The sequence below is a fragment of the Enterococcus sp. DIV1375a genome (assembly GCF_051712205.1).
In the GTDB taxonomy this organism is placed as follows: domain Bacteria; phylum Bacillota; class Bacilli; order Lactobacillales; family Enterococcaceae; genus Enterococcus; species Enterococcus faecalis.
Genome location: NZ_JBIOOM010000001.1, coordinates 498,358 through 613,700, shown reverse-complemented (window position 1 = coordinate 613,700; position 115,343 = coordinate 498,358). Strand labels below are relative to the sequence as shown.

102 protein-coding genes, 1 tRNA gene, 3 pseudogenes, 1 riboswitch and 3 other annotated features (2 of these 110 only partly in view) are annotated in these 115,343 nt (G+C 37.3%); of the genes and pseudogenes, 29 read left to right on the top strand and 77 right to left on the bottom strand.

The features are described 5' to 3' along the window. From polA to IGJ63_RS02975, 4 genes are all read right to left on the bottom strand, one after another. On the bottom strand, nt 1-420 hold the beginning of the coding sequence (gene polA, locus IGJ63_RS02990; protein ID WP_002361339.1) for a DNA polymerase I. 2,229 nt of this gene lie to the left of the window's left edge; only the first 420 of its 2,649 coding nucleotides appear in the window; it begins with the start codon at nt 418-420; the stop codon falls past the left edge of the window. A 187-nt stretch (nt 421-607) separates the two neighbouring features. Beyond that, complete coding sequence (locus IGJ63_RS02985; protein ID WP_002355754.1) at nt 608-1,519, bottom strand: aldo/keto reductase; 912 nt, start codon at nt 1,517-1,519, stop codon at nt 608-610. Nucleotides 1,520-1,587: 68 nt separating this feature from the next. Further along, nucleotides 1,588-3,012: a helix-turn-helix domain-containing protein gene (locus IGJ63_RS02980; protein ID WP_284955314.1), complete on the bottom strand. Its 1,425-nt coding sequence runs from the start codon at nt 3,010-3,012 to the stop codon at nt 1,588-1,590. A gap of 123 nt (nt 3,013-3,135) precedes the next feature. Continuing rightward, the gene (locus tag IGJ63_RS02975) at nt 3,136-5,280 is read right to left on the bottom strand and encodes a heavy metal translocating P-type ATPase (RefSeq protein WP_016618008.1); all 2,145 of its coding nucleotides are present in this window, start codon (nt 5,278-5,280) and stop codon (nt 3,136-3,138) included. Nucleotides 5,281-5,404: 124 nt separating this feature from the next. Between IGJ63_RS02975 and IGJ63_RS02970 the strand changes: the two genes are divergently transcribed. After that, entirely contained in the window at nt 5,405-6,103 is a 699-nt protein-coding gene (locus IGJ63_RS02970; RefSeq protein ID WP_131639275.1) for a helix-turn-helix domain-containing protein, read from the top strand. A gap of 69 nt (nt 6,104-6,172) precedes the next feature. Here IGJ63_RS02970 and IGJ63_RS02965 read toward each other — a convergent pair whose 3' ends face one another. Both IGJ63_RS02965 and IGJ63_RS02960 read right to left on the bottom strand, forming a co-directional pair. Next, a complete protein-coding gene (locus tag IGJ63_RS02965; RefSeq protein ID WP_002381294.1) occupies nt 6,173-8,179 on the bottom strand; it encodes a KUP/HAK/KT family potassium transporter in 2,007 nt (668 codons plus the stop codon). A gap of 333 nt (nt 8,180-8,512) precedes the next feature. Further along, entirely contained in the window at nt 8,513-11,158 is a 2,646-nt protein-coding gene (locus tag IGJ63_RS02960; RefSeq protein WP_438745918.1) for a calcium-translocating P-type ATPase, PMCA-type, read from the bottom strand. An 821-nt stretch (nt 11,159-11,979) separates the two neighbouring features. Here IGJ63_RS02960 and IGJ63_RS02955 point away from each other — a divergent pair. Continuing rightward, complete coding sequence (locus tag IGJ63_RS02955) at nt 11,980-12,285, top strand: helix-turn-helix transcriptional regulator (protein WP_002355748.1); 306 nt, start codon at nt 11,980-11,982, stop codon at nt 12,283-12,285. Between the two features lie 344 nt (nt 12,286-12,629). Here IGJ63_RS02955 and queA read toward each other — a convergent pair whose 3' ends face one another. Further along, nucleotides 12,630-13,661 (bottom strand): tRNA preQ1(34) S-adenosylmethionine ribosyltransferase-isomerase QueA, encoded by a 1,032-nt coding sequence (queA, locus tag IGJ63_RS02950; protein ID WP_002355747.1) that lies wholly within the window; start codon nt 13,659-13,661, stop codon nt 12,630-12,632. 165 nt (nt 13,662-13,826) lie between these two features. Here queA and IGJ63_RS02945 point away from each other — a divergent pair, with 165 nt between their 5' ends. The 6 genes from IGJ63_RS02945 to IGJ63_RS02920 all read left to right on the top strand — a co-directional run bounded on the left by IGJ63_RS02945 (nt 13,827) and on the right by IGJ63_RS02920 (nt 19,301). Continuing rightward, complete coding sequence (locus IGJ63_RS02945; protein WP_002355746.1) at nt 13,827-14,717, top strand: ring-cleaving dioxygenase; 891 nt, start codon at nt 13,827-13,829, stop codon at nt 14,715-14,717. 626 nt (nt 14,718-15,343) lie between these two features. Continuing rightward, nucleotides 15,344-16,537, top strand: coding sequence for a betaine/proline/choline family ABC transporter ATP-binding protein (locus tag IGJ63_RS02940; protein ID WP_002355745.1), 1,194 nt, complete (start codon nt 15,344-15,346; stop codon nt 16,535-16,537). Between the two features lie 3 nt (nt 16,538-16,540). After that, nucleotides 16,541-17,176: an ABC transporter permease gene (locus IGJ63_RS02935; protein ID WP_002355744.1), complete on the top strand. Its 636-nt coding sequence runs from the start codon at nt 16,541-16,543 to the stop codon at nt 17,174-17,176. 2 nt (nt 17,177-17,178) lie between these two features. Beyond that, entirely contained in the window at nt 17,179-18,099 is a 921-nt protein-coding gene (locus IGJ63_RS02930) for an osmoprotectant ABC transporter substrate-binding protein (protein ID WP_002355743.1), read from the top strand. 3 nt (nt 18,100-18,102) lie between these two features. Then, nucleotides 18,103-18,765, top strand: a complete 663-nt coding sequence (locus IGJ63_RS02925) for an ABC transporter permease (RefSeq protein ID WP_002363261.1) — start codon at nt 18,103-18,105, stop codon at nt 18,763-18,765. A gap of 71 nt (nt 18,766-18,836) precedes the next feature. Continuing rightward, complete coding sequence (locus IGJ63_RS02920; RefSeq protein ID WP_002361333.1) at nt 18,837-19,301, top strand: GNAT family N-acetyltransferase; 465 nt, start codon at nt 18,837-18,839, stop codon at nt 19,299-19,301. Nucleotides 19,302-19,337: 36 nt separating this feature from the next. On the opposite strand, the gene IGJ63_RS02915 is transcribed toward IGJ63_RS02920, so the two are convergent. The 5 genes from IGJ63_RS02915 to IGJ63_RS02895 all read right to left on the bottom strand — a co-directional run bounded on the left by IGJ63_RS02915 (nt 19,338) and on the right by IGJ63_RS02895 (nt 26,730). Further along, complete coding sequence (locus IGJ63_RS02915) at nt 19,338-21,161, bottom strand: APC family permease (protein WP_010822601.1); 1,824 nt, start codon at nt 21,159-21,161, stop codon at nt 19,338-19,340. Between the two features lie 297 nt (nt 21,162-21,458). Continuing rightward, on the bottom strand, nt 21,459-22,628 hold the full coding sequence (locus IGJ63_RS02910) for a cation diffusion facilitator family transporter (protein ID WP_284955315.1): 1,170 nt from the start codon (nt 22,626-22,628) through the stop codon (nt 21,459-21,461). A 220-nt stretch (nt 22,629-22,848) separates the two neighbouring features. After that, complete coding sequence (locus tag IGJ63_RS02905) at nt 22,849-25,548, bottom strand: YhgE/Pip family protein (protein WP_438745915.1); 2,700 nt, start codon at nt 25,546-25,548, stop codon at nt 22,849-22,851. 120 nt (nt 25,549-25,668) lie between these two features. Next, nucleotides 25,669-25,899, bottom strand: a complete 231-nt coding sequence (locus IGJ63_RS02900) for a hypothetical protein (RefSeq protein ID WP_002355737.1) — start codon at nt 25,897-25,899, stop codon at nt 25,669-25,671. Nucleotides 25,900-25,977: 78 nt separating this feature from the next. Then, nucleotides 25,978-26,730 (bottom strand): tyrosine-protein phosphatase, encoded by a 753-nt coding sequence (locus IGJ63_RS02895; protein ID WP_010822598.1) that lies wholly within the window; start codon nt 26,728-26,730, stop codon nt 25,978-25,980. Between the two features lie 173 nt (nt 26,731-26,903). Here IGJ63_RS02895 and IGJ63_RS02890 point away from each other — a divergent pair, with 173 nt between their 5' ends. After that, nucleotides 26,904-28,382, top strand: a complete 1,479-nt coding sequence (locus IGJ63_RS02890; protein WP_002396534.1) for a helix-turn-helix domain-containing protein — start codon at nt 26,904-26,906, stop codon at nt 28,380-28,382. 54 nt (nt 28,383-28,436) lie between these two features. Here IGJ63_RS02890 and lepB read toward each other — a convergent pair whose 3' ends face one another. The 3 genes and pseudogenes from lepB to IGJ63_RS02875 all read right to left on the bottom strand — a co-directional run. After that, nucleotides 28,437-29,186 carry a signal peptidase I gene (lepB, locus tag IGJ63_RS02885; RefSeq protein WP_033595102.1) on the bottom strand — a complete coding sequence of 250 codons (750 nt, stop codon included), beginning with the start codon at nt 29,184-29,186 and terminating at the stop codon, nt 28,437-28,439. A 57-nt stretch (nt 29,187-29,243) separates the two neighbouring features. Next, entirely contained in the window at nt 29,244-29,570 is a 327-nt protein-coding gene (locus tag IGJ63_RS02880; protein ID WP_002396532.1) for a hypothetical protein, read from the bottom strand. Beyond that, nucleotides 29,551-30,204: pseudogene (locus IGJ63_RS02875) on the bottom strand (hypothetical protein); the annotation flags it as partial. The gene IGJ63_RS02880 and the pseudogene IGJ63_RS02875, both read right to left, overlap by 20 nt. 80 nt (nt 30,205-30,284) lie before the next feature. Here IGJ63_RS02875 and IGJ63_RS02870 point away from each other — a divergent pair. Further along, nucleotides 30,285-31,441 (top strand): IS3 family transposase gene (locus tag IGJ63_RS02870; protein ID WP_438745912.1). Its coding sequence is split into 2 segments (ribosomal slippage): nt 30,285-30,543 and nt 30,543-31,441, totalling 1,158 coding nucleotides; the frame shifts between segments, so codons are not numbered across the junction. A gap of 39 nt (nt 31,442-31,480) precedes the next feature. Here the strand turns inward: IGJ63_RS02870 and IGJ63_RS02865 are convergent. The 5 genes and pseudogenes from IGJ63_RS02865 to acpS all read right to left on the bottom strand — a co-directional run. Then, a pseudogene (locus IGJ63_RS02865) lies at nt 31,481-32,128 on the bottom strand (hypothetical protein); the annotation flags it as partial. A 24-nt stretch (nt 32,129-32,152) separates the two neighbouring features. After that, the gene (locus IGJ63_RS02860; RefSeq protein ID WP_284955322.1) at nt 32,153-32,848 is read right to left on the bottom strand and encodes a hypothetical protein; all 696 of its coding nucleotides are present in this window, start codon (nt 32,846-32,848) and stop codon (nt 32,153-32,155) included. Nucleotides 32,849-33,166: 318 nt separating this feature from the next. Continuing rightward, nucleotides 33,167-33,544 (bottom strand): type II toxin-antitoxin system PemK/MazF family toxin, encoded by a 378-nt coding sequence (locus IGJ63_RS02855; RefSeq protein ID WP_002355729.1) that lies wholly within the window; start codon nt 33,542-33,544, stop codon nt 33,167-33,169. Nucleotides 33,545-33,559: 15 nt separating this feature from the next. Beyond that, nucleotides 33,560-34,675 (bottom strand): alanine racemase, encoded by a 1,116-nt coding sequence (gene alr, locus IGJ63_RS02850; protein WP_173951231.1) that lies wholly within the window; start codon nt 34,673-34,675, stop codon nt 33,560-33,562. 29 nt (nt 34,676-34,704) lie between these two features. Then, a complete protein-coding gene (gene acpS / locus IGJ63_RS02845; protein WP_002355727.1) occupies nt 34,705-35,058 on the bottom strand; it encodes a holo-ACP synthase in 354 nt (117 codons plus the stop codon). Nucleotides 35,059-35,361: 303 nt separating this feature from the next. Here acpS and IGJ63_RS02840 point away from each other — a divergent pair, with 303 nt between their 5' ends. Further along, nucleotides 35,362-35,628, top strand: coding sequence for a hypothetical protein (locus IGJ63_RS02840; RefSeq protein WP_002407697.1), 267 nt, complete (start codon nt 35,362-35,364; stop codon nt 35,626-35,628). A 60-nt stretch (nt 35,629-35,688) separates the two neighbouring features. On the opposite strand, the gene cshA is transcribed toward IGJ63_RS02840, so the two are convergent. The 21 genes and pseudogenes from cshA to udk all read right to left on the bottom strand — a co-directional run bounded on the left by cshA (nt 35,689) and on the right by udk (nt 55,674). Next, a complete protein-coding gene (gene cshA, locus IGJ63_RS02835; RefSeq protein WP_002355724.1) occupies nt 35,689-37,236 on the bottom strand; it encodes a degradosome RNA helicase CshA in 1,548 nt (515 codons plus the stop codon). Nucleotides 37,237-37,538: 302 nt separating this feature from the next. After that, nucleotides 37,539-38,912 carry a UDP-N-acetylmuramoyl-tripeptide--D-alanyl-D-alanine ligase gene (locus IGJ63_RS02830; protein WP_010777442.1) on the bottom strand — a complete coding sequence of 458 codons (1,374 nt, stop codon included), beginning with the start codon at nt 38,910-38,912 and terminating at the stop codon, nt 37,539-37,541. A gap of 78 nt (nt 38,913-38,990) precedes the next feature. Further along, nucleotides 38,991-40,061: a D-alanine--D-alanine ligase gene (locus IGJ63_RS02825; protein ID WP_002355721.1), complete on the bottom strand. Its 1,071-nt coding sequence runs from the start codon at nt 40,059-40,061 to the stop codon at nt 38,991-38,993. A 140-nt stretch (nt 40,062-40,201) separates the two neighbouring features. Continuing rightward, the gene (locus tag IGJ63_RS02820; RefSeq protein WP_002379156.1) at nt 40,202-40,648 is read right to left on the bottom strand and encodes a YaiI/YqxD family protein; all 447 of its coding nucleotides are present in this window, start codon (nt 40,646-40,648) and stop codon (nt 40,202-40,204) included. Next, nucleotides 40,645-41,673, bottom strand: coding sequence for a hypothetical protein (locus IGJ63_RS02815; RefSeq protein ID WP_002355719.1), 1,029 nt, complete (start codon nt 41,671-41,673; stop codon nt 40,645-40,647). The genes IGJ63_RS02820 and IGJ63_RS02815 overlap by 4 nt, the downstream gene beginning before the upstream one ends. 93 nt (nt 41,674-41,766) lie before the next feature. After that, nucleotides 41,767-42,777 (bottom strand): sugar kinase, encoded by a 1,011-nt coding sequence (locus tag IGJ63_RS02810; protein WP_101732039.1) that lies wholly within the window; start codon nt 42,775-42,777, stop codon nt 41,767-41,769. Between the two features lie 9 nt (nt 42,778-42,786). Beyond that, nucleotides 42,787-43,530, bottom strand: coding sequence for a 2-dehydro-3-deoxy-phosphogluconate aldolase (gene dagF / locus IGJ63_RS02805; protein WP_002361094.1), 744 nt, complete (start codon nt 43,528-43,530; stop codon nt 42,787-42,789). 3 nt (nt 43,531-43,533) lie between these two features. Then, nucleotides 43,534-44,640, bottom strand: coding sequence for a DgaE family pyridoxal phosphate-dependent ammonia lyase (locus IGJ63_RS02800; protein WP_438745909.1), 1,107 nt, complete (start codon nt 44,638-44,640; stop codon nt 43,534-43,536). After that, nucleotides 44,630-45,739: an amidohydrolase/deacetylase family metallohydrolase gene (locus IGJ63_RS02795; RefSeq protein WP_010819788.1), complete on the bottom strand. Its 1,110-nt coding sequence runs from the start codon at nt 45,737-45,739 to the stop codon at nt 44,630-44,632. The genes IGJ63_RS02800 and IGJ63_RS02795 overlap by 11 nt, the downstream gene beginning before the upstream one ends. 8 nt (nt 45,740-45,747) lie before the next feature. Beyond that, nucleotides 45,748-46,844, bottom strand: a pseudogene (locus tag IGJ63_RS02790) (DUF871 domain-containing protein). 8 nt (nt 46,845-46,852) lie between these two features. Beyond that, on the bottom strand, nt 46,853-47,152 hold the full coding sequence (locus IGJ63_RS02785) for a hypothetical protein (protein WP_002363233.1): 300 nt from the start codon (nt 47,150-47,152) through the stop codon (nt 46,853-46,855). A 25-nt stretch (nt 47,153-47,177) separates the two neighbouring features. Then, the gene (locus IGJ63_RS02780; RefSeq protein ID WP_002358780.1) at nt 47,178-48,491 is read right to left on the bottom strand and encodes a PTS sugar transporter subunit IIC; all 1,314 of its coding nucleotides are present in this window, start codon (nt 48,489-48,491) and stop codon (nt 47,178-47,180) included. Between the two features lie 130 nt (nt 48,492-48,621). Continuing rightward, the gene (locus IGJ63_RS02775; protein WP_002355710.1) at nt 48,622-49,317 is read right to left on the bottom strand and encodes a DUF4310 family protein; all 696 of its coding nucleotides are present in this window, start codon (nt 49,315-49,317) and stop codon (nt 48,622-48,624) included. Nucleotides 49,318-49,336: 19 nt separating this feature from the next. Beyond that, the gene (locus IGJ63_RS02770; protein WP_002355709.1) at nt 49,337-50,116 is read right to left on the bottom strand and encodes a DUF4311 domain-containing protein; all 780 of its coding nucleotides are present in this window, start codon (nt 50,114-50,116) and stop codon (nt 49,337-49,339) included. A gap of 15 nt (nt 50,117-50,131) precedes the next feature. Continuing rightward, on the bottom strand, nt 50,132-50,488 hold the full coding sequence (locus IGJ63_RS02765) for a DUF4312 family protein (RefSeq protein ID WP_002355708.1): 357 nt from the start codon (nt 50,486-50,488) through the stop codon (nt 50,132-50,134). A 30-nt stretch (nt 50,489-50,518) separates the two neighbouring features. Next, nucleotides 50,519-50,875 carry a glycine-rich SFCGS family protein gene (locus tag IGJ63_RS02760; RefSeq protein WP_002355707.1) on the bottom strand — a complete coding sequence of 119 codons (357 nt, stop codon included), beginning with the start codon at nt 50,873-50,875 and terminating at the stop codon, nt 50,519-50,521. 14 nt (nt 50,876-50,889) lie between these two features. Continuing rightward, nucleotides 50,890-51,213 (bottom strand): PRD domain-containing protein, encoded by a 324-nt coding sequence (locus tag IGJ63_RS02755; RefSeq protein WP_002386165.1) that lies wholly within the window; start codon nt 51,211-51,213, stop codon nt 50,890-50,892. After that, on the bottom strand, nt 51,179-53,098 hold the full coding sequence (locus tag IGJ63_RS02750) for a BglG family transcription antiterminator (protein WP_002388793.1): 1,920 nt from the start codon (nt 53,096-53,098) through the stop codon (nt 51,179-51,181). Before IGJ63_RS02750 ends, IGJ63_RS02755 begins: the two co-directional genes overlap by 35 nt. Nucleotides 53,099-53,467: 369 nt before the next feature. Beyond that, a complete protein-coding gene (locus IGJ63_RS02745; RefSeq protein WP_002379151.1) occupies nt 53,468-54,433 on the bottom strand; it encodes a Gfo/Idh/MocA family protein in 966 nt (321 codons plus the stop codon). Nucleotides 54,434-54,534: 101 nt separating this feature from the next. Then, on the bottom strand, nt 54,535-54,876 hold the full coding sequence (locus IGJ63_RS02740; RefSeq protein WP_002355703.1) for a type II toxin-antitoxin system PemK/MazF family toxin: 342 nt from the start codon (nt 54,874-54,876) through the stop codon (nt 54,535-54,537). Nucleotides 54,877-55,044: 168 nt separating this feature from the next. Further along, entirely contained in the window at nt 55,045-55,674 is a 630-nt protein-coding gene (gene udk / locus IGJ63_RS02735; RefSeq protein ID WP_002355702.1) for a uridine kinase, read from the bottom strand. 174 nt (nt 55,675-55,848) lie between these two features. Here udk and IGJ63_RS02730 point away from each other — a divergent pair, with 174 nt between their 5' ends. Continuing rightward, nucleotides 55,849-56,304: a GNAT family N-acetyltransferase gene (locus IGJ63_RS02730; RefSeq protein ID WP_002355701.1), complete on the top strand. Its 456-nt coding sequence runs from the start codon at nt 55,849-55,851 to the stop codon at nt 56,302-56,304. Nucleotides 56,305-56,338: 34 nt separating this feature from the next. On the opposite strand, the gene IGJ63_RS02725 is transcribed toward IGJ63_RS02730, so the two are convergent. Together IGJ63_RS02725 and IGJ63_RS02720 are read right to left on the bottom strand one after the other, a co-directional pair. Next, nucleotides 56,339-57,019 carry a YjjG family noncanonical pyrimidine nucleotidase gene (locus IGJ63_RS02725; protein WP_438745906.1) on the bottom strand — a complete coding sequence of 227 codons (681 nt, stop codon included), beginning with the start codon at nt 57,017-57,019 and terminating at the stop codon, nt 56,339-56,341. Next, nucleotides 57,016-57,798, bottom strand: a complete 783-nt coding sequence (locus IGJ63_RS02720; protein WP_002361308.1) for a pseudouridine synthase — start codon at nt 57,796-57,798, stop codon at nt 57,016-57,018. The genes IGJ63_RS02725 and IGJ63_RS02720 overlap by 4 nt, the downstream gene beginning before the upstream one ends. A 330-nt stretch (nt 57,799-58,128) precedes the next feature. On the opposite strand from IGJ63_RS02720, the gene IGJ63_RS02715 reads away from it, so the two are divergent. Then, nucleotides 58,129-58,737: a 50S ribosomal protein L25/general stress protein Ctc gene (locus tag IGJ63_RS02715; protein ID WP_002358773.1), complete on the top strand. Its 609-nt coding sequence runs from the start codon at nt 58,129-58,131 to the stop codon at nt 58,735-58,737. 251 nt (nt 58,738-58,988) lie between these two features. Further along, entirely contained in the window at nt 58,989-59,312 is a 324-nt protein-coding gene (locus IGJ63_RS02710) for a DUF960 domain-containing protein (protein WP_002355697.1), read from the top strand. 68 nt (nt 59,313-59,380) lie between these two features. Here the strand turns inward: IGJ63_RS02710 and IGJ63_RS02705 are convergent, their stop codons facing one another. The 4 genes from IGJ63_RS02705 to IGJ63_RS02690 form a co-directional block, all read right to left on the bottom strand. Next, nucleotides 59,381-62,395: a polysaccharide lyase 8 family protein gene (locus IGJ63_RS02705; RefSeq protein ID WP_101732259.1), complete on the bottom strand. Its 3,015-nt coding sequence runs from the start codon at nt 62,393-62,395 to the stop codon at nt 59,381-59,383. A 114-nt stretch (nt 62,396-62,509) separates the two neighbouring features. Further along, entirely contained in the window at nt 62,510-63,310 is an 801-nt protein-coding gene (locus IGJ63_RS02700) for a PTS system mannose/fructose/sorbose family transporter subunit IID (RefSeq protein ID WP_002383066.1), read from the bottom strand. Continuing rightward, nucleotides 63,303-64,094 carry a PTS mannose/fructose/sorbose/N-acetylgalactosamine transporter subunit IIC gene (locus tag IGJ63_RS02695; protein WP_002358771.1) on the bottom strand — a complete coding sequence of 264 codons (792 nt, stop codon included), beginning with the start codon at nt 64,092-64,094 and terminating at the stop codon, nt 63,303-63,305. Before IGJ63_RS02695 ends, IGJ63_RS02700 begins: the two co-directional genes overlap by 8 nt. 48 nt (nt 64,095-64,142) lie before the next feature. After that, entirely contained in the window at nt 64,143-65,036 is an 894-nt protein-coding gene (locus IGJ63_RS02690; RefSeq protein ID WP_257878014.1) for a PTS mannose/fructose/sorbose transporter subunit IIAB, read from the bottom strand. 260 nt (nt 65,037-65,296) lie between these two features. On the opposite strand from IGJ63_RS02690, the gene IGJ63_RS02685 reads away from it, so the two are divergent. Further along, on the top strand, nt 65,297-66,004 hold the full coding sequence (locus IGJ63_RS02685) for a GntR family transcriptional regulator (protein ID WP_002355690.1): 708 nt from the start codon (nt 65,297-65,299) through the stop codon (nt 66,002-66,004). A gap of 24 nt (nt 66,005-66,028) precedes the next feature. On the opposite strand, the gene IGJ63_RS02680 is transcribed toward IGJ63_RS02685, so the two are convergent. The 6 genes from IGJ63_RS02680 to IGJ63_RS02655 all read right to left on the bottom strand — a co-directional run bounded on the left by IGJ63_RS02680 (nt 66,029) and on the right by IGJ63_RS02655 (nt 74,191). Continuing rightward, nucleotides 66,029-67,807 carry a glycoside hydrolase family 35 protein gene (locus IGJ63_RS02680; protein WP_011109466.1) on the bottom strand — a complete coding sequence of 593 codons (1,779 nt, stop codon included), beginning with the start codon at nt 67,805-67,807 and terminating at the stop codon, nt 66,029-66,031. 12 nt (nt 67,808-67,819) lie between these two features. After that, the gene (locus IGJ63_RS02675) at nt 67,820-68,983 is read right to left on the bottom strand and encodes a glycoside hydrolase family 88 protein (protein WP_002391237.1); all 1,164 of its coding nucleotides are present in this window, start codon (nt 68,981-68,983) and stop codon (nt 67,820-67,822) included. Nucleotides 68,984-69,254: 271 nt separating this feature from the next. Then, nucleotides 69,255-70,082, bottom strand: coding sequence for a hypothetical protein (locus IGJ63_RS02670; protein WP_002426016.1), 828 nt, complete (start codon nt 70,080-70,082; stop codon nt 69,255-69,257). Between the two features lie 3 nt (nt 70,083-70,085). Further along, nucleotides 70,086-71,825, bottom strand: coding sequence for a DUF2264 domain-containing protein (locus IGJ63_RS02665; RefSeq protein ID WP_438745904.1), 1,740 nt, complete (start codon nt 71,823-71,825; stop codon nt 70,086-70,088). Nucleotides 71,826-72,204: 379 nt separating this feature from the next. Continuing rightward, nucleotides 72,205-72,453 (bottom strand): GlsB/YeaQ/YmgE family stress response membrane protein, encoded by a 249-nt coding sequence (locus IGJ63_RS02660; protein WP_002355684.1) that lies wholly within the window; start codon nt 72,451-72,453, stop codon nt 72,205-72,207. Nucleotides 72,454-72,559: 106 nt separating this feature from the next. Beyond that, nucleotides 72,560-74,191 (bottom strand): peptide ABC transporter substrate-binding protein, encoded by a 1,632-nt coding sequence (locus IGJ63_RS02655; protein ID WP_002383058.1) that lies wholly within the window; start codon nt 74,189-74,191, stop codon nt 72,560-72,562. Nucleotides 74,192-74,338: 147 nt separating this feature from the next. Next, nucleotides 74,339-74,571, top strand: a binding site (T-box leader). A gap of 155 nt (nt 74,572-74,726) precedes the next feature. After that, nucleotides 74,727-74,969, top strand: a binding site (T-box leader). Nucleotides 74,970-75,023: 54 nt separating this feature from the next. Here IGJ63_RS02655 and IGJ63_RS02650 point away from each other — a divergent pair. The 5 genes from IGJ63_RS02650 to IGJ63_RS02630 all read left to right on the top strand — a co-directional run bounded on the left by IGJ63_RS02650 (nt 75,024) and on the right by IGJ63_RS02630 (nt 78,100). Beyond that, on the top strand, nt 75,024-75,668 hold the full coding sequence (locus IGJ63_RS02650; protein ID WP_002383057.1) for an amino acid ABC transporter permease: 645 nt from the start codon (nt 75,024-75,026) through the stop codon (nt 75,666-75,668). 12 nt (nt 75,669-75,680) lie between these two features. Then, nucleotides 75,681-76,316 carry an amino acid ABC transporter ATP-binding protein gene (locus IGJ63_RS02645; protein WP_002358764.1) on the top strand — a complete coding sequence of 212 codons (636 nt, stop codon included), beginning with the start codon at nt 75,681-75,683 and terminating at the stop codon, nt 76,314-76,316. 10 nt (nt 76,317-76,326) lie between these two features. After that, the gene (locus tag IGJ63_RS02640; protein ID WP_438745902.1) at nt 76,327-77,160 is read left to right on the top strand and encodes an amino acid ABC transporter substrate-binding protein; all 834 of its coding nucleotides are present in this window, start codon (nt 76,327-76,329) and stop codon (nt 77,158-77,160) included. 175 nt (nt 77,161-77,335) lie between these two features. Next, complete coding sequence (locus tag IGJ63_RS02635) at nt 77,336-77,779, top strand: hypothetical protein (RefSeq protein ID WP_002355676.1); 444 nt, start codon at nt 77,336-77,338, stop codon at nt 77,777-77,779. Nucleotides 77,780-77,875: 96 nt separating this feature from the next. After that, nucleotides 77,876-78,100, top strand: coding sequence for a DUF3955 domain-containing protein (locus IGJ63_RS02630; protein WP_002383054.1), 225 nt, complete (start codon nt 77,876-77,878; stop codon nt 78,098-78,100). Nucleotides 78,101-78,154: 54 nt separating this feature from the next. Here the strand turns inward: IGJ63_RS02630 and leuS are convergent, their stop codons facing one another. Beyond that, nucleotides 78,155-80,569, bottom strand: a complete 2,415-nt coding sequence (gene leuS / locus IGJ63_RS02625) for a leucine--tRNA ligase (RefSeq protein WP_010710149.1) — start codon at nt 80,567-80,569, stop codon at nt 78,155-78,157. A 120-nt stretch (nt 80,570-80,689) separates the two neighbouring features. Then, nucleotides 80,690-80,922, bottom strand: a binding site (T-box leader). Between the two features lie 50 nt (nt 80,923-80,972). Continuing rightward, nucleotides 80,973-83,186: an autolysin gene (locus tag IGJ63_RS02620; protein ID WP_023894729.1), complete on the bottom strand. Its 2,214-nt coding sequence runs from the start codon at nt 83,184-83,186 to the stop codon at nt 80,973-80,975. A 315-nt stretch (nt 83,187-83,501) separates the two neighbouring features. Between IGJ63_RS02620 and IGJ63_RS02615 the strand changes: the two genes are divergently transcribed. From IGJ63_RS02615 to IGJ63_RS02595, 5 genes are all read left to right on the top strand, one after another. Beyond that, on the top strand, nt 83,502-84,161 hold the full coding sequence (locus IGJ63_RS02615) for a DUF1700 domain-containing protein (protein ID WP_002381265.1): 660 nt from the start codon (nt 83,502-83,504) through the stop codon (nt 84,159-84,161). Beyond that, entirely contained in the window at nt 84,161-85,186 is a 1,026-nt protein-coding gene (locus tag IGJ63_RS02610; RefSeq protein WP_101732282.1) for a DUF4097 family beta strand repeat-containing protein, read from the top strand. The genes IGJ63_RS02615 and IGJ63_RS02610 overlap by 1 nt, the downstream gene beginning before the upstream one ends. Before the next feature lie 168 nt (nt 85,187-85,354). After that, nucleotides 85,355-86,005: a phosphatase PAP2 family protein gene (locus IGJ63_RS02605; RefSeq protein WP_002355669.1), complete on the top strand. Its 651-nt coding sequence runs from the start codon at nt 85,355-85,357 to the stop codon at nt 86,003-86,005. Nucleotides 86,006-86,020: 15 nt separating this feature from the next. After that, on the top strand, nt 86,021-86,989 hold the full coding sequence (locus tag IGJ63_RS02600) for a TIGR01212 family radical SAM protein (protein ID WP_002379138.1): 969 nt from the start codon (nt 86,021-86,023) through the stop codon (nt 86,987-86,989). After that, entirely contained in the window at nt 86,989-87,552 is a 564-nt protein-coding gene (locus tag IGJ63_RS02595; RefSeq protein ID WP_002379137.1) for a class I SAM-dependent methyltransferase, read from the top strand. Before IGJ63_RS02600 ends, IGJ63_RS02595 begins: the two co-directional genes overlap by 1 nt. 57 nt (nt 87,553-87,609) lie before the next feature. On the opposite strand, the gene IGJ63_RS02590 is transcribed toward IGJ63_RS02595, so the two are convergent. From IGJ63_RS02590 to erfC, 5 genes are all read right to left on the bottom strand, one after another. Further along, on the bottom strand, nt 87,610-88,278 hold the full coding sequence (locus IGJ63_RS02590) for an ABC transporter ATP-binding protein (RefSeq protein WP_002363221.1): 669 nt from the start codon (nt 88,276-88,278) through the stop codon (nt 87,610-87,612). 4 nt (nt 88,279-88,282) lie between these two features. Further along, entirely contained in the window at nt 88,283-89,362 is a 1,080-nt protein-coding gene (locus IGJ63_RS02585; protein ID WP_002355665.1) for an ABC transporter permease, read from the bottom strand. Between the two features lie 138 nt (nt 89,363-89,500). Then, nucleotides 89,501-90,106, bottom strand: a complete 606-nt coding sequence (locus IGJ63_RS02580) for a TetR/AcrR family transcriptional regulator (protein WP_002355664.1) — start codon at nt 90,104-90,106, stop codon at nt 89,501-89,503. A gap of 409 nt (nt 90,107-90,515) precedes the next feature. After that, nucleotides 90,516-92,285, bottom strand: coding sequence for a multidrug ABC transporter ATP-binding protein/permease ErfD (gene erfD, locus IGJ63_RS02575; RefSeq protein WP_002355663.1), 1,770 nt, complete (start codon nt 92,283-92,285; stop codon nt 90,516-90,518). Further along, the gene (gene erfC, locus IGJ63_RS02570; protein ID WP_002355662.1) at nt 92,285-94,000 is read right to left on the bottom strand and encodes a multidrug ABC transporter ATP-binding protein/permease ErfC; all 1,716 of its coding nucleotides are present in this window, start codon (nt 93,998-94,000) and stop codon (nt 92,285-92,287) included. The genes erfD and erfC overlap by 1 nt, the downstream gene beginning before the upstream one ends. A 253-nt stretch (nt 94,001-94,253) precedes the next feature. On the opposite strand from erfC, the gene IGJ63_RS02565 reads away from it, so the two are divergent. Continuing rightward, entirely contained in the window at nt 94,254-94,916 is a 663-nt protein-coding gene (locus IGJ63_RS02565; RefSeq protein ID WP_002358755.1) for a TetR/AcrR family transcriptional regulator, read from the top strand. Nucleotides 94,917-94,996: 80 nt separating this feature from the next. On the opposite strand, the gene IGJ63_RS02560 is transcribed toward IGJ63_RS02565, so the two are convergent. The 5 genes from IGJ63_RS02560 to rpoN form a co-directional block, all read right to left on the bottom strand. Next, entirely contained in the window at nt 94,997-95,788 is a 792-nt protein-coding gene (locus IGJ63_RS02560; RefSeq protein WP_127341835.1) for an alpha/beta hydrolase, read from the bottom strand. A 50-nt stretch (nt 95,789-95,838) separates the two neighbouring features. Continuing rightward, nucleotides 95,839-97,293: an MDR family MFS transporter gene (locus IGJ63_RS02555; RefSeq protein ID WP_101732284.1), complete on the bottom strand. Its 1,455-nt coding sequence runs from the start codon at nt 97,291-97,293 to the stop codon at nt 95,839-95,841. Between the two features lie 170 nt (nt 97,294-97,463). Further along, on the bottom strand, nt 97,464-98,648 hold the full coding sequence (metK, locus tag IGJ63_RS02550) for a methionine adenosyltransferase (RefSeq protein ID WP_002355656.1): 1,185 nt from the start codon (nt 98,646-98,648) through the stop codon (nt 97,464-97,466). Then, nucleotides 98,646-98,741: riboswitch (SMK box riboswitch) on the bottom strand. (Overlaps the previous gene by 3 nt.) 122 nt (nt 98,742-98,863) lie before the next feature. Beyond that, nucleotides 98,864-100,741 (bottom strand): acyltransferase family protein, encoded by a 1,878-nt coding sequence (locus tag IGJ63_RS02545; RefSeq protein WP_002378047.1) that lies wholly within the window; start codon nt 100,739-100,741, stop codon nt 98,864-98,866. A 200-nt stretch (nt 100,742-100,941) separates the two neighbouring features. Beyond that, on the bottom strand, nt 100,942-102,273 hold the full coding sequence (rpoN, locus tag IGJ63_RS02540) for an RNA polymerase factor sigma-54 (RefSeq protein ID WP_002361288.1): 1,332 nt from the start codon (nt 102,271-102,273) through the stop codon (nt 100,942-100,944). Between the two features lie 58 nt (nt 102,274-102,331). On the opposite strand from rpoN, the gene IGJ63_RS02535 reads away from it, so the two are divergent. Beyond that, a tRNA-Arg gene (locus tag IGJ63_RS02535) sits at nt 102,332-102,403 on the top strand. 656 nt (nt 102,404-103,059) lie between these two features. Here IGJ63_RS02535 and IGJ63_RS02530 read toward each other — a convergent pair. The 6 genes from IGJ63_RS02530 to IGJ63_RS02505 all read right to left on the bottom strand — a co-directional run bounded on the left by IGJ63_RS02530 (nt 103,060) and on the right by IGJ63_RS02505 (nt 109,270). Beyond that, nucleotides 103,060-103,260: a cold-shock protein gene (locus IGJ63_RS02530; RefSeq protein WP_002355647.1), complete on the bottom strand. Its 201-nt coding sequence runs from the start codon at nt 103,258-103,260 to the stop codon at nt 103,060-103,062. A 233-nt stretch (nt 103,261-103,493) separates the two neighbouring features. Further along, complete coding sequence (locus tag IGJ63_RS02525) at nt 103,494-103,901, bottom strand: NUDIX hydrolase (RefSeq protein ID WP_002361287.1); 408 nt, start codon at nt 103,899-103,901, stop codon at nt 103,494-103,496. Between the two features lie 25 nt (nt 103,902-103,926). Next, nucleotides 103,927-105,714 (bottom strand): glycerophosphoryl diester phosphodiesterase membrane domain-containing protein, encoded by a 1,788-nt coding sequence (locus tag IGJ63_RS02520; RefSeq protein WP_002363211.1) that lies wholly within the window; start codon nt 105,712-105,714, stop codon nt 103,927-103,929. A gap of 29 nt (nt 105,715-105,743) precedes the next feature. Continuing rightward, complete coding sequence (locus tag IGJ63_RS02515) at nt 105,744-106,253, bottom strand: SA1002 family membrane protein (protein ID WP_002358746.1); 510 nt, start codon at nt 106,251-106,253, stop codon at nt 105,744-105,746. Between the two features lie 173 nt (nt 106,254-106,426). After that, the gene (locus tag IGJ63_RS02510; protein WP_002358745.1) at nt 106,427-106,810 is read right to left on the bottom strand and encodes a bacteriocin; all 384 of its coding nucleotides are present in this window, start codon (nt 106,808-106,810) and stop codon (nt 106,427-106,429) included. A gap of 24 nt (nt 106,811-106,834) precedes the next feature. Continuing rightward, entirely contained in the window at nt 106,835-109,270 is a 2,436-nt protein-coding gene (locus IGJ63_RS02505; protein WP_438745897.1) for an isopeptide-forming domain-containing fimbrial protein, read from the bottom strand. 463 nt (nt 109,271-109,733) lie between these two features. On the opposite strand from IGJ63_RS02505, the gene IGJ63_RS02500 reads away from it, so the two are divergent. Further along, nucleotides 109,734-110,138, top strand: a complete 405-nt coding sequence (locus tag IGJ63_RS02500; RefSeq protein WP_002386155.1) for a DUF1622 domain-containing protein — start codon at nt 109,734-109,736, stop codon at nt 110,136-110,138. 20 nt (nt 110,139-110,158) lie between these two features. Here IGJ63_RS02500 and IGJ63_RS02495 read toward each other — a convergent pair whose 3' ends face one another. Further along, on the bottom strand, nt 110,159-110,677 hold the full coding sequence (locus IGJ63_RS02495) for a hypothetical protein (protein ID WP_002355635.1): 519 nt from the start codon (nt 110,675-110,677) through the stop codon (nt 110,159-110,161). Nucleotides 110,678-110,872: 195 nt separating this feature from the next. Between IGJ63_RS02495 and clpP the strand changes: the two genes are divergently transcribed. After that, complete coding sequence (clpP, locus tag IGJ63_RS02490; RefSeq protein WP_002355633.1) at nt 110,873-111,466, top strand: ATP-dependent Clp endopeptidase proteolytic subunit ClpP; 594 nt, start codon at nt 110,873-110,875, stop codon at nt 111,464-111,466. A 45-nt stretch (nt 111,467-111,511) separates the two neighbouring features. On the opposite strand, the gene IGJ63_RS02485 is transcribed toward clpP, so the two are convergent. The 5 genes from IGJ63_RS02485 to rapZ form a co-directional block, all read right to left on the bottom strand. Continuing rightward, nucleotides 111,512-112,030, bottom strand: coding sequence for a DsbA family protein (locus IGJ63_RS02485; protein ID WP_002361283.1), 519 nt, complete (start codon nt 112,028-112,030; stop codon nt 111,512-111,514). Nucleotides 112,031-112,143: 113 nt separating this feature from the next. Continuing rightward, entirely contained in the window at nt 112,144-113,067 is a 924-nt protein-coding gene (locus IGJ63_RS02480; RefSeq protein WP_438745895.1) for a DUF7916 family protein, read from the bottom strand. Between the two features lie 233 nt (nt 113,068-113,300). Next, nucleotides 113,301-114,236, bottom strand: a complete 936-nt coding sequence (gene whiA, locus IGJ63_RS02475) for a DNA-binding protein WhiA (protein ID WP_002358736.1) — start codon at nt 114,234-114,236, stop codon at nt 113,301-113,303. Between the two features lie 33 nt (nt 114,237-114,269). Beyond that, nucleotides 114,270-115,265, bottom strand: coding sequence for a gluconeogenesis factor YvcK family protein (locus IGJ63_RS02470; RefSeq protein WP_002355627.1), 996 nt, complete (start codon nt 115,263-115,265; stop codon nt 114,270-114,272). Beyond that, on the bottom strand, nt 115,265-115,343 hold the final stretch of the coding sequence (rapZ, locus tag IGJ63_RS02465) for an RNase adapter RapZ (protein ID WP_002355625.1). It continues 809 nt past the right edge of the window; the window shows 79 of its 888 coding nt (coding positions 810-888); the start codon falls outside the window, past its right edge; the stop codon is at nt 115,265-115,267. The genes IGJ63_RS02470 and rapZ overlap by 1 nt, the downstream gene beginning before the upstream one ends.

Sequence of the window (115,343 nt, the reverse complement as noted above, 5' to 3'; positions counted from 1 at the left end):
TCGGTCCCCTGATAACACGACAACATCAAATTCATCTTTATCAACTTTGTTGGCTAATGTACCAATAATATCATCTGCTTCATAGTTAGGTAGTTCATAATATTTTACGCCTAAACCTTCTAAAAGTTCACGAATATACGGCATTTGTTCTTTAAATTCCCCCGGTGTTTTTGAACGTCCGGCTTTATATTCTGAATAAAATTCTGTTCTGAATGTGGTTTTCCCTGCATCAAAAGCGACTAAAACATGAGTAGGCATTTCTTTTTGCATTACATTTTCAAACATATTGTTAAACGCATAAATAGCATTTGTATGCAAGCCGTTCTTATTTTTGAATCGTTCTAATGAGTTATGTAGCGCAAAAAATGCACGAAAGGCTACACTGTTTCCATCAACGAGTAATAATTTTTTTTTGGTCATTTTTTTCCCCTCATCTTTAGCAAACTAGTTTCCTTTCTATTTTAACAAAAAACTACAGAATTTGCAGTAGACGGCGATTGCAGAATGAAAGAAAAAGGTATTTGACATAGTTCCTTAGTGACAACTATATCAAATACCAAAATCAATCAGCAATACACGTTGAATCTTCACAAGTATGAGAATCTTTTTACGGCAAAACATTTCCCGCTGCACGATAAATATCGTACCAATCTTCGCGACTAATCACAATGTCTGCTGCTTTAGCAATTTCTTCAATTCTACCAAGATTCATACTTCCTGCGATGACTTGCATATTAGCAGGGTGGCGCAGAATCCAGCTGCTGGCTAAGCCAGTTGGCGTTGTTTGATATTTTTCAGCCAATTCGCTTAATTTTTGATTTAACTCAGGGAATTTTTCATTTCCAATAAAGACACCTTCAAAATAACCATATTGGTACGGTGACCATGCTTGAATAGTCATTTGTTTCAAACGTGAATAATCTAAAATACCATGATCATAATCAATGCTTCCTGATATTTCCATATTTGTTTGTAAGCCTTGATCCACCATGCCAGTATGCTTGATGCCAAATTGTAATTGATTGGCTAATAACGGTTGTTTAACAGCTGTTTTTAAAAGTTCAATTTGTCCTGGCGTTTGGTTACTTACACCAAAATAGCGAACTTTCCCTTGTTTTTCTAATAAATGAAAAGCTTCAGCTACTTCTTCTGGTTCCACTAAAGTATCTGGACGATGCAACAATAATGCATCGACTGAATCTACACCTAAACGCTGTAAACTCCCTTCGACCGCTTCTAAAATATGTGCTTTTGAAAAGTCAAAAAAGCCCTGACGAATCCCACATTTCGTTTGTATAAAAATATCTTCACGACGAATGGTACTTTCTTTTAAGGCCTTACCAAAAATGGTTTCGCAGTCGCCGCCACCATAAATGTCGGCGTGATCAAAAAATGTAATGCCATGATCATAAGCAGTTTCAATTACCTGTTGAGGATTTTCAGCACCATTTAAGCGCATACATCCTAAGATAACCGAAGAAACTGTTTCGTCACTTGTACCAAATTGCAGTTGTTTCATTTTAATATCCTCCTCATCCATTCCTCTTACTTCTTCATTTTAACACTATTTAGACAAAATTGGACTTCTTACGATAGATTCGCTTCGACTTTTTCAAAAAAAGCAGGAGATAATTCCTCTGGCAAATAAACAACTGTCTCAGAAGAAAGCGCTACGTTCATCTGAAACAAATGATTGACAATTAAGAGGTGTGCTTGGTGAAGTTGATACGCTGGTTTTCCATGAATAATTGTAATATTCTTTTTTTCACTGAAATAGCTTTTTATAGATTGCCCCAACGCTTGTTCCTTTTCTGGAGGAAAGTCCGTCAATAGGCAAATAATATATTTTTTTTCATATAAAATCGGGTCAAATAAATCTAGGATGTGATAAAAATAGCAACTCGTCAATTCCCTTTCTTTTACTGAAGTAAAGACTGGATACAGGCGTTTTAAAAGCCTAATTAGTTTCTGTAATCTGTGCCAAGTTTGATGATAACGTACAGCGAGTGTTTGTTCCTGTTTATGAGCTGGCAACCATGCTTGTCCGTCTAATAAACTATTCATATGCGTACTTAAAAATCGACATAAATGAATTTCTTGATAATTAAAATGATGTTGTGTAAAATTTCTCCTAATTTCTTTCATAATAAAAATAGCTGTTTTTAAGCATAAACTTTCTATTTTCATTTGCTCATGAATAAAATACTTTCGCGCTCTCTTGCCAAAACAACCACCAAAATGTGCTTCAAGAATCACAAATAACGCTTTTTGTTCTTTAAGAGACATAAAAGAAGTGCTCAACACTTCCACACGAAATAAATAAAAAAAAGCACTTGTTTGTTGAAATAAATTAGCATTTGGCACTGAAATTTCATGCCCGCCTCTATATCGTTTCTCCCAAATATAAATTAGCCAACTAAGATGATTCTGTTGTGCTACATTTAAATCCAACTCAAAAAAGGTAATGATTTTCCGAGTCATTTCTCTGTTTTCTTCTAGACAGCTTTCTTGAAAAAACAAATAAAAACAAAGGATTAACTGTCGAATTTGCCATTCATTGCCAGTTAAATCGTAATGTTTTTGACGTACAATAATATCAAAATTAACTAGCCAACGTCGAATATTAGAAAGTTTCTTCCGAAGAGTTGATTCCTGTAATCCCAATACCTGGGTCAATTGCGCATAATTGATTCGCTCTTCAATTAGACAACGTAAAATATAAAATTCGGGAATAAAATAACAAAATTTTTGTCTAAACCGAGCCAAGCCACAAACGCATAATTCACGATATTTTACAATTCCTTTGGTCGTTGTATAAATCTTACAAAGCCCTTCTATCTTAAACGTTTCCTGCTTTTTTTCAAAACGTTGAATGTAACAATGGATGGTTTTGTCGCTCACCTTTAGTTTTTCTGCAGCCATCAAAACAGAAAATGTCTGCTCTTGTTGCAGTAAATCCAACAATTCCAACATATTTTTATGTTCAAAAGACAATAATTCCTTGAAATCCATATATCGTCCCCTTTCACTCCCTTGTTATAAGAATACGTCAAATAAGGCAAAATTTTTTTTAAGAAGAAAAAAATAGAGAACAAAAAGTATTGATTACTTTCCGCTCTCTACAATTATATCGAATTATTTTTTTGAAATATGCAGTGTCATAGCATTTGCTGCTACAATAATTGTACTTAATGACATCAAGACAGCACCTACAGCTGGATTTAAAACAATCCCAATTGGTGCAAGAACCCCAGCCGCTAAAGGAATGGCGACAATATTGTACCCAGCTCCCCACCAAAGATTTTGGATCATTTTACGTCGTGTTTGTTTGGCTAAATCTAAGAACCTTAAAATATCTTTAGGATCACTATCCGTCAGTACAACATCTGCCGAATCAATTGCTACATCTGTACCAGCGCCTATCGCAATACCGATTGAAGCACGGGCTAAACTTGGTGCATCGTTAATACCGTCTCCTACCATCATGACCTGATGTCCCTCAGTAAGATATTGTTGCACAATTTTTTCTTTATCTTCTGGTAAGAGCTCTGCGTAGTATTCCTTCATTCCTAAATAATTAGCAACTGCACTGGCGGCTGTTTGATTATCCCCTGTTAACATGACTGGCGTAATTCCTTGCGCTTGTAACTCTGCAATAAATGTTTTAGCTTCTGGTTTGACTTTATCTCCTAAAGCAAGCAGTGCGACTAATTGACCAGCGATGATTAAATAGCTCAAGGTATTTCCTTGCTCTTGATAGTTTGTTTTAATTGTTTCATCGAAGGTTAACTGTAACCGTGCAACTTCTTTTTCATTGACTATTTTGACTTCTTGGTTTTGAACAGTAGCAACCAGTCCTACGCCTGATAAAGCTTGCAGATTATGGGCTTCATAAGGTTGAACGGCTTGTTTATTTAAATAGTTCATGATCCCAATTGCCAACGGATGATTTGCATTTTTTTCCAATGCCCCAATATATTTAAGTGCTTCTTCTCTAGTAAACTGCTTACTCATTAATTCTAAGCCAGTAACTGTAAATTGTCCTTCTGTTAAAGTACCAGTTTTATCCAGCAACACATATTCAACCTTATTGGCTTGTTCTAATGCATTCCGATTTTTTAAAAGTAAGCCATTTTTAGCAGCAATGGAGGTACTTCTAGCAATCACTAAAGGAATTGCTAAGCCTAACGCATGGGGACAGGCAATAATAAAAACTGTAACCATTCGTTCAAATGCTAGAGACAAATCTTTCGTTACGAGTAACCAACCGATAAATGCTAACACACCTACGAATAAGGCAATATAGAATAACCACTTGGCTACACGGTCTGAAATGGATTCTAGTTTTGATTTTTCCGATTGCGCTTGTTTAACCATCTCCATAACTTTTGACAGGTAACTATTTTCACCCGTGCCAGTTACTGAAATTTCAATCATTCCGTTGCCATTGACAGCTCCACCAATCACGGAGTCGCCAATGTTTTTTTCTACTGTTTTTGATTCCCCTGTAACCATCGATTCGTCGACTGTTGTGCTTCCTTTCAAAATTTTACCATCTGTCGGAATTTTATCTCCCGAACGAACAATCAAGCGATCGCCTTCTTGGACATCTTGCAAAGGAATTTCTTCTTCCCCATGTTCAGTCATTCGCTTGACTGTGTCAGGCAACAGTTCAGCCATTTTTTTCAAGGCATCACCAGCATTAGAAATAGCATTCATTTCAATCCAATGGCCTAAAAGCATAATAACAATCAGAGTGGCTAATTCCCAGAAAAAGTCCATCACGTGGGCCTGATTCGTAAAATGATTCATGTAAAACGCATATAAGCTGTAAAAATATGATACCGAAATCCCCATCGCAATTAACGTCATCATTGCTGGACTCTTTTGCTGTAATTCCATTTTAGCGCCACTTAAAAATGGTTGTCCACCATAAAAAAATAGCACAGTTGCTAAAATTAAGACCAACCAATCAGAACCTGGAAAAGTAAATTGAAAAGGTAATTGAAAACCCATCATTGGTGAAAGAACAATAATCGGAATAGCTAAAATCAATGACAGCCAGAATTTTTGTTTAAAATTCCCCATGTGCATTGAATGGTCCATTCCCTTCATTCCTTCATGTTGGTGTGACATAGCCATTTGTTCATGCGCCATGTCATGATTCATGTGATTCATTTTATCGTGGGACACTGTTGGCTGTTTTTCCTGATGTTGTTCATGATTATGTTTTGCTGACATATGATCCCTTCTCTTCTTAAGTATTTTCATCTTAAGCATAGCACAAGATGAAAATTGTTAGAAATAATTACTTTTTTTAGTTTAGAAAAAAAAGAGCCGAATTTTGCGTATGTATATTTTAAGAACACCTTATCCTCATATTTATTACAAAAGGAGTGTTTCAATGAAAATTACTACAAAGCAAGTCGGGGCACGCATGCGTGACGCTCGAAAAAAGAAGAAGTACACTTTACGTTATTTAGCCAATAAAATTGGTTTATCTAGTGGAAGTACAATTAGTAACTGGGAACTAGGTTTGAATTTACCCAATAAACGATACTTAAAAAAAATCGCTAAAGCCTGCGATACAACAGTAGATTGGCTACTTTATGGTGATTTCGATCGATTTGTGCGCCAGCTATTAAAAGAAAATTTTCAAAATAAACAACTGCTAAAACCACCTTTTTTTACTCAGTTGATGGGACGTTTATCTGAAGAACAGCTATCCTATCACGATTCCTTAAAAATTATGATTCAAGCGCAAAAGTTACAGCAGTCCTTTTATGCTTTTCCGTTAACAGTAGAAGCCCCCTCTCATTCCCAAGAGAGTATTTCTATTTATGAACCAACAACTGCAGAAGAACAGTCTGACCAATCTTATTATCAACCGTTTATTTTGTCAGAACTCCATGAATTATTTACACATTCTCAAAATCCAGAATTGGATTATTCTCTGATTATCGCTTTTCTTCCTTTGTTAAAAGTAGATCAATTAACTGAACCACAAAAAGAAGTCTTACTGGCCATCTTTAAGCGGATGAATTCCTTTAAAGACCAAACGCTTTTAAATGAATTCTTTGTGGAATTACAGTATTTACTCTGATTCTACAAAAAAGATTGAGCCATGTATCTCAAGGACTTAGGCTCAATCTTTTAGTTAAATTTCTTCTATTTATGAACGATTCTTTCGTTCGACTAAGTGCGTTTTCCGTTGTGGGCCAATGATTAAAGGAACGGATTCATATTTGACTTCACTGTATTCCAAGCCAAACCAACTTTCAGGAGAGGTAGTTAAGTTTTTGATAGCTAATTTTGCCTGCATAATTTGTCGATCCCATTTTTTCAGTTCAGAAACGTTAGATAATTCTTCTTGAATTAATACAAATTGGAAATCGCCAACTTCTCTCCCTGGCGTTAATGAATAACGTTGTGGCTGTTTTGGCAAGCGCCCTGTTTTCATCAAGTCATGAACAATTTGTCTTAAATATACATTCACTTCTTGAGAAATATGGAAGCCTAAATATAGCTGAACTTGCACAATAAAATCAGTTCCTAGCATGTCAACAGAATACTCTTGAGTAAAGGGTTCATCTGTTACCTGAACATTAACAAACCAATAAACATTCGCTCGTTTTGGTTGTTTGTCTAAAATCGAATAAATAATATTACGATTAATTTCGCCGTCCACTCGATCAGAGGTTAAAAAGACCACGTTGGTTTGATACATAGGTACAGATGTATCTTCTTTCAAAGCTTTAAGTTGTGGTACATATTTTTCCAACGACACTTGTTCCGCCGTTGCTTCTTTAATCTCGTTGCCGCGTTCCCAAATAATCATGATGCATAACAAGAAGACTGCCATTCCCACAGCAACATATCCACCATGGAAAAACTTCGCAGCACTTGAAAAGAAAAAGACAACTTCAATGGCAGCAAAGAACAAGGAAATTAGATACGCAGACCAAGCTGGAATTTTATCCAAAAGATAAAACAACAATAAAATGGTTGTCATTAACATCGTAATCGTAATCGATAGACCATACGCAGCTTCCATGTGTGTCGATGTTCTAAAAGCCAGCACGATTGCTGAACAAGCTAACCACAAAATTAAATTTACTGCTGGAATATACATTTGACCGATATTGCTCCCAGGATAAATAATTTTAAGTCTTGGTAATAACTTCAATTTAATCGCTTCAGAAACTAAAGTATACGAACCTGATATTAACGCTTGCGAAGCAATCACTGCGGCGATTGTTGCAAAAACAACGCCAAATACGAGAATACCTCGTGGAATCATTTGGAAAAATGGGTTAATTTCAGCTAATGCCTGCATTTCAGGGTTTTCTTTGACCGTTAACAACCACGCAGCTTGCCCTAAATAATTAAGAATCAAACAAATCTTAATATACGGCCAGCTAATGCGGATATTCATTTTTCCTACATGCCCTAAATCAGAATATAAAGCTTCAGCACCAGTTGTAGCCAAGAAAATATTCCCTAAAATAAATAGACCTAATTTATTTTCTGGACTGACTAGTAATTGCAAAGCATAATATGGATTTAATGCACGAATAACCGTCCAATCTTGGCTAAAATTCATTAAACCAATGATGCCTAAAAAAGTAAACCACAAGAACATAATCGGCCCAAAAGCTTTCCCGACCAATTCTGTTCCAAATCGTTGAACAGAAAAAAGAATTAAAATAATCGTCAACGTAATAACCACTATAATCGTTTGGTCATTGCCAAAACGTTCAAAAAATGCCGGAATTCCCCGTAAGCCTTCAATCGCTGTCGTCACTGTCACAGCTGGGGTCAAAACGCCATCAGCCAGTAAAGCGGCGCCGCCAATCATTGCGGGAATAATCAAATACTTACTTTTTTTTCGAACCAATGTATAAAGAGAGAAAATCCCACCTTCTCCATGGTTATCAGCATTTAAAGCAATAACAACATATTTAATCGTGGTTAAGATAGTCAATGTCCAAAAAATTAATGAGACCGAACCTAAAATAAACGATTCAGAAACCCGTGCCAAGCCACCATTATCTCCTACAATGGCTTTCATTACATATAAAGGGCTCGTTCCAATATCTCCATAGACAACGCCCATGGCAACTAAGATCCCTGCCATCGTAAATTTCCGACGATCAAACCCCTCTGCTTTGTGTAACACAATACTTTCCTCCTACAAAAGAAATGACTTCGTTTAGTTTAACCAACAGCTCCATAAAAACTTTTAAAACTCTTTATTATATAACGTTTTATATATCTTTTTCATTAGTCAAAAAGCGCTTTTTGACTAACGATGCTACTCACTATAATACGTTTTAAATCGTTTAGCAAGTCTTTTTATTAGAGAATGTTCATCTTAGATAAGAAACCCACCTATTTTGAAAAAAGGAAAATCAAAAATAAGTGGGGCAGCAGTCGAAACGACTGCTGCCCCACTTGCTAACTATTAAGATAATTCCCTGAACAAAAGTAGCTCCTTTTATTCCTGTTAAATTTAAATCACTTCTTCTTCCTCTTCGACTTCAGAGAAATGGAACTTAATCATTTCATTGACGAAAATTGGCACAAAAGATAGGAAAATTGCTAACATCCAATGATTTAAACTAATATGCACTAATCCAAATAGTTCTTGTGTGAATGGTAATAAAGCAATGGTTGTGGTAATTAGTAATGCTAAAACGACCATTTCAAAGAGGGACTTGTTGCTTGATAATTTTACACGGAAAACAGAGTTCGCACTACGAACATTAAAGACATGTAAGATAGAGGAATAAGCTAAGATTAAAAATGCCACTGTTTGTCCAACTTCATAGCTGTTTGAAACATAGGCTGAAACACCTGGTACAAAGGCACCTAGGTAAAAACCAAACAAAGTAATGACTGTGAACACTGCTGCATTAATCCCAATCTTTTGCCATAAGCCTCGTGCAAAAATCCCTTCGTTTTTAGGGATTGGTGCCTCATCCATAATTCCTTTTTCCGCTGGTTCTTTCCCTAATGCAAAACCAGGTAACCCATCTGCGACCACGTTAACAAACAACAGTTGAACTGCAGTAAATGGCGCACCCCAACCAAGTAACATGGCAATTAAAACAATAAAAATCTCAGAAATATTACAGCTTAATAAGAAGTTAATGGCTTTACGAATATTTCGGTACACGGCACGTCCTTGCGCCACTGCATCAACAATAGTTGCAAAGTTATCGTCCGTCAAAATCATATCTGAAGCGCCTTGGGCCACATCTGTTCCAGTAATCCCCATTGCGCAACCGACATCACTAGCTTTCAAGGCTGGCGCATCATTCACTCCATCTCCGGTCATTGCTACAACAGCGCCAGAACGTTGCCATGATTGAACAATTCGAATTTTATCTTCAGGGGTTACACGTGCATAAACGGATAAATCTTTAACCCGTTTATCTAATTCTTCATCACTCATTTTTTTCAGTTCTGAACCAGATAAGGCTTCACTTTTATCTTTTAAAATTCCTAATTCTTTAGCAATTGCACTGGCTGTTACCACGTGATCACCAGTAATCATCACTGTTTTAATTCCAGCTTTTTTCGCACGAGCAATGGCGCCCTTACTTTCTGGACGTGGTGGATCAATCATGCCAATTAAGCCTAACAAGCGAAGATTTTTTTCTAAAGCCTCTGATGTAATTTCCTTGGGTGGTTCATCATATACGGCATAACCGACAGCAATAACTCGTAACGCTCGTTTTCCGAAACGATCATTAACAATAGCCGCTTGATCGACATCTCCGAAACCAAAACGTGGTAGTAACACATCAAAGGCTCCTTTAGTAATTGAGATGTACTTTTTCCCCCATTGATGGACCGTAGTCATCATTTTTCGTTCTGAATCAAAGGGAATTTCACCAATACGAGGATATTTTTCTTCAAGTTCTTCTTTCGTATGATAATTTTCTTCGACAGCACGAACAATTGCCGCTTCTGTCGGATTCCCTGTAACAGTTAGTTCATCGCCTTCTTTTTCCACAATGACATCTGTACATAAAGCAGCCATTTTCAGTACTTCCATGGCTTCATCGGTCATGGCATCTTCCGTGTCCGTTACTTCATCACCACGATGCCATACTCGGCGGACGCGCATTTTATTTTGTGTCAGTGTTCCTGTCTTATCAGAACAGATAACATTCGCAGTTCCTAGCGTTTCTACTGCTGGCAATCGACGAATAATCGCATGTTTCTTAGCCATTTTTTGAACACCATATGCTAAGGTTAACGTTACAATCACGGTTAGTGTTTCTGGTACAGCTGCCACCGCTAAGGAAACGGCTGTCATAAACATTTCAAGAAGCGGTTCTCCTTGCAGTTCACCAATAATGAAAACAATTGCTGCAGCCCCTAAGGCTAACAAACTAATACGTTTGCCTAATTGATTCAAGCGTTTTTGTAATGGTGTTTTTTGCTGATCGCTGTTATTCAGTAACCCAGCAATTTTACCCATTTCTGTATTCATTCCTGTTGCAGTTACTACTGCTCGTCCGCGGCCATTCACAACGGTACTGCCTTTGAAAATCATATTTATTTGATCTCCTAAGCCATCATCGTCATGCCCCACGTATGTAGGATCTTTTTCAACAGGTTCACTTTCACCTGTTAGTGCTGACTCTTCTACGCGCATTTGAGAAGCTTGAATAAGTCGTGCATCGGCTGTAATCATTGAACCAGCTTCAAGAACTAGAACATCTCCTACTACTAGTTCTTCAGCATCGACTTCGATTACCTTGCCATCTCGTAAGACTGCACTACTTTGCTTGTTCATGTCTTGTAAAGCCGCCAGAGATTTTTCAGCATTTCCTTCTTGAACAATGGCTAAAACAGCATTGATAATCACAATTGCAATAATTAAGATTCCTTCAAAATATTCGCCATGTTCTGTTACGATTGCTGTATAAAACGAAATTGCCGCAGCAACTAATAAAATAATCGTTGTAAAATCAGATAAACTGTGAATAAATTTCTTTAACACAGAATCCTTCTTAGCCTCTTCAAATTGATTGCGGCCATTTTCTTTCAGCCGTTGTTGGGCCTCTTGTTGTGTTAAACCAGTTTCAGTATTGACTGCAACTTCTTTTGTGACAGTATCGACAGTTTGCTTGTAAGCTTCCATCCTATTCCCCCTCTAATTTTTTCTTCCTATATAATAGTGTCTCTATTAAATATAACATGATTTTTTTTGAACACGCAACTTTTTTCATCTTTGGCTTAGCGTTCTCTCATATGTCCAGAAAAAACTGGTATTTTCGTTGTTGCTACAGCAATGTTTCTATTTGATTATGGGAATTTTATGAAAAAAGAAACGAATTCAGCCAAAAAGCAATGGACATTTTTTTCATTTTGTCTGATAAAAAATAGTTTATTTCTATATATTCAACACAAAAACAACAAAAAATACAATGTTATTTAGTTCGCACAATTATTTATTTTACATGTTATAAAATAACCAGAAAAATATTATATTTAATCTTATTAATAAGTGTTATAACTTGCAAACGCTTCCAAAAAGTGCTATTCTTTAAGTGTAAGGAGGACATGCAAATCAATTGGTTGAAGATTTTCTCAGTAGATAAAAATCGGTAAACTCAAAGTTGTTAGAATTGCAAGATTCACCTGTAAACAATACGTGTAGAGTAATTGTTAGTGATAACTCGTATCGGAAAATAGGGAAAGGTTATAGAAGGATGGAGTTTCTATAAAGCATTTACCCTATCTGTTATCACCTAACGCAAGTTATCCACCATCCAAGCGTCGAAACTGTATGAAAACAAGGTTTTAGTTTCACCACATCACGTTCACCTTTTGCTTTACATGTATCGCGAAATGTAAACACTTATTCAACCAATTGATGTCTTCCCGTTAACAAGGCCGAGCTTAAATTTAAGCTCGGTTTTTTCTTTTAGACAATAAAATATATTTGTATCAAATAATCATATGTGTTATATTCAAGGTGCACATTCTATTTTATCTTCTTTTAAAGGAGGGAATGCTATGCGAAAAAAGAAAAAATCTTCGTTTGAAAGTTCAATTCATGTTTATCGTGCTATGGCTCGTATGACCCAGCAAGATTTGGCCAATCGAGTCGGTGTCTCTCGACAAACAATTATTCAACTGGAACGAAACAAGTACAATCCTTCATTACTTCTTGCGCATGACATCGCGAACGTCTTTGGCGTAACCATTGATGATGTGTTCACCTTCAAAGAAACACTGAATGACGATGTAGAACAAGAAGCCTAAACAGTATAAGCTGTACTTAACAAGACAATTTTTCTGATTGTACTTGGAGTTGCCGAGGTACAACTTAGTACCGGCAATACGAAGAAAGCACTTCTTCGTATTGTTGTTTCAATAATTAATCTTTTCTTACATAAAAAAAGAACGGCGCAACCGTGGTTGCGCCGTTCTTTTTATTCTAAGATTGTCTACTAAGCACTTTTGTCCTAGTAGCGTTTTGGTTTCTAACTTTATTATTTACAGGGGAAGAAAAAATAAAGCACACCTTTACTGTGATTCCAAAAATCACGTGTTTATCATAATATATTTTTGTTTCAATCCCAAGTATTCTGCTCACAAAGTGTCGTTTATTTAATAAACATTGCATCGCCAAAACTAAAGAAACGATATTTTTCCTCAATAGCATGTTGGTAAGCAGCCAATGTTAAGTCTTTTCCTGCAAAGGCACTCACAAGCATCACTAACGTAGATTTTGGTAAATGGAAGTTCGTTGAAAAAGCCTCTACGACTTTAAATTGATACCCTGGTGTGATAAAAATATCGGTCCAGCCACTGTCAGCCTGAATTTCACCATTAAATTTTGTGCCAATTGTTTCCAACGTACGAATAGAAGTTGTTCCAACCGCAACAATCCGACCGCCTGCTTGGCGTACTTCATTTAATTGCTTAGCCGCTTCTTCAGTTAAACGATAGAATTCGCTATGCATATGATGTTCTTCTATATTATCAACGCTCACGGGACGGAATGTTCCTAAACCGACATGTAAAGTTAAATAAACGAGATGAACACCTTTTGCTTTGATCTCTTCTAATAGTTCTTTTGTAAAATGCAAACCCGCTGTTGGTGCTGCAGCTGAACCATTTTCTTCAGCATAAACCGTTTGATAACGATCTGGGTCATCTAGACGTTCTTTGATATATGGCGGCAATGGCATTTCTCCTAACGATTCTAAAATTTCTAAGAAAATACCATCATATTTAAATTCAATGATTCGACCACCATGTTCCAACTCTTCTTTAACCACCGCTTTTAGGCGACCATCGCCAAATTGAATTTCCGTGCCGACTTTTGCACGTTTCGCGGGTTTAATCAAGGTTTCCCATGTATCGCCTTCTGTATTTGTTAAAAGTAAAACTTCCAAATGACCGCCTGTTTCAGGTTTTTCTCCATATAAACGGGCCGGCAGTACCCGTGTATTATTCATGACTAATGCATCCCCAGGCTGTAATTCATCAAGAATATCATGGAAATGTTTATCCTCCATGTCCCCTGTTTCTTTATTTACAACTAATAATCGTGAACTAGCGCGATCTTTTAGTGGGGTTTGAGCAATTAATTCTTCTGGTAAATCAAAATCAAAATCTTCTGTACTTAGCATTTCCGTCACTCTTTCTACTAGTTTTTATCTTGGTTATTCTAACACTTTTTCTTGTTTCTGGCTATGTCAGCCTTCTGAATCAAACTAAATAGTTGTCAAAAAATGTCAGAAGCACTATACTTACTTTAAGTAAGTATACATAGTTATTTAGAGGAGGAACTCAAAATGCATGCTCAATTTCATCATGTTTCACTATTAGCGCGTCATGGTCAAGAAAACCAATCATTCTATACAAAATTGTTAGGCTTACGTTTTGTCAAAAATACCGTAAATCAAGACAACAATCGCATGCCTCATTATTTTTATGGCGATTATCAAGGCACACCGGGAAGCTTAGTAACTTTTTTTATCGTGCCCTTATTAGGCAACCGCTATGAAGAAAAAAATTATTTAGCCACGATTGGCTTAAAAATTCCCCAAAACAGCCTTTCCTTTTGGGAACAACGTTTAACAGAAAACAAAATTCCATTTAACAAAAAAGAAAAGAGCCTCCATTTCAGTGATCCAGATGATACGCATATTATCCTGACAGAAGTTCCTGAAAATCCATTAAAAGAAACACTCGTTGTTTCTAACGACATTCCAGCAGCGGTTCAAATTATCGGTTTGGCCTCTACTGAATTTCATGTGCCAGATTCTGAAAAAACCTTGGCCTTTTTTGAAACATTTCTTGGTTGGCAAGCAGTTGGCAATACGATTATTTTAAGTGAGACGGAAAGCTTTTCTGTTCATCAAACAACGTCGGATAAAACAAGCCGAATGGGGCGTGGCAGTATGGATCATATTGCTTTTTCTGTGGCTGATGATGAAGCATTACAAGAACTACACACGCGCGCTTTAGCACAAGGTTGGGAAATTGAAATGTATGTAAGTCGTGGATATTTTAAAAGTTTATACATTCGTGAACCAGGCGGGAATCGGGTTGAATTTGCTACTTTAACTCCTGGTTTTACATTGGATGAGCCTCTGGAACATTTAGGGGAAACATTGGCTTTACCGCCTTTTTTAGAACCAAAACGGACTGCAATTGAAGCCAACCTCTACAAAGACATGTAACCAACGCTTTAGAAAACAACGGAAGACGGACGTAATAATCGGTGACAAAATTACGTCCGTCTCTCTTCCCCTATGTTTGAATGTTTGAACAAGAGAATAAAAAATGACCTTCAGATTTTTCTGAACGTCATTGCACATTCCATAAAAAGCATCCTTCGTTCTTCCACTTCTTACTTCTTAAAAAAACTGGTAATTTTTTCAAAAATTCAGTAAAATAAAAGTGATCAATGGTTTCCATTGATTGAACGGGCAACTTGATGGTCCACTTGCACAGGTGACTATTCAAGGCTTCGTGATTTAGTTGCCGCTAAATCATGAAGCGCCTTTTTTTATTTTATTCCCTTGTTCTCTTTCCATTCTAATGAAAAACTCAGCTCCCGTCAACTTGCTACAAAGGACACTTTTCTTTGTTATAGCGGCTTTTCTTCCTTCTCAGAATACTCTTTTTAACATCTTGTTTCGTTCAGATAACTTTTACTAAACAATAGTTATCTTTTCTTTTTTTTAGAACGAATTAAAAAAATTTTACCGCCTTCTTTTTCCCATTAAAAATAGATTACATTTGTCGAAATCGCATTTTTATAGCATACTAGTAATAAGATACATTTTCAAAATATTTAGTTGAGGTGAGTAAGTTGATAGAATTTCAGCATGTATCAAAATTTTATAAAGGCGGAAAAGTCGCCGTTGATGACATTAATTTGTCTTTCGATAAAGGTGAATTTATCTGCTTCATCGGAACAAGTGGTAGTGGAAAAACAACATCAATGCGGATGCTTAACCGCATGACCGACCCTTCAAAAGGAAAAATTTTAATTGATGGCCAAGATATTCAAAAAATCAATCCTGTAGAGCTACGTCGCCAAATTGGCTATGTCATTCAAAATATCGGCTTGATGCCTCACATGACCATTCGTGAAAATATCGTTTTAGTGCCTAAATTATTAAAAGTACCTGTAGAAGAACGCAATAAGATAGCCGAAAAAATGATTGATTTGGTTGAGTTACCACGAGAAATGTTAGACCGCTATCCCAATGAACTTTCTGGGGGACAACAACAAAGAATCGGCGTTGTGCGGGCTTTAGCTGCCAATCAAGATATTATTCTAATGGATGAACCTTTTGGTGCTTTAGATCCTATCACCCGTGATTCATTACAAGATTTAGTGAAAGATTTGCAAGAACGTTTAGGAAAAACTATTGTCTTTGTTACTCATGATATGGATGAAGCGTTGAAATTAGCAAATAAAATTGCCATTATGAGCGAAGGCAAAGTAATTCAATTTGACACACCAGATAATATCTTACGTCATCCAGCCAATGAATTTGTAGAAGAACTCATCGGAGAAGATCGCTTATTACAAGCCAAACCTGATTTCACCACTGTTGATGAAGTCATGTTAAATTCAGCTATTACTATCACGCCGGAAAAATCTTTACAAGAAGCGATTAAATTGATGCGTGAAAAACGGGTTGATACCTTATTAGTTGTTGATAATTCCCATGTGCTTAAAGGCTTTATCGATGTTGAAACATTAGATCAGCAACGGGGCAAAGCTTCTAGTGTTGGTGATATCTTGAATAAAGATGTCTTCTTTGTTCAAAAAACCGCTCTTTTACGTGATGCTTTACAAAGAATCTTAAAACGCGGCTTAAAATATGTGCCAGTCGTTGATGAACAAAAACGAGTGGTGGGCATCTTAACACGTGCTTCCCTTGTTGACATTGTTTATGATGTTATCTGGGGCGATGAAACAACGATTAGTGAAGCTGTAGAAGCAAAACAAAGCGAGTCCGAAACTGATAAAGAGGAGGCGTAAGCAATGAGTAGCTTCTTTCAAGAATATGGATCAGAAATGATTTCAAAAAGTATTGAACATATTTATATTTCATTCTTTGCACTTTTATTAGGGGTCGCTATCGCTGTGCCCGTTGGCGTTTGGTTAACACGTTTGCCCAAAGTAGCCAATATTGTCATTGGTTTAACAAGTGCCTTACAAACGGTTCCTTCGTTGGCTTTATTAGCTTTGATGATTCCAATTTTTGGTGTCGGCAAAACACCCGCTATTATCGCGCTATTCATCTATTCCCTTCTACCTATTTTAAGAAACACGTATATCGGAATGAAAAATGTCGATGAAAATTACCGAGATGTTGCTAAAGGCATGGGCATGACCAATTTACAGTCTATTTTTAGTGTTGAATTACCCATTGCCATGCCAACAATTATGGCCGGCATTCGTTTAGCTGCTGTCTATGTCATTGCTTGGGCTACACTGGCTTCTTATATTGGTGCAGGTGGTCTTGGTGATATGATTTTCAGTGGATTAAATAACTATCAGCCAGAATTAATCTTTGGCGGGACTATTCCGGTAACTATTTTAGCGCTTTTAGCAGATGTTCTTCTTGGATTATTAGAAAATCGTTTAACGCCAAAAGCTTTAAGGGAGGGCGAATAATGATGAAAAAGAAACTCAAGTTAAGCTTACTCTTCTTAAGCAGTTTACTTTTATTGGCAGGTTGTTCTTTACCTGGTCTCGCTTCAACTTCTGATGATAACACTGTCGCCATTACAGGTGGGATTACTTCAGAAGCGCAGATTTTAGGGAGCATTGTAGCGGATATGGTTGAGCATTACACAGATAAAAAAACAAATGTGATTAACAACTTAGCCACTACTACCATCAATCACCAAGCAATGTTAAACGGAGATGCCTCAATTTCTGCAGCTCGTTATACTGGTACTGACGTGACCACTACGCTTGGCTTACCAGCGGAAAAAGATCCTAAAAAAGCGTTCAATCTAGTTCAATCAGAATTTGAAAAACGTTATCAACAAACTTGGTTCCCTTCATATGGATTTGAAAATACTTATGTATTCTTAGTTACAAAAGAAACGGCTGAGAAATACAATTTAAAAACAGTCAGTGATTTAGGGAAAGTCGCAGACAAATTAGTTGCTGGTGTCGATACTGCGTGGATCACACGTGAAGGCGACGGTTATGAAGGCTTTAAAAAGGAATACAACTTCCAATTTAAATCTATTTTACCAATGCAAATTGGCTTGGTGTACGATGCAGTCAACGCTGGAAAAATGGACGTTATCTTAGGTTACTCAACAGATGGCCGGATTGGTAGTTACGATTTAGTCATGTTAAAAGATGACAAGCGCTTCTTCCCGCCTTATGATGCCGCTCCTGTGGTTAGTGACAAATTATTAAAAGAAACGCCGGAAATCAAAGATGTCTTAAATCGCTTAGATGGTAAAATTTCTACCAAAAAAATGCAAGAATTGAACTATCAAGCAGATAATGATTTAATTGAACCTGCGGTCGTAGCCGAACGTTTCTTAAAAGAAAATAACTATTTTGAGGGGGAGTAACAGATGAATAATATGAATTTATTCCAACAATTTATCTACTATTTCCAACAAAATGGCGGCTACGTCTTTCAACAATTTTTACGTCACTTTTTAATTTCGATTTATGGCGTAATCTTTGCTGCAATTGTCGGGATTCCTATCGGGATTATGATTTCACGTAAACGTAGCTTAGCCAACTGGATTATCCGTTTAGCGAACATTATCCAAACAGTACCAGCTTTGGCAATGCTTTCGATTTTAATGTTGGGAATGGGCTTAGGCGTCAACACGGTGGTTGTAACGGTCTTCCTTTATTCTCTCCTGCCAATTATCAAGAATACGTACACTGGCATGATTCAAGTGGATCGCAATATTTTAGATGTTGGTAAAGGAATGGGTATGACAAAAGTACAACTTCTTTATATGGTCGAGTTACCTTTATCTGTTTCAGTAATCATGGCAGGTATTCGAAATGCGTTAGTCGTCGCAATCGGGATTACTGCGATTGGCGCTTTCGTTGGTGCTGGTGGTTTAGGGGATATTATTATTCGTGGAACCAATGCCACAGATGGTGCTTCTATCATTTTAGTCGGTGCCTTACCAACGGCCTTTATGGCGATTATCACAGATTGGGTTCTAGGGATTATTGAACGGCGTTTAGACCCAGCTAGCAAACATTCCAATTAATAAAAAATGCAGAGCAGATCCAACATTGTTTCTTTTCAATGGGATCTGTTCTTTTATCTAGGAGATTAATAATGTCTAACTATACTATTATCGATTTAAACCAACAACCACACTTAATTCCGTCAGCTGCTCAATGGTTTAGCCAAAAGTGGCAAATCCCCGCTGAAGCGTATCAAGCAAGTATGCAGGAAATGCTAACTAGCGAAAACCACGTACCACATTGGTGGGTCTGCTTGAATAAACAGCAGGACATCGTTGCAGGCGTGGGCGTAATTGATAATGACTTCCACAATCGTGCAGACCTTACGCCAAACCTTTGTGCATTGTATGTCGAACCAACATTTCGTCACCAAGGCTTAGCAGGAATTCTTTTAACAACAGTTGGTGATTTTCTTGCTAATTCTGGATTTAAAAAGCTTTATTTGCTCACAGACCATACTACTTTTTATGAAAGATATGACTGGGAATTTTTGACAATGGTAACCACTGAAGAGCAGTCTTGCGCTAGAATTTATCAAAAACAATTACGTCAATAAAAAAATCTGCCATCAAAAGATGGCAGACTTTTTTATTTATTTTTTCAAGTGATAACTATAGGTAGCCACAATAATATTTTCCCGCCACGCTAAACGAATCCGCAAGCGTAAACTTGTTTGGTTATGCAAAATATTTTGCCAACGTTTATTTGGTACAAATTGTGGTACTAAAACTGTTGTACTGTAGTTATGCTTCGTGGCATTTTTACTAACCAAATCAACATAACGTAAGATAGGGTTTTGCAGTGAACGATACGAAGAGTGGACAATTGATAGACGAACGTCTGGGAAGTGTTTTTTAAACTCTTCCTGAATTTCTTTTTCCTTCTCAACGTTTTCATCCATTGAGACATGCATGGCAACAACATAATCACCAATGGAACGCGCATAGTTCAAGGCGCCGACATTTGCCTTGGTTACGTTCCCTACTAAAACAATAACTGTATTCCCGTCAAACTCATGCAACTGTGCCCCATCTTCTAAACGTAGCTGTTCCGCCACATTTTTATAGTGAGTATTGACCCGATAAAATGCATAAATCAACACCGGCATAATAATAAAGAACGGCCAGATGTCCCCTAATCGATAAATAAACAAAATGGCGATAATCGTGAAAGAGATAAAGGCGCCGACAATGTTAGCAATTGATTTTGGCAACCAATTTTTAGTTTCTTTTCGCCATTTTACAACCATCCCCGATTGAGACAAAGCAAACGGAATAAACACACCAATTGAATACAATGGGATTAAACGTTCTGTGGAACCTTGGAAAATCAATAATAAAACAATGGAACCAGCAGCTAAAGTTAAAATACCATTTGAATAGCCTAAACGGTCGCCACGATCCATATACATATGCGGCATAAACTTATCTTTGGCTAAGTTATAAGCCAAAACTGGAAAGGCTGAGAATCCTGTGTTAGCGGCAACCGCTAAAATTAAGGCTGTCGCAAACTGTAATAAATAATATAAAATATTTTGACCAAAGACCGCTTTCCCAATTTGTGAAAGAACTGTCACTTCTTCTTTGGGCACAATCCCATACCAATAGTTAATAAACGTAATCCCCACGAAGAAGAACCCTAAAATCGTTGCCATTAACGCTAACGTCCCAGCAGCATTTTTTGCTCGTGGTTTCTTAAAGAATGGCACTGCATTACTGATTGCTTCAACCCCTGTTAAGGAAGAAGAACCAGATGAAAAAGCCCGTAAAACCAAGGCAATAGAAATTCCTGGAACCACGGCTCCTGGTAAAGCTGTCGCATTCAATGGCTGTGCGCCAGTCACAATTTTAAATAGCCCAACAACAATCAGTAAGGTAATAATTGCGATAAAACTATACACTGGCAACATTAAGAACGAAGCAGATTCTCGCAGGCCTCTCAAGTTCATTAAGGTAATCAATATCACAATCCCAATAGAAATTGCTACTTGATGGCCATATAACGCTGGAATCGCCGATATAATCGCCTCTGCGCCCGCTGAAACTGAAACGGCTACTGTTAGCATATAATCGACTAACAACGAACCACCAGCCAATAAACCGGCATTTCTGCCAAGGTTTTCACTACTAACAACGTATGCGCCGCCGCCATGCGGATACGCATGAATAATTTGTCGGTACGACAATGTTAAAGAAATAAGTAAAATAATAACAAATGCAGCAATTGGCAATGAATACCAAATCGCAGCCGCCGACAAAGTAACCAGAACCACCACTATTTGTTCTGTACCATACGCAATGGATGAAAGTGCATCAGAAGATAACAACGCAAGCGCTGCAAATCTGCTTAATTTATGTTCATCATTTTCGGCTGATTTCAATGGTTTCCCAATGAACAGTCGTTTTAAATCCGCCATTTTTTTCTACTCCTTTTCTCTAGAGTGACCCGCTCACTTTTTTCATTATTTTTTATCAAACAAATCCATATGCTACGCTTCTCACAATGAAAAGTCAATTGATTTTTGTTACTGAAAAAGATAAAAAAATCACCATCTTTTTTTAATCAGACACTCATTTACAGTCCCCCGCTTCCTTTATCTTATCAAGAGAATCCAGATAACAAAAGGATTTGCATTCTCTAAACAAAAAAGCGAGAGCTAAAAGTCTATTTGACCTTTTGGCTCTCACTTAAAAACTTAGTTAATTATTCCCTTTTATTGTAACAAGTACGTATGATCGAAGGTAATTTCCACTTTATAACGACCAATTTTTTCATAAACTTGCCGTTGAATTTCCACACCCAGTTCAAATTCAGATAATTTTGATTCTGTAGGCAAAACCAAGTCGAACAAAATCTTCGGTTCTTCACCATGGGTAACTAAGCGGATATCATGGACTTTTAAAGACGCATCAAAAGAACGAATAATCTTTTTGATTGTTTGATGAACAAATTGTTGTGTTGGGTCATACAAATTCACTGGATCAATATGACAAACAAGGTTAACAGCCAATTCTTCTTTAAACTTCGCTTCAATCGCATCGATTGTCTGATGGGCTTTATTTAAATCCCAGCGATCATCAATTTCAATGTGAACAGACGCAAACGTTTGGCTGGGACCATAATTATGAATCAGTAAATCGTGATATCCTACAATTGTTTCCATTTTTGATAAGACATTTTTCATTTCATCAATTTCTGTTTGGCTCGGACGCATGCCCATCAACTCATTAATAAATTCGCGAATTAACTGCAAGCCACTATAAATAATATATGCAGCAATTAAAAAACCAATATATCCATCAATTCGCAAACCAGTGACGCCTTCAATAAATGCAGAAACCAAAACAGCTAATGTAGTATAAACATCATTGAAGCTGTCCTTAGCAGAAGCAACTAATGCTTGAGAATCAATTTTTGCTGATACTTTTTTGTAAAACAGCCCTTGCCAAATTTTAATCCCAATTGATAAAGCTAAAACAGCAAATAAAATGGGTGTCACCTTGATTGATTCTGGATGCAGGATGCGATCCACGGAGGTCGTTAGAAACTCAAACCCAATAAACGTAATCACTAATGATACAAGCATTCCACTAATATATTCAAAACGTTCATGGCCATAGGGATGTTCTTTATCCGCTGGCTTACCAGCAATATAAAAACCGACTAATGTTAAAACTGAAGAAATAGTATCGGACAAGCTATTAATGGCATCTGCCATGATTGAAACACTACCTGAAAGCAAGCCAATCATAAATTTACTAACGAATAAAAATAAATTAGAAACAAGCCCAATCCGCCCGGCAAAAGCACCGAATGCTGTTCGTTTTTCCAATTTACGACGTTCAATTTTTTTCTCATATCGTTGAAGCAATGCTTGAATCATTTTACAACCCCTACCCACTTTTTATTTCTTAAAAAAATACTATAAAACCTTTTTATGTATTTGTACACAAAAAACCTCACTTTCTGAGGGAGATTTTATTATTTAGCATTGCCAAAAAGTCAAAAGCAAGAGCCCCCAAAACTTCTTTGTTAGGGTTACCTTGAAAATAAAGAAAAACAAAAAGCCGAAAACGCTAGAGACGTTTTCAGCTTTTTGTTTTTTAATGGAATAAATGGCTCTTTTGTGCTAAAGCCGCAAATTTTTTCGATCTGTGTTCCAGATGTGGATAAAGAATTGCGCCGCCAATACTAAAGACGACTGAAATCCCCACCATAATCCAAATTGCAAACCAAGCATTTGGCCAGTAAATGCCTCCTGCTGATTCCCTTAGCAAGTTCACGGCATGCGTAAACGGCAAGAACGGATTAATCATTTGGAAGAATTTACCTGAGACTTGAATTGGGTAGTTCCCACCCCCACCAGAGATGGATAGTACCAAGATTATTATCGCAATTCCTTTCCCTACATTGCCAAAGAGAGCAACAAGCACATAAACCATTATCATAAACGTAATGGCAATCAATACGGCAAACCAGACACTATACGCTGGATTACGGACATCTACGCCTAACGCAAAGTAATTACCTAGCGTTACAATCAGCGCTTGACCAATCCCCATGACAATGAAGGTAAACATCCGTGCTGAAAATTGTTCCCGTTTAGAGAAGCGTTTTTTATCTTTTCCTTCAAGATAAACATCTGTTGTCGCAACACTTGAGAATAATACAGCACCAACCCATAAACACAAAGCTGTATAGAATGGCGTACTTGCCGAACCATTATTAGCAATCGGATAAACAGCATGTTCTTTGACTTCAACTGGTTGTGTAAAGAAGTCACTTTCTTTATTGGCATCTAATTTTAGTAATTTAAGAATTTCACCTAAATCAACTTCTTTTTCACCTTTACGGATTGCATTCGCTGCTTTGTGTAATCCTGTTTTGATATTTGGCCAATCATTAATAATCAGCTCGTTGGCTTTGTCTAAGGCCGCTTCAACATCTGGCATTTTCTCATTGACTGTTTTCAAGGTATTCGTTAAATCTTTTCGGATACCTGGATAGTCATTTTGCATAAAGGCTGCCGCTTTGCTGACTTTGTCTTGAATGACTAGTAAATCGTTTTTATACAAATCAGCACCACGATTAATGCCATTGACAATGGTTTCCATATTGCCATTCAACATCGTATTTGCATCATGAATTTCTTGTTTAATTGCCGGCATTTCGGCTTGATATTTTTCTAATAAAGAAATCGCATTAGTGACCGTTTGACTTGTTGAGCTCAATAACCCTTCAAAGTCAATTTGTTGTGCTTTGTTTAGTTGGCCTTGAGCGTTTTGGATGGTAGCAATTAATTTACTTGTGACTGTATTAACAGTGTTACTAATTTCATCTGGATGAATATCCAGCAATATATCTGATATAGTAGATGAGAAATCTTGAATATCTTTCAAAGTTTCACGTAATTGGTCAACACTTATTGCATTAAAATCAATACCATCCACTCGTTTTTTAAGTTCTGTTAAAACCTTAACCAAATGTTCCAGTCTTGAAATGGGACCTGCTAAACTATCATTACCCGCCGCTTCCTGTAATTTAGTTAATGTTTCAATTAACTGATTAGCTGCTGCAATTTGTTTTTCCAAGCTTTCAGAAAAACGAGTAACAATTTCACCAAGTTGTTGTCTCTCTTCTGGGGTTAGCTCATTATCAGCAATTAGTTGATCAATTTGGCCAGCTATCGAATTGATATTAGAACTAATCGTTTTTAAAGACTGAATTGAAACTTCAACGCTATTCGTAATGCTTGGTAACGCCTCTTGCAATTTATTGGCGCCATCTAATGTGACATTCCCTAAATCATTGGCTTGATCACCTAGTTTACGAATATCTGGTAACGCCGTTTGAACTTGTTGAATGATTTCTAATCCTTGTTTTGCTTCTTGGATTCCTTCGCTCATTGTTTGTTCCACAGAGGCAAAGTCTTCATCAATCATAGCAATTTGTCGGCCAGCGTTTTGAATTTCTGGAATTTTTTCTTGTAACGTCAAAATAACACTAGCTTGTTCTTTGATGCTTGGCATTTTACCATTTAGCTCAACAATCTTCTCTCCTAAAGCATCAACTTCAGGTAAATATTTCATCGCATCGTTGGCTTTCGCTAATTTTTCTTTTAGCTCAGGCATCTTACCATGTAAGTCAGTGACTTGTTTCGCGTACGTGTCAATGGTTCCAATGTTGGCATCTGTATCTAAAATCATGCTCTTAACTTTTTGAATGCTGACCATGTTTTTATCAATATCATAGCCAATATCATTGAATGTTTTGATTAACGTACTACTTGCCGTTTTAATGAATTCTTCCGAAATTTGTGACTGAATGGAAGAAGCGCCTTTTGACGTAATTTTCGGCGCAATTGCATTAATTTTTTCGTTAATTGAGTATTCAATTTTAGGTTTATTGATATCACCAGAAGTAAAACTTAGCAAATCCTTGGAAAAATCTTTAGGTAAATAAATCCCGGCAAAATATTTTCCTGATTGGACTCCTTTGTCTAATTCCTTTTTCGAATCAACAAAACGCCAACCTAATTGCTTGTTTTTCTTCAAGTTTTTCAAGACTTCATCACCAATATTGACCGATTTATCTTGAAAAGTTGCTGTTTGGTCATCACTATAGACCGCTATTGGTAACTCTCCTGTATTTGAATACGGATCCCATAGTGCTTTAATGTTAAACCATGCATATAATGATGGAATAATCATTAAGGCAACAATCAAAAATGTTGCTACTGGGTTTTTAAAAATTCTTTTCCAATCTAAAATAAATAGTTCCCATGTATTTTTTATATGTTTCATAAAATCACCTGCTTTTTTTTGTGCCTGAATAACTTTAGCATAAAATACAAGAGAATAACAAACAAAAGCTTGAATGTTACGACACATTTTTAAAATGTCGTAAGTTCAAGCTAAGTTTGTTTATTTCATATTTTTAGAAAATTCCGAAACGACTTGTTTAACTTCATCAATGGCTTCTGGTTTTAAATAAGCCAAAAGTTTTGGTGCTTTTGTCATCAAGTACATTTTATCTAATTTGCCTGTTTGTTGGCGTTCAAACATTTCTGCAAGTAGCGCTTGCATTTTTTCTTTTTTATCTTCTTTTGTTCGATCTAGTATGAACGTTAAGAATTGTTCTTGTCCTTCTTTCATTCCCTATCCCTCCTTACAAACAGATTCTTTTCTATTATAAAACTTCTTTTTTAGAAAGGATAGTCCTTTTTTTAGGATCTATGATTTTGTGTACAGACTTAGCATGTCTTTTTTGGCGGATAAAGGTAAGCCGAGTCCCTCTTTTAAATACCCCTCTACCGAACCAAATTCTTTTTCAATCGCCTGTAAAGCGGTCGCTAAGTACTCTTTTTTCACATAAAGCAGCGTTTCTAATTGTTGAATTTCTGCTGGAGGCGTTCCATTTGCTTGATATTGCGCAATAATCTGCTCGTTAGCGGCTTTTCTTTGCTCATTCGTCTTTAAATAATCTTCTAAAATATAAGAATGTTCCACACCTAAAGCACTTAATATCAAGGCTGCACCGATTCCTGTTCGATCTTTTCCTGCGAAACAATGAAATAAAATAGCTTCCTGTGGATAACTTAAAAAGTTTTCAAAAAATGTTTGGTAACCTTTGCGGCCCGAATTGGAAAGAACCATCTCTTTATAAGCCATGTCCATTGCTGCATCGGGTGAACCAACCGTTTTAAGCATTCCTTCTAATGAAGCAGTCTGCGCCTGAATATCGGCCAAAATATCTATATGTAAATAGTTGGTTCCTTGAATTGAATCATCTGGTCGTTCTTGCGTTTCTGCTGCACTTCTAAAATCATAGATTCGTTTAATTTGATAGCCCTCTACCAGTTTCTGTTGATCCTCTTGTGCAACATTAACGAGTTCCCCACTCCGAAAAAAATGCCCTGTCTTGACGGATGTGCCTTGTTTCGTTGGAAATCCTCCAATATCTCTAAAGTTCACTACGCTGTTCATGTTCTGTCGCTCCTTCATTTTAATTATTTTGTTGTCATTTAAATACTTTGTTTTTTCTTATTATTTCTTTTTCTTAATGATAATAAAAAACACCTCAAAAAACAATCTTTTTATCAGTTGTTTATTGCCATTTTATCATAGATACAGTATTCTTAAAAGAGAGGTGAGTAACGATGCTAAAACGAGATTTTTTAGAAAAGCCTTATGATTATATGAATGATATTTTATTGTTCCTATATAATAATAAAGGCCGAGCGACACGAAATGAATTAGTAGATTTTTTCAATATTAGTTTACCAACATTGAATGAATATCTTTCTTTTTTAGAGCAATTTTTGAAAGAAGAGCAACTTCAAGAAAACCTCACCTTAACTGTATTAGGTGACACTCTATATCTAAATAAAGCGCCTACCTTTTCCATGAAAGCAATGATCATGTTGTTCTTAGATAAATCTATTAAGTTTCACATGGTCCAGCAACTCTTCCATAAAAATGAAATAAATGGCGGGTATTTCCAACAGAATTATGCCATTAGCTCTGCTACCTATTATCGAAAAATTGTTGAATTAAATGACTTACTCAATGAGTTTAATTTACGTATCAAACGAGGAAAACTTGTCGGCGAAGAAAAACAAATTCGCTTTTTCTTTTTTAATTTTTTCTGGTTTATCTTTGAAGAAAAAACAGATTTAGAAAAAGAACTGGCCAATCAATACCTAGGATTAATCGAGATATTACAAGAAATCCCCAGAATTACCTTTGACCATACAGAAATTCTCCAAATTAAACTTTGGATGAAAATTTCTTTTCGTCGCATGGTTTTAGAACCCCTGCCAACGATTAGTCCACATGATGTCCAACTCGATCGACCTTTATTTGAAGAAATTAATTTATCTATACATACATATATGAAAAGAATCGACCGTCCATATACAATCAACGAAGCCTATATGTTTTATGACTTTTTTTGTTCCATGCATAATTATTCTGCGAATGCTGCTTTCGCCTTTCGTTTAGCAAAACAACAACGAATTGAAAAAACGTATCTTAACGAAATGAACCGGGTCATTTTAACGTACCTTAAAGCACGTGGTTATTTATCCCATTACGTGCTGCCTATTCGGCTACTTTATATTGAAAATTTACTTTTCCAATTACATGCGCAACTCTATTATTTTTCAGGATTTATTTTACCCTTTGATTATTGGACAATTCAGTCACTTTTGAAAGTCTTACGTCATCCTTTTAGCGAAAGTGAAGTTTACGAATTAGTGGAGATCGCTACAACGAACTTTGCCACAAAAGCCACTGCTTCTAAGTACCAAAATCAATTTACTGAAATTAATTATACACTTATTTTGAATCACATTGCTGAATTAAATGAAAAAAAAATAACGATTGGTGTTTATCACTCACTGAGCAGTGCTTATAGCGAGTTGGTAGCACAAAAAATACAACAGAGTATCGCTGGAAAATATCCGCTGAAAATTGAGCCTTACAACGCAGAAAACCATTATGATTTGCTTTTAATGAATACCAATAATGAACAGCTCGTTGCCCAGTATGACCATTACTATATTTTTTCGGATATTAGTAATCGTTACGACCTACAATCAATTGAAAAAATCATTCAATTGTTATTGGGCAAATAATCTCTAATAAAAAAAGCTTAAGTGCCCTACTCTCAGATGGCTGACTTAAGCTTTTTATTTTACTTTCCCTATTTCTTTAAACGGCGCCATTTTAAATACCACGATTCCTTCAATCGCTTGTATCTCGACAAAGCCGAACGTACGACTATCACTTGAATGCGTACGATTGTCCCCTAAGACAAAGTAATGACCAGCTGGAATCTTCTGAAACAGGCGAAGTTGGGCTGCCGCTTCTTCTGATAAGTCAAAACGACTGGCATTCTCAGGCAGTGCCTCATTATCGCTTGCTATAGGTTCTTCTGAAAGATAAAGTTTTCCCTCGTTTACCCAAATTCGATCACCAGGAACCCCGATGATTCGCTTGACGTACGTACCTTTGCTAGCTAGCGGTGCTTTAAATGCAATCACATCGTACCTTGCTACTTGCTTCGTCCGTTGTACTAAGACTCGTTCCCCTGCGTTAAGTGTCGGCTTCATGGATTGCCCAGCAATTGGGTAGCTAGATGTCTTTAACACAAAAAAGAACACAAAAATGGCGAAAAGAATAGCTGGCATAAAAAATTTAACGACTTGGACGCGTTGTTTCTTTTGGTAGGCTTGCCGTTTTTTTTTAATCTCTTCAGCGGTCATTTTTCTTTTCGGTCCTCTTATTGATTGATGGTTATCTGTTTGCTCAAGCAAATATTCCATTGCTGTGTTAGCCTTTTGCTTTTTTAGCTGATATGTCGCAGGCAACTTTTGCTTCAAGAAGGCGCGCTTAATGTGGCGAATTGTTCGCATAACGGGCTTTATCCATTCTTTCATCGTTTTCTTAAAAGGAAAAGCTTCTTAAATAAACTTTTCCTTTCTTGCTCCTTTTTTCTATTTAACTAATTGCGTTCCTTTTTTTATATAACTACTACGTAACTGGTTTTCCTTCATAAACTGATTCAATGGTTTCTGCGCATCTTGTGCCAGCTCCCAAATACTTTGATTTGCTTCTACAAGATATTCGCTCTTCTCTGTTACGATGTTTTTCCTGATAAGCGGTTGCCTTAGCGACTGCTCTTCCTTTGAGACAGCAGCAGCCTGTAATCTTTCTGCGGAGCTACTTAATGTAACAGCTAAAAAAAGGACCCCAAGACAATGTAGTTTCCTTGCTCCCATTAACTTTTTACTGACCATTTTATTAATAGTTATCTTGTTCAAGACGTGTCAGTTTAGTTAAGCGTTCCTCTAATTCGCGATAAATCTCAAGTACTTCTACTTTTGACGCTTCGACTTCATTCGAAATACTTTTCGCTCGATTACCAATATTTAACATTTCTAATTCTGCAGAATTGATTAGGTGTTTTGCTTCTACTTTCGCTTCATTAACAATCCGATTGGCTTCTTTTTTGGCAGAAACCATCACTTCGCCAATTTCTTGTTGCGATTTTAAAGCCTCTTCTTGTAATTGCTGATTTTTCATTAATAAATCGTTAATTTGCTGTTTTGCGCGTAGCAGTTCTGTTAACTGGTCACTACTCGGTTCAATATTTTTTGAAACGGCTTGTAGTGTCTTCAATTCTTTTTGAACTTGTTCTAAACTGTCTTCTTTGGCCTCTACTTCTTTTCTTAGAGCAGCTAATTCTCCTTCGTAAACTTGCTTTTCAGCAAGATGTTTGTCATTGACACCTTGTAGTCGACCTAGTTTTACTTCTGCTTCATTTTTTTGCTGTAAACTATTTTGAAGCTCATTCTTTAACTCCTCCATGCGCTGTTTCACAATCACTTCTTGTTGGACAGCCTCTTGTAAGGCTTGTTTTTCGGCTTCTACTTTTTGTAATTGTACAGTTAGTTTGCATGTATCCTAATAAAGTGGACACATTTTTTGGTATACTATTAAATAAATAGACAGAAATTTTGAAAGGAATTTTTAATATGGTAAATAACAGAAAATCACCACGTAAATTTGACGAAGAGTTTAAAAAATCCATTGTAAAACTTCACGAAAGTGGTAAAACTCAAAATGCTTTAGCTAAGGAGTACGGCATTGCTCTTTCTTCAATTGCTCGTTGGGTCAAACAATATTCCGAAGTAAAAATTGACGATGACACGATCCTTACGGCCCGTCAAATCAAACAGCTACAAAAACGAAATGCGCAACTCGAGGAGGAAAATTTAATCCTAAAAAAAGCGATTGCCATATTCACGCCTCGCTTGACGAACGATTAAAAGCCATACACATTCTTCGATATGAACACAGTATTGTTACACTCTGTCGTGTACTCAAAGTCAATCGTTCCACTTATTACAAACGCTTTTCTGGAAAAGTAGCCCCAAGAACAAAAGAAAATCAACACCTAAGAAAAGTGATTTTAGAAATTTATACTTCTTCTCAAAAACGTCTTGGCGCTGCAAAAATCCGCCAGATTCTTTTGCGTGATTATGGCATTTCGATTAGTATTGGTCGTGTTTATCGCTTGATGAAAACAATGGACCTCCCAAAAATGTCTACAGTAAAGCCTGTTTTCAAAAAAAGGAAAAACAAGGTTTCTTTGACACGGCCAAATCATCTAAACCAAGCGTTCAATCCACCTGCACCAAATCAAGTTTGGACAAGTGATTTTTCTTATATCCCCATCGGGAAGAAAACATTTGCGTATTTGTGTGTCGTTTTAGATTTGTTTTCTAGAAAAGTAATTGCTTGGACCGTAGGATCAACGATTGATACAAAACTAGCCATTCAAACATTAGAAAAAGCACTTCATTCTCGAAAATTAATGAATCCTGTTCTTTTTCATACAGATCAAGGGTCTCAATATACCTCTTTTGAATTTAGAAAGTTTATAGAGCATCATCCGATTGTCCATTCTCTTTCAAAACCAGGTTATCCGTGGGATAACGCCGTTACCGAAGCTTTTTTTAAATATATGAAAAAAGAAGAATTAAATCGCCGTTCATTCCATTCAATCGAAGAAGTACGTTTGGCTTGTTTCGCTTACATTGAAGGATTCTATAACACCAAACGTCCTCACGGAACATTAGATATGCTTACACCAAATGAAAAGGAGGCTCTTTACTTTGAATGTCTTTAAGTATCTTCTCTTTTTGTGTCTACTTTATTGACATCTATCCAGTTTTTCAATTTGTTCCTGCAATGCTTGTTGAGTCGTTGTGCTTTCTTCTAATTCTGTCGTTAACGTTTCTACTTGCTTTTCCATTCCTGTAATATCTCCTTTTTTCTCCAACTTTCCTTTTTCTTCTGCTAACTGGTTGTGTAATGTCTGGATATGTTGTTGCTGTTCAGCCGATTCTTTTTCTAATTCTGCCACTTGCTGCGTTAATTCACTTTCTAAACGTTCCATTTGATTATGTACAGTGGTTAATTGTTTTTCTGCATTTTGCAGATTTGTTTGAAGAGTGGTAGCCTCTGTCGTGGTTTCACTGTTCGTTTCCAGTTGCTCTTCCAATTCAAAAATTTCATGTTCCTTTTGATTTAGTATTTCAAGTAATGCCTGATTTTTTTCTTCTAACGCTTGTTTTTCCGTTTCTTGTTGGTTCTTTAATTGCTCATTTTCTTCTTGAAGTTTTTTAAAGGCTGTTTCTTTTTTCTGATAGTAGGCGAGCCTTTCTCTTAACGTCGCCATTTCTTTTTCCTGTTGTTCCGGTTTGATTCCGCTAATTATTTTTTCTGGTTCGAATCCTGGCTGAAAAAAGACTTCTTTTTCAAGCGTATCATCCGAAATATCTTTAATTTTTTTGATTAAACGTCTTTTTGTCATCTATATGTCCTTTCTCTCGTCCTTTTAACTAATCACGACAGGCTCCAAATTTGTTTCAAGCGTCTCACGAGCATACGTATCAATGGATTTGACAAGGGTTTGCTCTTGATCTCGATAAGTAAAATTAAAATCAATCATGGTAATTTCTTTAACTGAATTCAACGCTGCAATAAGTGCTACAATATTGTCTTGGCCTGTTTGAAATTCATGATAACTTAAGCCAACTGAAAAAACAGACAGTGTCAAGGTTTGTGTTTTTTCACTTCTAATTATTGTGATACTCGTCTCTCCGAAGTAAGGACGCCATTCACGCGCTAATTGTAATTCATAATTAGTCAAGACAGCGGCCGATTCTGCCGAAACAGCTTGCTTCCAGGGAAACTGATTTAAGGCTGTTTTTTTAATCGCTTGTTTTTTTATTTTGTCACCTTGAGTAGCTTGGCCCTGTGCCAAACGCTCGATCCGCTGTTCCATGCGGATATTTCGTTGATTTAATTGATAATATGTATAAACAATTCCTAACAATAATACGCTAAGTAGACAAATACTAAACAATAAATAAATCATTAAACGACTATTTTTCTGATACTTATAGAAATTTATTTTCCTCTTTAATGTCCGGTCCTCTGAATCCAGTTTTTCGACAAGTAATCGCAAATACAATTGATAGCTTACAAATAAAAATAAGCAACTATTCATTAAAAGTACAACAATCATCATACAAATATAATCTCCTTTATGTCATCGCTCGACAATCAAAACTTGTAAAATCACCTGTTACGCTCTTTAAAAACTCTATATAGTATTGATTGTAACATTCCGTTTGAGCCTTGCCAACAACTTTATTTAAAATACAATGATAAAACTTTATATTTTATATTTATATTTTAATTTTTAAAATATAAAACAAAAAAAGAGAGATGCCACTTGGCCATCTCTCTCGCTTTTACTCAAACTATGTTTAGCGAACCGAACTAGATCAGTCGCTTTTAAAAAAATCCAATTAGTCTTTGTTGATTTCATAGTAGCTATCGTTCTTTATGTAGCTGAATTTGCTTTTGCTGGGGCTGAATCGCTACTAAGTCCAACACTGATGCCTAAGGCACGATCAACTTCTTCCATAATATCAAGTCTCAAATGACAAACTTTTTCTTTCAAGCGGCCCTTATCGATTGTTCGAATCTGCTCTAAAAGAATCACTGAATCTTTTTCAATGCCTGTTTCATCAGAATTAATCCCGATATGTGTTGGCAATTTTGGCTTTGCCATTTTGGCTGTGATCGCCGCAACGATAATCGTTGGGCTAAAATGATTACCTAAGTTATTTTGGACAACAAGGACAGGTCTGACGCCACCTTGTTCCGAGCCCACTACTGGGGAAAGGTCTGCAAAATAAATATCTCCGCGTTTGACCATAGTGGAACCTCCTATCTAGTTATATTCTCTGGGGATTCTTTGTGAGAAAGTACATGCAACTTCATAATGAATGGTTTCTAATTTTTCGGCTACCATTTGTAACGTATTTTCTTCATTACCATCTTTTCCAACTAATGTAACGACTGAGCCGACAGGAACTTCTTCTGCTAAACGAATCATACATTGATCCATACACACTCGTCCGACGATTTCGCAACGCTTACCATTCACGAGCACTGTAAATCCTTGGAGATGACGCAACCAGCCATCTGCATAGCCGATTGGCACTGTCCCAATCCATTCTTCAGCTTCAGTTACGTAGGTTTCGCCATAGCCAATCCCTTCACCAGCCGCTAAGCGTTTTACATGGATAAGTTCACTGGTCAACCGTAAGGCCGGCTTTAACGCATAGCTTGGGGCCAGCTTATTACCTGAAGGGTTCAATCCATACATGGCTACTCCATAGCGAATCATGTTTCCTGGCACATCAGGATGCCATAACGCTGTCGCACTATTGCTAACATGGACATACCGTGGTAACTCTTCTAAAACTGCTAGAACAGCCTTAAAACGCCCTGCTTGTTTTTCAAAATAGCTTGTATCGATTTCATCAGCTGTTGAAAAATGAGTAAAAATCCCTTCCCATAAAAATTCTTTGTGGGATTGAACAAACCGCACTGCTTGCTTAGTCTCTTCTGGGGTTAAAAAGCCAATCCGTCCCATGCCAGTATCGACTTTTAAGTGAACACGTAATGGCGTGTTACTCTCAGGCGTTAGTTGTTGAAGAGCAGCTTCTAACCATTCTTGTGTAGCTACCGTTACAGATAAATCATATTGAATCAACAAAGGCACATAAGCTAAGTCTACCACACTCAAAATTAAAATGGGGTCCTGAACACCTGCTTCTCTCAATTCAATTGCTTCATCCAATAAGGCGACACAAAAACCTGTCGCGCCACCTTTTTTCGCCGCTTTAGCGGATTCTACGGCGCCATGCCCATAGCCGTTCGCTTTTACAACCGCAAATAAAGCGATTCCTTCTGGCAAACGTTGACATTCCTTTTGGACATTTTCAGTAATTGCTTGCGTATCGATATGTAACCGTGTAGGACGATGCCATCCAACGACCATTGTACATCCTTCTTTCTTCGTTGCTTCTATTATTCGCTTTCTAAAACAATTTGTGCAATCGCCATAGTATCTGTGTGCGTAATCGAGACAAACACTTTACCATTATGGGGCGAGTTTGCTACGTATGGTGCACCTGTCTTTTCAGTCAGCACCTCAATATCTTGTAAACCAACTTTACCAATCCCTGTGCCCCATGCTTTAGAAAACGCTTCTTTACAAGCAAAACGACCAGCTAAAAATTCTATTTGACGTTTTGTAGATAACTTTTCAAAAAGGGTCAATTCGTTAGGTGTTAAAACCCGTTGAATAAACGATCCTTGTTTTTCAACAATCGGTTTTATCCGACTTAATTCTACTGCGTCAATACCAATTCCCTTTATCATTTTCCGCCTTACTTCCTATTTAATATAGTTACTCCGAATTACCTTTCATTTTAACAAAATTTCAAAATTTTTCCACTGATTCGCTAAAAAAATAAAGAATGTTTTACAAGATCTCACACAAATTGAAGTACCATACGTTTTCTTCCTATTTACATTTTTATAAAATTTTTCTGAATTTTTATAAAAGTAAGATAACAACTAAGAAGCATCGGAAAAAAATCAGAAAACTAAGTGGATGTTCTGATATTTTATAGAAAATTTTGGCTACTTATGGGAGAATAAAAAGAAAAAGGAGAAAAACGTATGACTTTAACTTCTCGGCAAAAAAAGTTACTTCGTTGCGCCCTATTTATTTTTACTTTGTTGCTCTACATATTTCCAATCTTCTTTAAAAATCCCAGCCTATTTTTTCTCTTGCAACTGGTTTGGATTATAACCATTCATTTGCTACAACAAAAACTGAAACTCTTCAATGTAACTTCCCCGTTGAAAACTTGGATAATTTTGGCGTTTTTCTTTTTCTATATCATTTTGATGCCTTTTTTACTTTTTTTAAGTTTTTCTATTTAACGATTATCTACCAAAAAAGAGCGAGTGTTCCGTTCATAGACGGAACACTCGCTCTTTTGATTATTTGGCGTTTTCGCGAATGACGAAACCACGTTTTTTATCGTTATGACGTTTGCCGCCACGTTGATCTTTATTTTTGCGGTCGCTATTTTTGTAATTACGGTCGCCATCTTTATGGTTTTTGTTGCCACGATAGCTGCCACCTTTACCATTGCCACCACGGTTGCGATTACGGTTGTTCCCACCGCCACCACCACGGCCATTTTTGTTAAAGCCTTTTTTATTTGAAGGCAATGGTCGTTCTGGGGTAATTTTTACAGGAACCGCATCTGCTGGATCTTTCGCTACTGTTTTTAATAATAACGCAGCTAAGTCTGTCGCTGAATATTTTTCTAATAACGCTTCAGCAGATTCTAGATATTTGTCTAAACCATTTTCTTCTAGATCACTTTCGATGGTTTCAACAGCTGCACTTAATTGTCCTTTAAATGCTTCCTTTTCGGTTGGTGGACGTAATGGTGTCATCCGTTTTTTCGTTAGGTTTTCGATGACATGTAAGTAACCCATTTCGTTTGGTGTTACAAACGTCACAGACATACCGCCTTTACCAGCACGACCTGTCCGACCAATACGGTGAACATAACTTTCTGGATCTTGTGGAATATCGTAGTTATAGACATGGGTGACACCTGAAATATCTAACCCACGTGCTGCTACATCTGTTGCCACTAAGATATCTAAGTTACCATTTTTGAATGAACGTAAAACGCTCATCCGTTTTTGTTGTGATAGGTCGCCATGGATGCCTTCTGCTTTGTAACCACGCGCTTCTAATCCGCGGGCAAGTTCATCAACACGGCGTTTTGTCCGACCAAAGACAATGGTCAATTCTGGGGTTTGCACGTCTAGTAAACGTGTCATAATGTCAAATTTTTCAAAGTCTTTTGAACGTACATAATATTGATCAATTAAATCAGCCGTCATTTCTTTGGCTTTAATCTTCACATGTTCTGGTTGTTTCATGAATTTCACGCCAATATTCTTGATTGCTGGCGGCATAGTTGCTGAAAATAGAAGTGTTTGACGTTGTTCTGGCACTTGTGAGATGATTTTTTCAATGTCTTCCAAGAAGCCCATGTTTAACATTTCATCTGCTTCGTCTAAAACTAATGTTTCAACAGTTTCTAATTTCAAGGTACGACGGTTAATATGGTCTAGTAAACGTCCTGGTGTACCTACAACGATATGTGGACGATCTTTTAGTCCACGGATTTGGCGACCGATATCAGCCCCACCGTAAACGGCTTGGACGCGAATCTTTTTATCGCGGCCTAAACGGAATAACTCTTCTTGTGTTTGGATAGCCAACTCACGGGTTGGTGCAATGACTAATCCTTGAATAACGCGGTTGTCTGCGTCAATTTTGTTAAGCATTGGTAAGCCAAAAGCAGCGGTTTTCCCTGTTCCTGTTTGTGCTTGTCCGATTACGTCTTTTCCTGCTAACGCTAACGGAATTGTTTCTGATTGAATAGGGGTTGCTTCCTCGAAGCCTGCGCGTTCTACCGCTGATAATAATTCTGGCGCTAAACCAAGTTCTTTAAATTTCAAATGATATCCTCCTAGATTTTGTTTCGGAAAGAACGATTTCTTCCTAGTTTCAGGTGTCTTCACTTTCAGTTGTTAAAAAGAAATCCATTATAGTGTGCCAACTATTTCTTCTTTCCTGATTTCACCGAAAAATTCACCTTATGGCATTAGAAAAGCCAAACGTGGTCGTTCAGCTTCACATTTATTATTAAACATAGAAATAGATCTATTTTATTTACTACGATTCAATTTTTCTCGTCATCTTCCGGCAATAGGTCATTCTATCATAGAATCCTATTTTCAGCAAGTTTTATGAAACTTATTTACTTTTCCAAAAGTGCATCGATGACTTCACGAAGTCCCATCCCGTTACTTCCCTTTAAAACCACCATGTCTTCTGGCTGTAAGACTTTTTTGACAGCTTCAATCAACTCATTTTTTTCTTCTTTTTTAAAAGAATGAATGTTAGTTGGTGCATAGGTTTCTTGCAATTTATCAGCTAAATAAGCCATTTCAGAACCATATAAAAAGACTTCTTCAATCGCATCTGGGGCTAAATGCTGCGCCATTTCTTGATGCATGGCAGCAGAATCAGGGCCTAATTCCAGCATGTCTCCTAAAACAGCAATTCGTTTTCCTACTTTGGACATTTTGCTAAAACTGTCCAGAACAAGACCCATAGCTGTCGGATTGGCATTGTACACATCACTTAAAATTTCGGCACCATTCGCTGCTTTCAGCCATTCTGTCCGATTCTTTGTTAGTTCCGCTGTAGCCAACCCTTTTTGAATCTCACTATCCGTTAATTGGAAATAACGACCAATGCCAATTGCGATTAATGCATTGGTGACATTATAGGTTCCTGGCACTGGAATCGTAAACGTCATTTGTGTATCACTGATTTTGAATGAGGTTTGCTCTTTGGCTTCATTTGTGACGATTCCTTGAAGTTGACTTTCCTGGCTAAAACCAAAAGTAATCACTTGTTGCGTGACTTTTTCCACCAATGGTTCTAGCAAAGGTTCATCGCTTGGCACAAATAAACTACCGTCTTTGGCTAAACCATCTACGATTTCCATTTTTGCTTGTGCAATGCCTGCTCGTGAGCCTAAATTTTCCACATGGGCTTCGCCAATCATTGTGATGGCAGCAACTTCTGGCTGAGCCAGATTGGAAAGGAAAGAAATTTCCTGAGCATGATCCATGCCCATTTCTAAAATCAGTTTTTCTGTTTCATCAGGCATGTGTAAAATAGTATAGGGTAAGCCAATTTGATTATTGTAATTGCCTTGCGTTTTGTAAGTCACAAACTTTTCAGATAACACAGCAGCAATCAAATCTTTAGTGGTGGTTTTTCCATTACTGCCAGTCACAGCGATGACATTCGGTTGCATTTTATTTAAATAATAGGTAGCTAATTTTTGCATAGCAACCAGTGGATCAGTAACATGCAAAACAGGCAATTGTTGCGGCGCATCGACTAAATCCTGTCCCCAAAAAGCGGCCTGACAGCCATTAGCCATGGCACTCTCAATAAAACGATGACCATCATTTTCACCTTGTAAAGGAACAAAAAGGTTCCCTTTCACAATTTTACGACTATCAAATTCAATGCCTGTTAAAGGAAAATCAGGCCATTGTTGCCAATCATTACTGGCTTCAACCGCTTGCGCTACTTCCCAGAAGGTTAATTTCATTATGTTTTGCTCCTCTGACACAGGGACTGGGACATGCCAAAGTCTTGTCATGTCCCAGTCTTGTGTGATTTTTTCTTCTTAGTTATTATAAAATTCTTGGCGTTGTTTAAAACGATTCAAAGCTAACTGAATCAGTTCCTCAATTAAATCACTGTATTTCAAGCCCATATTTTCCCACAGTAAAGGATACATACTAAAGTCAGTAAAACCAGGCATGGTGTTCAATTCATTAAGGAATAATTCGTTTTTGCTTGTTAAGAAGAAATCACAGCGACTTAAGCCACTTCCATCTAACATAATATACGCTTTTTTAGCGTATTCTTGCGCTTGATGAGCTACTTCTTCTGGAACATGCGCTGGGATTTGCATTTCAATCGTGTTATTGATGTATTTTGCATCATAATCATAGAAAGCGACATCTTTCACCACTTCACCAGGTAAAGTCGTACGGACATCTTCATTTCCTAAAATGGCTACTTCAATTTCACGTGCTTCAATCCCTTGTTCAACAATTGCTCGAGCATCATAACGGAAAGCTTCTTCCAATGCTTCTTGCAATTCTTCACGATTTTCCGCTTTGCTAATTCCGACACTAGAACCCATATTGGCAGGTTTAACAAAGACCGGATAGATTAAAGAACCTTCACATTTTTCAAAGACTTCTTTTGGATTTCCTTTCCAGTCACTTCTTAAAACTGGCACGAATGGTACTTGTGGAATGCCAACAGTTTGTAAAAGATATTTCGTCATGATTTTGTCCATTGCGTTAGCACTAGCTAAGACACCTGCGCCTACATAAGGCATATTAATGGTTTCCATGAATCCTTGAATTGTTCCATCTTCACCATTTGGCCCATGTAAAACAGGGAAAACAATTGCTTCTTCTTCATAAATTTCCGAAGGACTGATTCGTTTTCCTGAAAATTCGCCTGTTTCTTCAGGTGTTTGTGCCCAAGTTAAATGTAAAACTTCTTTATTTTGTGGTCGTTCAGATAAGAGAGGGCCTTTTACCCATTGACCATCTTTACTAATAAAGACTAACTGTACTTGATAATATTTATAATAGATTGCATTTAAAACGGAATATGCAGACAAAACAGACACATCGTGCTCTTCACTTCTGCCGCCATACAACAAAATAATCTTCAAATGCTTGTCCTCCTAGTTTCTTTCCTGTCTTTTAGAAAAAATTATTTTTCAAATTATCCTTACTTATTTTAGCATAAAACCCAGTTTCATAATAGAAGCAAATTTAGTGAAGGAAAAATTCTTTGCTTGCCTTTTCCTTGCTAAAGACTCCGTTTCACCAGCTCAATAAGGGCTTGTTTAAACGTTGTTCTATCTTGGTCTGTAAAAGGTTTAGGTCCTTTCGTTCGGCCACCTTTTCGCCGAATTTGGCCACTAAAATAGCGTTGTTCTAACAAGCCATCAATATTTTCTTTCGTATATTGATAACCCAGTTGATGTAAAACCAACACTCCTTTTGGCAAAACCAAGGAAGCTAAGCCATAATCTTGTGTAATTAAAAGATCCCCTTTTTTTATTAACTGCACAATTTTAAAATCAGCAGCATCCGCTCCTTTATCAACATACACAAAAGAGACATTTTCTGGATAATCTTTTAAGGAATAATGATCTACACTAGTAACAATCACCACATCCAAAGCTTTCTCTACAGCGACTTCAATAACCGTCTCTTTCACAGGTGAACCATCGCCATCGACAAAAATTTTCATTCATTTCCCTCGCTTCTTCCTTGCTCTAACCATTTGGGATGACGTTGAAAGTAGTGTTGTAATTCGTCAAAAACGACTTCTTTAACCACTTCATATAACTCTGTATTTCTTAAAATGGTTTTCGTTGCATCAGTGTAGCGGGGCTTTGGTATCGTAATGGCTAAAACAAAATCAAATTCTGCTAAAAAACTATCTGCTGTCACAGATAATGAGTAATGTTGCTCCTCTAAAAATTGATTAAAGGCGGCCACTACGCCATCAAGAAAGCCCTCATAGTGGGTTCCGCCAAGACTGGGATAATGCCCATTAACAAATGTTTTTTGCACTTGCGGCGCATGATTTTTACTCAAAATAAATTGAACAAGGGCCAATTCTGTTTGCTTGGCTTGAATAATCGGTGCAGCTTTTCTAGTTAATGGGTTATCTTTTTCAAATAAATAATTACTTAAACCTTTAGGGTAATAACAAAGATTTTTTTGTTCCTCTTCTTGTGTTAAGAGAATCTTTAAGCCTGGATTCAACATGGCAATCTGTTGACATTGTTGTAAAACACGCATATAAGAAAGTGATTCTGTACCAAAAATTTGCGTATCTGGCCAAAATAAGACTTCAATTCGTTCCTGGGTTTCTTCAATAGGTAATAATAATCGTTTTTTCAATTGCCCTTGATGGTAAATAAAAATAGTCCGCTGTTTTTCTTGATCGATACTGATTCCTACTTGTTTTGAGAAGGCTTGTAAAACAGATAAATACAGAAAAGGTGGTTCTAAATCGACTTGCTTTTGTTCAAAAACAAGCGGTCGTGTGGAAGATACCTGAAAAGAGATTTGTTGACGTGATAACTGTATAGCAATTTTCCCTTGATTCTTTTCAATGAAAAACTCTAATAAACCGTTAATTGTCTGAACAAGTAAATTCTCTAAGCCGACTAAGCCAGTCGTTCCTATGAACGCTTCTGGTCGTTTTTGAATCCGTTCAATAAATTCATCATTTTCTAAAACTGTTAAAAGATGTGCAACACTCATCCTGCTGCCTCCTTTGCAATCTGTTTCTTTTAATTATAATGAAAAAAAGACCAGAAGAAAAGCCACACACGACTTTTCTTCTGGTTTTCTTCTTTAACGAATTAAATCAATATTCGGATGCTCAAGAACGTGATTCACTTGTTTGACCGTTGTCAAAGGAATATCTCCTTGAATCGTATGTGCAAGGACCCCATTGACTGTGGCAAAGGTAACTGCCTTTTCTAACGACCAATTTTGGCTATAGCCATATAAAATCCCCGCCGCATAAGCATCACCAGCACCAATTCGATCAAGATTAAGAAGCGGTCTTTTTTCACTCGGTTGGTACTCATTTTGGGTATATAAATACCCACTTAAGTAGTTTTGATTTTGGGAATGACTTCTCGTTGTCCCAGCAAACCATTCCAAATTGTATTGAGACATGAAGCGCTGAATCAGTTCAGTTTCTTGTGCCTCACCTTCTAAATCTTCTCGCGGAATGAAACCTAATAGCTCGACCAAATCACGTCGACTGCCAAAAACAATATCACAATAAGGTAAAATGCGTTCGTACTGTTGACGCATAAAGAGTGCGCTATTTGCTGTATTCAAACTAGGTCGATAATTAAAGTCAAAACAAACTTTCTTTTGACAGGCATGCGCCTTTTGAGCAAGTATCAAAGCAGCATCACGAGTTTTTTCAGTTAAACTTAACGAAATACCACAAATATGCACCATATCTACTTCCGCTAAAAAAGCCTCAAAATCGTAGTCCTTCGCCTCGCTGATGCCAAAAGCACTCTGATGGCGATTTTGATAAGTTACTTGTGTGGGTCGGATTCCATAACCCATTTCTGCAAAAAAACTACCAATATGATCGCCCTTTTCTCCTACCCATTGATCTGAAATTCCTAACTTCCTTAGCGCTGCTTTGCCAGCTTCACCAAGACGATTGGCAGGTAATTTCGTAATCAATGCTGTTTCTAGTTGAAAATGAGCCAAATTTGCTAAGAGATTTACGCCAGTACCTACAAAGTTCATTCTTAACTGCTCTGTTTGTTCTAACATTAGATACTCTGGCGGAGTGAAACGAAGCATGACTTCACCAAACGCAGCAATTTTCATCTTTGCCACCTACTTATTCAATGTGTTTTTCATCATGGTTAGTAACGTTTTCACGTCTTCTGTTCTAGTGTCCCCTGTTTCTTGATCGATAATTGAGCTGTAAACATGAGGAATGATTTTTTTAACGCCAGCATCCACCGCAATTTGAACAATTTCTTCAAAGTTTTCTAAATCAATGCCCCCTGTTGGTTCTAAATAAAAGTCATACTTGGCACAAGCTGCTGCTACTGCTTGGTATTCTTCTTTGTGAGCCAAGCCTTTCATTGGGAAATATTTAATAGAACTGCCTCCCATGTCTTTCAACAATTTGATGGCAGTTTCGATAGGTACTTCTGCCGCTGGCGCACCCGAGCTTAACGGACCTGTCGCAATGTTAACATAGCCAACTTTGCCTGTGGGTGAAACCAAGCCATTAATCACTGTTTCGTCTTGACGAAGTAAGGCCCGCGAAGCGCCGACACCTGTGAAGACTTGATTCACGTGTTGCGGTTGTAGAACTTCTGATAAGCGAGCCACCATTTGACTTTGATTTGGATCACCAGCTCCTAAGCCGACAGATAAAGCGTTGTTGGTTGCTGCTTGGTATTTTTTCATATCGTCAATGGCTGCTTCATCGGTTTCATAGTTTTTTGAAAGGACGCCTAACACAACATGCCCTTCTGCTGCTTCATAACAGGCTTGGGCATTTTCTACTGAATTGGCTAAGACGTTTAAACAAATGCGTTCTTCTAAATAATTAGGTTTTAATGACATGACTTATTTCTCCTTTGTGTCCATAATTTCTTGTAATCGTTGCACGATTTTGTTCATTTCTTCTTGATTGACAGAACGAATGTCAAATTCAATGATGCCATTGTTGGCTTGATATTCTCGCGTATAAATGGCTGGACTTTCTGCTTTTAACGCTTGGATGACTTCCTTGGCGGTTTTTCTGCCGTCCACTTTGACACTGGCGCGATAAATGTCTCGTCCGGCGCCATCTTGGATGATTTTGGCGGTTAAATCTGACAAGTTGTTGATGGCTTCAACAAACGGTTTTAAGCGTTCTTGCATCGAAGCCCCTGATTCACTGCCATGTGCCAAGTATTCTTCCACTGCTTGCGTAAAGCCTAGGATATTGTCTTTGCCAATTTTCATTGCTCGACCAATGCCTTTTCCTTGTAGGCGCACCCAGTCAATGTATTCTTTTTTCCCGACCACTAAACCGGCACTTGGCCCTTCAATGGCTTTGGCGCCGCTGTAAATCACCAAATCAGCGCCTGCTTCAGTGTATTTGAAAAGATCTTCTTCTGCTGCCGCGTCAACAATTAGCGGCACCTTGTGGCGTTGCGCCACTTTGGCCGCTTCGGCCACCGTCAGCATACTTTTTTGCACGGTATGGTGGCTTTTGATGTATAGAATGGCCGCTGTTTTTTCAGAAATCATCATTTCCACGTGTTCTGGACTGCACATGTTGGCGTAGCCAGCTTCCACCACTTGGCCGCCGCCTTGCGCTACCATAACTTCTACAGGCGTGCCGTAGTCCACGTTGTGCCCTTTCGGTAAAACAATCTCTCGCTGTTCAATTTTTTCTGTATAAGGATGATACGCGTGGTACAAGCTGCCTTTTCCAATCAAGGCAGCCACCGATTGGGCAATCCCCGCCGAAGCCGAGGAAACGATTTGGGCATCTTCTGCCTTCAACAAGTTGGCTAAAAAGGCCCCTGTTTGCACACTAAGTTCACTCATTTCAAAGAAATGTTCGCCGCCGAATCGTTGAGCCGCGAGGACTGCCTCCGAAACTTTGGAGACACCTAGAATGGTCATTTTGCCAGAAGCATTAATGACTTCTTTTAAGTGGAATTTTTCGTAACTAATTGTCATAGATTTGTCCTCCAATAATTGTTTTGATTGGGCGAATTTGCTCTTTGGCTACTCGTGTCAATCCATTAGAATCAGTCAATGTTTTTTCTTCTGCTTGAATCGTGAAAATCGTTAAATCAGCATCTTTACCTATTTCCAACGTGCCTTTTTGCGTTAAATGGAAATTCTCAGCAGGAGCCTTGGTTACCTTTTCAATAATTTCTGGCCAATCATAGCCGACCACACGGAGTTTTTCCATCGTTGTGGCTAAATCATAAACAGGACCATTTTCTCGGTTACGGATGTAGATATCTGTGCTAATTGATGCAGCTTTCATTCCCTCGCGCAACGCTGTTTCAGCTACGTGAAAATTGAAACTATCCGTACCATGCCCGATATCAAATACGACTCCTTTGTTGTACGCTTGCCAAGCGAAATCTTTTATTTTATCCGTTGATTGGTCTAAGATGCCATTTTCTTTCCCATTAAAACAATGGGTTAGGACATCCCCTTTTTCCATCAGGGCTAAAATTTCATCTAGATGAGGTGGTGCTGATCCAATGTGAACCATTAAGGGAATTTCTTGGTTCTCTTGCTGAATCTGTTTGGCCAATTCTAAAGGCGTAATGCCGTTATCGCCAATAACGGTCCTACTCATACGGGCTTTAATCCCTACAACAAAATCTGGTAATTCTTGAATCGCTTTTTTGACCAAACTCGCTTGTACTTTACTTAAATCTGCGAGTTCGTCCTGAGCAACGATGCCCCATTTAGAAATATTGACTAATCCAAAAACATTTGTTTTTGCTTGCTGCGCTAAGTCATAAAATTCATGAATGTTTTCAGCACCTGTTGTCCCAGCATCAATCACTGTCGTAACACCCTTTTTGACCCCAATTTCATCTGGATAATCATAATAAAGAGCCATTTTTTCAAAACAATGAACGTGATCATCTATCCAGCCTGCGGATACATAAGTACCTGGTTCTAAGTGGATAGTTTCTTTTGCAGAACCTGAAATAGTTGCTGCAACAGCAGCTATTTTTTCCTCTTTAATTGCAATTTCAACAGGCATACCATCTACTGTCTGTCCATTTTTTATAAGTAAATCGTAGTCCATATTCTTCCCTACTTTTCTATAAATCTAAATTTTGTCCAAGGCTTAATGAATTCTAATAATACAAGTTCTTCTTCTATAATACGCCAATACGCCCTACTCGATTTTTGCGTGAGTCTTGATGTGGTTCTAAAACGACTTGTAATTCATTTTTGTATTTTCCAAATGCATCATTTCCCACAACAACATCTCCAGGTTGTAGCATTGCTTGATTATCATGTGGGGGATTAGCTTCATTTTTATATTTTTTACGCACTTCTGTGGAACGAATCATCTGCTGAGTGATATCTCCACGGCGAAAATGTTGATTTTTTGTTACGATTTCTTTTTCAATTTCAGAAGTCGCTTCTTCAAAAACAATGGTCAATTCTGTTTGATAACGATTCAACTGACCCAATGCTTCTAATTCTTCGTTGGAAGCATAAGCATTTCCAATAACAACATCATCAATTAAATTTGTTGCAAATAAATGTTTAGCTTGAACAGTGACTGGCAACTGTCTATGCATTTCTAAAGTAGGTAGCCCATCATTCACATCCCAAGGACCAATTTCACCTACCTGTGATGAAATAAAAGCAGCTGTCCGAATACCTTCCTTTTTAAAACGGATGCTACATTTTTCAAAGAAATCATACGGCAATGCAGTTCCCGCTTGTGGATAAAAGTTATGACAACCATATAAGAAAGGTCGATTCGCTTCATACGTCAAAATGTTATCAAGATAAGCGACATCATTACTCATATTCAACTCAATAGCCACGCCGAATGGATTAAACGTCAACATGGCTTCTTTATTTCCATCAAACCCTGTATCCAACCGAATCCCATCAGCTCCTAATTCGCTGAAAAAAGTCAAATCATCATATGAAATTTCCAATTCATCAAAGATACTTGGAACGACATCTAAAATTGTTTCAAATCCTAAATTTTTCGCATAACTAATTAATTCTTTAAATTTTTTCTGAACCGCTTCTTTGCCATCGGTCACTTCTAACATACTCATAAAAATTCGAGTAAACCCACATTCGCTGGCTTTTTTTAAATACGCTTTATCTTGATTGATATCACTATGATCTGGATAAACTGATACACCTAATGCTCTTTTCATCTTCGTTCTCACACTCCGCTATTTTCAAATTTATTTCGAAATTTCCAAGCAATCACCGAGCTACACAAGATTGTTGTAGAGCCAACGAGCAATACTGGTTGATTTAGAAATCCGCCAATTATCATGGAAAGAGTAATACAAACTGCCGTAAAAACCAACGTCTTTACCAAACCAAATTGATAAACAACAGTAGGCAACTGCCCTTTTTCTATAATAATTTGACTAACGATAAAAAAGAAAATGAACCAAATAATCATCTTATACGCTCCTGACTTTCTTCTCTGACTTAGAAGGGGCAGGATATTCATATCAGAACACCCGCCCTAACATTTTTTAATTTTTTGCTGCTTGTTCAGCTGCTAATTCTTCTGCTTCTTTATCCAATTGTTGTTTTTCATAAACTTTGAAAAATGGATAGTAGATAGCCATTGTAATTAAGAAGTTAACAATCACTAATACTGCGGCCGAGAAACTCCAATTGGTACTCATCCAAGCAGCAATTGGTGCTGGAATTGCAAACGCTAAGCGTGCAGCCATCATCGGAATTATATTAGCGACTGTTAAGAAATAAGATAACGTTGTTGTAATTAACGGTGCCACGATAAACGGAATACCTAAAATAGGATTCATTACGATCGGCGTTCCGAAAATAACTGGTTCATTAATATTAAACAAGCCTGGTAAGAACGATAAACGGCCAAGACTTTTCAGATACGTTGATTTAGAAAACATCATTAAAACAACTAAAGAAAGCGTAGTTCCAGCGCCACCAATCCAGATAAACCATTGTAAAAACTGTTCTGTAAAAATATTAGGTAACTGATGAACGTTTGCACCATTGGTAAAAGCTTCAAGGTTTTCTGCAATCGACATATCCCAGAAAGGACGAATAACTGGGCCCATAATCGCTGGACCATGAATCCCTAAAACCCAGAAGAAACAGATTAAGAAGACTGTTAGTAAGCCGCCAAATAAACTGTTACCAGCAAGGATACCTTTAAGTGGCATTAATAACGTACTCAAGAAACCATTCAAATCAAAACCAATTACGTGGCGAATAACCCAGAATAATAAAAGAATAACTGCTCCTGGAATTAACGCAATAAATGAATTTGACACTTCAGGCGGTACGCCATCTGGCATCTTAATCATAATATCTTTTTCAATAAAGAAGCGATAAATTTCAACAGATAACAGCGCTGTTACAATCGCACCAAATAAAGAAGCTGAACCTAAATTTGCTAAATTAATATAGCGCCCTGCTGTAATGACGTTGTCAACATCTTCAAAGACACGTGTTGGTGGTGCCGCTGTTACTAAAAAGGCCATTAATGCTAAAATTCCACACGTCAAAGAGTCAAGCTTATAACTTTTGGCCAATGATGAAGCAATCCCAAATGTTGCATAAAGTGCAAGTAACCCCATCGTATAGCGGGAAGGAATATCTAAAATTGCTTGATAAGGTTCAATCAATTTTGTGTATGCCTCAATTGGAATATTTTGAAAAATTGTAAAGAATGAGCCCACAATTGTTAAAGGCATCGTTGCAATTAATCCTTTTCTAATCGCTGTCATATGGCGTTGCGAACCAAATTTATTCGCAATCGGCATTAACTTAACTTCCATCCACTGTACAAAACCATTCATTTGTTAATTCCTCCGTTCAACTAATAAAAATAATAATTATTTCGCATTTATAATAACATAGTAACATTATAATGTAAACGCTTATTCTTATTCATGACAGAGAAAGTGCAAAACAAAAGGCTTTTTCTTATTATAAAGAAACCGGGAATATTGCACCAAAAATCATTGCGCCTAAAATTGCGCCCCCAGCAATTGGTTTTTTCCAAATGTAAAAACCTAAAGCTCCTAATGTGGCACCAATCCCAATAGGAATCGAAGCACCCGCCGCACTCAAAATAATTAACGGGCCTAAGAAACGTCCTGAGGCATTACCAGCACCCATCATCACATCCGCACCAAAAGTGGAATTTCCTTGATTGATAGTAAATTTCCGAATCAACACAATTACGCCGCCAACTGCTAACCCTAGTATCGCACCCGTTAAAAGGGCTAAGCCAAAGTTTTCTACAGGCGCTTTAATTCCCATGCTGAGGAAAATTGCAGGTACGCCAATTCCAATCCCCGTTAAAATTGAGCCACCTAAATCTAAAATCCCGACTAAAGAACCTTCTAAAATTCGTGCAAACAGGAAACTTGCACCAAATGCTGCGGCAGCGCCATAAGAACCACCATCTAAACCAGCTTTTAGCATCGCAACAATTGAAACTTCATTAAAGGCGCCCACACCATAAACTACATACATATGTGTTCCTGCAAAAATTGCCGCTGACATAATCCCGACTAAAATCGGAAAGCCCCAATCAGCATACCAAAAACTTTTGCCTTTTAAACCTTCTTGAATTTCTTGTTCTTGTTGTGCCCATTCATTTTTTTCTTGCTGTTCCATCTATGAGACCTCCTTTTTTCTATTTAACGGTGAAGACATTGTGTAAATTATTTAACCATTGAGGAATAGACAAGCGGAAACTTTCGATCATTTCTAAGTCGAACCCTCGGAAGAAGCCACTTAAAATAAATAATAAGATAATGGCACCAAGCATGCCGCGTGTCATTCGGGTCCACCCTAAATCATCGACACCTTTACCGATTAAGATCCCTAATACAACTCCTGGGACAGCATTGCCCATGACTAATTGAGATAATCCGCCAAATAACGTTCCCCAGAAACCCGTCCGTTTTCCTGCATCTAAAGCCGCTAGCCAGAATAAAACGGGCATCACAGTATTGATTAAAATCGTTGCTGCAGGTACCAACACCGCAACTGCTGTTACTTGTAGCGATTCTGGAATTGCTGCAGCTGTACTATTTAAGAAAGCCACAGTCGCCATTCCTACAAAGGCCCCGACAATCCCCATTTTTTTGGGATTATGCATCGTTTTAGTGACATCTTTATCCTTTACCAATAAAATTGCTGCAGCCCAGTTAGGCACAATCCGGTGGGTCACATCTTGTGTAAAGGCCCCTGCTCCCACGGCCGAAGCCCAAGCATTAAAGAAAAAACCTAAACCAAAAGAAAAGTGTGATGCTGGATCTCCTTGTGCCGCGTTCATTTCTCCTAATGTTCTAAATGCCCCTAACCCTTGCGTTTGTGGTGCATGAAACATCCGAGCAGCGCCTGCGCCAGCTGCAAAACCTAGTAAACCACCAATAAGCAATGACTTCAGCAAAATGATTACAAATTCCATTCCTTCTTCCTCCCTTTATACGCCTCTTTTTGAAAGAAACGGAACTACTACTGCGTTCGGTTCTTTAATTGTTTCCGTTAAAAAATCAACTTCTTCGACTGCAATGGCTTGGATTTCCACTTCTACAGCTAGTTCGACATGATAAATCACTCTCTTTCTAGGAAAGAAGAAGAACAGAAATTTTTCTGTATAAACTTGTTCTTTTGCCTGACGAATAGTTACTTCTTTCGGTTCAATCCGGATGAGGACCTCTGTTGTTTCTTTTAATACTTTTTTTGAAACATCATTCAATGCACTTGCAAAAGCTTCATTCTTCTTATTACCTTTTCCAGAAACAATCACGGTTTGTGTTGACCGTTTTGTGGCATCCATAATTACCGCTCCTTTCTAAGTTACTACTTTCTATGCTCCGTGTTTCTTAATAAATGCTTCAGTTACTCGTTTACCAAGTTCTTCCTGATCCATAAAACCAAATCCAAGAACAGTTTTCCCATCGTTAATTGCTGTTACCCCTTCTTCGATTGATCGCATGCCATGTCTTTCGGGATACCCGTATTTAGTAGCAGCCGTTAACGCCCCTGCACCACCACTGCCACAGAAAGAAATGCCTAAATCAGCCTTTTCTTGTTGCATCACATCTCCTAAACGCATATCAGCGCCCATTCCTGGAACAACAACCGCGCGACCACCGGCTTGCTCCACTCCTTTTGCAACATTTTGTCCTTTTCCTAAACGATCTGCGATAACTACTGTAATCATAACTTTTCCTCCTATTAATTGTTTTGTTTAGCAACTTCAAAATGAACAGCTAAAACATACCATTCATCTTCTGATAACTGACCAATTGCTTCTGTTGTTTCTTGTGCAATTTTCAACGTTTCTGGTGTTAGTTCCGTAAATAACGTCCGATCAACACCAGCTAATGTCGTTCCTTCTCTTGAACGATTCAGCATCTCATTGAGATGGTTAATCAAAATCGTCCACTGTAATTCCGTTGGTTCAATTTGTGCTTCTGCTAATCGCGCACTGGTTTGTTTGATAATCGATTGTAGCTTTTCTGGTTCAGCACTTTGTCGAATGATCTCCTGTGCTTCCATTGCTAGTTCCATCCTCTTCCTCCTTTGGTTGTTCTAAATAATTAAGTAATGCTGAAATTTCAGCATGATTGACAGGTAACTCATTTTTAGCAAATAAACATTCAATTTGCCGAATTTCTTCTTGCCGTTCATGAGATACTTCTCTATTACAAGGAATCTCTTCGTATTGTTTATTAAACGTAATTCGATGTGTCATTAATAAAACGTGAAGTAAAAAGGCTTCTTGATATTCGCTCAGTAACTTTGTTTGAAACATTCGTTTTAACTCTTCATAAATAATATACGCTTTTACTAATAAATCTTGGCTTTGTATCCGTTCATTTTTTTCAATTACATCAGATTTCGTGGAGCGAGCGGTACCTTTTCCTTGACGTTTCCCTAATAAAATTTTATCGACCTCTTCCCGAATCAAACTTAAGTCTGTGTCCGTCAACAATGGACTAACTTTAATAAATGGGTATGTCATTTCTTCAATTGGGAAAATACTCAATACCAAATCGGGCTTTTCTGCTTGAATCACTTCAGTTGCATTTAAAACAGAAGCAAACCCCGCGAGTTCAACGTTTGGTACTTCCTCTAAAATTTTTTGTTCAATTAAACTGGTCACACCTAAGCCCGTCGAGCAAACATACACAATCCTAACAACTTTAGCTTCCTGCTGTTGTCGTTCCTGAGCTGCCAAAAAATGCAACGCAATATATGCGCAGAAAGAATCGTTGACTAACAAAACAGAACGTTGAATTAATTGTTTACAGGCACTTTGAATAGCTAAAAATAACGCTGGGTGTTTTCCTTTGATTTCTTCAGAAAACGGATTGTATTCATTAATAAATAAATGTTTCTTTGTAAAACGTAAGGACAGGTGTGCAAACAAGTTCGTAAATAATTGGCGATCATTTACAAAAGGATAATTCAGCTCTTTTGAAACGCTTTCAATCACTTGCTTTGTTAATTGAACCATATCTTGCCGTTGATGGGTTCCGAATAAATCACTATAAATATAAAAATATTCATCCGCTAATAAAGGCAAGTCATACCGTTCAAACACCTCTTGTAAAAGTAAAAGTGGTACTTCGTTCCGTTGTTCAAAGCGTGTTTTTTGCGATAACACTCGGTAAGTCCCAATTGTATGTGCCATCTGCATACGTGCTGCGGCAATTGCCACTCTCAACGTAATAGATAATATTTCGGCATAATCAAATTGATTTTGATCGAGTGGATTAATTAAATTTCGCATTTTTTTCAATGCACTACGATAACAACCTTGAAACAATGTCCCTGACCCAAATTTAATTTTAGGGATTTTTTCAGCCCCTTTTGTCTTTGTCACATAGTTCATAATTTGGTAAATATCGTATTCTGTAAGTTCTTTTTGAGTGATAAATTCCATCAGTAAGCGTACATTGCTTTCTTCACCACTGATTGTAAACCCTTGCCGCGCTTGGCGAATTAAGGTTAAATCATATGCTTGCAGCAACCGTTCGACCTGTTCCAAATCACTGACAATTGTGTTTCGACTCACTAATAATTCATCTGCTAGCTGCTGTGCCGTTAAGTACCCTTTGACTGACAATAACTGAAAAATCAATACATTGACTCGTCTTTTTTGATCAGGATAGGTTTCAAATCGATCGACATCGATAATTTCATTTTTTAACAGTAAGCGTTTAGAGTCAGGTAAATCTAGCCAGATTCCCTTATTTCGTTTTGAATAAAGTGTCTCATCGTGCTGTTCAAACCAAGCACGAATATCTTCTAAATCATACTTAATTGTTCGAACGCTGACAGTAAAGTTCTCAGCTAATTCTTGCGTGGTAATACTCCCTTCCAAATCCAAAAGCATCAATAAAATATTTATCGCTCTTTTGGACAACAACACGGTCATGCCTTGTCACCTCTTTTCTTTTCCCTTTACACTTAAAACTATAGCGTTATTTTATCTGTTCCACAACACAAAAAAGTTGCACTTATAAAAGTGCAACACTTCTCTTTTCATACAAAAAAATCCCTTAACAGTTACTACTGTTAAGGGATACCACACTATTTATTTGCATAAATAGACAGAAACCTTCTCCACAAAAGTATTCTGTCCGACACGTTACAAATCCGGTAACTGATAGCCGTACTATCTGGTGTCGTTGTGTTTGACAATCACTAGCCGTCAAAACGGAATAGCCGAAGCTATCTGATTGAGTCAACTCGTCGCATAAAACACACTTTAACACAGAATAGTTTGGATAGCAAGTGATGGTAATTATTCGTTATCGAACCATTCTTGATAAAAACTTTCAACAATTTTAACGGTTGCTATCGTTAATTCCTTCGTCATTACGGGGCTAGTTAACTTTTTGTCTTGTAAACATTGATTCACATGATTGATTTCATACGTAAATTCACTAGTGAATTGTTCAGACCATTTGACAGTGTTGCCTTGAGTATCTGTATAATAAGCACAATCTGTTTTCCAGAAATTAGGAATAACGATTTGCCCTTTTGTCCCACAGATGGTCATTTCACTAGGTATCTTTAAACCAACATTAATAAAAATATTGCCCAGCGTCCCTTCAGCAAATTTCAAAGCTAAATTACATTGACTATCCGTCGCCCCTTGCTGATACGTTGCGGTTCCCGTAACCACTTGAATCTCTTTCCCTAATACGTATTGTAAGTATTGTAATGGATAACTTCCTGAGCCATGAAGCGCTCCACCACCCGCTTCTCTCGAGTAAAACCAGGGAATATGATCCACATTGGGATAGGCAGTAACTGACTGAACCCATAAAATCTCTCCCAATCTCCCTTCTTGAATTGTCGCCTTTACTTTTTGGGTAATTGGTAAAAAGACAGACTTCTGAGCTTCCATTAGAAAAACCCCTTGCTCCTGTGCGATTGCGAAGAGTTCTTCTGCTTCAGCAGCATTTAATGTAAATGGTTTTTCCAGTAGGACGGGTTTTCCTTGTGATAACGCAAGCTTAGCTGCTGAGTAATGTCCTTGATTGTAGGTGGGAATATAAATAATATCAATTGTTTCATCCTTACATAACTCTTCATAACTGCCATAAGCCACCGGAATCGCTAATTCTTTAGACATTTTTTGAGCATTCTCTAAACGCCTTGATGCAATCCCGCGCACTTCAGCTTGCGCGCTTTCTCGAAGCCCTGATACAAATCTTGGGACAATTTGGGCAGTACTCATAATTCCATAACGAATTTTATCCATGTGATCGCCTCCTCTTTCACTATACGAGAAAAACGAATATTTGGAAACCATTTCAACAAAAAAAGAAACCGTTTCCCCAAAACGATTTCTTTATATGTAAATTAACGGATACCAACGCTAACTTTTAAAGCTTGATTGACCTGTTCCATCTCTTCACGAGAAAGTTGACAAACCTTGTGTAGCATTCGTTCTTTATCCAATGTTCGAATTTGTTCTAACAAAATAAGTGATGGCGTCCTGCACTCGTTATGGGGAATTTCGATGAGGACTTGCGTTGGTTGCAGCCGCTTGCTTACGTTACGGGTAATCGGTGCAACAATCAACGTTGGACTAAATAAGTTACCTTTGTTATTTTGAATAATCAGGACAGGTCGAATCCCACCTTGTTCAGAACCAACAACTGGTGAGAGATTCGCATAAAAAACCTCACCTCTTTTTATCATTCAGATTCCATTCCCTCCTTTTCCTTTAAAAAATTATAGCATATTGTTTCTTGCAATATTTTCAACTTTTTAGCTATCCCTTAAAATATTTGATAAAACCACCCTTTAAAAGTCAAAAAAAGCTTAAACAGTCGACTCTGATATAGAGACGGCTATTTAAGCTGACTATTACATTTTTGTTAAAATACTATCCACTTTTGTATTAATTAAATCAATAGCGACGTGGTTTTCGCCACCTTCTGGCACAATGATATCTGCATAACGTTTCGTAGGTTCAATAAATTGGTGATACATGGGCTTGACGACTGTCAAATATTGTTCAATCACAGAATCCAACGTACGGCCACGTTCTTCCATATCACGCTTGATTCGACGAATAATACGGATGTCATCATCTGTATCCACATACACTTTAATATCCATTAAATCCCTTAAGCGGCGATCTTCTAAAATTAAAATCCCTTCAAGAATAATTACTTCTTTCGGTTCTTGTATCACCGTTTCTGTACTTCTTGTATGCGCAACGTAGTCATAAACTGGCTTTTCAATGGCTTGATAATTTAACAGTTGTTCAACATGTTGAATCAATAAATCTGTATCAAACGCAAAAGGATGATCATAATTGGTATTTAAACGTTCTTCAAAACTCAAATGGCTCTGATCTTTATAATAAGAATCCTGTTCTAACATCATAATTGAATGATCGGGAAAATTATTAAAAATCGCACGGCTAACACTGGTTTTTCCGCTTCCTGATCCGCCAGTAACACCAATGATAATTGGCTGACTATCTTTCATGTATAAACCTCTTTCTTTTCAAAAACTTCATTGTCTTTTACTATTATAATGAAAACTCTGAAGAATGCCAGACCTTTTCCAAGACTTTTCATGTGATTTTTATCTTCTTATGAAAAATCTGCCCACACTTCTTTCAATTACAGTATACTTATCAATAAAAGGAGAATCCTACCTATGATTAAAAAAGTCAAAAAAGAAGCACTTACAACTGCGCATTACGCTCTTCTTTATGAGGCAGATCCCTCAAAAAAAATGGTGGAAGATTACATTACCCGCGGCATTTGCTTTGACTATCAGACTGAAGAACTTCAAGGAATTTTAGTCCTGTTGCCGACTCACCCACGGACATTGGAAATCGTAAACATCGCTGTCTCAGAAGAAAGCCGAGGGCGGGGCATCGGACAAGAGTTATTACATTTTGCCATTGATTTTGCCAAAAAAGAAAAGTATGATTACTTGGAGATTGGGACTGGGAGCACAGGCTTTCAACAGCTATATCTCTACCAAAAAGTCGGTTTTCGAATGACACATATTGAACCAGATTTTTTTATCCATCATTATGATGAGCCCATTATGGAAAACGGCTTGCCTTTAAAAGATATGGTTCGCTTACGGTTACATTTAAGTTAAAAAACAACATTTCCTGTACAGGAAATGTTGTTTTTTAATGCCCAAGAATTGGTAACAACTCATCTAGCTGTTGAATCGTATAATTGGGTTGAATTGTTGGTGTTGCTGGAGCGGAGGTCGGATTGAGCCAAACAGTTTGAATTTTCGCTTGTTGGCCTCCTTGAATATCTGAATGCAAAGAATCGCCAATAATCATTGTTTTTTCTCTACTAAAATTAGGAATCCGTTCAAAAACAAAATCAAAACACTCTTTCATCGGTTTTTGATAACCCACTTCTTCTGAAACAAAAATATCTTTGAAATAAGGCATTAATTTCGAATCTTCCAACCGACGATACTGTGTTTTTGCCACTCCGTTTGTCACAATATATAAATCATAATGGGGTGCTAATTTTTCCAAGATACGTTGACTATTGCCAAGCAAGTCATGTCCTTGACTTAAATATTCTCGGTAGTTTTCTCCCATTTTAACGCTATCAACTTCTCGATTAAACGCGTCAAACAATAAACCAAACCGTGTATCAAGGAGAACATCTTTTGTTATTTTTCCTTCTTCAAATGAACGCCATAATCCTTGATTAATTCGGTGGTACGTTGACTCGACTTCAGATGTAAATGGTACATTTTCTTCTTCAAATAAGGCATGGAGCGCCTTCTTTTCAGCCAATTTAAAATCTAACAATGTATCATCAACATCAAAAAGCAATGTTTTCATTTCCGTTCCTCTTCTCTTTTCAAATTACTCGGTAACGCTTTGCTTGTTTGTTGTTTTTCAATAAAAAAATAAGGCAATAGCAATTGTAACTCTTCTCTTGTTAATGAACGATAAGCACCTAAAGGTAATTGCGGATCTAGCCGCAACGGCCCCATAGTTTGGCGTTTTAAAGCAGTCACTTTTTTCCCCACGGATAAAAACATTTTTTTCACTTGGTGAAATTTTCCTTCTTGAATAGTCAGGAAAACATGACTCTCCGTTTCAGTCGCTGCAAGAACAGTTATTTTTGCTGGCTTACATTGAATGCCTCCTTGCAAAACAATCCCATCTTTAAATTTAGCACAATCTTCTGCAGAGACCAAACCATTGACTTTCACTTCATAACATTTCGCTACTTCTTTATTTGGCCGAATTAATTGATACCCTAATTGTCCATTATCTGTTAATAGAAGTAACCCTTCCGTATCGCCATCGAGTCTGCCCACTGGATAAAGACCAGGGCGTCTGTCTTGTGGCGCAATCAAATCAATAACTGTTTTTTTAGATGCATCTGAGACAGCGCTAACCACACCTTTTGGCTTATTCAACATATAGTACACATGGGTCTTATGCGAAATTAATTGTCCTTTTACTTTAATCATTTGTAATTGCGCATCGACATTTTGGCTTTCATTTAAAGTCACGATGCCATCCACAGTGACCTGCTTGCCTTTGATTAATCGTTTCACCGTTTTGCGTGATCCAAACTGAAGTTCTTCTAGTAATTTATCTAATCGCATTGTTCAGCTCCATTCTGGTATAAGTATAGTGGAATCCGTTAAAGATGAAAAGTGGAAAAAGGTAATTCCTTGACGTATAAAAATATAAGTGTTACGGTTAATAAGTAAAGTAAATAAAGGTTTCTCAAAAACAGCGTAATGACCTGGGAGAGAACAACGATAACAATGAACCATTCCCATGAGTGTTGCCTGGCAATATTTGTGGGGATTTTTTGATTATTGTTAGCATTTTTCTAGACAAGAACAACTGAAAAAAGAGTTTCTTTTTTCCATTATGTTTTGTTTCTGAGTTTAACCAAATCACTCATTATTTCAAGGAGGAATTAGGTTATGTCAGTACAATTAGAAGTTAAAGAAAGAGCTATCCGTCCACGTTCACTAAGAAATCAGCTACGTCACGAAGGGAAAGTACCTGCCATTGTTTACGGTTACCAAATTGAAAGTACACCAATCTATTTTGAAGAAAAAGACTTATCAAAAATTTTACGCGAACATGGTGCTAACACCGTTATTAAAATGACAGTTGATGGCAAAAACATCAACACATTAATGTCGAAAGCACAGTTAGATACCTTTACTGGTCAAATGCTTCATGTTGAATTCTTATCTGTAAATATGAAAGAAACAACAGAAGTCGAAGCAGAAGTTCAATTAATTGGTGAATCTGCAGGTGTGAAAGCTGGGGGTACCTTAGCTCAAAACTTGTACACTGTTTTAGTGGCAGCCACACCAGACAAATTGCCAGAATCAATTGAAGTAGATATTACAAACTTAGAAATTGGTGATGCTCTTACAATCGCTGATTTACCTGAACACAAAGACTATGAAATTTTAACTGATCCAGAAGAACAACTAGTTGCTATTGTTGAAGCACAAACTGCTCCTGAAGAAGAAGAAGGAACAGCTGCTGAAACGACTGAACCAGAATTAGCCGAATAAAGAGTACACTTTTGTTCAGCTGATTCTCTTAAGTTTTAGAAATGGGATGTACGTTGAAACAACGTATGTCCCATTTTCTTTTTACTGCATGTCGTGATTTCTTCACATAAATGATGACACCTGCAAAGCTAGGAAGCTACAGAGGAATATTAAATTTTTGCTAATCTACGCAATATTTTCAAACGAAACAATTTCTTTTTTTTAAATTTGCAGTATACTAAAAGTAAGTAAACAAAAAGGAGGTCATCCATATGTTTGAACGTTTTGATAGTGACCGTAGCCGCTATGCTTCATTAGGTGTTGTTTCTAGCTTACCTAGTGGCTTAATTGATAGTATTTGGTTGATTATTGACTTAAATCTAAAAGGGGTTATCCCTTTAAACGACTTACTTCACTTTGATTTGTTGAACAATAATGGCAAAGTGACTGTCCATTTTTCTCAAGAAAATAGTTCAGTAGAAATGGCCATCGACTTACCATTTAGTTATTCTACGGCATATCCGTCGCGAATTTTTGCTTTTGATGATGGCCATCGTGAAACGATTTTATTACCTGCAGAAATGTTAGAATCTTAAATAATTTCAACAAAGTAGCCTCAAATTCCGATTAAACTGGAATTTGAGGCTACTTTAATTTCTTTTAGTTATTCTACAATAATTTGTTTACTACTTCCTGCAGCATTTTCAAAATTAATAGTAAAGGTTTCTGTTGCATCATCATAAGTGATTCCGTCACTTTGACTAATTACTGTGCTGTAATCTTTTGGTATTTTTAAAGTCAGTGTCTTAGTTGTTTGTGTGGGATCAGAGAAAGTATACGTTTTTTGGTGTTGTTGTGTCTTTCTCATTAAAGAAATAGCTTTATTTGAGGTAATCCCTGCTATTGTACCGCCAGTTTCTGACCAAATGTTAACCCCAAGATAGCCTTCTTCTTCTTGCTTAACTGCTTGAATTTCTTCTGTATTTGAGAGAACTTCTACTATTTTTTTGGCAGCATATGTTTTTAAATCAGTTTCATCGATTCCTGGTAAAACTACATAAGCATAATGCTCGTTCGTTGGGTGTTGACCATGTTGAATCGTAAATGTTCGATAATCACCTACATATTCTTTATCACTTGGAAATGCTTCATTAATTGCTTTATAGGTTCCTTTTCTAGTTTCACTTTTAACATTTACCGTTGTTTCTTCTGGAAAATAATAACCCATATTAGCATTGGAATGATCCGACTTTAGTAATAACCATTGTTTTTTACTCGTTTCATTTTTCTCATGAATCTCCCCAATATTTGATAGCACTTGATACTGATACGCATCATTTAACAAACGATTATCAACAACTGTCTCAATCGAAGCTTCTGTATCCCCTTTAATTCCTGCGCCTAATGCGATAATTTGCCCATTTAATACAAACCAAGATTTTTTAGCTTGTAGGTTCATAGGTAAAAGTTTCCCATTATTTTTGGTCCCGTCTTTATTAAGAGCCATCCCTACTACTGCCTGATTGTCTGACGTTACTCCACCAACCCATTGCTCTTTCGATGTGATTGTTGTAAATGCTGAAACTTCATCTGCCAAAGAAATGGTATCTACCGTTGTTCCTGGTAGTCGATAGGGATCTACAGTTGGCCAATAGCTGGAATTAAATTGAACCTCGTCATCATTATATACGTACATCATTCCGTCACCAGTGTGCCAGCCACGTTTATTTTCTTTATTCCCTGCTTCAAAAGATGCAGTGCGCTTTGAATACAAGCCTAGCCCAAACATATAACTAGGTGTGCGTTGGACAAATCGATCCATCGAAGCATAAAGTTTCGTGCCTGTAAAAGGAAGTTGCCCTCCCGTAATTTCTGGATTAGTTAAAAGTTGCATAGTCATCTGTAAATCATTAAAATCACGAGCATTTGTCAAATAATAATCTGGGTTCTCCTTCATCCAATATTTAACGGCTTCTTGAAATTTCTTTTGATAATTATTAGGGGCAAATTTAGCCACAATTAATAAATTATACATGGTAGTTGAGCCGTAGCCTGTTTTTCCAACTGCTGGGGCTCTTGAGATGGAACGGCCATTCACGGTTGGTAGCATTTCACCTTTATAAATCAAAGGAAGAAAGGCACGATCAACATTTTCAACAAATTCTGTCACAAGAGTTGCATCCATTTGAAAAGATGAATCTGCTGTAATGGCCAAAATTTGTCCAACCCCTTTCACCAAAACATTGCCATACGAACCTGTATAAGGAATGTTATTGTGCTGGATAAAAGAACCATCTTGGTAAAAACCATCACCTTTTGTGACTAATTTAAATACATCGACGATACTACTGGATGCTTGGTTAATTTTCCCGCTATCCTTTTGTAAAATTCCTAACCCCAAAACAGTTAAAGCTAAGTCCGTTCGGTTCGCTCCTGATGTCACAAAATTTGGGATAAAAGCTAAATCCACAAACGTTCCTTGTGGTTTTGTATACAACTGTTTAAACGGATCTGGGACATAACTGCTCAGCGCATTTGTATAGATTTGTTGCTTTTCTGGAGAAACTTTATCCTCTAAAATCATTAGAATATTAAGAAACTTCTGTGGCACACCAATTTGCCAGTCCCACCAATTTCCATGGTACTTTTTCCCATCATATCCTTTTTGCGTTACCATAAAATCTAAGCCATCAATAATGGTTGCTGCCAATTTGTCATCTTGGTAAAGCGTACTCCCCTTCGTTCCATAGGCTAACGCTAATTTTTGCAATTTGGTAAATTGAGTCGTTAAATCAGCCGATGGCGTATTGCCAGGCTCTAGTGGCCATAAATAGCTGCGGTTCGGCTCTTTATTCATCGTTTGATCGAGTTCTGTTGCTTCATTGGAGATTTTTTGGACGTAGTCTACAAGCGCTTGGTTAGTTGAATCATATTCTTTTGAAACAAGCTGATTTCGCCATTTTTCTTTTAATTCTCGGTATTCTGCAGATGAATCGATAACAGGAATGCTACCAACGGGGCCACTTTTCATAGAAATGATATTCAGCTTTGATAGATTACCAAATAGTCTAATTCCTACAGCACCCATCCAGTCATCATTAATGGACGTACCATCAAGATAATGAACCTCTTCATTTTCATAAAATAATTGATCATTCAGGAATGTTTGAATTTTTTTCCCATCATAGCGAACTAGCAGTTTATATTGTTGACCACTTAGTAATGTTGGTCCCGGAATATTAGTTAGCCATTTACCGCCTGGTTGTCCTAACTGCCAGCGACCGTCACGATTATAAGCAAAAGATTGCCATTGACTCGTCTTTTGTTTATCTCCGCGAAAAACCAATCCGAAGTTACTTTGCCCTTCATATAAAAAGGTTAGTTCAAGATCTCCTGAAGATTGTTCGCGTGCATCAAGATTGATAGAGACAGATTCGAGGTTTGTCCCTTGCTTCGTGTTTGCGATCCATAAACCAGCAGAATCATTCTTTTTTTCTGCTGTTCCTACCAAATCTTGCCAATGCCCAACTTGATTGGGGAAATCTGAAATGTAAGAGGGTTGCTCAATCGTTTGGCTCGCTTCGTTTTCTTCTGCAAAAGTAAGGGTGGTTCCCATAAATCCACTCGTCAAAGCAGTAAACAGTCCGACCAGCATTACCCATATTTTCCTGTTTTTCATTCTTTCTCCTCCTAAAAAATTATCGTAAAACGCTTACATCCGAATTAGAGAAAAAGAGTGAAGAAAAATACTTTCTACACTCTCCGACTCTCTGAAAATCACTTAATATACTTTTTACGCCAAAATACCAAAGGCACTCAAAACAATCGATAAAATTAAAATAATCCAAATCACTCGTGTGGAATTTAGTTTCTTTTGACCTAACATCCAATAAGTCAAAAGAACAAGTAAGATTGGAACTAAGGAAGGCAAAATCGCATCTAACGTATCTTGAATAACTAATTCGACCCCGTTCTTTTTATAAACAAAAGGAACTGTCGCCTTGATAACTGAAGGAATTAAGGCACCAATCACAGTCACACCAAGAACAGTTGCTGCATTCGTAAAGGCAGATAACTTGTCTTTTAAGGTCGTCACTAGTTTGACCCCTTGCTTATAACCAAGTGGTAAGAGCGCGGCCCGACCAAACAATAGTGCAATATTTGCAATAATCCAAATAACACAGCCAACCACCGAACCATTTTGAGCCAGTGTCCCTGCAACAGAGCCGAAAATCGTCCCCCAAATAACGTGGAATAAAGAGTCCCCAACGCCTGCCAAAGAACCCATCAGAGCTGTTTTTAGCGCAATAATTGTTTCTTTCGCTTTATAGCCATCTTGCTCTTCAATCGCAACATCAATCCCCATAATTAAATTCCCAAAAATAGCATTGGTGTTAAAAAATTGATTGTGTGTGCGCATCATATCTTGAAATTGTGCTTCATCATGACCATAGAATTTTTTTAAAACAGGTAAGATGCCGTATAAATATCCTGAACTCATCATACGTTCATAGTTCCAGTTTAATTGGCTTCCTAAAATATAACGCCAGCTAATTGCATTTAATTCTTTTTTTGTCAGTTTATGCTTACTCATCGCCGTCATATCCTCCTTCAAAATCACCATTTCCTGTTGTTGCTTGTGTCGTGCTTTTTGCCCCATCACGTTTAAATACAAGCATCGCTGCTACCATCCCAACTATCGAAACACCTAACATTGGAACTTTTAAATAAGCCGCTAAGAAAAAGCCTAATAGTAAATAGGGGATATATTGCTTCGTTGGCAAGTAACGTAATAAAATCCCTACACCGACAACAGGTAATACTCCTCCAGCTGTTTTTAAGCCCGTCATTAGCCATTCTGGCATGTTATCGGTAATCGTTGTTACTACAGCATCCCCCGCTAATAACATTAATAAAATCGGAATGGCACGAGACAGTCCCCATAGAACAGAACCAGATAAAACTAAACGTGGAATCCGTTTTACTTGCATCTTATCAATCGCTTTATCGACACTATGAAGTAAAAAGACATTACAAAAACGGGCGACTACATCTAGTTGCAACATCAACAGAGAAACAGGAACAGCTAAACCAATGCCATACTCCGCTCCTTTTCCAGAGATTACAGCGAAAGCGGTTCCTAAAACAGCCCCTGTGAAATAATCAGGTACCGATGCTCCACCAAAAGCAGCAATTCCTAAACGCATTAATTGAAGAGTGCCGCCAACCATTAAACCAGTTTTTAAATCTCCCATAATCATTCCAGAAATCATTCCAGCAATAGCTGGTTGCGTCAACGTATTTGAAATAAGTGAGTCATTAATAGCAATAAACGCATAAATAGTAATTAAAATAATTTGATACGCTGCTAAATGCATTGAAATTTCCTCCTAAATTTAAAAATATTCTTTCTTAGTCTGACAGTTTTAGCCGCGTAATTTTTTCATAAAATCAACGACTGGATCGTTTGGAACTAATTGGGCTGTCACAGTGACGCCTTTTGAAGCGATTGTTTCAAAAATTTGTTCTTCTTCTGGTAAAACTTGAATACTTTTTGTTACTTCGCGTGCTCCTTCTTTGTAACTCATATTCCCAACATTTACAGTTTTGATAGGTCCTTGCGCTTCGATAAAGCGGAGCACATCTTTCGGATTTTTAAATAATAAAAATAAACGCTGTTTACCATATTTTCCTGATTGAATATTTTTAGCGGCAGCCTCTACTCCAAGAACAGATAAACGCATCGAAGAAAGCGCTGCCATTCTCAAAGATGATTTTTGTAAAGGATCTGTAGCCGCCTCATCATTGGCTACAATTATTCGCTGTGTACTAAGACTTGTCGACCAAATTCCCGCTACTTGTCCATGAATTAACCGTTCATCAATCCGTGTGTTTACAATATTTTCTTTTCCAGCATATTGACTATAGTTACTTAACTCTTTTTCTTTGCTGGCTTCTGAAATCTCTTGTTCCGCTTGATTCATTCCAGCCTTTACATCAACAATATTTTCTTGTGCTAAACAAACTAATTCTTTAATCGAAGCCTGTTGATTAACCACTGCTTCAATCACAACAGAGAGCGTCATCCCTGCAATAATTTCCACTCCGTCAACGTTCAAATAATTCTTAGTTGCCACGTTACATGGCGTTCCTCCTAGTAAATCAGCAATAATCAGTGTCGTACCGTTAAGGGCTTTCATTTTTTCATTTAGCTCTTTCTCAAATTGAAGATTGTCGCTATCTGGTCGTAATGAGACTGTATGCACGTGTTCTTGCCGACCAACGATCATTTCTAAGCTAACTTTGACGCCTTCAGCCATGCTACCATGACTAATTAGTACAATGTTTTCCACGAATTTCCCTCCCTAGATGTAGGTGACCCTACTTAACATGTTATGTTCTCTACGAACTTACTATAACACATACTAAGTTATCCGTAAACCTAATATCTTAATATATTGAATTTATTTTTTTGAATTCTTTAAATAAAAATTGTCTTTCCTCTTTTTCAAAGTGTTTGCTAAAGGCTAGTTAACATGTTATGCTTAATTCATTCGATTACTAGAATGGAGGCAATCGCATGTTACCTAAATATGAACAAATTAAACAAGACCTTTTACGTGAAATAAAAAATCATACCTTTATTCCTGGTGATAAATTTTATTCTGAAGCCGATATTAAACGAAAATATGCTGTTAGTTCTATCACAGCTGTCAAAGCACTGAATGAGCTGACCAGTGCAGGTTACTTGTATCGTATCCAAGGAAAAGGGACCTTTGTTTCGAAATCAAAAGTTTCTCAAAATGTAAAATTTTCTGATATCGAGTTGCATTCTTTAGACTCTGAAAAAGTTAAAGTCCTTTCAATTGAAGAAGATAATCAAGCCGAAATTTTAAAGGAATTAGGCTTACCAGCTAACGCTTCTTATTATAGAATCAAGCGTGTACGCTATTCTGAAGATACACCCTTTCTCGTACATATCACACATCTTCCCAAAAAGCTTGTTAAAGAGCCGCTCTCAAAGGACCTCACAGCTTATGCAAGTGTGTATGAACGAGTCCGTAAAGATTTTTCAGTAGACCTCTTCTCGTTGGCTTCTGTAGAAACAAATGAAATTGTCTTTCCCGAAGATGCTGAGTTATTGAATTTACTTCAATTAAGTTTTCGTGAACCCGCTGTTAAACAAGTTAAACATTCCTATCTCGCAGATGGTAGTGTTGCTGAATATATTATTAGTTATAAACATTGGAAATATTTCAAAACCAAAATAGAAGTAGAAGCCGAATAAATTTCAGCTTCTACTTCTATTTTTTTAATCTATGATTACTTGATTCGTAAATTTCAAGTACTCAATTTCAATTCCCTCTGTTTCAAAAATTACTACTTCATTTTGTCCTTGCTGTAAAAATTCTTTGGGACAATACAGCGAATGAATGGGTCCTATTTCCCAATAACGACCTAGATGATGGCCATTGACCACAACGAATCCTTTGCCGTAGCCTCGACAGTCAATATACGTGTCTGCTAGCTGTTCTAATTCAAATGTTACTTGATAAAACGAAGGCTGCAATGGATTTTTTCCAGCTGTGTAATCAATCTTGGCTAATTGCTCTTGTGAAAAAGTTAAGGGATAGTGTTGATAGCCTTGGTGAAAATGAATGTCTTGCATCACTCCACCTCGAATTCCTTTACTTTGTGTGGGATTATTTAATTTAAAGCCATAATTAACGCGACCTAAGTTTTCCACTAGGATATCTAACGCAAGTGTGTCTTTTTCAGTTTGCCCTGAAATGAGTAGCTCTTCTCCCACTGTCTCTTGATATTGGGTAGCAGCTAAATCTCCATCTACATAAATGTGTAAACGATCACTGGCCTCGACCACTTTTAGTTTATTTTCATGATGATAATTTTTTAAATCAAACGAATAAAGCAAGTAGCCATAGCCTGAGCCAGCTTCTTCCATACTTAATGGATACGTGGTGGTCTTCGGTGTCATCATTTGATCTTTTACTGCGAATAAGGATACGCTAGCAGTTACTGGAAAGCTTCCTAAATTCCCCAGTTTTTTCGTGCGTGGTTGTGCTTGCCAAACTTCTGGACATACTTCTTTAATTGCTTTTTGAACGGCATAATATTTTTCTGTTGGTTCTCCTGCTTCTGTTAATAAAGCATCATAATCATAGCTAGTGACTTGAGGTAAATCTTTTGCACCTCGCGCCGAACACCCGTTATAAAAGCCGAAATTTGTTCCTCCATGAAACATATAGAGATTTAAAGAACCCACTGCCAGCATATCTTTTACTTCTTTCGCCAAGTCGGTACCTTCCCGCTGAATCACTGGTTCGCCCCAACGATTGAACCACCCATCCCAGTATTCCATGCACATCAACGGCCATTTTTTACCATGACGAGTCATAAATTTTTTCAAAACGGCAGCATTTTCTTTCGAATGACTACCAAAATTTCCTGTCACAAAAACATCCTCTTCAATTAACGTACCCGCATCCAAAACCTCTTCCCAAGCGCCATCAGATGTAAAAAGAGGAACCTCAATCCCCAGTTCTTCCATTATCTGCTTGGTTTGTCGCAAGTACGCTTTCTCCATGCCATAGGACCCATATTCATTTTCAACCTGCATCATGATCACTGGTCCACCTTGTGTTATCTGCAGCGGTGCTAGTTTAGGCAATAATACTTGAAAATAGTTACGAACTTTAGTCATAAAAATAGGATCTGTCGAACGTAATCGCACACCTTTTTCTTTCAAAAGCCATGCTGGTAAGCCACCAAACTCCCATTCTGCACAAATATAAGCCGAAGGACGCAGAATAACTAGTAAATTCAGTTTTTCTGCCAAGCGGACAAATGCTTCAATGTTTTTCATTCCTTCAAAATCGTATACGCCTTCTTCTGGTTCATGAATATTCCAAGGAATGTAGGTTTCTACTGTATTAGCTCCTAAAGCTTTCAGATTATAGAGGCTATCTTCCCATTGGCTAGGTGTCATTCGAAAGTAATGAATCGCCCCGCTAATAATTTTTATTGGTTGTCCATTTAATAAAAAGTCTTCTTTAATCTCAAACGTTTGCATCATTTTTCCCCTTTACCAGTATCTTTGCCATGATGGTTTTGCTAAACGCATTAAGGCTTCCATGTAAAAATAATCGCCCCATAAATTGGGTTCATCAATCCCTTTTCCTTCTGCATGTGCGTAAACACCATGGAGTAGCAGTCCTTCATTTTCGGAATCATTTTGCGTACGATAATATTCTCCTAATTGATAAATCATTCCTTTGGCAAGCTCTTTCGCTTGAGGAAAAGCCTGTAGTTTGTCTGCTTCCAATAAACCACATGCCGCAATTGCCAGTGCCGAGCTATCTTTGTCAGATGGCATTTGGTCATTAAAATCAAAATCCCAATAGGGAATTAAATCTGCTGACAAATGAGCTAGAAAAACCTCCACTATTTGTGGATAAATTTCTGGAAATGGTTGGGAATGGAGAAATGTTTCGTTTAGGGGAATCCCTAAAATTGCCCAACTTTGGCCTCGTGCCCAAATGGAAGTATCACTATGTCCTTGATGCGTAGCTCCATGTTTTGGTTTGCCTGTTTCTGGATCAAAATAATAGGTATGATAAGTTGTCGCATCGGATTTAATCACCGTTTTCATTAACGTATGATAGTGACGTGAGGCAATTTCCTCATAAACCCTATTTCCAGATAATTTAGTTGCTTCAAATAAAAGCGGTAAATTCATTAATGAGTCGATAATTAATCGATATTCTTTGGGATCACCATAATGGCCCCACGCTTGAATGAAGGAGCCATTTTCTTGGAATCGTGCTGACAATACTTCAGCGGCAGCTAGCACTTCTTGTTTACAGCGCTCATCACCGGTAATTTTATACCCAGCACCCGCCGATAGACTATATAAAAAACCAATGTCATGGTGGTCCAAAACAAAATGCTCCTCTAACCGTTGTTGAAAGCTGTCAATATTTTCCATTGCCAGTAAACGAAATTTTTCTTGGTGAGACCACTCATATGCCAGCCAAAGCATGCCTGTCCAAAAGCCATTGGTCCAATCATCGTTAGCTTTGAGACGATATCGACCATTCGTAGCACAAGCTGAAGGAAACTGTGTTCCGAAACGCTGCATATTTTTAGCAATTTTTGAAACGCATTCATTTAATTGCGTTTGAATCCATTCATCTGTGACATTTTCTCCTAGAGAGATCAGTCTTTGTTTATTTTCTTGACTACACATCTCCATCACTCCTTAACTTGTTAACATATTAACTTATTGTATTATAACGTAAAAGAAAATAAAAAGCGACCTTTCTTGATTATTTCTCTTAAAAACAAGAGCGGGGGACAAAAATCACTTTGGATTTTTGCTCCACGCTCAAAAACTGATAAACGGCGGGAACAGAACCAACTCCTTCGGAAATAAGCCGAAATTCTCCAAAAATCAAAGATCAATTTTCGGAAATTTCTTCTTATTTCTCGGAGCTAAACGGTTCTGTCCCGACCTCTTGTTATTTATTCCGACCAAATACTTCAATTTGGGTCAACGCTGGAAATGGAGAATAGTCCAGCGCTTTTCGTAAGCATTTTAATGTCAAAGTTTGTGTTGTTTTCATTGGGAACTTTATTTCTTGAAAACAGGCGGTATTCGTTGTGGCAACTACTCGTTCCTCTCCATCTGAAAAGGCTAAAGTGACTTCCTCCCAATAGCTATCATGTGGGTAATCCGCCCGAAATAGCAAGCGGATCCAGTCCGTTTCTACAGGTCTGCCAAAGTCAATCGTTAACTGTGCCTCCTTTTGTTGGTTAATTCCCCAAGAAGCAAATGGATACGAGCCATGAGAAAGGTTACCAAACTTAGAATCAATAGCATTTTTCGCAAAGAAAACAGCATCGTCTCTCGTTTCAACGTTTGCATACGCATGAGGATAGGCTCCTGAATATTCTTTTTGGTCATGTGTATTCATAGAAAGATTTTGATAATTGTCTTTTTCAAACGTGTGCGCTTGTCGAACTATTATTTGGTGCCTTGCCGAATGAAAGGCCGTATCAACAAAAGCTTTTCGAGCAGATTCTTCTAATGGAATTTGATATTCCCAAACTTTTTCTTTTAGATAAATCAATGAAGGAGCCAAAGTTTCATCTAATTGAACCATCAAATAAGGGGTAGCCCCTGTATAAGTCACTACAATTTTATCGCCAACTTGATAAAGGTACTGTTTAATTGCTAATACCGCTAACGTGTCTCCCTCCGCCACGAATGGCGCTTCTGGCTTCTCGTGATCGATTCGGCCAGTAATAATCTGATTGTCTTTATTTTTCAATTCGATTTTTATCATTTTTTATTCCTCCCTTGTCACACCACCTACCAAACAAATCAGGCGATGCGTTCCTATTGGTAGCTCTTTTTGCAAATAAGGTAAACTTGTTCTTGGGAAAAACAACGATGTATTGGGTTCAGGTTGAAGAATACCTGCGTGGTCATACCCTTCAATTGCAACTATTTGCGAACACAATTCTCCTGAATCGACTCTAGCCCACTCTTTACCAAGTTCTTTTTCTGAAAATTTTCCAAGTAACGGTAGACTGAATCCTCCTTCGCGCACTTTTAATGGAACCGATGTCACTATTTCATGTACTCTAACATGCCATTCTCCAAAAGGATAAATGGTTGTTTCAATTTCTACTTCTTGAAAAGGTAGCCATTTATAATAAACTTGCTCCTCTGTTAAATAAAAATCATGAACTTTCCCTTTAACACGAAAATATTCACCATCACGAGAAACAGCCAATACGTTATCAAAAGCCCCCTCCTCATAACGCGCACCAGCTTTGGGAACGCTAAAACCAAAGCGGCTAGAATAGACAAATTTACTATATTTAGCCGCAGCATGTGCTTGATTTTCAAGCCATAGTCCTGCAGGATAGCCGAGGACATGCGTTTTCATTTTAGGATGGATTAATAACATGTTTCCCTTTTCTATCAAACGCTTTTCTTCTCGTTTTATCGCCAGCGGTTCAGCACGCCAAAACTGATGGTCTTGATCCACTGCGAGCAACAAAAATGTTTTAAAAGCCCAATACGGAGAGCCTGGTGCGTTATAACCTTCTGCCATTACTAAATTTTCGTAATGATAGCCAATGGACAACCGACCATCATAAGTGAAAATAGTCTGTTGCATCCAACAGTGTAAATGTTTTGCTAACAGCGTTTTTATTTGTCCCCAAGGTAACGCCTCTACTTCTGCAAATATCAAAGCTGCGAAAAACGCTCCTTGAGCAAACCGATACGTTTGACTACGTCCGTAAGGTAACGCTTCGCCCTCCTCATCAAAATAGTACAGATAGTCCTGCGCGAACATAACGGCTCGTTCTGTAAAACGTTTCGCACGAATAGGATCTCTTTCTCGCATAAATTTGACATAAATCAAACTATAATAATGAAAAGCAAACGAAATATAATAATCTCTTTGCGTAGTTTTACCATCCATATACCAACCATCACCTAAATACATGCGTTCAATCAACGCCAATTCTTCCTCTAGTTCCGTTTGGTTAATCACTTGTCCACATCCCTCGAGTGCTAAACGAATGAGCACTTTGAAAAACGTCCAATTATTTTTAGGAATTTTACAACCAAGTGCCTTATTTAACCAAACCATGATATTTTCTTGCTGTTTCTCAGAAAAACAGGACCAAAAATATGTCTTATGAAGCAATAAAGTTAAAGATAATGCTGCTGCTTCCACAATATATTGATCATAATCAACAATATCGCCCCAATAGTCTGGGGATGACGGATCAGTTCCTGCGATTAATTTTTCCACATAAGCATCTCTTAAAACATCATCTTTACAAGTAACCCAATACGGTCCAATTCCCCATAATGGTCGAATGAGCGCTTCCATTTCAGCATGTTGCTGATCATAGACAGCACCACTGGACCCAAAATTTACGCCAGGTTTTTCTGATGTTAAAATAGCCGTTTTTAAAGGTGTCATGATTGTTTCAAAAGCTTCCAAATATGCTTCTCTGGTCAAAAAAAGATTACTTTTTAACGATTCCATGCTTTTCGCCCCCATTAGTTTAATTCAAAGAATAACAAGGGCACTTATTTTTTTCAACTATCGTTTAATGAATAAAACGGCGTATTATGAGAGCAGCATTTCACCTTCCCCAAACTTAACATATTAATTTTTTCTTTATTTTTGTTGAACCTTGAGCTATTCACTTTATCCAACAAAACTTCCATTATCAAAAATGAATAATAAATGAAAAATAAGCAGTCTAACGCAGGAAATTCTCATAATAAATATTTTAAAAAAAAAAGAGTCTATGACAAAAATCCAAAGAGATTTTTGTCATAGACTTAAAATATGAGAGAAAAGACATCAAAAGTAATGGTTTGATCAACCTTCACAAGTTTTATGATGCTTTTCAAGATATCATTTTGATACAATTTTACGCCTTGCGGTTTACAATAAAAGAGTAAATAGCGATACAGATAATCGCTCCTAGCAACGCTGAGATAATCGGAAAACCGCCGATGACTGGTCCTAAAGAAGGCAACAAGAGTGATGCTACCCAACTCCCTAAAAAGCCCACGATAATATTTCCAATAATGCCACCTGGCACGTCTTTTCCTAAAATTGCGCCAGCAATTGCGCCAATAATTCCTCCGACAATTAATGCCCATAGAAAGCTAAACATTTGAAAAACCTACCTTTCATAGTTGATTTTTTTAGTTAATTTTCCTACTTTAAGGATAAAACAGAAAGCAGACTTTTTCAAAAGATAGGACTTTTCAGAAGTCAATTTATTCTTCTACATAAGCTAAACGATAGGATACTGTGCGACCAAAAGAAAATACTTGCAAACCTTGTAAGCGATCTGATTTCAAGTAACCAATGGCTCCTTGGAATAGTGGTAAAACACCAGCATCTTTTTCAATTAATGTTTTTTCTAGACTTAGTAATTCATTCCAGCGTTTTTCAGGTTCATTGGCGTAATCTTTTCTAACTTTTTGGAGACCCGCATCATACGCTGAATCGTTATAACCAGAAGTATTTAAGCCACTTTTTGAGTCATAAAATTCTAAAAAATTAATGGGATCAGCATAGTCAGGTGTCCATGTTCCAAAGGCTAAATCGTAATTACCTGCTGTTTGTAAATCCAAACGATTTTGCAAAGGCAGTGATTTTAATTTGATTGTTAAACCTGGTAAATTTTGTTGCAATTGCCCTTGAACAAATTCAATGGTTTTCTTGGCAATCGCTGAGTCCGCTGAGATTAGTTCCAATTCAATTTTATCTTTGCCCAACTCTTCTTTCGCTTTGGTCCAGTTAGCTTGGGCTTCTTTAATATTATATGGCAACAAATCACCATTTTCTTTGCGGAAATCTTCACCTGTGTCTGGATTTTTTGCAAAATTAGCTGGTACAAAACCATTTAAAGCTGTCGAGCCATCTCCTAAAATTTCTTTTGCAAAAGTTTCTTTGTCAATCGCTTGTAAAAAAGCTTTTCGAACATGTTCGTTGCCGGTAATTTCACGGCGATGATTGGGGCTTAAATAACCCACCATGGCTTTAGGTACAAAATGCGCTTGTTTTGACTCTTTATACTGAAGTGCATAAGTATCTGCTAAAACAGTGTAATCTAAGTCGCCATTATCAAAAAGATTGGCTCCTGTGCCAATTTCTTTCACTACTTGAACATCAATTTCATTCAATTTTACGTGTTCTTTATCCCAATAATGATCATTCTTCTTCAATTTCCAAGTTTCGGAATTGCCATCCCAACCTGAAATTACAAACGGCCCATTGCCAACAAAATTATCTGCAGAAGTCCCATAGGCAGTACCTTTTTCTTTGGCAAAGGCTTCATTTTTAGGCATAAAAGGTGTCCCAACCAAGACTTGGGCTAAATAAGGAATTGGATTTTCCAATGTTAGTTCTAGTGTCTGGTCATCGATTGCTTTGACACCAAATTCTTCCATCGTGGCTTGTCCTTCCCGCACCGCACGCCCATTTTTAAAAATATCCATTTGATTACTGCTACTTGAACCGTATGCTGGATCGACCACGTTTCTAAACGCAACTACAAAATCCCCTGCTTTAACTGGATCCCCGTTTGTCCATTTTGCTTCTCGTAACTTGAATGTATAGACTAACCCGTCTTCACTAACTTGTGGCTCTGCTTTCGCCATAGCTAGCTCAGGATCTCCGTTTTTATCTTGTCGATACAAGCCTTCAACTACTTGACCAATCATATCGGAACTATAGACATCTGTATAATGAGCGCTGTCTAATGTCGAGAGTTCACCACCAGATGCGACGTTAATTTTCTGTGTAGCTGGTTCGTTTGAGGTCGTTTTCGAACCGCCACTTCCACATGCTGCTAAAACCAAGCCCAGTGCAACAAGTCCGATTAACCACTTTTTCTGTTTCATACCAAAACTCCTCCTTCTGTTCAAACAACTTACCTACATTTTACATGATTTTCCATACATTTGTCCTTTTTCAGCACTTACTTTTTGAAAGAAAAATATTTTTTTAAGAATAAGAGTTGACAGATATTTTTTCTGGTGGTACAGTATTGAAAAACAGAGAACAGAAGAGTAACTGTTTCCTTTAGTGAAGAGAGTCTTTGGTTGGTGGAAAAAGACGTAAAGAAACAGCGAACCACATCTGGGAGTTGACTTTTTGAACCCTTAGTAGGAAAGTCCGGGACCACTCGTTAACAGGCGAAGTTATGAACTTCATAAGGTTCGTGTTGCGAAACACGAATAAACTAAGGTGGAACCACGATAATTGATTATTCGTCCTTTGGCTATTCAGCCAAAGGACTTTTTTGTTTTTTTAGATGCGCTTTTCAACCTGAGAGAGTGCCTCAACTGCTCAAGTCTGTTGTCCTCTTTTCTATATGCTTAATGGGATAAGCTAGAAAAGCAACAGGTTTTCTGTTCCGTTCGAACAATTTCATACTTACAATCAAGGCTTAGGACATAGTAATTTAGCTCTTCCTTTACAGAGACTTTTTCATTGGCTGAAAGAAAAAGATGGATTCTTCTTTACTCACACCTAAAAGATGTTTTTCTGAATCCTTTAGTAAGAAAAACCGGTGACTCTATCGTTAACAGAGAGTAGTTGTCAACGCAACTACATAAGGCTTATCTTGTGAAAGATAAGTAAATTGAGGTGGCACCACGAATGCGATTCGTCCTCTTGGCTCACAGCCAAGAGGCTTTTTTGTTTTTTTAATAAAAATTGTTGGAGGAAAAAATGATGGATTATATTTTAGAAATTTTACCTGCTTTAGTTAGCGGAGCTGGCATGACACTGAAAGTCTTTTTCTTTACGCTCCTTGGCTCGATTCCACTGGGGATCATCATTGCCTTTATTTTACAAAGTTCGTTTAAACCTTTACGTTACTTAATTAACCTCTACATTTGGTTAATGCGCGGCACTCCGCTATTGTTACAATTAATTTTTGTTTTTTACGGCTTACCATTAATTGGTATTGTCTTTGAACGTTACGATGCGGCCTTATTCGCATTTATTTTAAATTATGCTGCGTACTTTGCTGAAATTTTCCGCGGGGGGATTCAAGCAATTCCCCAAGGTCAATATGAAGCTGCTAAGGTTTTACGTTTAACACGTTTTCAAACAGTCACGCGGATTATTTTGCCACAAGTTGTTAAAATCGTGCTGCCTTCCGTAGGAAATGAAATTATCAATTTGGTCAAGGATACTTCTCTTATTTATGTTCTTGGCTTAGGCGATCTTTTACGTGCTGGTAAAATTGCGATGAGCCGCGATGTTACATTAGTGCCATTAGCTTTAGTGGGAGTGATTTATTTACTCTTTACGGCAATTTTGACTGTTGCTTCTAAGAAAATTGAAAAATTCTATCAATATTATAAATAGGAGGACTCTACCATGTTAACTATTAAAAATTTAACCAAACATTTTGACAACCGGACCATTATTGATCACTTAAATTTAGAAATTCCAGATGGTAAAATTTTAACGATTGTTGGTCCTTCAGGCGGCGGAAAAACCACTTTACTTCGTTGTTTGGCTGGTTTAGAAACCATTGATTCTGGTGAGCTTTTGTTGGATGGTGTTCCTTTCAATCCTGCTGAAATGGACAATGCCGATCAAGTGGTTGGGGTCGTTTTCCAGGATTTCCAACTTTTCCCTCACTTATCAGTTTTAGAAAACATTACCTTAGCACCTACATTAGTACTAAAAGAAGAAAAAGCAAAAAGTCAGCAAGAAGCTTTAGAATTACTGGAAAAATTGGGCTTGGCTGGTAAAGAAAAACTCTATCCGTACCAACTTTCCGGTGGACAAAAACAACGAGTTGCACTTGCTCGTGCCTTAGCAATGAAGCCAAAAGTTCTTGGGTACGATGAACCAACGAGCGCGCTAGATCCAGCTTTACGCCAACAAGTGGAAGAAGTTATTTTAGATTTACGGAAACAAGGCATGACACAGATTGTCGTGACCCACGATATGGCTTTCGCTGAAAAAATTGCAGACAATCTTTTGACGGTTGCCCCCGTCCAATAGAAAGGAGTTTATGATGAAAAAGAAATATTCTTTAGCCTTGCTGGTTATCTATTGTAGTTTACTCCTATTTGCAGGTTGTGGTAAAAGAAAAAGCAACGAAGATCAATGGACACGGATTAACGAAGAAAAACGGATTATTATTGGCTTAGATGACTCCTTTGTGCCCATGGGTTTTCAAGATAAATCAGGCAAAATTGTCGGCTTTGATGTCGACTTAGCCAAAGCGGTTTTTAAACTTTATGGCATTTCCGTTGACTTCCAACCGATTGATTGGTCTATGAAAGAAACAGAATTACAAAATCAAACCATTGATCTTATTTGGAACGGCTACACTAAAACGAGCGAGCGGGCCGAAAAAGTTCAATTCACACAACCTTACATGACGAACGACCAAGTACTTGTTTCTTTAAAAGAAAAAAACATTGCAACAGCGAGCGACATGCAAGGCAAAATTTTAGGGGTTCAAAACGGCTCTTCTGGCTATGATGGCTTCGAAAGTCAGCCTGACGTTTTGAAAAAATTTGTTAAAGACCAAACACCTATTTTATATGACGGCTTTAATGAAGCTTTCTTAGATTTAAAATCTGGTCGAATTGACGGACTCCTAATCGATCGCGTTTACGCCAACTACTATCTTTCCCACGAAGATAATTTAAAAAACTATACTATTTCTCATGTAGGCTATGACAATGAAGATTTTGCTGTGGGCGTCCGCAAATCAGACAATCAATTAGTCCAAAAAATCAATACTGCCTTTGAAACGTTACGAAAAGATGGCACCCTTAGTAAAATTTCTCAAAAATGGTTTGGAGAGGACGTTACAAATAACACAAAAATAAACTAAATAACGAATAAAAAGGTGTACTGCTGACTTAGTACACCTTTTTATTTGAATCAAATTCTTAGCAAATTCTAACTTATGAAGAACTTTTATTTTTGCTACACTAGTAAAAGTCGAGAGAATTTGTCCTTTTCTGCCTAGAACAATCATTACTCTCAATAAATGAAAGGAGAAAAAAATGCCTACTAATAAAAAAGAAGGAATGCTTTTTACTACGTTAATGTGCTTTCTGATGGTTTTCGGAATGAGCACCTATAATTTATTATTGCATGGAGAATTTTCATTGTACGCCTTATCAAAAGGTTTGCTTCCTGGATTTATCGTTGCTTTTATTTTAGACGTTTTCATCGTTGGTGTCTTAGCTAAGAAAATCGCTTTTTCTTTACCCTTTAATAAAGAAAAACGGCTATTACTTATTCTGACCATTTCGAGTCTCATGATTATCGGCATGGTGACTTGTATGTCTTTATTTGGCTTATTAATGGAAGGCCAGACGTTGTCACTAAGTGCGTATTTCCAAGCTTGGGGCCTGAACTTTATTGTTGCCCTTCCTTATCAATTGCTGATTGTCGGTCCCTTTTCACGTATGATCTTAACCAATTACCAACAACGACAAACTTAGAAAATAGATTTCTTATCTAAGTTTTAACAGTTGCCTAAAAAAAAGTTAACCTTTTTGATTTATCTTAGTGATAGTTCATTAAAGGAGGAACTGAAGTTGAAAAAATATCGTATTAGCTTATTTCTTGGCTTGATTAGTCTTTTATTATTTATGATCTCTATTTTAGTTGGATCAACATTATCTAGCGATGGACTTTTAAAAGAACCCGCCTTTTTCTGTACGCCGCTCGGTTACTTTTTTCTCTTCATCGCCTTGCTTTCGGTTATAACAATCACATGTAAAGAACATATGAATCAAAAAGGTAAAACAAAACAACCTTAAAAAGAGCCTGACGTTTTGATACGTCCGGCTCTTTTTTTAATAAAAACATATAACTTAACTTGCAACAATATTTACTAATTTATCTGGAACAGCAATCACTTTGCGCACTGTTTTTCCTTCAATAAATTCTTTAACAGCTTCATGGTTCATTGCAATTTGTTCTAATTCTTCTTTGCTTAACCCACGAGCGACATTTTGTTTGCCACGTAATTTTCCGTTCACTTGGAAAACTACTTCCACTTCATCTTCTACTAAGGCTGCTTCATCATAGGTTGGCCAAGGGACATAAGTTAAACTTTCCTCGTTACCTAAAATTTGCCATAGTTCTTCACCAATATGTGGCGCGATTGGCGCAAGTAATTGGACAAATCCTTCCACATATTCATAAGGTAAGGCATCCACTTTATTGGCTTCATTCACAAAAACCATTAATTGAGAAATCGCTGTATTAAAGTGCAAGTTTGCCATATCTTCTGTCACTTTTTTAACCGTTTGGTGATAAACTTTCGTTAAACGGCCATCATTAATTGTGGTAATTCGGTCACGCATTTTGCCTTCTTCATCAACAATCAGACGCCAAACGCGATCTAAGAATTTACGACTTCCTTCTAAGCCATTTTCATTCCAAGCAATGGAAGCATCTAATGGGCCCATGAACATTTCATAAAGACGTAATGTATCCGCACCATATTTAGCCACCACATCATCGGGATTTACAACATTGCCACGTGATTTAGACATTTTTTCATTGTTTTCTCCTAAAATCATACCTTGGTTGTATAATTTTTGGAAAGGTTCTTTGGTAGGAACCACGCCAATATCATATAAGAATTTATGCCAAAAACGAGCATAAAGTAAATGCAGCACCGCATGTTCGGCACCACCAATATAGATATCAACTGGTAACCAACGTTTTAATTTTTCAAAATCAGCAATTTCATTTTTATTATGAGGATCAATGAATCGTAAGTAATACCAAGAGCTTCCAGCCCATTGTGGCATAGTATTCGTTTCACGTTTTCCCTTCATGCCAGTTTCAGGGTCGACGACATTGACCCATTCATCAATGTTTGCTAATGGCGATTCCCCAGTTCCACTTGGGCGAATATCCGATGTTACTGGTAAACGTAGAGGTAACTCAGATTCAGGAACCGTTGTGGTTGTTCCATCTTCCCAATGGATCACAGGAATTGGTTCACCCCAGTAGCGTTGACGAGAGAATAACCAGTCACGTAAACGATAAGATACTTCTTTTTTCCCTACGTGATTTTCTTCTAGCCACTCATTCATTTTAGCGATGGCTTCTGCTTTGTTTAATCCATTTAAGAAATCAGAATTGATATGCGGTCCATCCCCTGTATAGGCTTCTGTTGTAATGTCGCCACCTGCGATTACTGGTAGGATATCAATGCCAAATGTTTTCGCAAATTCGTAATCCCGTTCATCATGCGCTGGGACCGCCATGATTGCGCCTGTGCCATAGCTTGCTAAAACATAATCGCCAATCCAAATTGGAATTTCTTGGCCATTGACTGGATTTATAGCATACGCACCTGTGAAAACACCTGTTTTTTCTTTTGCTAAATCCGTTCTATTTAAATCAGATTTTTTTGAGGTTTCTTCAATATATGCTTCTACAGCTGCTGTTTGTTCAGGTGTCGTAATTTTTTTCACTAGTTCTAGTTCAGGAGCTAGAACAGTATAGGTTGCACCAAACAAGGTATCAGGACGGGTTGTAAACACCGTGAAACTTTCTTCTGTGCCAGCGACTTTAAAGGTCACATTGGCTCCTTCAGAACGTCCAATCCAATTTCGTTGCATATCTTTAATACTTTCTGGCCAATCAACAAGCTCTAAATCTTCTAATAAGCGATCTGCATAAGCAGTAATTTTCAGCATCCATTGACGCATTGGTCGGCGAACCACATCATAACCGCCACGTTCACTTTTTCCATCAATGACTTCTTCATTTGAAATAACAGTTCCTAGTTCAGGTACCCAGTTAACCGCAACTTCTGCTTCATAAGCTAACCCTTTTTCATATAATTTTGTAAATATCCATTGTGTCCATTTATAATATTCGGGATCAGTGGTATTAATTTCGCGATTCCAATCATAGCTGAATCCTAATGAATTAATTTGGCGACGGAATGTTTCGATATTTTTCTTAGTAAATTCAGCTGGGTCATTTCCTGTATCTAACGCATATTGCTCTGCTGGCAAACCAAACGCATCCCAGCCCATTGGATGCAACACATTATAGCCTTGCGCACGTTTCATACGTGAAAGAATATCGGTTGCTGTATAGCCTTCCGGGTGACCTACGTGTAAGCCTTGTCCAGATGGATAGGGAAACATATCTAGTGCATAAAATTTTTCTTTATTTGGATCGTCCAATGTATTGAAACAATTGTTCTTAGCCCAATATTTTTGCCATTTTTTCTCAATCTCTTTGTGATTGTAGCTCATGTTATTCCTCCTAGTAATATAAAATTTTTCATTCTTAAAATTTGCCACCTGCAGCCATTGTCACTATTCTGACTTAAACTAGCCACTTAGTGATAAAAAAAAGTCCTATAGGAAAAATTCCTATAGGACGTGAACATACAAATGCAACGTGGTACCACCTAAATTCGTCAAAGAAACGGTCAGTCACCGTCACCTTAACCTCAAACGTCTTAACGATCGTCACCGACTTTTCCTACTTGGTTTGTTCAAAAAAGTAACTTAAAGGCGAGTTCAAAAGCTTCTGTACGTATTTCCACCAGCCATACGCTCTCTATCACATGGTTCTTTCTACTATTCCTTCTCATTGTTTTTTTCTATTATAAGACTCATGTTACCAAAGATAGCTATTTTTTTCAATCTTAAATTAACCAACTTTTAAAGTTTGACCAATATAAATTGTATCCCCGCTTAAGCCATTTAATTGTTTGATTTTTTGGATGCTGATTCCGTATTGCATTGATAAGCCCCAAAGTGAATCACCGCTTTTAACTGTATGGCGTTTGCCTGATGCACTATTTGTTGAAGAAGCATTGCCACCTGCAGAAGCGCCTTTTTTCACGATGATTGTTTGACCAGCAAAAATTAAATCGCCTTTGATCCCGTTCCATGAACGTAGATTAGCAACACTCACGCCAAACTGTGCAGAAATTTTATTCAACGTGTCGCCTGATTTAATCGTGTAAGATGTTGTCGCACCGCCACCATTATTCGTAGGCTTGTTCGTATTCGTTGAACCTGAGTTGGCGCCTTTTTTCACGATAATCTTTTGACCAGCAAAAATCAAACTACCGCTGATGTTATTCCAGGCTTGTAAGTTAGCCACACTAACACCGAATTGTGCAGAAATTTTGTTCAAGGTATCGCCTGATTTAATCGTGTAGTACGTATTCGTTCCTGATTGATTATTGTTAGAACCACCATTGCTTGAGCCACCGGTGTTACCTGAAGTACCTTTTTTCACAATAATTTTTTGACCAGCGAAGATTAAATCGCCAGAGATGCCGTTCCATGAGCGTAAATTAGCAACGCTCACACCATATTGGGCGGCAATTTTGTTCAAGGTATCGCCTGATTTAATTGTGTAGTACGTATTCGTTCCTGATTGATTATTGTTAGAGCCACCGTTGTTTGAGCCACCAGTGTTACCTGAAGCACCTTTTTTCACGATGAGTTTTTGACCAACGAAAATTAAATCGCCAGAGATGCCATTCCATGAGCGTAAATTAGCAACGCTCACGCCATATTGCGCGGCAATTTTATTCAAGGTATCCCCTGATTTTACAGTATAGTACGTGTTCGTTCCTGATTGATTATTGTTAGAACCACCGCTGCCTGAGCCACCAGTATTACCTGAAGCTCCTTTTTTCACGATAAGTTTTTGACCAACGAAAATTAAATCACCCGAGATGCCGTTCCATGAGCGTAAATTAGCAACGCTCACACCATATTGCGCGGCAATTTTATTCAAGGTATCCCCTGATTTTACAGTATAATAGGTGTTCGTTCCTGATTGATTGTTCGAGCCGCCTGTTCCTGGATTAACTATTCCGCCCCCAGTATTTCCACCAGAAGATGGTGTATCATATTGAGTTAAGTTATATGCGGTAATGACATTATTTAATTTAGCATTGTAGCTAGGATCTGTCGCATAACGACCTGTTAACCAAGCAGTTGCATCGCGGTACGAGCTTGTATTGCTTTTCCAAGCCCCAGCATAATAGTAAACGCCCGCTTGGAAAGAAGTTGTTTTTAGCACGTGCGCATTATCTTGGAATGATTCCATGTAAGAAGGATATTTACGGAAAGGTTCTTTTTTCACTAACCATTTGCCGTTTAAATATTCCCATGTATCCATATAGACAGATTGTCCATTGTAGCTGCCTTTAATCCCAAATAAGTTATAGTTTGGTGCCTTAGATAGCGTACTTGCTCCCCAACCACTTTCAACGATTGCTTGAGCCATCATCACTGATGCATATAAATCATTGGCTTGCGCAATAGGTTGTGCACAACGAGCTAACTCGGCAATAAATTCTGAAGGACTTTGCGTCGGTGATAACGCTGAAAAAGTTTGCGCAGAAGCTACTCTAGCTTCGGGTACTTTTACTTCATCATCTGGTGTAACCGCAGGCGCTGCTTCGGACTCGGTTGTTGAAGGAGCTACTGGCGCGATTTCTGCTACTGAAGAATCAGTCGTTCCTGATTCCACAGGTGTAGTTGAATCAACTGTTGGTTGCTCGGTACTTGGTGTTGTTGGTGTTTCTTTTGATGATTCAGTTGTCGATTCAGTCGTTGTTGACGAATCCGTTGTCGGTTGTTCCGTAGTTCCTGGCGTAGTTTCTGTTGTTGGTGTCTCTACTAAGCCAGTTTCCGTAGTAGGTGCTTGGGCAACTTCCGCATTTGTTGGCTGCTCTTCTGTTGCCTCAGCAGTCACTGGTAGTAACGCAACGGGTGTTCCTACAGATGAAACAATTAACGCCGAGCTGAATAAAGTAGTGCTCTTCTTCCATTGTACTGGCGTTTTCTTTCTTTGTTGTGCTTTCCTTCTTTCGATACGTGACATTGATTCTTTCTTCATTGATACGTCCCCAACTTTCCTTTTTTAACTTATATGTAAATGTAATTTTTTAGTTTTGTTATTATAACAAGTATACCTTTTTTTCTGGCGAATTAAAAACACTTCAACAAAATTTCATATTACTGTAACTAGATTGTAAAGAAGTAATGTTTTTTAACACGGATATACTCTCTTGTTACTACTCGGAAAAAACTGCGACTTTAGTTGTAGATGCTTCTTTACCTTAGTCTGATTTTTTTAATTTCTCTTGTTATTCGCCCAAAAAGAAATTATAGTTTAAGATGAGAAATGAATCGTGTAGAAAGAGGGAGCGGAATGAATAAAGAACATTTTATTATTGAGCTGAAAATTTATTTAAAAGCATTAAATCCAAAAGATCAAGCTATTATTCTTGCGAAATACAAGGCGTTATTTGATGCTCGTGTTGCGGAAGGCGAAACAGAAGAACAAGTGGCAAAATCATTGGGGAAACCACGGGTTATCGCAGAAGAAATTTTAAAAGAACAAGGCATTGAATTGACGGAACGAAAAATTGAAAATAATGGCTGGCAAGAAATTCCAGCGGCTACACCTGCTTATGATCATCCCTATGAAGAAGAATCTGAATTTTACTATGATAATGATTCTCCATACTATCAACGACCACAGCATCGGCCACTAACCCGATTTTTCCAAGTGCTTGGTATTTTCTGTTTAAATTTTTTCTTCATGTTTTGGGTTATTTTAGGGATTGCCTTAATGTACGTCGGTTGTGGCATTGCCGGAGCTGCAACTTTATTTTCACCAATTTATGGTATTTATAGTGTTATTACCCAAGCAAATGCCGCTTCCTTTTTCCAATTATCTATGAGTCTCTTTTTATTTGGTGCATCAATCATTGGTTGGTTACTGTTTCTACCAATTTTAAAATTTTCAGCACATGTCTTTAAGCGTTATTTCCAATGGAACATTGCTGTTTTACGAGGTGATATCTAATGAAAAAAACAACAGGGATTCTCTTATCCATTGCTGTCTTAGCGATGCTAATTGGTGGATCTGGCGCCGTCTATTATTACAAGCAAGCGGAAAAATCAGTCACACCGCTAAAAGAAAGTTATACACTAAAAAATAAACAAGCAGGCGAAGAACTTCACTTATCCTTAAAAGGCAAAGGCCCTTATACCATTTATAAAACTGATAGTAACAAAATGGGGTTACGATCACCGAATAATGCCTTTTATTCAAAAGCTGAAGGCACCTTAAATGTCAAAGAAGAAAAAAATAAAATAACAGCAACCATCAATACCACTCGCACACAAAACCAACCCGAATTGTCATTCTTTAATATTGGTATTTTTAGTGACTTCACACCGAACGTGAGTGTCCAGATTCCTAATAATGTGAAAAAGTTAGTAATTGATGGCTCAACCAATTCACAAGTTTCATTGAATGCTTTTAACGTAGACGAATTAACAACTAATCTACCAAATTCTTATGTTAGTCTATCGGGTGTTAAAGCAAAAAAAATGACGCTTAACTCTTCAGATGGTATCTACCTTTCAGCGGATACTTCCGCTAAAAAAGCAACAGTTGAAACCACTGACGGCGATATAACGTTGGATTCAGCCTATTTCGATGAAATCAAAAATACTACTATTTCTGGTGATATTCGAGTGCAAAATGCTCGCGGAAACATCCAAGCAACAACGACAGATGGCGATATTAGCGTCTATGATTTCAAAGGAGAAGCTAACTTTTCAAGTGAAAATGGTGATTTTTCTTTAGACATGCCTGCTGTGCCTAAAAAATTAACTGTTGCTCTTGTCCATGGAGATATTTATGTAAATTCTGGAGAAATTTTGCGTAACATTTCAATCAAAGGTGAATCAAAATTAGGCGATGTTCAACTTTTAAACAAAGAGCGAACATCTTATAAGAATGGTCGTGCGGATACAGAGTTTAACCTTTCTAGCGAATTCGGCGATATTACCGTTGATACTCCTGATGATGATAATCAATAACCATGCACCATTTAAAAAAGTTCTGGCACCACAATGAGAGATTGTGGTGCCAGAACTTTCTTAATATCTGTATCCCCTCCAAATCAGGCAATGAAATTATCTTTTAATTTTTTACTCTTTTGATGGTATAATACGGATTGTTGCGATTAAATTTTGAAAGGATTTTTTATGAAAAACAAACTTTATTATCAATTTGCAGGTAGTTGTTTTCTTTTAGTATTTATGTTTTTAGGCTATGTTGTTCGTTTTTATCCAACCTGGCTCAAAGGCTTTGATCAAACGATTACTTCTTTTGTTCGTCGTCCTTTTCCACAGCTAAATAACTTTTTTATTTGGTACACCAAATTTGCCAATTCATTGACGATTATCATCTTAGCAATCGTTGTCATTGCTCTGTTTATTGTTTGGAAATATTATGCTGAAGCATTATGGCTCTTTATTAATACTGCCTTAATTGCTGGCGTAGGTAATTCTTTATTAAAATTATTCTTTATGCGCCAACGTCCTACTTTGGAGCATTTAGTAACTGAACATACGTATAGTTTTCCTAGCGGACATGCTGTAGGAAGCACCTTGTTCTACGGCACTATTTTATTGATTCTGCCAATTTTCATTAAAAATAAAACGGTCCGCCTTTGTGTGCAAATTTTACTAGGTATTGGGATTTTCATGATTGGGGTTAGTCGAATCTATTTAGGTGTCCATTTCCCTAGCGATATCTTAGGTGGTTTTTGTCTTGGTTTAGCTTGGTTGTTATTAAGTTACCCTATTTATTTAGAAAAACGCTTTGTTTGGCGATTTCAAAGCAAACAACGCTAGAAAGAAGTCTTGATTATGCAAATTTTTCCTTATTCAGATGATCCAAATAAACGCTATCACACTTGGAACTATGCACTTCGTCAACAGTTTGGTGAAAAGATTTTTAAAGTGCCAATTGATGGTGGCTTTGATTGCCCCAATCGTGATGGGACGGTTGCCAAAGGTGGTTGTACGTTCTGTAGTGTTTCTGGCTCAGGCGACGTGATTGTTGCACCTAGCGATCCCCTGCCGCTTCAATTTCAAAAAGAAATCCAATTGATGCATCAAAAATGGCCAACTGTCGATCAATACATTGTTTACTTCCAAAATTTCACCAATACACATGCGCCCGTTGACGTTATTCGTCATCGGTTTGAACAAGTAGTCAATGAAAAAGGCGTCGTTGGTTTATCCATTGGTACCCGTCCTGATTGTTTGCCTGATGAGGTAGTGAACTATTTAGCTGAATTAAATGAACGCTTTTATTTATGGGTAGAGTTGGGTTTGCAAACCACGTTTGAGGAAACTAGCGCTGCCATTAATCGCGCCCATGATTATCAAACATATCTAGATGGTGTGGCTAAATTACGGAAACACGGGATTCGGGTCTGTACACATTTAATTAACGGGCTACCTGGTGAAACCCCCGCTATGATGCGCGAAAATGTGCGGCGAACTATTCAGGATTCAGATATCCAAGGGATTAAACTGCACTTACTTCATTTAATGACAAATACCAAAATGATGCGGGATTATAATGAAGGACGCTTACAATTGATGAGCAAAGAAGCCTATGTTTCAGTGATTTGTGATCAGTTAGAAATGATTCCACCCGAAATTATTATTCATCGCTTGACAGGCGATGCTCCCTTTGAAACAATTATCGGACCGATGTGGAGCTTGAAAAAATGGGAAGTTCTCAATGCGATTGATACGGAAATGAAACGCCGCAACAGTTATCAAGGAAAATATACTGTCATTTCAGGAAAGGAAGTTTTCAATTAATGCTACAAACAGCCCTACATTTTAGTCACCAACTTTTAAAAGAAGTGGTGGAACCTGGCGACTTCGTCATTGATGCAACAATGGGAAATGGTCATGATACAGCATTCTTAGCAGAGCTGGTTGGCCCTTCTGGTGAAGTTTTCGCCTTTGATATCCAAAAAGAAGCGTTGATCAATACAGAACAAAAGTTAACAGAACTTAATTTACTCTCACAAACTACGTTATTTCCATTAGGACATGAACATCTTCATGCTGTCCTAGATGAAGAAACAGAAATCACTGCCGCTATTTTTAACTTAGGCTATTTACCTAAAAGTAATAAGGAAATTATTACAAAACCCGCTACGACTAAACAGGCGTTAGATGGGTTACTGCCTCATTTGGTAAAAGGAAGTCGCATTATTTTAGTCGTTTATTATGGCCACGAAGGTGGTTCAGAGGAACTTGATTTGGTCACGAATTACACGCAAGCCTTACCACAAGATGTTTACAGTGTCTTACGTTATGAGTTTATCAATCAAAAAAATCAGCCACCTGTTCTTTTCTGTATTGAAAAGAAATAAGAGAACATGGTCGGATTGTCTCCAGCAATCCGATCATGTTCTCTTTTATTTGTTTTGTTACTCTGTCAATTCACCATCACGAATACGAACCACTCGATCACAGTATTTCAACAAACGCTCATCATGTGTCACCATGATAATCCCTTTATCTTTCTCTTTGGCCTCTTTCGCTAGTAATTGGACAACATCAAATGCCTTTTCTGTATCTAAACTAGCCGTTGGTTCATCTGCCAAAATTACGTCTGGCTCATGATACAATGCACACGCAATGGCTACCCGTTGTCTTTCCCCACCAGAGAGATCACGAGGATAACTATTTCGTAATTCTTTTAAACCCAACGTCTCTAACAATTGCTCTTTTAATTCACTATTTTTACGTGACTTATCAACTTTTTCAATTAAGTGAAATTGATCTTCCACTGTTAAAAATGGCACCAAATTAGAGCTTTGTAAAATAAAGCCGATTTTTTGAAAACGTTGCGCCAAACGTTGCTTTTTCGTTAACTTATTTAGTGATTGCCCGCCAACAATGACTTCACCACTTGTCGGTGCCTGTAAACCAGCTGCAATCGTTAAAAAGGTACTTTTACCAGAACCAGAAGGACCAATTACTGCGACAAATTCACCTGGCTGAACCGCAAAAGATAATTCTTTTAACGCGATCACTTCTGTATGTTTTTCACCATATTTTTTATAAATATTTTTCATTTCTAAAACATTTGCCATGTCTCTAACCTCCAATCGCGATTAACGGATCAATTTTAGCAATCGTTCGAATTGAAAATGCCCCGCCAATTAATGCAGATAAAATCAATAGTACACTAAACAAAATCATGCGTGGTCCATTAGTTGCATAAGGCATCGCTTCTGGTAAAAAGAGCACGGTAATTCCCGTTAAAGCAAGACCAATCGCCACTCCTAGAACAGCCAATAAAGCGGTTTGTAGCATGACTGCCTTTGCTAAGAAACTAGTCGGCACCCCTTGAACTTTTAAGACACCGAACATTGCTGTTTTCTGTAAAGTCATCACAAAGATAAAAATACCGATAATGAACGCTGCAATCACAATTAAGAAATAAATCATGCCATCCAAGGTCAAGTTTTGAGCGCTGTATCCCGGCAGTTTTTCAATAAAATCTGAAATTGAAAGAACTTGGCTGTCTTTATTAGTCGTTTTAACTTCCGCGTTGTCCTTGCTGCGAACAATGAAACCATTAACCATTTTGGCCATTGCTGGATTGTCACCATATTTAATTGACCGCCAAGTATCCAGAGAAGTGTAAATAACTGGCACAATGTTATAGCTACTTTTAGAAATAAAGCCGACAATTTCTAATTGCTCATCATATTTCCCTGCAGTTAATTTGTCGCCAATTTTAAATCCTTGATTTTTCAATGTTTCTGAAGCAATCACTTGATTTTTATCAGTAAATGCGTTTCCTTCAATCACTTTTGGCATTAAAAAACTTTCTTTTTCAATCCCAAATAAGCTAACATTCGTTAATTCAGCCTTTTTGTCATCTGCTGGGCGGATGGCTAAAGATTGTTGACCAATCGGTGCAATTTTGCCTCCTGAAATCGTTTCTTTCACGTTTTCATCTAACACTGATACATTTAAATTACTATTGGCCTCTTTTGATAAAACCACTTGATTCGCTTGCCATTGATCTACGGCTAAACGATTTCCTTGAGCTAAACCGTTCGCTAAACCTGACAAAATAAAAATTAACCAAGCAATCAAGACCATTACTAAAACTACAAGGACGTACCGTCCTTTTGAATACTTCATTTCATTAAATCCTAAAAACATGAATGGTTCACCTCTTTCTTCTTTTCGAAATAAACTATATCACTTATCAATCGATAAATCAATAATTATTTATCGATTGATAAGTGAATTTTACAAAAAAATAGAGAAGTCTGTTTTTCAACAGGGCTTCTCTATTTTTTATTTGTGACTTTTCAGAACGCCATGTAGCATAAATTGAATGAATTTTTTGACATCGTCATCCACTGTTTTTCGCTGGTACGTTTTTTCAATACTTAATAATGCACTAACGTTATATAAAATAAACCGAGTTGCATCATCTACACTGATGCCCTCTTGTAAGCAATTGGTTTCAGGTTCACTTTCAAAAATAGCCGCAATATTATTGATATAGGTTTTTTTGAAAATTTGATACAGCGTACGATTGTAATCAGGGCCCATTTCTTGAAACATATCGTTCAACATTAAGAAAAGATTGGTCGGATGTTCATCTAACAAAACTTTGATTAATTGATAAAGTTTTTCTTCTACTGATGCATTTCCAGAAACAATTGGGACTAATTCTTCCTGAACACGGGACGTTAATTCTTCAATCACAGCTAAATACAGTTCTTTTTTATTTTTAAAATGGTGATAGAGATTCGGTTGGGTAATGTTCGCTTTTAAAGCAATTTCACGAGTGGAGGTATTTTTGAACCCCTTTGTCATGAATAATTCAGAAGCGACAGACAAAATAATTTGCCGTGTACGTTCTAAATCAGCTTTGCGTTTATTTGGCTTTTCCATGGTTTTCTCGCCCCCTGCTGCTTTTTATTTTAGCATATTCTCCGGCAAGAAACGAGAGACCTTTATACAAAAAACGAAAAATATACAATTAATGTGCCTGCTATTTGGAGAAGAATCGCGCAATAATACCACCGCTGCAAATGTATCAGCCAGCCTTTTTCGCCCCCAAGATAAATCAACCACTGCAGTCCAGATAAAAAACTATTAGCCAACAACCAAAAAAGCAGTGCCGATTTTGTCCATCGATTCTCTCTGAATACACTCAGTACAAATAAAGTATTTAGCACCAAAAACGTGCGCCGTAATTGCCGTACATTCCTCATTTTTTCCATTGACATTTCTCCTTTTTCTATTTAGCATAGCAAAAAAAGAAGCAAATGAGAATGACTCATTTTGCTTCTTTTTCAACTTATTCAAAAACAAATTGATTTTTATAAAGTTCCGCATAGAATCCATCTTGTTCAACTAGTTCATGGTGGTTGCCTTCTTCAATGACTTCACCGTCTCGTAAAACAATAATCCGATCCGCATTTAGAATCGTTTTCAAACGATGGGCAATCACAAAACTGGTGCGCCCTTTAATTGCTTCGTCCATCGCTTTTTGGATTTTAGCTTCTGTTACTGTATCAACATTACTTGTTGCTTCATCCAAAATTAATAATTCTGGATTGGTAATAATCGTTCGTGCAATACTTACTAATTGCTTTTGCCCCGTACTGAAAAGGTTATTCTCTTCCGTAATCTCAGTATCGTAGCCTTGCTCAAGATTTACAATAAATTCATGGATATTCGCTTGTTTCGCTGCTTGAACAATTTCTTCATCCGTGGCCTCTGGCTTACCAAAAGCAATATTCTCACGAATTGTTCCTGAAAATAGAACGGACTCTTGCAAAACAATGCCTACATGTGAACGCAAGCTATCTAAATCCATTTCACGAATGTCCACACCATCAAACGTCACGGCGCCTTCATTCACATCATAAAAGCGATTCATTAAATTCATAATCGTTGTTTTTCCTGAGCCTGTCGGTCCGACTAAAGCGACCATTTCACCTTTATCCACATGAATAGAAACATCTTTCAACACAGGCGTTTCTGGATTATAGCCAAAAACAACATGATTTAAAGCCACAGCTTTGTTAATCTCTTCTAATTTTCCGCCATTTTCGGGACGAATTTCATCTGGTTCATCAAACATCTCATTTAAACGACGAGCGCCTGTAACAGCTAATTGAATCATGCTATAACCTGAAGAAATTTGCATTAATGGTTGATAATATTGTTGGGAATATTGGACAAACATAACGACTAAACCTAGCGCAGCGGCACGATCAACAGAGCCATTGATTGCTAACCAACCACCAAAGAAAATAACAATCGCCGTATTGACTAATGACATTCCTTGCATCATTGGGAAAAGTAATCCTGAATACACTTGACCTTTATACGTAGCTGCACGAACTTTTTCATTTTGCTCTAAAAAGCCGTCAATGGTTTCTTCTTGTAAGCCATTAGTGATAATCACACGTTGCCCACTAATTTTTTCATCCATATAGCCATTTAATTTACCCACTTCATCTTGCTGTAAATCGACATATTTGCGCGCCTTGCTAATCACAAAGACCGCAATTAAAATCGCAATCGGCGTAGAAGCAATTGTGGCCCATGCTAGTTCCACATTTTGACGGAACATCATGATTAAGACACCAACCAATAAGGCAATATTGGTTAATACTTGTAGCAACGCTTGGTTTAAACTGTTTTGGATGTTGTCTAAATCACTAGTAAAACGACTTAAAATTTCACCATCTTGATGAGAATCAAAGAAACGAATCGTCAATTTTTCTAATTTATTAAACAAACCAATCCGCATGCGGTTTGTCGATTTCCCCACGACTTGTGTAAAGAGAATACTATAAATGAAACTAGCGGCACTAGTTAAGACATAAAAAATGAGTAGTTTCCAAATGACAGAAACGAACGCACTTTTATCGTCTTTTCCTTGCATCACATTAACCGCATATTTCGCTAATTCCTGAATAGCTTCCCCAACGAATTGCGGCGCTTTGACTTGTAAATAAGTCGCTGCGAAAATTGCTAAGAAAATAAAGAGGAAAGAAACTTTGTAACGTTTTAAATAATGATAGAAAAATTTACTAGCTTTTATTAAATCAGTCATTAAGCTTCCTCCTTTCCTTTTTGAGTTTCGTAAATTTCTTGATACACGGGGTTCGTAGCTGCTAATTCTTCATGCGTGCCTTCCCCGACTAAACGTCCATTATCCAATACTAAAATACGATCTGCATGGACAACAGAAGAAATTTTTTGGGCAATAACGATCGTGGTAGTCTCTTTTAACTCTTTATCCAACGCTTCTCGGACTAACCGCTCCGAACGAGCATCCAACGCGCTGGTGCTATCATCTAAAATCAAAATTTTAGGTTCACCAATCACACCTCTTGTAATTGATAACCGTTGTTTTTGTCCACCAGAAAAGTTATTACTCCGTTCTTCGACGGGTGCATCATAACCTTCTGCTAATTTTTCAATAAATTCCTTGGCTTGGGCGATGCCTGAAGCCCGTTCCATGTCCGCTTCAGAAGCGTCACGTTTACCATGGCGTAGATTTTGCGCAATCGTTCCAGAGAACAGGATTGCTTTTTGCAACACAAAGGAAACTGTTTTTCGTAAACTGTGTTCGTTCACTTCTCGTAAATCGACACCACCAACTTCAATCTTTCCTTCTGTCGGATCAAACAAACGTGGAATTAATTGTGCCAATGTAGATTTACCAGCGCCAGTTGCGCCCACAATCCCAATCATTTCACCTGGCTGAATAGAGAAAGAGATGTCTTTCAAGGTATCTTCTTCATCCCCAGGATAACGGAAAGATACGTGGTCAAACTCAACACTACCAATTAACTCTTGTTCTGGGACTTTTTTGTAGGTAACATCTGGTTCTGTTTCCATCACTTCTTTAATCCGCTTAATGGAAACAGCGGCACGAGAAGTCATCATCATCATCATTCCGCCGATAATAATCGCCATCATGATTTGCATTAAATAGTTCATAAAGGAAGCGACACCACCGATTAAAGTTGGATCGTCCTTGACTAAGTTACTCACAAAGAAAATTGAGCCTACAACAGCTAAGTTCGCCACCAACATAAACGCTGGAATCATCACAGCAAATAAGCTACCTACGATTAAGTTATGGGTGGTTAATTCTTCACTCACTTTTGTAAAACGTGACAATTGATTTTTTTCTTGAACAAATGATTTGACGACACGAATGCCTAACAAATTTTCTTTTGCAATACCATTAATCTTATCAATCAAGTTTTGAATAATCATGAAATGCTTGCCCATTTGCGAAAAGGACAGCATAGAAATCAAAATAACTGCGATGACAAGTGCAACAATCACCCACCATAGTTGTGGCAAGGTTAGCATCGCTAAAATAAAACTCCCGATAAATAAAAAAGGAATTCTAAAAAGTGTCTGCAACGCAATCATAATGACATTTTGAATTTGAGTAACGTCATTTGTTAAACGAACAACTAAGTTACCTGCTGAAAATTTTTCGATATTGCCAAATGAAAAGGTTTGGATTTTGCGGAAAGTTGCTTCACGAATGTCAGCACTGACACCTTGGGCAACTTTGGCAGAAAAAATTGTATTAATAACCCCTGCAACGAGTCCTAATCCTGCAATGGCAATTAATTGAATCCCTAAGTTTTTCATTTTGTCGCTATCGTCATTCATAATTGCTTCCAACACTTGTTGTAACAATTTTGGTTGCCAAAGTGCTGAGACAACCATTACGATCACCGCCAACAAGGCAATAACTACCGAGCCTTTGTATTTTTTGGCGTGTTGAATAATAAGGTCCATCTTATCCCTACTTTCTTAAAATAGTTCCCTGCTTCTTCAGTGTTGGTCTGCGAATTCTTCCCCATTACAAAAAAATCAATTTGCTCATTGACTTCACCAATTTAACACTGTAAAATAAGGCCGATTCATAATTTACCATTTTTAGTGGTAAAATACAAGCGAACAAGTTAATTTTTCACAAGTTTTTCCTATCATAAAGTGTACCTTCTTTTTGATAAACTTACGAAGATAACGTTTAATAGGAGCTAAAATCATGGAACCGAAATTATCAAAAGACACGATTATTGCAGCCGCATTTTCTTTGTTAGAAAAAAGTCCCACTTTAGAACAACTTTCTATGCGTAAAGTCGCCAAACAGCTTGGTGTACAGGCGCCCGCAATTTATTGGTATTTTAAAAATAAGCAAGCCTTACTTCAAAGTATGGCTGAAGCGATTGAAGAGCACTTTCAAGAACCTGCATTATGTGGTGAATGGTATTCTGACTTACTAGCCTTCATGGAAAACTATTATGATCTCTATCAACAATTTCCCTGTGCCGTAGCTATCGAAATCCAAACCGTCCCTGCCTATCCCCAACGATTACGCCATTTGAATCAAATGATGGGCATTTTAAGAGAAGCAGGTTTTTCACCAGAAATGACTCATTTAGCAGTAACGTCTTTACAACATCTTTTATTTGGGATGATTATGGACGCAACGGAGGAAAAACAGCTCGTTTCGCAAGTGTTGAACGGAGATGACTATTTAAAAGAACAAGTGTTGCACATGAAACAATATGTATCCGACAATGAGTTAACGTACATGGAGGAAAGCATTCAATTTCGACACTCCATCCACCAAAAATCCGCCTTTATTCAAGCCGTTAAAACCTACTTAGATGGGTTGCAAGCAGACAACACATCTTCATCTAAATAAAAAAAGCCCTTGGTCCGTCAGTCATTTCGACTGACGGACCAAGGGTTAACTTTTAAAATAAATATTGAAAACTACTTTCTCTATTTTGGTATTGGTAGCCAAGCCAAGGCTTTTTGAATCCATTCATCCCAGAACACCCAGTCATGTTCTCCTGGTCCAGTTTCAAAAGTGTAACTTGCCTGTGCCTGTTCCAACGCTTGAGCCATCTGTTGATTAGCAGAAAGTAACATATCTTGCTCCCCACAACAAAGGTAAAATTGGGGCATTTCTGTTTGGCTTTCTACTAATTGTTGTAATAAATACAGCGGATCGTGAATGGAACCTTCAATTTGATCTAACGGGCCAAAAATACCTTCCCAATAGCTTCGCTTACGGACTTTTAATAATTCCCCAAAACTAGTGGATGATAAACTGACTGCCCCAGACAAAGAAGCAACGGCTGCAAAAGATTCTGGTTTCGCTAATCCTAATTTCAAGGCGCCATAACCACCCATTGACAAACCAGCGGCAAAGTTTTTTTCTCGTTTTGTACTTAACTGTGGAAAGAGTTGATGACAAATTTTCGGTAATTCTTCTGAGATAAACGTCCAATAGTTCATATCGTATTGTGTGTCCGTATACCAAGCTAAATCCGTGGACGGCATAATGACAGCAATCCCCAAATCAGCGACATACCGCTCAATAGAGGTTCTGCGAGCCCAGACACTGTGATTCCCTCCCATCCCATGTAATAAATACAACACGGGAATATCTGTTAATGCTGCTTGGGTACTTGTGCCCACTTTTTTTACCGTTTCTTGTGGTAAAATTACGTTCACATTCACTTCCATTTCCAATACATTTGAATAAATATTTGCTTGTAAAAAGGCCATCTACTTTTCCCTCCAATACTCTTTCTATTAGTGTACCACTAAACCTTCGCTCATTGCGCTTTTGCGAAAATATTTAACAAAAGAGCGACAACAACTAAGCCCGCACCGACTAAGTAAACATTATGCAGACCTGCATAGAGGATACCGCGTAATGGTTTTAACAACGCAGCTGGAATTAAATTTGCAGTATGTGGATTCACTAATTGATTCATGACATCTGCATCGACGTTTAACGCGCTCGCTTCCAATTTCGCAAACATTCCTGCATTTAAAATCACACCAAAAATTGACACCATCACAGTCTGCCCAATTGTACGCACCAACGTATTAAACGATGTTGCAACCCCCATTTTTTCAGGCTCCACTGTACTTTGTGCTGTCACCGTAGTCGTTGTGATAGTAATCCCAAAACCAACTCCTAAGACAGAAGACACTACAAAGAAAAGCCAAAACGGAACGGCCATTGGCATTACCACTAAAAAGATGGCCCCGACTAATAGAATCGATAACCCAATCGTTAAGACTTTTTTCATAGCATATTTTTCCATAAAACTACTTGCTATAAATGATCCAGCCATCCAAAGTAACGACATAGGCGCTAAAACTAAGCCACCAATTCCTGCACTTTTTCCTAAGACACCTTGCATCCACATCGGAATGTAGACATCAATCCCCATTAAGAAACCGCTAATAAGCGCTGCAATAAGATTTACTAAAACAAACGTTGGTTGATTAAATAAATGCAAATCAATCACTGGGTCTTGCGCGCGTTTTTCTATCATCACAAATGCTACAAAAAAGAGCACACTCAAACTTAAACAACCAAATGTTACTAATGTAAAACCATTATCGCTAATCATTTGAAAACCTAGCAATAACGTTAGCAGCACTACCATCAAAGTAACGCTGCCCAAAATATCCATTGGCATCTTGGTCCGTTCCCGCTTTGGTTCAACTAAGAAAATACTAATCAAGCCCAATAAAACAAGTCCAATAGGAACATTAATGAAGAAAATCCAATGCCAACCGACTGTATCTACAATAAAACCACCTGCTAACGGACCAAAAATACTAGCAATTCCCCAGGCGGCACTGTTTAAACCTAAAATTTTCGCTCGCTTGTCCAATGTATACATATCGGCAATAATCGTTAACGCAACTGGTAAAATTGCGCCTGCCCCCACACCTTGAATTGCGCGGGCAATAATTAAAGTCAACATATCTTGAGCAAAGCCACACAACGAGGAGCCCAAAATAAAAATGATAATGCCAATCATGAAGACAGGTTTACGACCAATTTTATCCGCAAGTTTCCCATAAATCGGTGTTAACATCGCATTCGTTAATAAATAAATTGAAAATACCCAGTTCATAATTTCCATGCCATGTAACGAGCCGACAATCGTTGGCATCGCAGTAGACACAATGGTCCCTTCAATGGCTGTCATAAATGTTGCCACAAAAACACTCACCGTGACTAACTTAACATTTGTTTCTTTTGCCATTTGTTCACATCCTTTTCTATTCAATTGTCAATTTTCTAAATTGCTCCATAGCTATTCTATACAAAAAAGAACAAAATGTCTTAAAAAAATGCTTTTTCATAAAAAATTATTACAAAAAAAAAACAAGAAGTCAGCCAAGTATTGGCTGACTTCTTGTTTTTTTTATTTAATTATTCAGCTAAACTAGCTTTTAACGCTTCAACTTTATCTGTTTGTTCCCAAGGTAAATCAATATCTGTTCGACCAAAATGACCATAAGCCGCAGTTTGTTTATAAATTGGGCGACGTAAATCTAGCATTTCAATAATGCCTGCTGGACGTAAATCAAAGTTTTTACGAACTGCTTCGATTAATTTACTTTCTGGAAGATCACTCGTACCAAACGTATTAATAGAAATAGACACTGGTTGCGCCACACCAATTGCATAAGCTAATTGGACTTCTACTTTTTTCGCCAAACCAGCAGCAACAATGTTTTTCGCGATATAACGCGCAGCATAACTAGCAGAGCGGTCAACTTTGGTTGCATCTTTTCCAGAAAAAGCACCGCCGCCATGACGAGCATAACCGCCATAAGTATCAACGATAATTTTACGACCAGTTAAGCCGGCATCTCCTTGAGGGCCACCGATTACAAAGCGACCAGTTGGGTTGATAAAGTATTTTGTTTCATCATCTAAAAGTTCATGAGGAATCACCTCATTGATTACTTGTTCTTTAATATCTTTTTCGATTTGTTCTAAGGTTGTTTCATCATCATGTTGTGTACTGATGACGATCGTATCCACACGTTGTGGTTGACCTTGATCATCATATTCCACTGTTACTTGAGATTTTGCATCAGGACGTAAGTAAGGTAAGACTTTTTCCTTCCGCAATTCTGCTAAACGGCGAACCAAACGATGACTTAACGCGATCGGTAATGGCATTAATTCCGGTGTTTCGTCAACAGCAAAACCAAACATTAAGCCTTGGTCACCAGCGCCAATATCGTCTTTTTCATCTTGATCACGCACTTCTAAGGCTGCGTCAACCCCTTGAGCGATATCAGGTGATTGCTCATCGATTGCTACAAGAACTGCGACAGTCTCTCCATCAAATCCATATTTTGCTCGTGTATAACCAATATCTTTCACAGTTTGACGAACAATTTTTTGGATATCTACATAAGCTGTTGTAGAAATTTCTCCAAATACTAGGACTAAACCAGTTGTTACGGATGTTTCACATGCCACGCGGGCCATCGGATCTTTCTCCAAAATCGCATCTAAAATTGCATCACTGACTTGGTCAGCTACCTTATCTGGATGTCCTTCTGAAACGGATTCTGATGTAAATAAATGTCTTTCTGTCATAATGTTATTCCCCCTAAATAGTTTCGGTTACAAGGCATCTTTAGTAAGTAACGACAATTACTTGCTAAATCCTTTCGGGAACTTGTAACAAAAACAGTATACCAGATATCTAAAAAAAAAGCTTAGGTTTTCAAGAAAATCATTAAATTACCTATATTTGCTTTTCCTATAACAAAAAACTTCCAGCCCCTTTCATCTGAGCTGGAAGTTTCTTGCTACTGTAAAATTTTCTCCGCGATAAAGTGTGTGTATTGCTCGCCACCTGCCACATTTGGATGAACTCGGTCATCATAAAACCAATCATCATGGGCGTTACTATAATTAAACCAGTCAATGACCGTTAAGTTATCGTATTTTTTGTCCATTTGACTAAGTAAACTATTCACTTGATTTTGCCATCTTCTAGTTGGGACGCGAACATTAATCCAATAAACTTTTCGATTACCTAACGCTTTCATAAATTCATCAAATTGTGCCTCTGTAAAAGGACCATTCGTACCTAAACTCACTAAAACAGTATTTTTAAGCATTTTCTTTTTGTCTAGTTCACCAATTAGTGAAATGCTACTATACAATTGACGGCCCACTTCCCCATCGATAATCATTTTAGGGAAAATATCTTGTAACCCGCTAGCACCATCTAGAATAACAGAATCACCAATAGTTGTGATTTCTAAATTCTGCGCTTTTTTTACTTGCTCTGGTGTGAGTTGTGTGGGTAGAACGTCTTGGCTTTCACTCGGTTTTGTACTACTTTCTGTGGACGTGCTACTATTTTTCGTGCCACTTTCTTGGACTTCTTTTTTACGTTCTTCAATTTTTTGCTGATTTTTCGCAATATTTTTTTCTAGTTGCTCTTGTTGCGCACTTTTAGCGTTTGCTGGAGCCACAATTAAACCGAATACTGCAATCACGCTAATCACTGTCATAAAGGCCATTGTCCCTTTTTCACGAAGGTCCCACGGTTTCCGTAAGAACTCAGTGAATTGAGTCCAGACATCCTTATAAGACAATCGTGTCAGTGGATGTTCGATAAAACGATAAGACAATTCGCTCACGACTAAAATTAATGCTATTTCAACCAATGAATGTAGAAAAACATGGTCCGATAAGGTCTTAATTTTGGCCTCATAAAAAATCATGATTGGGAATTGATACAAGTAAATGCCATAACTCCGTTTACCTATCCACGTAAAGACCGGATTCGTTAACCAACGATTCATATCTGCCCCTGGATGTGCAGTGACGGCCACTAAGACAGTGGCTGCCAAACTAATTAAAAACATGCCGCCGTAATAAACAAAATTTGTATGATCTGATAATGTTAAAAAGGCTAACACTAAAAGAACTAAGGCACTTAAACCAGCGCCATTTAAGATTTTTTTAGAGGCTTCTGGAATTTCTTCTTTCAAACGTGTGCTTGGCCAAACATACGCCAATGCACTACCTAGTAAAATAGAAAAAACACGTGTGTCTGTTCCATAATAGACACGTGTAGGATCTGCGCCAGGAACATATAAAACGGCCATCAGCGTCACCGAAATTAAAGCGCCGATTAAAACCAAGCTGAAAATTCGACCGCGCTTACGAACAAAGCGTTCCAGAAGAATAAAAAGTAATGGCCAAATTAAATAATTTTGCGCTTCAACTGCCAATGACCAAATATGTACAAATGGCGATTGTGTCGCAAATCCATCAAAATAAGAAAACCCTTTAAAAATTTGCCACCAGTTGTTGTAATAAAAAATACTACTAGCGACAACGCTGCGAATATTGTTTAATAAATCCTGCTGAAAGAGTGTAATATAACTAACTGCACTTAAAAGCATCACAATTAATGCTGGATACAGCCGTTTCATCCTTCGCACATAAAATCCTTTTAAATCAATGGTCTGATTTTCTGCCCATTCTTGCCGCAACAAGTCGTTAATAAGATAACCTGAAACAACAAAGAAAATCGGAACACCTAAGTAGCCACCTCGCATGACTTGGGGAAAAAGGTGATACAAAATCACGCCAATTACAGCGATCGTCCGAATGCCATCAAAACCTGTAATATAGCGTTTTTTCTTGCTATTTGCTGTCTGATTCATTTGTGCTTTCCAACTTTTCTATAAAATTATTCTTTTCCTTTATTTAAAGAAGCAAGTAACTTTAATATACGTTTTTTCCTAGGAAATGGCAAGCAAACTTTGCCTCCTTTAGGCTTTTTTTACAATTCAAAAAACCAGCATTTTTTAAATCACAAAAAAACAACCAAAGCTTATGAAAATCACTCATAAGCTTTGGTTGTTTACTCATATCGTTTTCGTTTAGATGAAGATGGAATCCCTAGGGCTTCACGATATTTTGCTACCGTTCGCCGGGATATTTCCATGCCTGAATCTTTTAATCGCTCGACTAATTTTTGATCAGATAACGGTTTACTTTTTACTTCTTGATCAATTAATTTTTGTAGTTGCTTTTTAACCATCGTTGTTGAGACATCCTCGCCATCTTCTTCTGATGAAAGAATACTTGTTGAGAAGAATGAGCGCAATTCAAAGACGCCAAACGTGGTTTCTAGATATTTTCCATTGACCGCACGACTAACTGTCGATTCATGAATAGACAAAGCATCCGCAATTTCTTTTAAAGTCATTGGTTTTAATGGCCGATCTGCTTCTAAAAAGAAGGCTTCTTGACGACGCACAATTTCTTGCCCTACACGTAAAATTGTATCCCCCCGCTGATTCACTGCGCGCTCTAACCATTCAAATTCGTTTTTCTTATCCTTAATATATTCTTGGACTTCTTTGTCGTCAGTCTCTTGCATTCGTTTGAAATAATTTTCTTGAAAATTTAATGTCGGTCGACCAGCTTTGTTGGAAATCACCACTATTCGATCTTCCTTGATTCGGACAGTTAAATCTGGTCGAATATACAATTCCTCGGTCGCATCAAAAATATTCCCTGGCGCTGGCGATAACGTTTGTATATAATCAAAAATCAATTGAATTTCTGCTAATTCAATCCCGAATTTTTTAGCTAACGGGCCCCATTTACGACTCACTAAGGCATCAAATTCTTCCTCCAATAAAATATACGCTAAATTAGGCGCGGTATCGTCTCGTTCTGTTTGTAGCATCAAACATTCTTGTAAATTGCGTGCCCCCACACCTGCTGGATCTAGCTGTTGTAACAAAGTTAATGCATCTAGCATTTGAATGGCGCTTGCTTCGGTTTTCTCTGCCGCTTCTTCTAACGAAATCGTTAAATAACCATTCACGTCTATATATTCTACTAAAAACAATACCAATGTTCGCAAGTATGTATCGCGGTAATTCAAATGAATTTGATCAATTAAAGACTCAAATAATGATAAATGATAGTCTGGAATTTGATTCATATAATTATTTTCTTCGTCTTGATTGGTGTAAGAACGACTAGTTATCGGAAAATCTGTGGTGTACTGCGTGTCTACTTGTAAATCAATCAATGGATTCTCTAGTGCTTTCGCTTCAACAAAGGCAGCGAGTTCTTCCGTATTAAATTGTAAAATTTGAATGGATTGTTGAAGCTGTTGAGTCATGGCCAACTTCTGGACTTGTTTTTGTTGTTGGGACATTCGTTGCTCAAATTTCATTATTTTCGTCCTCCCTCTTGTAATTTTTGTCAATATCAGCTAAACTAGTATTCGTGCCGCGCCCTTAGTGTAGTGGATATCACGTAAGATTCCGGTTCTTGAGACGGGGGTTCGATTCCCTCAGGGCGCGTTATTTAAATATGTTGATTTATCAACGTTTCTGGACACTCTTTATTCATCTAAAGAGTGTTTTTTTCTTGTTTAGGAATGATTTTTCTATCCGTATTTTTTTCAAATGTTGCTTGTGGCAAGCTCAATCGCACTTAACGCGACAACATTTGTTCTGCTTCAGCTACAAATCCAATAAGGTTAAAATTCCTCCGTTCCTATTGTAACGCATAACGTTTCCTTTTTCTATCTGCTAAACAAAGTATTACGACAAGCAAACACCTGCTTCTCTCTTAAAGATCCCTTTCTGATTATATAGTAAATTGCTTTTAATTTGTTAATTATTTTACCTAAAACTTAATACCCTAATTAAATAAAGAACCTGGGGCAAAAATCACTTTGGATTTTTGTCCCAGGCTTAAAACCTGATAATTGGCGGGAACAGAACCGTTCAGCTCCGACCTCTAAAATACTTAATTAGAAATATACTACCAGCAATCACACCAATTATGATTACTAGCCAAAATAATCCACTTACAAGTAACAGCTCAGTTAAGGTCGTCTTCAGATTCTCCTCCTTTAAATGGCCTCTGCTTTGTTTTGCTATGTAATTAATGGCGAGATCAGACAACAGCTATCAAAAAAACGGACCAACACGTGGTCCGTTTTCATTCATTATTAAGCTTTTACGATGTTCGTTGCTTGTAAGCCGCGTGGACCTTCTTCAGTATCAAAAGTTACTGCTTGGCCTTCGTCTAAAGTTTTAAATCCATCTGATTGAATAGCTGAAAAATGTGCAAATACATCATTGCCATCTTCACCTGTAATAAATCCAAAACCTTTGTCTGCGTTAAACCATTTTACTGTACCGTTGTTCATATATATTTCCTCCTAGTGCATAAAAATATGCAAGTTATTGCAAAAAATGTTGAGTGGCAAAAGGAGAAGTATAGTTTTTAAATATATAACTCAAATTACTTATCAAAATTGATTACTTAATTACTATAACATATTTATTAGGAATAAACAATGCCCACGACTCTTCCTTGGACTTTCTAAAATAATCAAAGATGCGCTTGACAAAGCCCTAGCAAAAAACACTCCTATTCTCTCTATTTCCAGTTAGTTTTGTTTAACTTTAAATAATCACTACGCGCCAAATAATCAAATAGCGGAGCTAATCCTGGTGAAAAATTTACTTCCTCAAACCGCTTAATAAATTGTACGCCTTTAATTTTATTTGGTTCGTTCAGGGTCACTTTTCCTTGGGCTTGTTTGGCAAAATAAAAATGTCCTTGCCAAACGATTGAATCAAAAACAAGTGGTCCAGTAAAAATTTCTTCAAGTTCAGTAATTTCCACTGCTAATTCTTCTTTCATTTCACGAATCGCACATTCCAGCGCTGATTCACCAAGTTCTTGTTTTCCGCCAGGGAAATTCCATGTGTCTGGCCGATCTTTTAAAATAAGAATTTCATCAGATTGATTTTTAAGAAGTACTCGCGAAAATTCTTTTTTCATTTCGTTTAACCCTCTTCTTCATTTTTTATTGAGAAGCCACACTTGGTAGCATAAAAATATAATGCAAAATACGATCCGCATACGACGGATTTTTTTCAAAGTCATTGACTTCTTCATTGACTAACTCCAAATCATCGGTAATCACTCCAGCAACGTCCATAAAGAGCATTTTACTCAATACCTCTGAGTCATTAACTGTCCAAGCATAAACTGCTTTTTTCTGTTGGTCAGCTTTTAAAATGAAGGTATCATTCAACGTAGTAGCTTCCATTGTATACAAATCAGCTTGTGTTTCTGGAAAAGTGAAATTATAGGGCAAAATAAAACTAACTTTTACTTTTGATTTGGCTTTTTTAAACGCTTTGATCACATTGTAGTCGAGAGATTGAACCTGATGGTTATTCTTTATCAGAGGACGTTCATATTTTTCAATAAAGTTAGAAAGCGCACCTTGACTATCTTGTTTAGACGTTTTAATTTCTACTAGTAATTTTTGTTTGGCTTGGTTTGCTTTCGCTAAATAATCATCAAAACTGGCAATTGGTGCTTCTTGGCCATTTTCTTTAACGGTCATTTTTGTTAATTCAGCCAACGTAAATTCTTGCGGCGTGCCATCAACGCCGGCGAGTTCTTGAAGGTTGGCATCATGCATCACAACAAATTGATGGTCTTTGGTTTCTTGAACATCAATTTCAATATAATCTGGTTTAAATTTAATGGTTCTTTCCATAGCAGGAATGGTATTTTGTACGCCATTACTATTGGTGACCCCTCGATGCGAAATAATCAAAGGTTTTGATTCTAATAGCCCTGTTAAGTAAACAGCGTTGAAAATTATATAGCCGCCAAAAATGGTGAATAGTCCTAGGCCCATTCCGATAGTCACTAATTTATTACGTTTTGTTTCTTTGTCAAAGGCAACTTTTGTCGTCGTTTCTGCTTGAACATTTAATTGTGTATATAAGAAATTAATCAGTAATACTGAAAGCCAAGCATTAGAGACAAACTGTAAAAATTGGACAACCGTTAAATTTAAAATCCCACCTAGCAAGCTAATGGTATCGCTCAAGGTATCTAACTTCAACTGTAGAAGATAAAGTAACACATAAATAACATACGTTGAAACAAATACCGCGATCGTCACAAATGCAATATTACGAATAATGAACCATAATCGTTTGTTTGTCATTGACCAACTAGCCTTAACTGCCTCGCCCGCTTTTTTTCTCTCCAGAATCATTAATGGAAGCGTGTAAATGAAACGAATAGCTAAATACCAGACTAATAACCCAAAGGCCAGTAACCCAACCAAGTAAGGAATTCGTTGGGACAAAAATTCAACAATAAAATCTGGAATCACAAATTTCGTCAATAGATTACTTTGGAAAATCAGGTTACCAAAAGGGACAATGACAACAAAATAACCGAAAAAGAATAACCACGAACGGGCACCTTGCTTTTTAAGAACCTTAAAAGATGCCTTGGTAACTCCTTTAAAATGAAAGCGATGGTCTTGCCGTATTTGAAAAATCCCTAATAATAAAAAGGTAAACTGATAAAAAACTGCACCTAAAAAAAGTAACAACAAGAGAATTAATAACACCAGAGCAAGCGGCTTTTCTAACAATAAATTCAGGTTATTAAACGAAAGATAAGGAATACCTTGAGTTTTTAGTGCGTTGGAAGTAGCCCAACTAAAAGCCCCACCCACCAATAATAATAAGACATTTAAAGTAAAAAATAACCATAAGTACTGCAAGATGTCTTTAAAAAATTGCCTTGTTCCATTTTTAAATGTTTGCCAAGCAGACATACAAACTCCTCCATTCTAAAAGTATCTGATTAAAGTTCTTCCATACGAATCCTAAATAAAACAACGGCAATCCAAATTGAAATAAATGATGGCAAAATAACAATAATGATTGCGACTGGCTCATCAATAGTTCCTTGTAACGTATTTTTTACTTCTGAAGAAACAATAAACTGATCAAAAATCACTTGATAAATAGTAACATAAATCAATACCCATTGAATATAATATTCAATTATTTTCATTAAAGCGATGGGTAAAACAATTTTTTTCGTCGTTAAATTCAATAAAAAATATAACAAAAGACTCGTACTGATGATAACGACTATCCCTAAAAGAAATAACGACTCTAACCGCTGCCCTATTACGTTTGCAACGCCTATTGTTAATAATAAATACATAGCTACCGAAATTAAGATGCTCACACTTAGCATAACAGAAAACAAAAGTAATGCCTTAAGAAAAAGCCACTTATCAACTCTTTTATTTCCAATCAATAAACCTAAAAGAATCACCGACAAAAGTAAAATCAATTCAATCATTCGTTCCTCCTCCCAAAACAAATGAAAACAAATTCATATGTTCGCGTTTATTTTATCAAACTAAAATGTATTTGTAAAATATTTCACATGTTATTTAATAAACGACTATTACTAGAAAAAAGACAAGCCAAGTTTCCTTTATTTAGGAAACTTGGCTTGTCTTTTTATTCTTTTTACTTCGTTATTTTTTGATAGTTTGCGAATAATTGATTCGCATCTCCTTCTCCATCAATTTTCTTGAGATGGCCGTTATCTATTTTAAACATAGATGGCACATGTAAAACTTTATTTTCTCGGATAAATGTTGACCATTCCTTCATGGTCTCTTTGTTGGTTAATTCTACATAGTAAACCTGTTTAGGTGCTTGCAATAGTTTCTCGAAATCCTGACAATCTGAACAGTTTTTCTTTTTTAAAACAACATAAAATGTTTCGCCAGAGTGTTTTTTTTCTTGATACTCATTGAAACTTAATTCCTTTTTATGCGGAATAAATGTAAAACCTACCAACAAACTAAGTAACAAAATTAACAGACTGAACGAAATTTTTTTATTCATGTTTTTTCTTCCTTTTTAGTTTGTCTAATTTTTTCTTTTTTTATTTTTTGTTATGCCAAAGCTAATAGCCACTATAAGGACAATTAAACCTGCGATCATGTAAAGTGGATTTACTGTTGTATTAGTCATTGGTAAATGAATTCCTTTACTTGCTGATTTTCCAAAATTGACTGGGTTCGTTGGTGCTTGATGATTTGTAGGCGTCAACGGTTTTTTCGGTTTTAGCGGTTGTTTAGGTTCAGTTTTTTTTGGGTCTTCTGGCGTTGGTGCAGGTGGTGTTACGGTTGGTTTGTTGGAATGCAACACGTCACCTTCGTTGCCAAAGTTTAAGTCCGCTTGGTTGGGAATCCCGCCTTGTTCAATATAAGGCGCTAATTCTTCGTCCGTTGCGCTAGCTTTGATTGTTGTGGTAATAGTCATTGTGTACGTATGACCACTCAAATAGTCATAGCTGTCTGCTTGTTTGTTCATTTCAAAAGTTACTTTGTTATTTTCTTGTGTTACTGTGCCGTTAGCTGTAACATCTTTGCCATTTTCATCTGTGATTTTTACATCAGTGATATCTAGCACTTTATTAATGTCATCCACCATGCTAGCTTGGGTCCACGTGCTTGTTTCGTTACCGAAAGCTGTTTTGACATGCCAATCGAAACTATCTTCACGATTGGTTAAATCTAAGTGCTCTTGATTTTCGATATCTTTTGTAATCGTTGGATCTTCTGGCGTTGGTGCAGGCGGTGTTACGGTTGGCTTGTTGGAATGCAACACGTCACCTTCGTTGCCAAAGTTCAAGTCGGCTTGGTTGGGAATGCCACCTTGTTCAATATAAGGTGCTAATTCTTCATCGGTTGCGCCGTCTTTGATTTTAGTAGTAATGGTCATTGTGTACGTATGACCACTTAAATAGTCATAGCTGTCTGCTTGTTTGTTCATTTCAAAAGTTACTTTGTTATTTTCTTGTGTTACTTTGCCATTAGCTGTAACATCTTTACCATTTTCATCAGTGACAACGACTTTTTGGATATCTAATAATTGGTTAATATCATCCACTAAACTGGCTTGTTGCCAAGTACTTGTTTCGTTACCAAAGGCTGTTTTGACATGCCAATCGAAACTATCTTCACGATTAGTTAAGTCTAAATGTTCTTGATTTTCGATATCTTTTGTAATCGTTGGATCTTCTGGCGTCACGTCACACGCATGCGCATTGTCATTTTTAGGAATCGTCGCTTCTGGAAATTCCTTAGCAATTGTTCCTTGATTCATTGTCCCACTACTTACAAGGGTTGCTGCATCAATCGCTGTATTTTCTTTGACTTCGTAGTGAATCGTTATGTTTCCTACGTAACCTTCTGTACTAGTTGCTGAAATGGTTTGTCCGTTAATTTGAACAGGCACATCATTTCCAGCATCGTCCGTAGCGGTCGCAGATTGAATATCAAATTGATCAGCAATTGTTAATGAAGCTGTTGCTGGTGTCGATTGCGCCAGACGATCTTTGACAATTTGTTTTAATTGGGTTGTAAAATCATCAATAGATTGGCTTGTAATAAAATCTTCTGGTGTGCTAGATCCTTGTTGCAACTCTTGTTTTACAAAAGGACCCACTTCTGTTTTATACTTATCAAAATATGAATTTACTGAACTTAAAGATTCAACACTTTCCCAATACGCATTAATCATTTCATAGCCTTGGTTAGTAATTTCTTGGTTTAACGCTAAAACTTCTTCTGCTGCACCTTGATAGTCATTACTATACTCAACCGAAACTTGAAAAGGATGTCTTGGATCTGGATATTCATTGATTGAATCATTGGTGTTGGTTTTATGCAAGTAACCATCTAAACGTGTATTAGCGACCCCATCTGTCACTAATAAGAAATATGTTTTTCGATTCGTTAAATCTCCGTGTGTTTGATTGTACGTATCTAAAGCAAGTTTCAATCCTGAGGCAGTTGGTGTACCACCATACGTCCGAACATCTCCAAATCCAGAGACAAATTGGCTTTTATCATGGGTTAATTGAGTATCAACACGCACATTCATATCATAATCAGCTGAATTAATTTTTACTTTTCCATCAGGAAATATAAATTGTTTTCCGCCACGATACGAAGCCAGCATCACGCGGTCTTGATCAGATAAACCTTGAACCACTTCATCAATCGCTTGTCTTACATGTGGAAAATTATCTGAAAAACTACCACTGGCATCTTCAACAACCACTAAATCAACCGGTTCCGTTTCACCCGCTTGAACTGGGAAAGCAGCTTGTCCTTCCAATATCCGTTTACAGTCAGCCAAACTGTCGTCTTTCACTTTCACCGTATTGGTCATTCCTTCTGTATCTCCTGCTTTAACCACTCCTTCGGCTAAAGCCAACGTGGGACTGAAATTTCCCACAACTGTTCCAGCGACAATCACCATTGTCGATAATAATTTCGTTGCTTTCTTAAACATTTTAATCCTCCCTATTTTCTTTCGCTAGTGTTTGGGACACTTGCTTCTCTTTACTTCAACTACAGCTCCTTAAATCTTTCATCAAGTCGATGTGTCTCCTTGCTTTTGTGACACATCTCTTACTCAATTTCTGATTCTATCACCTTTAAAGGCTAAAACTTGGCAGTATTCGGCTCTTGAAAACGTAAAATTTGTCTTTTAAAAATTAATGAAAAGACTATCCACTGACAAAGTTGGTTTTCACTTACTTTTTGCTACTTGATTCCTTTTAATGGTCTTTTTTACACAAAAAAAGTAAAAGAACCTTTACAGTCCTTTTACTTAATTGTTAGATGCTATTCATAATTTTCTTAGTTTTGTTCTATAAGCTGAATAGTTTAGCCTGTTTATTTCAACAATATTTGACGTTAGTCAGCCGTTTCGTTATAGTTAAAGAAAAGGCTTTTTGGTAGGAGTGAATACGATGAATGAGTGGCCCCATCAGTTAATGACGCTTTTAACCCCACTTTTTGAGCTATGTATTTTAGGACTGAATGTTTTTTCGATTATTGTTTTAGTTTGGGGTGTTTGTTTAGCAGGAAAAGATTTCATTAAAAGTGAACGACAAAATCAAAGCCGCTTTACCTTAACCAAAATGAATACGTTCATCAAAAACTTCCTTGGTAGCTACATTCTGTTAAGTTTAGAAATTTTAATTGCTGCTGATATTATTGAATCCATTGTCAAACCAACTTTTCAAGATATTTTGAAATTGGCAACCTTGGTGATCATCCGTACAGTTATTTCTTATTTCTTACATAAAGAAATTGAAGACACTATGACCGATATGGAACAACAAGAAAAAGAACCAGATACCCAAAAAAATTAGCGGGTACGCTAGTTCTTTTTTTATTTAATCGCTTTAAAATAATGAAGTGGTTCGTTAGACAAACGCTGCATTTTACGTTTTTTATCTTCAATAATTGCTAAAATCTCGTCTGAAAAATTTTCCAAAATAACACGGCCGCCTTTATAGGTGTGACCACCCATTTCAGCAACTTCGCTGGCCGTCAAAATGACTTTACGATGCGCAATTTTTTTGAAAAATTCTTCAATTAAGTACGTCGGTAAGTAAAAATTATTTTGAGCAGAAAATGATTCCAAATAAATAAAATCATCGATGCTGATGAAACAATCATCCATCGATAAGTATTCAATTGATCTGTCTATATATAATTCACGCTTTTGTAAAATTTCTTTGACTTTTTTATTTAATAAATTCAATGATTCAATTTCTTTAACCAAATGTTCTAGTTCACGATAACGTACTTCTTTTCGCTCTTTGTAAGATGAATGTAAGGCGGCACTTGCTGTGACTATTAGCGCACCGACGATTACACCGACCATTCCGGCGATAAAAACAAACATATTTTTCCCCTCGCTCTTTTCTAATTTTCCATTTTAGTATAACATAATCCAAAAGTTTCGGATAAAAAATGACACAAAATTTTTCAAGCGACTTCGTTGACCTTTATTGACCAAAGAGGTATACTTTTCATAGGCATTCAAAGTGCTTTGTGATAGAATGACTTTAAAAGTTTCTTTATATAGGAGGATTTACTTATGAATTTAATTCCAACAGTTATTGAACAATCATCTCGCGGTGAACGTGCTTATGACATTTATTCTCGTTTATTAAAAGACCGCATCATTATGCTAAGCGGCCCTATCGATGATAACGTGGCAAACTCAGTGATTGCACAGTTATTATTCTTAGATGCCCAAGATTCAGAAAAAGACATTTACTTGTACATTAACTCTCCTGGTGGTAGCGTTTCTGCAGGTTTAGCGATTTTCGATACCATGAATTTCGTTAAAGCGGATGTCCAAACGATCGTATTAGGAATGGCAGCTTCAATGGGTAGCTTCTTATTAACAGCTGGTCAAAAAGGCAAACGTTTCGCTTTACCAAATGCGGAAATCATGATTCACCAACCACTTGGTGGCGCTCAAGGGCAAGCAACAGAAATTGAAATTGCTGCTCGTCACATTTTAGACACTCGTCAACGTTTAAATTCAATTTTAGCTGAACGAACTGGCCAACCAATTGAAGTGATTGAACGTGATACCGATCGTGATAACTATATGACTGCCGAACAAGCAAAAGAATATGGTTTAATCGATGAAGTAATGGAAAATAGTAGCGCCTTAAATTAAAAATAAAAAAATGGAAACAGCGACAGTCGCTGTTTCCATTTTTTTTTATTTTTCAATGTATCCACGTAATTCTTCTTCAGTGACACTTTCGTCAAAGATATGCTCACCAATGATGATCGTTGGTACAAATTGAATGTGCGCCGCATTGGCTTCAGCAATCACTGCGGAAACAAGCGTTGCATCTTTTTGTTCTTTTAAGCCCAGATTTTTTTCAGCATACGTCGCTACTTCTTCTAAGGTTAAGTTTCCCCATTCATCTTGCGTAGCAAACATTTTATGCAATGCTGACAGTGCTTGTTCAGGCGCTGAATAGTCAATGTAGTGATGCATCACATTGCCGCGTTGTAAACTTTCTTTTTCTTTATCAAACAACTTAATGATACGTTCAACTTTACCACTTTTGACAGATTGTGCTAACAGTTCCTCAGACTCTTCAAACCATTTTCTGCAATAAGGACAGCGAACATTGATAAATTCTATCATTTTGACAGGGGCATTGCTCTCACCAATGTGAAGCCCTGTTTCTGTGTTAACTTTTGTTGCATCAATTACTGAAATATCCATAAAAAAACCTCATCCTTTCAAACCTTTATTTCTCTTTTAGTATACCGTTTTTCAATAAAAAAATCATAAGACACGAATTCAAATTTTCTGAATTCGTGCCTCTGTTCACTTTTTTAACGATTAATCGAACGAGCCATTCTAGCAACAGTATGTCTTTTCCCACGTATCGCATCAGAAAGCTCTTTAATATTTTCAATACCAACTAAGCCCATATTGGCATCGCCAATATGTTGAATATCTACGCCTAAAATTTTATTTCTAATGCCGATTGCTTGGATAACTTCAGGTTGAGCACTTTCTTGTGAAGTTCCAATGGCACTCATAACTAATTTTCCTTTTGAATGTGCAAAATCCACAACTTCTTTGACTTGTTGATCATCAATGCCCCAAACCGTGCCGACTGCTGGGACTAAGACAATATCAGCGCCCGCTTCAATAAATTGTTCAGCTAATTTTAAACTGACCACTGGTTCATCTACGCCTGAACTGTGCATTTTTCCGGCAATAATGATACCGTCAAAATGTTTTTTGGCTAAGGCCACGTTCTTAGCAATCAAGTCGTTGGTCACGCCAGTTCCTGGATTACCTGTCAATAAGATAAAATCCAAACCCAGTTCATTGGCTTTTTTGAAAGTAGCTGCTGATGCTTTTCTACCTGGTTCGATCGAAACTCTCGTTGAAGCTAAGTCTAAATTTTCATCAACAGGTTCGACATTCATGCCAATCGGTAAACCGACTAGTTCTTTCAAACGATGAACAACCTCATCATTAGGGACACATGTTTCCGCAGTATATTGCCCTTCATAAGCGGCTACTACAATCGGTTGATTAACATCGAAAACATTCAATAAAATCATGTCTGCGCCATATGCTTTTGACATTTCCGCACAAGTGATATCACCTGCTACGGATGGATGAACTACCACATTTTCCGATAAAATTACGCGCCCTTCGCTCGCTTTAATACTCTGAAACAGCTCTTCTTTTGACATCCGTTTGATTTCTGATGCATTTGCACTAATTAATCGTTGAACCATTTTGACCCCTCCAATAGTTTTTAATGTTTTAGTTAAAAACAGCAATAAGTAATCGCTTGCATTTTATTACATGCAACATTCGTGCCAACGTCCTTTCTTTAAACCACAGGTCAACACTACATTTCAGTGCTACACACTTTTTGCACACTTTAATTTTTTTTACACGCTTAAAGAAAAAGTGAAGGATAGCACTTCAAACGGAAATGTTATTCTTCACTTCTGGAGCAGAAAAGTTACGCACTTTTTTCTCGTAATTTTTCTGCAAATTCATTAATTTTGCGAATACGATGATTAATACCTGACTTAGAAATAGCTCCTGAAGGAATCATTTCCCCTAGTTCTTTGAGACTAACTTCCGGATACTCTAACCGTAATTCTGCGATTTCCTGAAGTTTCTCCGGTAATGACGTCAGCCCTACTGTACTTTCAATAAATTGAATATTTTCAATTTGTTTTGAAGCCGCATCAATGGTTTTATTTAAATTCGCTGTTTCGCAATTCACTAAACGATTTACTGAATTCCGCATATCACGGACAATCCGGACATCTTCAAATTTCAACATAGAGTTCGTGGCACCAATTAATGTTAAAAAGTCGGCAATTTTTTCAGCACCTTTTAAATAACAAATATACCCATTTCGGCGTCCCAATGTTCGAGCGTTTAAGTCATAGTAATTCAACATCTTACAAATATCATTATTGTGTTCTTCATAAATTGAAAAAATTTCTAAATGATAGCGACTTGTTTCCGGATTATTAACTGAGCCAGAAGCCATAAAGGCCCCGCGTAAATAGGAACGCATTTTTTGCGCGTTACCCATGATTTCATTTGACACATTGCCATTAAAAACGACCCCATCCATAATATCCAAATCAGCTAGAATTTTTTGTGTATCTTGTTTTAGACGCACAATGTAAACATTATTTTTCTTTAGTTTCATTTTTTTACGAACTAATAATTCTGCTTGTGCATGGTAATGATCTTTCAGCAATGAATACATTCGACGAGCAATTGCAGCATTTTCCGTTTGTACATTCAAGACAAACTGTTGATTAACTAAGCTAAGTGAGCCGTTCATCCGAATTAATGCTGCTAATTCTGCTTTCGCGTGTTCTCGATGGACTTCTAAACCAGTTAACTCTTTTTTGACATCCGAGGCAAAAGACATCTAAGCTCCTCCTCTCTTGATTCTTTTGATTAATTAATATTTCGTTCCAAATACGATACGGAAAAGTTCTTCAACCACTTTTTCCCCATCATGAAAAACTCCGCCATCTCTTAATTCTAAAAAGTCTGTCGAAATGACTCGGCATCCTTCTTCACGTAATCCTTGAAAATCATGCTTTACTTGAACTAAATATTCATCATAAATTTCAGGATCCATGTAATTTTCTGGTACTTTTTCTGTATTAACCAGCACTGTATCAACAAACTGCGCTTGTAGATGTTCGTTTAAGACACGAACATGATCTGCATCCGTAAAATGTTCCGTTTCCCCTTTTTGGGTCATGATGTTACAAATATAGACTACTTCGGCTGCCGTTTGTTTGATGGCTTCACCAATTTCTGTAATAACTAAATTAGGTAAAATACTTGTAAAAAGACTCCCTGGTCCTAACACGACCATGTCTGCTTCTTCAATTGCTTTGACGACTTTGCGCGCAGCTCTTGGCTGTTCTTCTCCGTGTGTATTTGTCACAAACACATGGTCAATCGTCTTGCGATCCAGTGCAATTTTTGATTCTCCCACCGCCACTGAGCCATCTTTAAATACGGCATGTAACGTTAATGGCCGTTCTGATGATGGATAAATCCGTCCATCAACATGCATCATTTTTGAAAGCAATTGAATCGCTTCATACGTACTTCCCCTCATTTCTGAGACAGCAGCAATGATTAAATTACCGATTGCATGATTGGCAAAATGACTATCTGATTTATCAAAACGATATTGAAAAATATCTTCATATAATTGTGGCATATCTGACAATGCCACTAAAACATTTCTTAAATCTCCCGGAGGTGTCATGTTATTAATAGAGGAACGAAGCTCGCCACTACTACCGCCGTCATCAGCGACCGTTACGACGGCAGTAATATCAACACTTTGATTTCTTAAACTTTTTAAAATTACTGGCAAGCCTGTTCCACCACCAACAACCACGATCTTCGGTTTACGAATTCGATAGGTTTTCATTAAGAGCGATTAACCGTTTCTTTTCTTTTTAAGCGGTCGCGGTGGGTAATATTTACATGGTAATCTTCCTCTTTTAAT

Bases quoted from the DNA above. Each gene is read 5' to 3' on its own strand.
- IGJ63_RS02985 (WP_002355754.1), bottom strand. From the start codon at position 1,519: ATGAAACAACTGCAATTTGGTACAAGTGACGAAACAGTTTCTTCGGTT.
- IGJ63_RS02980 (WP_284955314.1), bottom strand. From the start codon at position 3,012: ATGGATTTCAAGGAATTATTGTCTTTTGAACATAAAAATATGTTGGAA.
- IGJ63_RS02975 (WP_016618008.1), bottom strand. From the start codon at position 5,280: ATGCTTAAGATGAAAATACTTAAGAAGAGAAGGGATCATATGTCAGCA.
- IGJ63_RS02970 (WP_131639275.1), top strand. From the start codon at position 5,405: ATGAAAATTACTACAAAGCAAGTCGGGGCACGCATGCGTGACGCTCGA.
- IGJ63_RS02960 (WP_438745918.1), bottom strand. From the start codon at position 11,158: ATGGAAGCTTACAAGCAAACTGTCGATACTGTCACAAAAGAAGTTGCA.
- IGJ63_RS02955 (WP_002355748.1), top strand. From the start codon at position 11,980: ATGTGTTATATTCAAGGTGCACATTCTATTTTATCTTCTTTTAAAGGA.
- queA (WP_002355747.1), bottom strand. From the start codon at position 13,661: ATGCTAAGTACAGAAGATTTTGATTTTGATTTACCAGAAGAATTAATT.
- IGJ63_RS02945 (WP_002355746.1), top strand. From the start codon at position 13,827: ATGCATGCTCAATTTCATCATGTTTCACTATTAGCGCGTCATGGTCAA.
- IGJ63_RS02935 (WP_002355744.1), top strand. From the start codon at position 16,541: ATGAGTAGCTTCTTTCAAGAATATGGATCAGAAATGATTTCAAAAAGT.
- IGJ63_RS02930 (WP_002355743.1), top strand. From the start codon at position 17,179: ATGAAAAAGAAACTCAAGTTAAGCTTACTCTTCTTAAGCAGTTTACTT.
- IGJ63_RS02925 (WP_002363261.1), top strand. From the start codon at position 18,103: ATGAATAATATGAATTTATTCCAACAATTTATCTACTATTTCCAACAA.
- IGJ63_RS02920 (WP_002361333.1), top strand. From the start codon at position 18,837: ATGTCTAACTATACTATTATCGATTTAAACCAACAACCACACTTAATT.
- IGJ63_RS02915 (WP_010822601.1), bottom strand. From the start codon at position 21,161: ATGGCGGATTTAAAACGACTGTTCATTGGGAAACCATTGAAATCAGCC.
- IGJ63_RS02910 (WP_284955315.1), bottom strand. From the start codon at position 22,628: ATGATTCAAGCATTGCTTCAACGATATGAGAAAAAAATTGAACGTCGT.
- IGJ63_RS02905 (WP_438745915.1), bottom strand. From the start codon at position 25,548: ATGAAACATATAAAAAATACATGGGAACTATTTATTTTAGATTGGAAA.
- IGJ63_RS02900 (WP_002355737.1), bottom strand. From the start codon at position 25,899: ATGAAAGAAGGACAAGAACAATTCTTAACGTTCATACTAGATCGAACA.
- IGJ63_RS02895 (WP_010822598.1), bottom strand. From the start codon at position 26,730: ATGAACAGCGTAGTGAACTTTAGAGATATTGGAGGATTTCCAACGAAA.
- IGJ63_RS02890 (WP_002396534.1), top strand. From the start codon at position 26,904: ATGCTAAAACGAGATTTTTTAGAAAAGCCTTATGATTATATGAATGAT.
- lepB (WP_033595102.1), bottom strand. From the start codon at position 29,186: ATGAAAGAATGGATAAAGCCCGTTATGCGAACAATTCGCCACATTAAG.
- IGJ63_RS02860 (WP_284955322.1), bottom strand. From the start codon at position 32,848: ATGATGATTGTTGTACTTTTAATGAATAGTTGCTTATTTTTATTTGTA.
- IGJ63_RS02855 (WP_002355729.1), bottom strand. From the start codon at position 33,544: ATGGTCAAACGCGGAGATATTTATTTTGCAGACCTTTCCCCAGTAGTG.
- alr (WP_173951231.1), bottom strand. From the start codon at position 34,675: ATGGTCGTTGGATGGCATCGTCCTACACGGTTACATATCGATACGCAA.
- acpS (WP_002355727.1), bottom strand. From the start codon at position 35,058: ATGATAAAGGGAATTGGTATTGACGCAGTAGAATTAAGTCGGATAAAA.
- IGJ63_RS02840 (WP_002407697.1), top strand. From the start codon at position 35,362: ATGACTTTAACTTCTCGGCAAAAAAAGTTACTTCGTTGCGCCCTATTT.
- IGJ63_RS02830 (WP_010777442.1), bottom strand. From the start codon at position 38,912: ATGAAATTAACCTTCTGGGAAGTAGCGCAAGCGGTTGAAGCCAGTAAT.
- IGJ63_RS02820 (WP_002379156.1), bottom strand. From the start codon at position 40,648: ATGAAAATTTTTGTCGATGGCGATGGTTCACCTGTGAAAGAGACGGTT.
- IGJ63_RS02815 (WP_002355719.1), bottom strand. From the start codon at position 41,673: ATGAGTGTTGCACATCTTTTAACAGTTTTAGAAAATGATGAATTTATT.
- IGJ63_RS02810 (WP_101732039.1), bottom strand. From the start codon at position 42,777: ATGAAAATTGCTGCGTTTGGTGAAGTCATGCTTCGTTTCACTCCGCCA.
- dagF (WP_002361094.1), bottom strand. From the start codon at position 43,530: ATGTCATTAAAACCTAATTATTTAGAAGAACGCATTTGTTTAAACGTC.
- IGJ63_RS02800 (WP_438745909.1), bottom strand. From the start codon at position 44,640: ATGACAATTAGTTACGAAAAATTCCACTTAAAAGAAGTCATTAATGCT.
- IGJ63_RS02795 (WP_010819788.1), bottom strand. From the start codon at position 45,739: ATGGACTACGATTTACTTATAAAAAATGGACAGACAGTAGATGGTATG.
- IGJ63_RS02785 (WP_002363233.1), bottom strand. From the start codon at position 47,152: ATGAATATCCTGCCCCTTCTAAGTCAGAGAAGAAAGTCAGGAGCGTAT.
- IGJ63_RS02780 (WP_002358780.1), bottom strand. From the start codon at position 48,491: ATGAATGGTTTTGTACAGTGGATGGAAGTTAAGTTAATGCCGATTGCG.
- IGJ63_RS02775 (WP_002355710.1), bottom strand. From the start codon at position 49,317: ATGGAACAGCAAGAAAAAAATGAATGGGCACAACAAGAACAAGAAATT.
- IGJ63_RS02770 (WP_002355709.1), bottom strand. From the start codon at position 50,116: ATGGAATTTGTAATCATTTTGCTGAAGTCATTGCTTATTGGTGGTTTA.
- IGJ63_RS02765 (WP_002355708.1), bottom strand. From the start codon at position 50,488: ATGGATGCCACAAAACGGTCAACACAAACCGTGATTGTTTCTGGAAAA.
- IGJ63_RS02760 (WP_002355707.1), bottom strand. From the start codon at position 50,875: ATGATTACAGTAGTTATCGCAGATCGTTTAGGAAAAGGACAAAATGTT.
- IGJ63_RS02755 (WP_002386165.1), bottom strand. From the start codon at position 51,213: ATGGAAGCACAGGAGATCATTCGACAAAGTGCTGAACCAGAAAAGCTA.
- IGJ63_RS02750 (WP_002388793.1), bottom strand. From the start codon at position 53,098: ATGACCGTGTTGTTGTCCAAAAGAGCGATAAATATTTTATTGATGCTT.
- IGJ63_RS02745 (WP_002379151.1), bottom strand. From the start codon at position 54,433: ATGGATAAAATTCGTTATGGAATTATGAGTACTGCCCAAATTGTCCCA.
- IGJ63_RS02740 (WP_002355703.1), bottom strand. From the start codon at position 54,876: ATGATAAAAAGAGGTGAGGTTTTTTATGCGAATCTCTCACCAGTTGTT.
- udk (WP_002355702.1), bottom strand. From the start codon at position 55,674: ATGAAAGATAGTCAGCCAATTATCATTGGTGTTACTGGCGGATCAGGA.
- IGJ63_RS02730 (WP_002355701.1), top strand. From the start codon at position 55,849: ATGATTAAAAAAGTCAAAAAAGAAGCACTTACAACTGCGCATTACGCT.
- IGJ63_RS02725 (WP_438745906.1), bottom strand. From the start codon at position 57,019: ATGAAAACATTGCTTTTTGATGTTGATGATACATTGTTAGATTTTAAA.
- IGJ63_RS02720 (WP_002361308.1), bottom strand. From the start codon at position 57,798: ATGCGATTAGATAAATTACTAGAAGAACTTCAGTTTGGATCACGCAAA.
- IGJ63_RS02715 (WP_002358773.1), top strand. From the start codon at position 58,129: ATGTCAGTACAATTAGAAGTTAAAGAAAGAGCTATCCGTCCACGTTCA.
- IGJ63_RS02710 (WP_002355697.1), top strand. From the start codon at position 58,989: ATGTTTGAACGTTTTGATAGTGACCGTAGCCGCTATGCTTCATTAGGT.
- IGJ63_RS02705 (WP_101732259.1), bottom strand. From the start codon at position 62,395: ATGAAAAACAGGAAAATATGGGTAATGCTGGTCGGACTGTTTACTGCT.
- IGJ63_RS02700 (WP_002383066.1), bottom strand. From the start codon at position 63,310: ATGAGTAAGCATAAACTGACAAAAAAAGAATTAAATGCAATTAGCTGG.
- IGJ63_RS02695 (WP_002358771.1), bottom strand. From the start codon at position 64,094: ATGCATTTAGCAGCGTATCAAATTATTTTAATTACTATTTATGCGTTT.
- IGJ63_RS02690 (WP_257878014.1), bottom strand. From the start codon at position 65,036: ATGGCTGAAGGCGTCAAAGTTAGCTTAGAAATGATCGTTGGTCGGCAA.
- IGJ63_RS02685 (WP_002355690.1), top strand. From the start codon at position 65,297: ATGTTACCTAAATATGAACAAATTAAACAAGACCTTTTACGTGAAATA.
- IGJ63_RS02680 (WP_011109466.1), bottom strand. From the start codon at position 67,807: ATGCAAACGTTTGAGATTAAAGAAGACTTTTTATTAAATGGACAACCA.
- IGJ63_RS02675 (WP_002391237.1), bottom strand. From the start codon at position 68,983: ATGTGTAGTCAAGAAAATAAACAAAGACTGATCTCTCTAGGAGAAAAT.
- IGJ63_RS02670 (WP_002426016.1), bottom strand. From the start codon at position 70,082: ATGATAAAAATCGAATTGAAAAATAAAGACAATCAGATTATTACTGGC.
- IGJ63_RS02665 (WP_438745904.1), bottom strand. From the start codon at position 71,825: ATGGGGGCGAAAAGCATGGAATCGTTAAAAAGTAATCTTTTTTTGACC.
- IGJ63_RS02660 (WP_002355684.1), bottom strand. From the start codon at position 72,453: ATGTTTAGCTTTCTATGGGCATTAATTGTCGGAGGAATTATTGGCGCA.
- IGJ63_RS02655 (WP_002383058.1), bottom strand. From the start codon at position 74,191: ATGAAACAGAAAAAGTGGTTAATCGGACTTGTTGCACTGGGCTTGGTT.
- IGJ63_RS02650 (WP_002383057.1), top strand. From the start codon at position 75,024: ATGATGGATTATATTTTAGAAATTTTACCTGCTTTAGTTAGCGGAGCT.
- IGJ63_RS02645 (WP_002358764.1), top strand. From the start codon at position 75,681: ATGTTAACTATTAAAAATTTAACCAAACATTTTGACAACCGGACCATT.
- IGJ63_RS02640 (WP_438745902.1), top strand. From the start codon at position 76,327: ATGATGAAAAAGAAATATTCTTTAGCCTTGCTGGTTATCTATTGTAGT.
- IGJ63_RS02635 (WP_002355676.1), top strand. From the start codon at position 77,336: ATGCCTACTAATAAAAAAGAAGGAATGCTTTTTACTACGTTAATGTGC.
- leuS (WP_010710149.1), bottom strand. From the start codon at position 80,569: ATGAGCTACAATCACAAAGAGATTGAGAAAAAATGGCAAAAATATTGG.
- IGJ63_RS02620 (WP_023894729.1), bottom strand. From the start codon at position 83,186: ATGAAGAAAGAATCAATGTCACGTATCGAAAGAAGGAAAGCACAACAA.
- IGJ63_RS02615 (WP_002381265.1), top strand. From the start codon at position 83,502: ATGAATAAAGAACATTTTATTATTGAGCTGAAAATTTATTTAAAAGCA.
- IGJ63_RS02610 (WP_101732282.1), top strand. From the start codon at position 84,161: ATGAAAAAAACAACAGGGATTCTCTTATCCATTGCTGTCTTAGCGATG.
- IGJ63_RS02605 (WP_002355669.1), top strand. From the start codon at position 85,355: ATGAAAAACAAACTTTATTATCAATTTGCAGGTAGTTGTTTTCTTTTA.
- IGJ63_RS02600 (WP_002379138.1), top strand. From the start codon at position 86,021: ATGCAAATTTTTCCTTATTCAGATGATCCAAATAAACGCTATCACACT.
- IGJ63_RS02595 (WP_002379137.1), top strand. From the start codon at position 86,989: ATGCTACAAACAGCCCTACATTTTAGTCACCAACTTTTAAAAGAAGTG.
- IGJ63_RS02590 (WP_002363221.1), bottom strand. From the start codon at position 88,278: ATGGCAAATGTTTTAGAAATGAAAAATATTTATAAAAAATATGGTGAA.
- IGJ63_RS02585 (WP_002355665.1), bottom strand. From the start codon at position 89,362: ATGTTTTTAGGATTTAATGAAATGAAGTATTCAAAAGGACGGTACGTC.
- IGJ63_RS02580 (WP_002355664.1), bottom strand. From the start codon at position 90,106: ATGGAAAAGCCAAATAAACGCAAAGCTGATTTAGAACGTACACGGCAA.
- erfD (WP_002355663.1), bottom strand. From the start codon at position 92,285: ATGACTGATTTAATAAAAGCTAGTAAATTTTTCTATCATTATTTAAAA.
- erfC (WP_002355662.1), bottom strand. From the start codon at position 94,000: ATGGACCTTATTATTCAACACGCCAAAAAATACAAAGGCTCGGTAGTT.
- IGJ63_RS02565 (WP_002358755.1), top strand. From the start codon at position 94,254: ATGGAACCGAAATTATCAAAAGACACGATTATTGCAGCCGCATTTTCT.
- IGJ63_RS02560 (WP_127341835.1), bottom strand. From the start codon at position 95,788: ATGGCCTTTTTACAAGCAAATATTTATTCAAATGTATTGGAAATGGAA.
- IGJ63_RS02555 (WP_101732284.1), bottom strand. From the start codon at position 97,293: ATGGCAAAAGAAACAAATGTTAAGTTAGTCACGGTGAGTGTTTTTGTG.
- metK (WP_002355656.1), bottom strand. From the start codon at position 98,648: ATGACAGAAAGACATTTATTTACATCAGAATCCGTTTCAGAAGGACAT.
- IGJ63_RS02545 (WP_002378047.1), bottom strand. From the start codon at position 100,741: ATGAATCAGACAGCAAATAGCAAGAAAAAACGCTATATTACAGGTTTT.
- rpoN (WP_002361288.1), bottom strand. From the start codon at position 102,273: ATGAAATTTGAGCAACGAATGTCCCAACAACAAAAACAAGTCCAGAAG.
- IGJ63_RS02530 (WP_002355647.1), bottom strand. From the start codon at position 103,260: ATGAACAACGGTACAGTAAAATGGTTTAACGCAGACAAAGGTTTTGGA.
- IGJ63_RS02525 (WP_002361287.1), bottom strand. From the start codon at position 103,901: ATGAAAAAAGAATTTTCGCGAGTACTTCTTAAAAATCAATCTGATGAA.
- IGJ63_RS02520 (WP_002363211.1), bottom strand. From the start codon at position 105,714: ATGTCTGCTTGGCAAACATTTAAAAATGGAACAAGGCAATTTTTTAAA.
- IGJ63_RS02515 (WP_002358746.1), bottom strand. From the start codon at position 106,253: ATGATTGAATTGATTTTACTTTTGTCGGTGATTCTTTTAGGTTTATTG.
- IGJ63_RS02510 (WP_002358745.1), bottom strand. From the start codon at position 106,810: ATGAATAAAAAAATTTCGTTCAGTCTGTTAATTTTGTTACTTAGTTTG.
- IGJ63_RS02505 (WP_438745897.1), bottom strand. From the start codon at position 109,270: ATGTTTAAGAAAGCAACGAAATTATTATCGACAATGGTGATTGTCGCT.
- IGJ63_RS02500 (WP_002386155.1), top strand. From the start codon at position 109,734: ATGAATGAGTGGCCCCATCAGTTAATGACGCTTTTAACCCCACTTTTT.
- IGJ63_RS02495 (WP_002355635.1), bottom strand. From the start codon at position 110,677: ATGTTTGTTTTTATCGCCGGAATGGTCGGTGTAATCGTCGGTGCGCTA.
- clpP (WP_002355633.1), top strand. From the start codon at position 110,873: ATGAATTTAATTCCAACAGTTATTGAACAATCATCTCGCGGTGAACGT.
- IGJ63_RS02485 (WP_002361283.1), bottom strand. From the start codon at position 112,030: ATGGATATTTCAGTAATTGATGCAACAAAAGTTAACACAGAAACAGGG.
- IGJ63_RS02480 (WP_438745895.1), bottom strand. From the start codon at position 113,067: ATGGTTCAACGATTAATTAGTGCAAATGCATCAGAAATCAAACGGATG.
- whiA (WP_002358736.1), bottom strand. From the start codon at position 114,236: ATGTCTTTTGCCTCGGATGTCAAAAAAGAGTTAACTGGTTTAGAAGTC.
- IGJ63_RS02470 (WP_002355627.1), bottom strand. From the start codon at position 115,265: ATGAAAACCTATCGAATTCGTAAACCGAAGATCGTGGTTGTTGGTGGT.